At 63.6% G+C, this 90,208-nt stretch carries 68 protein-coding genes, 1 tRNA gene, 1 pseudogene and 1 riboswitch; of the genes and pseudogenes, 50 read left to right on the forward strand and 20 right to left on the reverse strand.

The annotated features are described in order from the left end of the window. The 11 genes from GTP44_RS17470 to GTP44_RS17520 all read left to right on the forward strand — a co-directional run. The coding region (locus GTP44_RS17470) for an EF-Tu C-terminal domain-related protein (protein WP_503826639.1) at window positions 1-132 on the forward strand (132 nt) is incomplete at its 5' end. Between the two features lie 81 nt (window positions 133-213). Continuing rightward, window positions 214-289 (forward strand) — tRNA-Trp (locus GTP44_RS17475). A 35-nt stretch (window positions 290-324) separates the two neighbouring features. After that, window positions 325-708 (forward strand): preprotein translocase subunit SecE, encoded by a 384-nt coding sequence (secE, locus tag GTP44_RS17480; RefSeq protein WP_090192332.1) that lies wholly within the window; start codon window positions 325-327, stop codon window positions 706-708. Next, window positions 708-1,319, forward strand: coding sequence for a transcription termination/antitermination protein NusG (nusG, locus tag GTP44_RS17485; protein ID WP_160992272.1), 612 nt, complete (start codon window positions 708-710; stop codon window positions 1,317-1,319). Before secE ends, nusG begins: the two co-directional genes overlap by 1 nt. A gap of 121 nt (window positions 1,320-1,440) precedes the next feature. Continuing rightward, entirely contained in the window at window positions 1,441-1,872 is a 432-nt protein-coding gene (gene rplK, locus GTP44_RS17490) for a 50S ribosomal protein L11 (protein WP_072789258.1), read from the forward strand. 2 nt (window positions 1,873-1,874) lie between these two features. After that, complete coding sequence (gene rplA / locus GTP44_RS17495; protein ID WP_160992273.1) at window positions 1,875-2,570, forward strand: 50S ribosomal protein L1; 696 nt, start codon at window positions 1,875-1,877, stop codon at window positions 2,568-2,570. 252 nt (window positions 2,571-2,822) lie between these two features. Beyond that, the gene (gene rplJ, locus GTP44_RS17500) at window positions 2,823-3,356 is read left to right on the forward strand and encodes a 50S ribosomal protein L10 (protein WP_072789465.1); all 534 of its coding nucleotides are present in this window, start codon (window positions 2,823-2,825) and stop codon (window positions 3,354-3,356) included. A 66-nt stretch (window positions 3,357-3,422) separates the two neighbouring features. Next, window positions 3,423-3,797, forward strand: a complete 375-nt coding sequence (gene rplL, locus GTP44_RS17505; RefSeq protein WP_160992274.1) for a 50S ribosomal protein L7/L12 — start codon at window positions 3,423-3,425, stop codon at window positions 3,795-3,797. Window positions 3,798-4,057: 260 nt separating this feature from the next. Next, window positions 4,058-8,167 carry a DNA-directed RNA polymerase subunit beta gene (gene rpoB, locus GTP44_RS17510; RefSeq protein ID WP_160992275.1) on the forward strand — a complete coding sequence of 1,370 codons (4,110 nt, stop codon included), beginning with the start codon at window positions 4,058-4,060 and terminating at the stop codon, window positions 8,165-8,167. Window positions 8,168-8,239: 72 nt separating this feature from the next. Next, entirely contained in the window at window positions 8,240-12,472 is a 4,233-nt protein-coding gene (rpoC, locus tag GTP44_RS17515; protein WP_160992276.1) for a DNA-directed RNA polymerase subunit beta', read from the forward strand. A gap of 130 nt (window positions 12,473-12,602) precedes the next feature. Further along, a complete protein-coding gene (locus GTP44_RS17520; protein ID WP_160992277.1) occupies window positions 12,603-13,217 on the forward strand; it encodes a winged helix-turn-helix domain-containing protein in 615 nt (204 codons plus the stop codon). On the opposite strand, the gene GTP44_RS28045 is transcribed toward GTP44_RS17520, so the two are convergent. Then, window positions 13,198-14,550 (reverse strand): sensor histidine kinase, encoded by a 1,353-nt coding sequence (locus tag GTP44_RS28045; RefSeq protein ID WP_161020454.1) that lies wholly within the window; start codon window positions 14,548-14,550, stop codon window positions 13,198-13,200. The two genes, GTP44_RS17520 and GTP44_RS28045, sit on opposite strands and share 20 nt — an antisense overlap. A 167-nt stretch (window positions 14,551-14,717) precedes the next feature. Between GTP44_RS28045 and GTP44_RS17530 the strand changes: the two genes are divergently transcribed. Then, complete coding sequence (locus tag GTP44_RS17530) at window positions 14,718-15,131, forward strand: acyl-CoA thioesterase (protein ID WP_229256964.1); 414 nt, start codon at window positions 14,718-14,720, stop codon at window positions 15,129-15,131. 91 nt (window positions 15,132-15,222) lie between these two features. On the opposite strand, the gene GTP44_RS17535 is transcribed toward GTP44_RS17530, so the two are convergent. The 3 genes from GTP44_RS17535 to GTP44_RS17545 form a co-directional block, all read right to left on the reverse strand. Further along, window positions 15,223-17,028 (reverse strand): DUF885 domain-containing protein, encoded by a 1,806-nt coding sequence (locus tag GTP44_RS17535; protein WP_161020455.1) that lies wholly within the window; start codon window positions 17,026-17,028, stop codon window positions 15,223-15,225. A 72-nt stretch (window positions 17,029-17,100) separates the two neighbouring features. Beyond that, window positions 17,101-18,273, reverse strand: coding sequence for an HPP family protein (locus tag GTP44_RS17540; RefSeq protein WP_161020456.1), 1,173 nt, complete (start codon window positions 18,271-18,273; stop codon window positions 17,101-17,103). Window positions 18,274-18,321: 48 nt separating this feature from the next. Then, a complete protein-coding gene (locus tag GTP44_RS17545; protein WP_160992281.1) occupies window positions 18,322-18,798 on the reverse strand; it encodes an Lrp/AsnC family transcriptional regulator in 477 nt (158 codons plus the stop codon). Between the two features lie 99 nt (window positions 18,799-18,897). On the opposite strand from GTP44_RS17545, the gene GTP44_RS17550 reads away from it, so the two are divergent. Further along, complete coding sequence (locus GTP44_RS17550) at window positions 18,898-20,970, forward strand: aminotransferase class V-fold PLP-dependent enzyme (RefSeq protein WP_161020457.1); 2,073 nt, start codon at window positions 18,898-18,900, stop codon at window positions 20,968-20,970. A gap of 207 nt (window positions 20,971-21,177) precedes the next feature. Beyond that, entirely contained in the window at window positions 21,178-29,907 is an 8,730-nt protein-coding gene (locus tag GTP44_RS17555; RefSeq protein ID WP_229256965.1) for a GH36-type glycosyl hydrolase domain-containing protein, read from the forward strand. Here the strand turns inward: GTP44_RS17555 and GTP44_RS17560 are convergent. Beyond that, entirely contained in the window at window positions 29,878-30,453 is a 576-nt protein-coding gene (locus GTP44_RS17560) for a TMEM165/GDT1 family protein (protein ID WP_161020459.1), read from the reverse strand. The genes GTP44_RS17555 and GTP44_RS17560 overlap by 30 nt on opposite strands. An 11-nt stretch (window positions 30,454-30,464) precedes the next feature. Then, a riboswitch (yybP-ykoY riboswitch) is annotated at window positions 30,465-30,649 on the reverse strand. A 71-nt stretch (window positions 30,650-30,720) separates the two neighbouring features. On the opposite strand from GTP44_RS17560, the gene GTP44_RS17565 reads away from it, so the two are divergent. Together GTP44_RS17565 and GTP44_RS17570 are read left to right on the forward strand one after the other, a co-directional pair. Continuing rightward, window positions 30,721-32,562 (forward strand): M1 family metallopeptidase, encoded by a 1,842-nt coding sequence (locus GTP44_RS17565; protein WP_161020460.1) that lies wholly within the window; start codon window positions 30,721-30,723, stop codon window positions 32,560-32,562. Then, a complete protein-coding gene (locus GTP44_RS17570; RefSeq protein ID WP_161020461.1) occupies window positions 32,559-34,178 on the forward strand; it encodes a serine hydrolase in 1,620 nt (539 codons plus the stop codon). Before GTP44_RS17565 ends, GTP44_RS17570 begins: the two co-directional genes overlap by 4 nt. Before the next feature lie 9 nt (window positions 34,179-34,187). On the opposite strand, the gene GTP44_RS17575 is transcribed toward GTP44_RS17570, so the two are convergent. Continuing rightward, on the reverse strand, window positions 34,188-35,900 hold the full coding sequence (locus GTP44_RS17575; protein WP_160992287.1) for a GGDEF domain-containing protein: 1,713 nt from the start codon (window positions 35,898-35,900) through the stop codon (window positions 34,188-34,190). A gap of 167 nt (window positions 35,901-36,067) precedes the next feature. Here GTP44_RS17575 and panD point away from each other — a divergent pair, with 167 nt between their 5' ends. Further along, window positions 36,068-36,427, forward strand: coding sequence for an aspartate 1-decarboxylase (gene panD, locus GTP44_RS17580; RefSeq protein ID WP_160992288.1), 360 nt, complete (start codon window positions 36,068-36,070; stop codon window positions 36,425-36,427). Window positions 36,428-36,499: 72 nt separating this feature from the next. Here the strand turns inward: panD and GTP44_RS17585 are convergent, their stop codons facing one another. Beyond that, entirely contained in the window at window positions 36,500-37,120 is a 621-nt protein-coding gene (locus GTP44_RS17585) for a Crp/Fnr family transcriptional regulator (RefSeq protein ID WP_229256620.1), read from the reverse strand. A gap of 363 nt (window positions 37,121-37,483) precedes the next feature. On the opposite strand from GTP44_RS17585, the gene GTP44_RS17590 reads away from it, so the two are divergent. The 11 genes from GTP44_RS17590 (at window position 37,484) to GTP44_RS17640 (ending at window position 49,043) form a co-directional block, all read left to right on the forward strand. Next, window positions 37,484-38,644 carry a methyl-accepting chemotaxis protein gene (locus tag GTP44_RS17590; protein ID WP_371867252.1) on the forward strand — a complete coding sequence of 387 codons (1,161 nt, stop codon included), beginning with the start codon at window positions 37,484-37,486 and terminating at the stop codon, window positions 38,642-38,644. Between the two features lie 12 nt (window positions 38,645-38,656). Beyond that, on the forward strand, window positions 38,657-39,025 hold the full coding sequence (locus GTP44_RS17595; RefSeq protein WP_160992290.1) for a response regulator: 369 nt from the start codon (window positions 38,657-38,659) through the stop codon (window positions 39,023-39,025). 14 nt (window positions 39,026-39,039) lie between these two features. Continuing rightward, window positions 39,040-39,336 (forward strand): STAS domain-containing protein, encoded by a 297-nt coding sequence (locus GTP44_RS17600; protein WP_160992291.1) that lies wholly within the window; start codon window positions 39,040-39,042, stop codon window positions 39,334-39,336. 10 nt (window positions 39,337-39,346) lie between these two features. Next, window positions 39,347-41,506: a chemotaxis protein CheA gene (locus GTP44_RS17605; protein ID WP_160992292.1), complete on the forward strand. Its 2,160-nt coding sequence runs from the start codon at window positions 39,347-39,349 to the stop codon at window positions 41,504-41,506. A gap of 9 nt (window positions 41,507-41,515) precedes the next feature. Further along, window positions 41,516-42,064, forward strand: coding sequence for a chemotaxis protein CheW (locus GTP44_RS17610; protein ID WP_202424127.1), 549 nt, complete (start codon window positions 41,516-41,518; stop codon window positions 42,062-42,064). Between the two features lie 27 nt (window positions 42,065-42,091). Next, the gene (locus GTP44_RS17615) at window positions 42,092-42,886 is read left to right on the forward strand and encodes a CheR family methyltransferase (RefSeq protein ID WP_161020462.1); all 795 of its coding nucleotides are present in this window, start codon (window positions 42,092-42,094) and stop codon (window positions 42,884-42,886) included. Further along, complete coding sequence (locus tag GTP44_RS17620) at window positions 42,883-43,404, forward strand: chemotaxis protein CheD (protein WP_161020463.1); 522 nt, start codon at window positions 42,883-42,885, stop codon at window positions 43,402-43,404. The genes GTP44_RS17615 and GTP44_RS17620 overlap by 4 nt, the downstream gene beginning before the upstream one ends. Next, window positions 43,401-44,489, forward strand: a complete 1,089-nt coding sequence (locus tag GTP44_RS17625; protein WP_161020464.1) for a protein-glutamate methylesterase/protein-glutamine glutaminase — start codon at window positions 43,401-43,403, stop codon at window positions 44,487-44,489. The genes GTP44_RS17620 and GTP44_RS17625 overlap by 4 nt, the downstream gene beginning before the upstream one ends. A gap of 2 nt (window positions 44,490-44,491) precedes the next feature. Further along, window positions 44,492-45,781, forward strand: a complete 1,290-nt coding sequence (locus tag GTP44_RS17630) for an EAL domain-containing response regulator (RefSeq protein WP_161020465.1) — start codon at window positions 44,492-44,494, stop codon at window positions 45,779-45,781. Between the two features lie 16 nt (window positions 45,782-45,797). Further along, window positions 45,798-47,480 (forward strand): methyl-accepting chemotaxis protein, encoded by a 1,683-nt coding sequence (locus tag GTP44_RS17635; protein ID WP_161020466.1) that lies wholly within the window; start codon window positions 45,798-45,800, stop codon window positions 47,478-47,480. An 87-nt stretch (window positions 47,481-47,567) separates the two neighbouring features. Continuing rightward, a complete protein-coding gene (locus GTP44_RS17640; RefSeq protein ID WP_161020467.1) occupies window positions 47,568-49,043 on the forward strand; it encodes a methyl-accepting chemotaxis protein in 1,476 nt (491 codons plus the stop codon). A gap of 36 nt (window positions 49,044-49,079) precedes the next feature. Here GTP44_RS17640 and GTP44_RS17645 read toward each other — a convergent pair whose 3' ends face one another. After that, window positions 49,080-49,898: a class I SAM-dependent methyltransferase gene (locus tag GTP44_RS17645; protein ID WP_161020468.1), complete on the reverse strand. Its 819-nt coding sequence runs from the start codon at window positions 49,896-49,898 to the stop codon at window positions 49,080-49,082. Between the two features lie 311 nt (window positions 49,899-50,209). Here GTP44_RS17645 and GTP44_RS17650 point away from each other — a divergent pair, with 311 nt between their 5' ends. From GTP44_RS17650 to GTP44_RS17695, 10 genes are read left to right on the forward strand one after another with little or no spacing between them, the layout of a single operon-like run. Continuing rightward, on the forward strand, window positions 50,210-51,847 hold the full coding sequence (locus tag GTP44_RS17650; protein ID WP_161020469.1) for a TldD/PmbA family protein: 1,638 nt from the start codon (window positions 50,210-50,212) through the stop codon (window positions 51,845-51,847). Between the two features lie 18 nt (window positions 51,848-51,865). Continuing rightward, window positions 51,866-53,203 carry a TldD/PmbA family protein gene (locus GTP44_RS17655; protein WP_161020470.1) on the forward strand — a complete coding sequence of 446 codons (1,338 nt, stop codon included), beginning with the start codon at window positions 51,866-51,868 and terminating at the stop codon, window positions 53,201-53,203. After that, window positions 53,203-54,840: a TldD/PmbA family protein gene (locus tag GTP44_RS17660; RefSeq protein WP_160992301.1), complete on the forward strand. Its 1,638-nt coding sequence runs from the start codon at window positions 53,203-53,205 to the stop codon at window positions 54,838-54,840. The genes GTP44_RS17655 and GTP44_RS17660 overlap by 1 nt, the downstream gene beginning before the upstream one ends. A 6-nt stretch (window positions 54,841-54,846) precedes the next feature. Beyond that, window positions 54,847-56,184, forward strand: coding sequence for a TldD/PmbA family protein (locus GTP44_RS17665; protein WP_160992302.1), 1,338 nt, complete (start codon window positions 54,847-54,849; stop codon window positions 56,182-56,184). A gap of 17 nt (window positions 56,185-56,201) precedes the next feature. Continuing rightward, complete coding sequence (locus GTP44_RS17670; RefSeq protein ID WP_161020471.1) at window positions 56,202-56,825, forward strand: DUF4159 domain-containing protein; 624 nt, start codon at window positions 56,202-56,204, stop codon at window positions 56,823-56,825. A gap of 2 nt (window positions 56,826-56,827) precedes the next feature. Next, on the forward strand, window positions 56,828-57,829 hold the full coding sequence (locus GTP44_RS17675; RefSeq protein WP_161020472.1) for an AAA family ATPase: 1,002 nt from the start codon (window positions 56,828-56,830) through the stop codon (window positions 57,827-57,829). Between the two features lie 23 nt (window positions 57,830-57,852). Next, on the forward strand, window positions 57,853-58,734 hold the full coding sequence (locus GTP44_RS17680) for a DUF58 domain-containing protein (RefSeq protein ID WP_229256966.1): 882 nt from the start codon (window positions 57,853-57,855) through the stop codon (window positions 58,732-58,734). Then, on the forward strand, window positions 58,731-59,783 hold the full coding sequence (locus GTP44_RS17685) for a BatA domain-containing protein (protein WP_202424128.1): 1,053 nt from the start codon (window positions 58,731-58,733) through the stop codon (window positions 59,781-59,783). Before GTP44_RS17680 ends, GTP44_RS17685 begins: the two co-directional genes overlap by 4 nt. After that, complete coding sequence (locus GTP44_RS17690; protein WP_161020474.1) at window positions 59,767-61,803, forward strand: DUF4175 family protein; 2,037 nt, start codon at window positions 59,767-59,769, stop codon at window positions 61,801-61,803. Before GTP44_RS17685 ends, GTP44_RS17690 begins: the two co-directional genes overlap by 17 nt. Beyond that, window positions 61,800-63,449, forward strand: coding sequence for a hypothetical protein (locus GTP44_RS17695; protein ID WP_229256967.1), 1,650 nt, complete (start codon window positions 61,800-61,802; stop codon window positions 63,447-63,449). Before GTP44_RS17690 ends, GTP44_RS17695 begins: the two co-directional genes overlap by 4 nt. Here the strand turns inward: GTP44_RS17695 and GTP44_RS17700 are convergent. Then, window positions 63,446-64,087, reverse strand: coding sequence for a pyridoxamine 5'-phosphate oxidase family protein (locus GTP44_RS17700; protein WP_161020475.1), 642 nt, complete (start codon window positions 64,085-64,087; stop codon window positions 63,446-63,448). The genes GTP44_RS17695 and GTP44_RS17700 overlap by 4 nt on opposite strands. A gap of 83 nt (window positions 64,088-64,170) precedes the next feature. On the opposite strand from GTP44_RS17700, the gene pdxR reads away from it, so the two are divergent. Next, a complete protein-coding gene (pdxR, locus tag GTP44_RS17705; RefSeq protein WP_161020476.1) occupies window positions 64,171-65,697 on the forward strand; it encodes a MocR-like pyridoxine biosynthesis transcription factor PdxR in 1,527 nt (508 codons plus the stop codon). On the opposite strand, the gene GTP44_RS17710 is transcribed toward pdxR, so the two are convergent. The 8 genes from GTP44_RS17710 to GTP44_RS17745 form a co-directional block, all read right to left on the reverse strand. Then, window positions 65,645-68,056 (reverse strand): TonB-dependent receptor plug domain-containing protein, encoded by a 2,412-nt coding sequence (locus tag GTP44_RS17710; RefSeq protein WP_161020477.1) that lies wholly within the window; start codon window positions 68,054-68,056, stop codon window positions 65,645-65,647. The genes pdxR and GTP44_RS17710 overlap by 53 nt on opposite strands. 254 nt (window positions 68,057-68,310) lie before the next feature. Continuing rightward, on the reverse strand, window positions 68,311-69,087 hold the full coding sequence (locus tag GTP44_RS17715) for a spermine/spermidine synthase domain-containing protein (protein WP_161020478.1): 777 nt from the start codon (window positions 69,085-69,087) through the stop codon (window positions 68,311-68,313). 12 nt (window positions 69,088-69,099) lie between these two features. Next, window positions 69,100-70,428 carry a sensor histidine kinase gene (locus GTP44_RS17720; RefSeq protein ID WP_161020479.1) on the reverse strand — a complete coding sequence of 443 codons (1,329 nt, stop codon included), beginning with the start codon at window positions 70,426-70,428 and terminating at the stop codon, window positions 69,100-69,102. Next, window positions 70,425-71,789, reverse strand: a complete 1,365-nt coding sequence (locus GTP44_RS17725) for a sigma-54-dependent transcriptional regulator (RefSeq protein WP_161020480.1) — start codon at window positions 71,787-71,789, stop codon at window positions 70,425-70,427. Before GTP44_RS17725 ends, GTP44_RS17720 begins: the two co-directional genes overlap by 4 nt. A gap of 41 nt (window positions 71,790-71,830) precedes the next feature. Continuing rightward, window positions 71,831-73,066, reverse strand: coding sequence for an ABC transporter permease (locus GTP44_RS17730; RefSeq protein WP_161020481.1), 1,236 nt, complete (start codon window positions 73,064-73,066; stop codon window positions 71,831-71,833). Between the two features lie 22 nt (window positions 73,067-73,088). Further along, window positions 73,089-74,405, reverse strand: coding sequence for an ABC transporter permease (locus GTP44_RS17735; RefSeq protein WP_161020482.1), 1,317 nt, complete (start codon window positions 74,403-74,405; stop codon window positions 73,089-73,091). A 10-nt stretch (window positions 74,406-74,415) separates the two neighbouring features. Beyond that, window positions 74,416-75,123 (reverse strand): ABC transporter ATP-binding protein, encoded by a 708-nt coding sequence (locus tag GTP44_RS17740; RefSeq protein ID WP_160992315.1) that lies wholly within the window; start codon window positions 75,121-75,123, stop codon window positions 74,416-74,418. 20 nt (window positions 75,124-75,143) lie between these two features. Continuing rightward, the gene (locus GTP44_RS17745) at window positions 75,144-76,412 is read right to left on the reverse strand and encodes an efflux RND transporter periplasmic adaptor subunit (protein ID WP_161020483.1); all 1,269 of its coding nucleotides are present in this window, start codon (window positions 76,410-76,412) and stop codon (window positions 75,144-75,146) included. 170 nt (window positions 76,413-76,582) lie between these two features. On the opposite strand from GTP44_RS17745, the gene GTP44_RS27850 reads away from it, so the two are divergent. Continuing rightward, complete coding sequence (locus tag GTP44_RS27850; protein WP_161020484.1) at window positions 76,583-78,109, forward strand: MutS-related protein; 1,527 nt, start codon at window positions 76,583-76,585, stop codon at window positions 78,107-78,109. Here GTP44_RS27850 and GTP44_RS17755 read toward each other — a convergent pair. Further along, window positions 78,062-78,247, reverse strand: a complete 186-nt coding sequence (locus tag GTP44_RS17755; protein WP_161020485.1) for a hypothetical protein — start codon at window positions 78,245-78,247, stop codon at window positions 78,062-78,064. The two genes, GTP44_RS27850 and GTP44_RS17755, sit on opposite strands and share 48 nt — an antisense overlap. A 268-nt stretch (window positions 78,248-78,515) precedes the next feature. Between GTP44_RS17755 and GTP44_RS17760 the strand changes: the two genes are divergently transcribed. The 6 genes and pseudogenes from GTP44_RS17760 to GTP44_RS17780 all read left to right on the forward strand — a co-directional run bounded on the left by GTP44_RS17760 (window position 78,516) and on the right by GTP44_RS17780 (window position 83,388). Continuing rightward, the gene (locus tag GTP44_RS17760) at window positions 78,516-79,043 is read left to right on the forward strand and encodes a GbsR/MarR family transcriptional regulator (protein WP_161020486.1); all 528 of its coding nucleotides are present in this window, start codon (window positions 78,516-78,518) and stop codon (window positions 79,041-79,043) included. Window positions 79,044-79,096: 53 nt separating this feature from the next. Further along, window positions 79,097-79,231, forward strand: a pseudogene (locus GTP44_RS27605) (NAD-dependent epimerase/dehydratase family protein); the annotation flags it as partial. A gap of 107 nt (window positions 79,232-79,338) precedes the next feature. Continuing rightward, entirely contained in the window at window positions 79,339-80,325 is a 987-nt protein-coding gene (locus GTP44_RS17765) for an SDR family oxidoreductase (protein WP_229256968.1), read from the forward strand. Further along, a complete protein-coding gene (locus GTP44_RS17770; RefSeq protein WP_161020495.1) occupies window positions 80,322-80,786 on the forward strand; it encodes a DUF2269 family protein in 465 nt (154 codons plus the stop codon). Before GTP44_RS17765 ends, GTP44_RS17770 begins: the two co-directional genes overlap by 4 nt. Continuing rightward, entirely contained in the window at window positions 80,783-81,721 is a 939-nt protein-coding gene (locus GTP44_RS17775) for a TIGR01777 family oxidoreductase (RefSeq protein ID WP_161020487.1), read from the forward strand. The genes GTP44_RS17770 and GTP44_RS17775 overlap by 4 nt, the downstream gene beginning before the upstream one ends. Window positions 81,722-81,789: 68 nt before the next feature. Then, the gene (locus GTP44_RS17780; RefSeq protein WP_161020488.1) at window positions 81,790-83,388 is read left to right on the forward strand and encodes a methyl-accepting chemotaxis protein; all 1,599 of its coding nucleotides are present in this window, start codon (window positions 81,790-81,792) and stop codon (window positions 83,386-83,388) included. On the opposite strand, the gene GTP44_RS17785 is transcribed toward GTP44_RS17780, so the two are convergent. Both GTP44_RS17785 and GTP44_RS17790 read right to left on the reverse strand, forming a co-directional pair. Continuing rightward, on the reverse strand, window positions 83,385-84,152 hold the full coding sequence (locus GTP44_RS17785; protein WP_202424129.1) for a carbon-nitrogen hydrolase family protein: 768 nt from the start codon (window positions 84,150-84,152) through the stop codon (window positions 83,385-83,387). The two genes, GTP44_RS17780 and GTP44_RS17785, sit on opposite strands and share 4 nt — an antisense overlap. Continuing rightward, a complete protein-coding gene (locus tag GTP44_RS17790) occupies window positions 84,152-86,038 on the reverse strand; it encodes a phosphoethanolamine transferase (RefSeq protein WP_161020489.1) in 1,887 nt (628 codons plus the stop codon). The genes GTP44_RS17785 and GTP44_RS17790 overlap by 1 nt, the downstream gene beginning before the upstream one ends. A gap of 293 nt (window positions 86,039-86,331) precedes the next feature. On the opposite strand from GTP44_RS17790, the gene rpsL reads away from it, so the two are divergent. The 4 genes from rpsL to GTP44_RS17810 all read left to right on the forward strand — a co-directional run. Further along, window positions 86,332-86,715 (forward strand): 30S ribosomal protein S12, encoded by a 384-nt coding sequence (gene rpsL / locus GTP44_RS17795; protein ID WP_092281397.1) that lies wholly within the window; start codon window positions 86,332-86,334, stop codon window positions 86,713-86,715. 106 nt (window positions 86,716-86,821) lie between these two features. Beyond that, entirely contained in the window at window positions 86,822-87,292 is a 471-nt protein-coding gene (rpsG, locus tag GTP44_RS17800; protein ID WP_160992324.1) for a 30S ribosomal protein S7, read from the forward strand. Window positions 87,293-87,402: 110 nt separating this feature from the next. Further along, window positions 87,403-89,508 carry an elongation factor G gene (fusA, locus tag GTP44_RS17805; RefSeq protein WP_160992325.1) on the forward strand — a complete coding sequence of 702 codons (2,106 nt, stop codon included), beginning with the start codon at window positions 87,403-87,405 and terminating at the stop codon, window positions 89,506-89,508. A gap of 66 nt (window positions 89,509-89,574) precedes the next feature. After that, the coding region (locus GTP44_RS17810) for a GTP-binding protein (protein WP_161020490.1) at window positions 89,575-90,208 on the forward strand (634 nt) is incomplete at its 3' end.

Genomic DNA, 90,208 nt, shown 5'->3' on the forward strand with positions numbered 1-90,208 from the left:
ATGCCAGGCGACAACGTGTCGATCACCGTTAAGCTGATCAACCCGATCGCGATGGAAGAAGGTCTGCGCTTCGCGATCCGCGAAGGCGGCCGTACCGTTGGCGCCGGCGTGGTAGCGAAAATCCTGGGCTAATTCCCAGTCAGGCATCAAGATTGCCACCCGGGTGTCCGGGTGGTATAATCCGGATCCTTTGTAGTTTTAGTGGTTTTATGTAGGGGCGTAGCTCAATTGGCAGAGCGTCGGTCTCCAAAACCGAAGGTTGGGGGTTCGAGGCCCTCCGCCCCTGCCACCGAATATGGTGCAGGGCACCGAAAGTAAATATAAATGTCTAATCAATCCGTGCAGACCGTCAGCACGTCGAATGACAAGATTAAGGTTGTACTGGCGATCGCCATTGCAATCGTGGGCGTGATAGGTTTCTACTACCTGTCGGACAAACCAGCTCTGGTGCGCGCAGGTGCACTTGTGGCTGGTTTGGCTTTTGCCGTTTTGATCTTGTGGACTTCGTCGACTGGCCGTGATTTCCTGAATTTCGCCAAAGAAGCCGTACGCGAGACGAAAAAGGTCGTGTGGCCGACCCGTCGCGAAGCGACCCAGATCACCGGCATCGTGTTTGCCTTCGTGCTGGTCATGGCGTTGTTCCTGTGGGGTACGGATAAGACCTTGGAATTCCTGTTGTACGACATCATTCTGGGCATACGAAAATAATGAGCGAAAATATGCAAGAAGATGCGGCTGGCGAAGTACCTGCGGTAGAAGCCGCTGCGCCGGTCAGCGTGCCAGTCAGCAACAAGCGCTGGTACGTCGTCCATGCGTATTCCGGCATGGAAAAAAGCGTGCAGCGCGCGCTGACCGAGCGTGTCGAACGCGCCGGCATGCAAGAACAATTTGGCCAGATCTTGGTGCCGACCGAAGAAGTGGTCGAAGTCAAGAATGGCCAGAAGTCGGTCACCGAACGTCGTTTCTTCCCAGGCTATGTGCTGGTTGAGATGGAAATGACCGACGAAACCTGGCACTTGGTCAAGAATACCTCCAAAGTGACCGGCTTCATCGGCGGTAAATCGAACAAGCCCACCCCGATTCCGGCGCGCGAGATCGACAAGATCATGCAGCAGATGCAGGAAGGCGTCGAGAAGCCACGGCCGAAAGTGCTGTACGAAGTGGGCGAGCAGGTCCGCATCAAGGACGGTCCGTTCACTGACTTCAACGGCAATGTCGAGGAAGTCAACTACGAGAAATCGAAAGTGCGCGTCTCGGTCACCATTTTTGGCCGCGCAACGCCAGTCGAACTCGAATTCGGCCAGGTCGAAAAAGTATAAATACCGTTCGCCAGAACGGGCGACGGTGTCAAAACCCTAGTTAATCTGGCAAAAGAGGAGCCCCGCCCTGCGATTCGCGCATGGTGGGGCGCTACTACTCATATCCAAGACAGGAGCCATCATGGCAAAGAAAATCATTGGTTTTATCAAGCTGCAAGTGCCAGCTGGTAAAGCAAACCCATCCCCACCGATCGGCCCAGCGCTGGGTCAGCGCGGTCTGAACATCATGGAATTCTGCAAAGCGTTCAACGCGCAGACCCAAGGTATGGAACCAGGCATGCCGATCCCTGTGGTGATCACCGCCTTCGCCGACAAGTCGTTCACCTTCGTGATGAAGACGCCGCCAGCGACCTTCCTGATCAAGAAGCACTCGGGCGTGCAAAAAGGTTCGGCCAAGCCACATACCGACAAGGTAGGCAAGCTGACCCGCGCGCAAGCTGAAGAAATCGCTAAACTGAAGACCCCTGACCTGACCGCCGCCGATCTGGATGCCGCTGTACGCACCATCGCTGGTTCGGCTCGTTCGATGGGCATCACCGTGGAAGGTCTGTAATCATGGCAAAACTGTCCAAACGCGCACAAGCCATCAAGGCCAAAGTCGACACCACCAAGAACTACTCGTTCGACAGCGCCGTGGCGCTGATCAAAGAACTGGCCACCGCCAAGTTCAATGAATCGATCGACGTGTCGGTTCAACTGGGTGTGGATCCGAAGAAATCCGACCAGGTGGTGCGTGGTTCCGTCGTGCTGCCAGCCGGCACCGGCAAGACCGTTCGCGTAGCCGTGTTCGCTTCGGGCGACAAAGCCGAAGCCGCTAAAGCCGCTGGCGCCGACGTCGTCGGTATGGAAGACCTGGCCGAGCGCGTCAAAGCCGGCGACATGCCTTTCGATATCGTCATCGCTTCGCCAGACACCATGCGTATCGTTGGTACCCTGGGCCAGATCCTGGGCCCACGTGGCCTGATGCCTAACCCGAAAGTCGGCACTGTTACCCCTGACGTCGCTACCGCCGTGAAAAACGCGAAAGCCGGCCAGGTGCAGTACCGTACCGACAAGGCAGGTATCATCCACGCCACCATCGGCCGCAAGTCGTTCGCCGACGCCGACCTGAAATCGAACCTGAACGCGCTGATCGACGCCCTGAACAAAGCTAAACCAGCTTCGTCCAAAGGCGTGTACCTGCGTAAAGTGTCGATCTCGTCGACCATGGGCGCTGGCGTCCGTGTTGACCAGGCTTCGCTGGCAGCTTAAGTTTTAAAGTTTAAGTCCTCATGCTGCAAAGCGTGGGGCAGTTCTTTGGGATGGCTGCCGTTTCGGCGGCAGCCGCAATCAAAGACCGTTGGGCTGGATGCATCAGGCAGGCGTCCGGTTAATTGAATGTCTCACCCAACGCAGATGGTGTTCCCGATCAAGTTTTGCAGTCCATTGGACTCCTAACCTCGGACGCCGTTGTTCGAACCGATGGCCGGCAATTTCGCTGGCGATCATTTAAGGAGATTGACCGTGGGTCTCAATCTGAATGACAAAAAGGCCGTCGTCGCCGAAGTTTCCGCAAAAGTAGCAACTGCGCAAACTATCGTCGTGGCCGAGTATCGTGGCATCCAGGTTGCTCACTTGACGCAACTCCGTGCCAAAGCGCGCGCTCAAGGCGTGTACCTGCGAGTGTTGAAAAACACCCTCGCACGTCGCTCCGTTGAAGGCACGCAATTTGCCGCCCTGGCAGACAGCATGACCGGTCCGCTGATCTACTCGATCTCGGACGATGCCGTTGCAGCAGCTAAAGTCATCGCTGACTTCGCTAAAACCAACGACAAACTGGTTATCACTGCCGGTAACTACGCAGGCAAACAGCTGGATAAAGCCGCTGTTGCCGCGTTGGCGAGCATTCCTAGCCGTGAAGTCCTCATCTCGCAGCTGTTGGGCGTTATGCTGGCTCCGGTGTCGGGCTTTGCACGTGGTCTGGCTGCTCTGGCAGCGAAAAAATCCGAAGGCGCTCCTGTTGCGGAAGTCGCAGCAGAAGAAGCCCCAGCCGCTTAATTGGCACGGGTTTTTCCCTCAAGTAGCATTCTGAATTAACGAATCAAAAAATTATTGGAGTTTCAAATGGCAATTAGCAAAGACGACATCCTGAACGCAGTGAGCGAAATGTCCGTAATGGACCTGAACGAACTGGTCAAAGCTTTCGAAGAAAAATTCGGCGTATCGGCTGCCGCAATGGCTGCTCCTGCTGCCGCTGGCGGCGGCGCTGCTGCTGCTGCTGAAGAGCAAACCGAATTCAACCTGGTTCTGACCGAAGTCGGCGCGAACAAAGTTGGCGTGATTAAAGCAGTTCGCGAAATCACCGGTCTGGGCCTGAAAGAAGCCAAAGACGTGGTTGATGGCGCACCAAAAACCGTAAAAGAAGCCCTGTCGAAAGCTGACGCTGAAGCCGCTAAGAAAAAGCTGGAAGAAGCTGGCGCCAAGGCCGACCTGAAGTAATCAGTTGTGCCGGCAGCTAACAGCTTACAGTTAGCGCCATGAGCCAAAGCAGCGGATGGTTCCTCTTGAAAAAGGGGAAATATCCGGCTTTGGCTCCTTTGTCGTCTGTGTCGTATTTGTAGCGTTTTCCCGGCGTTACAGTTCCAATTGAATCAGCTGGAAATGGTAGAAGTTTCAGGTTTCGTCTGTGTGACAGACCGCCGGTAGCCATACAGGCTAAACCTGAAATTTTTTCCCTTTCTGTCACTCACGGAGTGTCCATGCACTACTCATTTACTGAGAAGAAACGCATTCGCAAATCATTCGCGAAGCGCGCCAACGTTCACAACGTTCCGTTCCTGCTGGCTACCCAGCTCGAGTCCTATCATAGCTTCCTGCAAGAAGACATCGCACCGTCGACGCGCAAGAACGATGGCCTGCAGTCGGCCTTTACCTCGATTTTCCCCATCGTTTCGCACAATGGCTTTGCGCGTCTCGAATTCCTGTCGTACGTGCTGGGCGATCCTGCCTTTGACGTCAAGGAATGCCAACTGCGTGGTCTGACGTTCGCGTCGCCGCTGCGCGCCAAGGTACGTCTGGTGATCCTGGACAAGGAATCGCCGACCAAGCCGGTCGTCAAAGAGATGAAGGAACAGGAAGTCTACATGGGCGAACTGCCCCTGATGACCTCCACCGGTTCGTTCGTGATCAATGGTACTGAGCGCGTGATCGTTTCGCAGCTGCATCGCTCCCCGGGCGTGTTCTTCGAGCACGATCGCGGCAAGACCCACTCGTCCGGCAAACTGCTGTTCTCGGCCCGTATCATTCCTTACCGCGGCTCGTGGCTGGACTTCGAGTTCGACCCGAAAGACATTCTGTACTTCCGCGTCGACCGTCGCCGCAAGATGCCGGTATCGATCCTGCTGAAAGCCATCGGCATGACGCCGGAACAGATCCTGGCCAACTTCTTCGTGTTCGACAACTTCCACCTGCGCTCGGAAGGCGCGGAAATGGAATTCGTCGCCGAACGTCTGCGCGGCGAAGTCGCGCGCTTCGACATCGTCGATCCGAAGACCGGCAAGACCATCGTCATGAAAGACAAGCGGATCAATGCCAAGCATGTCCGCGACATCGACGCCGCCGGCCTGAAACACATCTCGGTGCCGGAAGACTACCTGCTGGGCCGCGTGCTGGCCAAGAACATCGTGGATCCGGATACCGGCGAAGTCATCGCCAACGCCAACGATGAGCTGACCGAAGAAGTGCTGAACCGCCTGCGCGACAGCAATGTCACCGACATCCAGACGCTGTACACCAACGATCTGGACCAGGGTGGCTACATCTCGCAAACGCTGCGCATCGACGACACCGCCGACCAGACCGCCGCCCGGATCGCCATCTACCGCATGATGCGTCCTGGCGAACCGCCAACCGAAGATTCGGTGGAAGCGCTGTTCAACGGCCTGTTCTACAGCGCCGACCGTTACGACCTGTCCGCCGTGGGCCGCATGAAGTTCAACCGCCGCATCGGCCGCGATGAACTGACCGGCGCCATGACGCTGTCGAACGAAGACGTGCTGGCCGTGATCAAGATCCTGGTCGAGCTGCGCAATGGCCGCGGCGAAGTCGACGATATCGATCACCTGGGTAACCGTCGCGTGCGTTGCGTCGGCGAACTGGCCGAGAACCAGTTCCGCGCCGGCCTGGTGCGCGTTGAGCGCGCCGTCAAGGAGCGCCTGGGCCAGGCCGAAGCCGACAACCTGATGCCGCATGACCTTATCAACTCGAAGCCGATCTCGGCCGCAATCCGCGAGTTCTTCGGTTCGTCGCAGCTGTCGCAGTTTATGGACCAGACCAACCCGCTGTCGGAAATCACGCACAAACGCCGCGTTTCCGCCCTGGGCCCTGGCGGTCTGACCCGCGAACGTGCCGGCTTCGAGGTGCGCGACGTGCACCCGACCCACTACGGCCGCGTGTGCCCGATTGAAACGCCTGAAGGCCCGAACATCGGTCTGATCAACTCGCTGGCACTGTACGCCCGCCTGAATGAATACGGCTTCCTGGAAACCCCCTACCGCAAGGTGGTGGACTCCAAGATCACCGACCAGATCGACTACTTGTCGGCGATTGAAGAAGGTCGCTACATCATTGCTCAGGCGAATGCCAAGATCAATGAAACCGGCCAGCTGGTCGACGAACTGGTGTCGTCGCGTGAAGCCGGCGAGACCATTCTGGTGTCGCCAGAGCGCGTGCAGTACATGGACGTGGCGCCAGGCCAGATCGTTTCGGTGGCGGCCTCGCTGATTCCATTCCTGGAACACGATGACGCGAACCGTGCACTGATGGGCGCCAACATGCAGCGTCAGGCCGTGCCTTGCCTGCGTCCTGAAAAGGCGCTGGTCGGTACCGGTATCGAACGTACGGTTGCGGTCGACTCCGGCACCACCGTGCAGGCCGTCCGCGGCGGTATCGTCGATTACATCGATGCCGGCCGTGTGGTGATCCGTGTCAATGACGACGAAGCGCAAGCGGGCGAAGTCGGCGTCGACATCTACAACCTGATCAAGTACACCCGTTCGAACCAGAACACCAACATCAACCAGCGTCCGATCGTCGAACGCGGCGACCGCGTGGCCAAAGGCGACGTCATCGCCGACGGCGCGTCGACCGACCTGGGCGAGCTGGCACTGGGCCAGAACATGACCGTGGCCTTCATGCCATGGAATGGTCTGAACTTCGAGGATTCGATCCTGATCTCGGAAAACGTCGTCAAGGACGACCGCTACACCTCGATTCACATCGAAGAGCTGTCGGTCGTGGCGCGTGACACCAAGCTGGGTGCGGAAGAAATCACCCGCGACATCTCGAACCTGGCCGAGAACCAGCTGGCGCGTCTGGATGAATCCGGTATCGTGTACATTGGCGCCGAAGTGCAAGCCGGCGATACGCTGGTCGGCAAGGTCACCCCGAAAGGCGAGACCCAGCTGACCCCGGAAGAGAAGCTGCTGCGCGCGATCTTCGGCGAGAAAGCCTCGGACGTCAAAGACACCTCGCTGCGCGTGCCTTCGGGCATGGTCGGCACCGTCATCGACGTGCAGGTGTTTACCCGCGAAGGCATCGTGCGTGACAAGCGCGCGCAACAGATCATCGACGATGAACTGAAACGCTTCCGCCTGGACCTGAACGACCAGATGCGTATTGTGGAAGGCGATGCCTTCCAGCGTCTGGAAAAAATGCTGATCGGCCAAGTGGTCAACGGCGGTCCGAAGAAGCTGGCCAAGGGCGCCAAGATCACCAAGGACTACCTGGACGATCTGGACAAGTACCACTGGTTCGACATCCGTCCGGCAGAAGACGCCTCGGCGACCGCACTCGAAGCGATCAAGGAATCGATCAACGAGAAGCGCCACCAGTTCGATCTGGCCTTCGAAGAGAAGCGCAAGAAACTGACCCAGGGCGACGAGCTGCAACCTGGCGTGCAGAAAATGGTCAAGGTCTACCTGGCCGTTAAACGCCGCCTGCAGTCGGGCGACAAGATGGCGGGCCGCCACGGTAACAAGGGTGTGGTCTCGCGTATCGTGCCGGTGGAAGACATGCCATACATGGCCGACGGTACGCCGGCCGACGTGGTGCTGAACCCGCTGGGCGTGCCGTCGCGGATGAACGTTGGTCAGATTCTGGAAACCCACTTGGGCTGGGCGGCAAAAGGCCTGGGTATCCGTATCGGCGAAATGCTGCAGCAGCAGATCAAAGTGGAAGAGATGCGCAAGTATCTGACCACGGTCTACAACGAAACCGGCCGTCCGGAAGATCTGGACAACTTCGACGACGAAGAGATCATGAAGCTGGCGCACAACCTGAAACGCGGTGTGCCGTTCGCGACCCCGGTGTTCGACGGTGCGCACGAGTCGGAAATCCGCCGCATGCTGGACCTGGCGTATCCGGACGATATCGCCAACCATCTGGGCATGACGCCGTCGAAGAATCAGGTCACGATGTACGACGGCCGCACCGGCGAAGCGTTCGAGCGCAAGGTCACCGTCGGCGTGATGCACATGCTGAAACTGCACCACTTGGTCGACGACAAGATGCACGCGCGTTCGACCGGTCCGTACTCGCTGGTGACGCAGCAGCCACTGGGCGGTAAAGCCCAGTTCGGCGGCCAGCGCTTCGGTGAGATGGAGGTGTGGGCACTGGAAGCGTACGGCGCATCGTACGTGCTGCAGGAAATGCTGACCGTGAAGTCCGATGACGTCAATGGCCGTACCAAAGTGTACGAAAACCTCGTCAAGGGCGATCACGTGATCGATGCCGGCATGCCGGAATCGTTCAACGTGCTGGTGAAAGAGATCCGTTCCCTGGGTATCGATATCGACCTGGAACGCAACTAACACACTGGCCGCCGCCCCGCCGGCTTTCGCCGGCGGGGCAGTTTAAGAATTCATCACTACCTGGAGTGATACATGAAAGCACTGCTCGATCTATTCAAGCAAGTACAGACGAACGAGACCTTTGACGCGATCAAGATCGGTCTCGCCTCGCCTGAAAAAATCCGTTCGTGGTCCTACGGCGAAGTTAAAAAGCCGGAAACCATCAACTACCGTACCTTCAAGCCAGAGCGCGACGGCCTGTTCTGCGCCAAAATCTTTGGCCCGATCAAGGACTATGAGTGCCTGTGCGGCAAGTACAAGCGCCTGAAACACCGCGGCGTGATCTGCGAAAAATGCGGCGTCGAAGTGACGCTGGCCAAGGTGCGCCGTGAGCGCATGGGCCACATCGAGCTGGCCTCGCCAACCGCCCACATCTGGTTCCTGAAATCGCTGCCGTCGCGTCTGGGCATGGTGCTGGACATGACGCTGCGCGATATCGAACGCGTGCTGTACTTCGAAGCCTATGTCGTGACCGATCCAGGCATGACTCCACTGAAGAAGTGCCAGATCATGTCGGAAGACGACTACGCCGCCAAGTACGAAGAGTACGGCGACGACTTCACCGCCTTCATGGGCGCGGAAGGTATCCGCGAACTGCTGCGCTCGATCGACATCCACCGCGATGCCGAAACGCTGCGCGTGGAACTGAAGGAATCGAAGTCCGAAGCCAAGATCAAGAAATACGCCAAGCGTCTGAAAGTGCTGGAAGCGTTCCAGCGTTCGGGCATCAAGCCTGAGTGGATGATCATGGAAGTGCTGCCGGTGCTGCCACCGGAACTGCGCCCACTGGTGCCACTGGACGGCGGCCGTTTCGCCACCTCGGACCTGAATGACCTGTATCGTCGCGTCATCAACCGTAATAATCGCCTCAAGCGTTTGATGGAGCTGCGCGCGCCAGAGATCATCACGCGCAACGAAAAGCGCATGCTGCAAGAAGCGGTCGACTCGCTGCTGGACAACGGCCGTCGCGGCAAAGCGATGACCGGCGCCAACAAGCGTCCGCTGAAATCGCTGGCCGAGATGATCAAAGGTAAGGGCGGTCGCTTCCGTCAGAACTTGCTGGGCAAGCGCGTCGACTACTCGGGCCGTTCGGTCATCGTGGTGGGTCCGCAGCTGAAACTGCACCAGTGCGGTCTGCCGAAGCTGATGGCGCTGGAACTGTTCAAGCCATTCATCTTCAACAAGCTGGAACTGATGGGCCTGGCGACCACGATCAAGGCCGCCAAGAAGCTGGTCGAGATCCAGGAGCCGGTCGTCTGGGACATCCTGGAAGACGTGATCCGCGAACACCCGATCATGCTGAACCGTGCGCCGACGCTGCACCGTCTGGGTATCCAGGCGTTCGAGCCAGTCCTGATCGAAGGCAAGGCGATCCAACTGCACCCACTGGTCTGCGCGGCCTTCAATGCCGACTTCGACGGTGACCAGATGGCGGTCCACGTGCCGCTGTCGATCGAGGCACAGATGGAAGCGCGCACGCTGATGCTGGCGTCGAACAACATCCTGTTCCCATCGAACGGCGAGCCGTCGATCGTTCCTTCGCAGGATATCGTGCTGGGTCTGTACTACGCGACCCGCGAGGCGATCAACGCGAAAAACGAGGGCATGCTGTTCCCTGACGTGTCGGAAGTCATCCGTGCCTACGACAACAAACAGGTTGAGCTGACCACCCGCATCACCGTGCGTATCGTTGAGAATCCAAAAGATCCAGCGACGGGCGAATTCGTGCGCACGCTGACCCGTTACGAAACCACGGTTGGCCGCGCCATCCTGTCGGAAATCCTGCCGAAAGGCCTGCCTTTCTCGGTGCTGAATCGCGCGCTGAAAAAGAAAGAAATTTCCAAGCTGATCAACACCTCGTTCCGTAAGTGCGGCCTGCGCGCGACGGTCGTGTTTGCTGACCAGCTGATGCAGTCGGGCTTCCGTCTGGCAACCCGCGCCGGTATTTCGATCTGCGTCGACGACATGCTGGTACCGCCACAAAAAGTCACGCTGATTTCGGCCGCCGAATCCGAAGTCAAACAGATCGAGCAGCAGTACGCCTCGGGTCTGGTGACCGCCGGCGAGCGTTACAACAAAGTGGTCGACATCTGGGGCAAGACTTCCGACGAAGTCGGCAAGGCCATGATGGACCAGCTGAAAGTGGAAGACGTCATCAAGCGTGACGGCACCAAGTCGACCCAGGAATCGTTCAACGCGATTTACATGATGGCCGACTCGGGCGCGCGTGGTTCGGCCGCACAGATTCGCCAGCTGGCGGGTATGCGTGGTCTGATGGCGAAACCGGACGGTTCGATTATCGAAACGCCGATTACCGCGAACTTCCGCGAAGGTCTGAACGTTCTGCAGTACTTCATTTCGACCCACGGCGCCCGTAAAGGTCTGGCCGACACCGCGCTGAAAACCGCGAACTCGGGTTACCTGACCCGTCGTCTGGTCGACGTGACCCAGGATCTGGTGGTGATCGAAGACGATTGCGGCACCAGCAACGGTACCGTCATGAAGGCGATGGTCGAGGGCGGTGAAGTGATCGAAGCCCTGCGCGACCGTATTCTGGGCCGCGTGGCGGGCACCGACGTGGTCAATCCTGAAACCCAGGAAACCCTGTACGAAGCCGGCACGCTGCTGGACGAGGACATGGTCGAAGAGATCGAACGCGTGGGCATCGACGAAGTCAAAGTCCGTACCCCGCTCACTTGCGACACCCGCTTCGGCCTGTGCGCCAAGTGCTATGGTCGCGACCTGGGCCGCGGCATGCTGGTCAACTCCGGCGAAGCCGTCGGTGTGGTGGCGGCGCAGTCGATCGGTGAGCCGGGTACCCAGCTGACCATGCGTACCTTCCACATCGGTGGTGCGGCGTCGCGTGCGGCGGTGGCATCGTCGGTGGAAGCGAAGTCGAACGGTACCATCCGTTTCACCTCGACCATGCGTTACGTCACCAACGGCAAGGGCGCGCAAATCGTCATTTCCCGTTCGGGCGAAGTGCTGATCACCGACGACCACGGCCGTGAGCGTGAGCGTCACAAGGTGCCGTACGGCGCGACGCTGATCGTCAAGGATGGCATGGTCATCAAGGCCGGCACCGCGCTGGCGACCTGGGACCCGCTGACCCGTCCGATCATCACCGAGTACGCCGGTACGGTGCGTTTCGAGAACGTCGAAGAAGGCGTGACCGTGGCCCGTCAGGTCGACGAAGTGACCGGTCTGGCAACGCTGGTGGTGATCGATGCGAAGCGTCGTGGTTCGCTGACCAAAACGCTGCGTCCGCAAGTGAAACTGCTGAACGAAGACGGCAACGAAGTGAAGATCGCCGGCACCGAACACGCGGTGGCGATCGGCTTCCAGGTCGGCGCGCTGATCATGGTGAAAGACGGCCAGCAAGTGTCCGTGGGTGAGGTTCTGGCGCGTATCCCGACCGAATCGCAGAAAACCCGTGACATTACCGGTGGTCTGCCACGCGTGGCCGAGCTGTTCGAAGCACGTTCGCCGAAAGACGCGGGCATGCTGGCGGAAGTCACCGGTACCGTTGCCTTCGGTAAAGAAACCAAGGGCAAGCAGCGTCTGGAAATCACCGACATGGACGGCAACAAGCACGAGTTCCTGATTACCAAGGATAAACAAGTGCTGGTCCACGACGGCCAGGTGGTGAACAAGGGCGAGATGATCGTGGACGGCCCGGCCGATCCGCAAGACATCCTGCGTCTGCTGGGTATCGAAGCGCTGGCACGTTACATCGTTGACGAAGTGCAGGACGTGTACCGTCTGCAGGGCGTGAAGATTAACGACAAGCACATCGAAGTGATCGTGCGTCAGATGCTGCGTCGTGTGCAGATCGTCAATGCCGGCGACACCAACTACATCGTTGGCGAGCAGGTGGAACGTTCGGAACTGCTGGACGAGAACGATCGCGTCACCGCAGAGAACAAGATTCCTGCGACGTACGAGAACGTGCTGCTGGGTATTACCAAAGCGTCGCTGTCGACTGACTCGTTCATCTCGGCCGCATCGTTCCAGGAAACCACCCGCGTGCTGACCGAAGCGGCGATCATGGGCAAACGCGATGGTCTGCGTGGTCTGAAAGAGAACGTGATCGTTGGTCGTCTGATTCCAGGCGGTACCGGACTGGCCTTCCACCGCGCTCGTAAAGAGAAAGAGCAGTGGGAAGTCGAAGAGCGTCAAGCACTGCTGGCCGCTGAAAAAGCCGCCATGTCCGGCGCCGATGTGGAAGCCACCGAAACGGTTGCACCACACGACGGCGAAGCGTAATTTAGATACGCTCAATAAAAACGGCACCTTCGGGTGCCGTTTTTTTTCGGCTGTGCCTGATGTCATTTAACTTAAGGACAATGCCCTGAAGTACATGTTGGCACATGAGGCTTCATGCTAATATTTGGCTATGATCGCTCAAGCCCTCTTCACTCCCGCCCAGCAGAAACTGCTGGGCTTGCTGTTTGTACGTGTCAACCAAGGATTTCACCTGAATGAGATCATGCGCTTGACCGGGCTGGGGAGCGCCTCGGCGCAGCGCGAGCTGAAGCGCCTGCATGAGTCGGGCGTCATCGTGTCCGAGCGGATCGGCAACGTGCGCCGGTTCAAGCCGAACAAGGATTGCATCGTCTTTGACGAACTGAGCAGTCTGGTGAAGAAAACCTTCGGTCTGGTCAGCGTGCTGAACTCGGCGCTGGCGCCGTTGCAGCATGTGCTGAATGTGGCGTTTGTTTATGGCGCCACCGCCAAAGAACAAGAGAATATGGATACGCCGGTGGAGTTATTGCTGGTCGGTGATAACACCAGCTACGGCGAACTCTTATCGCGCCTGCCGGTGGCGGAACGGTTATTACGCCGTAAAATCAATCCCAATCTGTACGCCATTCCCGACTTTAAACGCCGCCTGCGCGAACAGCAGCCCTTTATTCTGGAAGTTTTGCGCGGCCAAAAGATTTATGTGTTGGGCGATGAAACCGATCTGGAAGAAGTCAGCGGCGAAGATATTAGTCAGCTGGTAGGCTGATTAGAAAGCAGGTATATCTCCCGGCTTTGGATTCGCACCGAATATTGCCGCCAAAAGCGGTAATCACCTTCTGGCAAAATGCCAATCCCATTCCGGTGCCACCGGTACTGTAAAACGGCTCGAATACATGCGGCAATACATCGTCCGGAATGCCCGAGCCGGTATCCGTGACCATCAGTTTCCGGTCCGCCAGCATAATTTCCACCTCACCCCGGCCGGCCACTTTAATCGCGTGCAGCGCGTTCTTGAACAGGTTATACAACACGTACACCAGCAGCACGTCGGAGCCAAAAAAGGTGAAGTCGTTATTGCCGCAGACGCGCACTTTATCCCGCATCGTGCTCTCAAACGGATAGCTGGACAGCGCATCGTCGACGCACTGCTTGGCCGAATAATTGGCAAATTCACCTCGGTTCAGCGAGCCCGCCCGCGCCGAGGCCAGCATCATGTCGACAATGAAATTTGAGCGGCTGATCTCTTTTTCGATGTGCTGCCCCAGCGCCGCCAGATACTGCAGTTGTGTCATCGACAAACCCGCGGGGATCAGTCCATGCGCCAGCGCGCACTGGTAGCCGGCCAGCACCTCCGGCAGCGAGCGCGACAGCATGCGCGACTGGTTGCGGATGGTCGCCAGCGGCGTGCGCATCTCGTGGGCGATGGTGGCCGCCACCTCCAGCGGATCGGCCAGCAGGTTGTGCCTGACCATGGCTTGCGCGATCAGTCCCAGGCTGGTGGCCACGAACAGCACGCCCGGCGGATAAAACTGCACGCCGTAGTTGCACAGGTAGTCCACCGCCGCGAAGAAGTAGATCAGCAGGCTGACCAGGCAGTAGCGCAGGCGGGTCTTCTCGGTGGAGACCGCCTGCCGCTGACGCTGGTACAACAGCCATAGTCCGCGCCCCACCACCAGCACCGTCTGTAGCAGATGCAGCGGATGCAAGGGGCCGGCCTTGGGGTAGAACCCGAAAAAGTACGGATACAGGCCGTCGATCAGTTCGTCAGTCGTCAGCAGCAGCACGCCGAGTGCGCCGGCCGAGGCGTAGGACAGCGCCACCCAGCCTCGTTCGCCGCGCTGGGCGGTCAATTCGGCGATGAAGTGATACAGCGTGGTCGGCAGGAACAGGATCAGCAAATAGCCCAGCTTGGCCAGCGACAGCGCGGCGCGCGGGTCGTGCATCTGGAACAGGATAGCCCAAGTGAATTGCCAACTGAAGGTGGCCATGCACAGCAGGAAGAACGTCAGGCTGATGCGGTTCACCCCGCGCGAGTGCAGCACATAGGTGCCATAGCACAGGAAGAGCATCGAAACCACGGCGGGCAGGAGCGAATGCATAGCGCTGGTCCGGAAAAGTGAGCGGAGAACACAAGTATTGCGCGGGCAGAAGCCGTTTGCTTGAATTTCGGAATGGCGTTTGCGGCAGATCAAACTTCCGCCACGCCAACTCCAGCTTAGTGATGGTACCCGGTTGCCGGGTAACCATCTATCAAAGGAGTTATATCATGCTGATGCACGTTACCGCCCAAACCTTCACCCACACGCTGACCGTCTATCTGAAGGACTCCAACGCCTACGGCAACACGTATTTCGCCCGGTACTTTGAATGGCAGGGCATCTGCCGCGAAAAGTGGTTCTTTGAGTGTATATCGCGCGATATGCTGCAGAAGGAGGGCGTCTTTATCACCAAGCACGCTGAGCAGGACTATCTGCAGGAGACGTTTCCGTTTCAAGAAATTTCGTGTGAGTTGAACGTGTATAACGTCAAGAAGTGCTCGTTTTGGCTGGAGTTTCGCTTCTCTGTGGACGGCAAGCCGGTGTCGGTCGGGCGCCAGCAGATTGTGTTCGCCTGCCATGATCGCAAGATCAAGGCCTTGCCGCCGGCTGTGATCGAGCTGATTCAGCGGTATGTGAAGTAAGCGCTGTCATTCCGACGAAAGCCGGAATCCATGCTGAGCTTGCGCTAGCGTTCTATGGATTCTGGCCTGCGCCGGAATGACGGTTTTGCGCTTACTTCTGGCTGGCGATCCAGTGATCGACCTTTTCTTCCAGCAGCGCCAACGGCACCGTGCCGTCGCTCAGCACCACAGCGTGGAAGGCCGGCAGGCTGAACTTGTCGCCCAGCGCTTTCTCGGCGCGTGCGCGCAGTTCCTGGATCTTCAGCGAACCCACCTTGTAGCCCAGCGCCTGGCCCGGCCAGGCCATGTAGCGCTCGGTCTCGCTCTTGGCGTAGTCGGTGTAGCCCAGCGTGTCCTGCATGTACTTGATGCTCTGTTCGCGGGTCCAGCCTTGCGCGTGCATGCCGGTATCGACCACCAGACGGGTGGCGCGCAGCAGCTCGTCGTTCAGGTGGCCGAAGTACTGGGCCGGATCGTCAAACAGGCCCATCTCCTTGCCCAGCGTTTCCGAGTACAGCGCCCAGCCTTCGGTGAAGGCGTTGTTGCCACCGAATTTGCGGAAGTCGGGCAGGTTCAGTTCCTGCATCAGCGCGATGTGGAAATGGTGGCCGGGCTTGCCTTCGTGCAGGAACAGCGTGGTCATGCCGGTGCTGCCGTACTTGGTCGGGTCGTTGACCACCGACCAGAACACGCCCGGACGCGAGCCGTCGGCGGCCGGTGCGGTGTAGTGATCGGACGCGGTGGCTCGGCTGAGTTCAGGTTCCAGGCGCAGGTCCAGCTTGGCTTTTGGCACCAGCGTGAACATGGCCGGCAGCTTGGTGTCCAGCACGTCGTTGAGCTTGTGGAACACGGCTTGCACTTCTTGTTCGCTCTTGAACGGGAAGAACTTCGGCTGCGCCGCCACCCACACCGGCAGACCGGCGGCCGGGCCGTTGTAACCCAGCTTGGGACCCAGCACCGCAAATTGCGACTGGATGCGCGCCACTTCGCGCAGGCCGATGGCGTGGATTTCATCCGGTTTGAGCGTGGTTGTCGTCGCGTTGGCGACACGCGCCTGATACCAGGCGGCGCCGTCCGGCAGCGCGCCCAGGCCGGTGGAGGTGCGGCAGGCCGGCACGTATTCTTTTTCCAGGAAGACCGCCAGGCGGGCGACGGCCGGCATCACCTTGTCGTTGATGGTCTGGCGGTAGCTGGCGGTCAGGCGCTGCTTGTCGGCGTCGGAGAACGTGGCTGGCAGCTTGGTGATCGGGGTGTAGTAGATGCTGGCTTCCGGCGTCGCGCTGACCAGTTTCTGGAACTGCGGCAGCGCCGAGATCATGATGGCCTTCGGCTGCGTCACGCCTTTCTTGATACCGGTGCGCATGTTGGCGATGGCCTGGTCGATCCATGCCGGCAGCTGCGTCAGGCGGCTCAGGTAGGCATCGTATTGCTGGACGGTGCCGATCGGCTGCGAGGCTTCGCCGCCGGCGTAGTTGGCCAGCGTGACCGGCACGCTATCCATCTGGTTGACCGGCAGCAGGTGTTCTGGGAAGCGCTCCATCGCGATCAGCCCGTTCAGCTCGTATTTCAGGATGTCGTAATTAATCCGGCCTTTCTGGTCCAGCTGATGCGGGCTGATGGCTTGCAGACGTTTGGCGAACTGGCGATAGCGCTTGAATTGCGCGGCCCGTTTGGCCGGCGCGATGCTCAGGCCCAGTTGCGCGTCGAAGCGATTGTCGCCGTTCTCGGTCGCGCCAATCGGCTCGAAGCGGGCCACCGCTTGATAGTAGTCGTCGGCGATGGCCAGCAGCGCTTTATTGGCCGAGGCCGCGACTTCGGCGCTGACTTTGCCGGCGGGCGCGGCGGCATGGCTCAGCGGAGAGAAGGCGAGGGCCAGCGCGGCGGCCAAGGGAACGAGGAAGTTGCGGCGAGAAGTCATGTTTGTCCTTGAGGTAACCAGGTTGGCCGCTAGCATAAGCCAACAAGGCGCCGTTGCGGGGACAAATTTGTATCACGCCGCCGCTTCGGCGAACCGGCTTTCATACAGCGCCGCCAACAGGTCGGATTGGGTGATTAAGCCGACGAAGCGCTGTTCTTCGTCGACGATGGGGATGTGATGGAAGCCTGAGTCCGCCATCAGCGGCACCAGGTCGATGATCGGCGTGTCGACCCGCGCGGTGGTTGGATGATGGGTCATGATCTGGCCCACGACCTCGGCTTTTTCCGTGTGGGTGACGCCGCTTTTGCGCAGGAATCGGCGCAGTTGCTGGCGGATCCCGCCGTAGCTGTCGAGCCCGCCGTGATGGAGGAAATCGGTCTGCGTGACGATGCCGATGATGCGGCGCGCACGGTTCAGCACCGGCAGGCACACCACGCGGTGCTTGCGCATCGCCTGCCAGGCGTCTTCCAGGCTGGTGCCGAATTCGGCGCTGACGATGTCGCGCGACATGATGTCGGCGCAGTGGATGATGCCGAAGCGGCGCTGGTAGGCCCGCTGCTCGGTCTGCATGAACAGCGATTCCAGATCGTCGCGGCTGATGTCCAGCACCTGATTATGTTGCTTCAGCACGGCGTCCAGGTCCTCCGGCTTGAAGCCCAGCCGCACGGTCGGCACCGCATCCTTGGTGGCGTGCGGATTGACGTGCGCGTTTTGCTGCACATGCGGATAGCCGCGGCCGGTGAGGTTGTTGTACGTGATGGCCATCAGCACCAGCAGAATCGAATCGGCCATCACCGTCATCAGCACGAATTCAAAGCCGGCCGCGTGCACCGCCGGACCGCCGATGACCGTGGTCAGCGCCACCGCGCCGCCGGGCGGATGCAGGCAGCGCATGACGAACATGGCGGCGATCGCGCCGCCGCACGCCATGCCCGCCACCACCGGCAGCGGCAGGCTGTCGCCGAACCAGTGCACGCAGGCCGTGCCGACCAGGCCGCTGATGACGTTGCCACCGACCACCGACCACGGCTGCGCCAGCGGACTGGCCGGCAGCGCGAACAGCAGCACCGATGACGCGCCGATCGGCGCCACCAGAAAGATCGACGCATGGGTGTTTTGCAGCAGAACGTGGCTCAGCAGGGAGGTCAGCAGGATGCCGAGCAGCGCGCCGGCCGAGGCGCGCAATTGTTCACGGCGATTGGCGGTGGGGGCGCTGGGCAGCCAGCTGTCGAAGAAGGCGCGCATTGATTCAAATCAAGTATTTGAAATGGCGCATTATCGCACGATCGCCCTTTATGGGTGCGAGACCAGCCCCAGCGGCAGAGAGGTGGTGATTTTGATCTGTTCCATCGAGAACGCGGAGGACACGCCAGTGAGTTGCGCGGACTTGGTCAGCTTCTTGTAAAAGCGGTCATAACCCTCGATGTCGCTGGTTACCACCTTCAACAAATAGTCGACGTCGCCGCTCATGCGGTGAAATTCCTGCACCTCGGGCAGCGCCGCCACGGCGGCGGCGAAACGGGCGTACCACTTGTCGTCGTGCTGGGTGGTGCGGATGCTGACGAACACCGTCACCGGCAGGCCGACCTTGCGGCGGTTGACGATGGCCACGCGGTTCTCGATAAAGCCTTCCTCTTCCAGCCGGCGCAGGCGCTTCCAGCAGGGCGTCGAGGATAGCCCGACCTGCTCGCTCAACTGAGCGATGGACAAGGTGCCGTCGCGTTGCAGCGCGTTGAGAATGGCGTAGTCATAACGGTCAAGTAAATTCATTCCAATATTCCTGAAAAGATAGGATAAATCATCTACATATTATGCCTTGGCGAAGTATTTTGGTACGACTATTTCCGCTTGCCTCAGTAAACTGTGTGCATGAATACTGAAATCTATCTCGATAGCAACGCCACCAGCGTTGTCTTGCCAGCCGCGCTGGCCGCTGCCAGCGACGCCATGGGCCAGCGCTTCGGCAATCCCAGCAGCACCCACAGCACCGGCCTCAAAGCCAAGGTCATTCTGGACGAGGCGCGCGCCTGCGCCGTGCGTCTGCTGGGCGTTGGCAATGGTCGCCTGATGTTCAACAGCGGCGCCACCGAGGGCATCCAGACGGCGGTGCTGTCCGCGCTGTGCGCCCTGCGCGAGCGCCGCGACGCCGGCGAGGCCATCGGCACGCTGCTGGTCTACGGCACCACCGAACACAAGGCCGTGCCGGAAAGCCTGGCACACTGGAACCGCCTGCTGGGCCTGAACCTGACACTGCACAAGCTGCCGGTCGACGGTAACGGCGTCCATCAGCTGGCCGCGCTGCGCGAAGTCGCCAGCCAGGCGGCGATGGTGTGCACCATGGCCGCCAATAACGAAACCGGCGTCATCAGCGACCTGGCCGGCATCGAAGCCGTGCTCGGCGAAACCGCCAGCCGGGCCTTGTGGATGGTCGACTGCGTTCAGGCGTTGGGCAAGCTCAAGCTGGATCTGTCGTCAACCCGTATCGATTACGCACCGTTCTCCGGCCATAAACTCCATGCGCCGAAAGGCATCGGCATGCTGTACGTGCGCGCCGGCGTGCCGTTCACGCCGCTGATCATGGGCGGTGGACAAGAAGCCGGCCAGCGCTCCGGCACCGAGAACATGGCCGGCATCGCCGCGCTGGGTGTGGTGCTGGCGGCGCTGGAACGGGGCGACACCTTCCGCACCGAAGCCGAGCTGTACAGCTTCCGCACCCGTCTGGCCGATGCCCTGCGCGCCGCGCTGCCGGGCGTGGTCTTCAACAATTCCTTCGAGCACGCCTTGCCGACCACGCTGAACTTTGCCGTGCCGGGCCTGTCGAGCCGCGAGCTGATGGATGTGTTCGACGCCGCCGGGGTGCGCGTCAGCGCCGGCAGCGCCTGTTCGTCATCGAAAGCCGCGCCGAGTTATGTGCTGGATGCGATGGGCTTGCCGCTGTGGCGCAGCGCCGGCGCCATCCGCATGTCGTTCGGCCCGCTGGTGGACGAAGCGACGATCGCCGCCGCCTGTGTCCGTATCGAACGCTGTGGCGCCGCGCTGCGTGCCAGTTGCCTGATCCCATCGGAGCGCAGCGCCGGAACATATGACGGTCTGCTGCAACTGGGCGTGGAGGGAGCGTGCAGCTGGCTGGTGCTGGATGCCGCCAGCCATCGCTGCGTCGTCATCGATCCATTGCCGGACCACGTCGCGCGCATCGAAGCCTATGTGCGCTGCCAGAACTATCAGGTGCGAGCGGTGGTCTGCACGCAGCCCAACGCCGGCCGTACCGAGATGGTGGAAGCGCTGGGCCGCCACTTCAACCGCGCCGCCGATGCGGACGAGTATGGCTGGCCGCTCAACGCCGTCGCCATGCCGCTGGAAAACGGCGTCGCCGCCAGCGTCATCAAGCTGGGTGCGCAAGTGCTGGCCAGCGTCCGCTGCGACGCCGCTGGTGAGCCGCGCGCTTATCTGCTGGGTACGCCAGACGCCGCATGTCTGCCCGCCGCCGCTGTGCGCTTTGCCTTCAGCGCGCGTCCGCTGCAGCAGGCGCTGAGCGGCATCACCACCGCGCGCACGTTGTTGTGTCCAACCCGCGACGAGCACAACCAGTTCTGCGCCAGCATGGGCACTGCACCATCAGCAACGCTCGCTGCCGATCTGCAACTTGATGGCGCCGCGCTGGCCACCTTCCTGCAAACGCATCCGAACGCGCGTCTGGTCGATGTACGCGAGCAATATGAATTTGCCGCCACCGTCGCGCCGTCGCCGGCGGGCAAGGTTGCGCTGAGCGTGCCGCTGAGCCGGCTGGCGGAACACGCCAGCACCTGGCTGCACGATGACGCCGCGCCGCTGGTGTTCTTCTGCCGCAGCGGCAACCGCAGCATGAAGGCCGCCCAATGCCTGCGTCGCCTCGGCCATCCGCAAGCCTACAGCCTCAACGGCGGCCTCGCCCTGGCCACCTAAGCAGTTTCACCAAACCATGTCGTCCCGGCGCAAGCCGGGACCCATGCTGACCGCGCCCTGCAGTCACGCTTCCCATTCCCCAGCATCATCTGCCCCGGCTTTACTGTCGACCTCGTTATGTCTGTGAGCGTACAGTGCCGTCCCGTGCGCCACAGTAGGATTGCTTGGCCCATAATTTTCATTCGCAGAATCCACGCGAGGTCAAAGTTGAACAAATCCAATCCCCTGCTGCCCGAGATCACGCTCGGCTTTCGCGAGTCCCAAGCCGGCTCTCTGGTCTCCGATGAGGACGATGAGGATTTACCGCTGCGGGCAGAACTTTTCAGCGCCGCGCAAATGGCGGCACACGGCAAAACACTGGCGCAACATCACGAACTCAGCAAGCGAGGCGGCCGTGATCGCCTGTTGTCGCGCCTGGCGGAAAACGCCGCCGTCATTGATGCCACCTGCGATGAGCTCACCGCCGCCGTCAAGGCCGGTCGTCAGATCACGCCCGCTTCCGAGTGGCTGCTGGACAACTTCTATTTAATCGAAGAACAAATTCGTATCGCCCGCCGCCACTTGCCGAAGGACTACAGCAAGGAATTGCCGCGCTTGGGCAAGGGCGCGCCGGACGGCATGCCGCGCGTCTACAAAATCGCGCTGGAAATTATTTCGCATGGCGATGGCCGCGTCGATCCGGAATCGCTGTGCCGCTTCGTCGACGCCTATCAGGAAGTCGCCACGCTCAAGCTCGGCGAACTGTGGGCGATTCCGATCATGCTGCGCCTGGCGCTGATCGAGAACCTGCGCCGCGTGGCCGCGCGCGTGGCCGAGAACCGGCTGCAGCGCGACCTCGCCAACACCTGGGCCGACCAGATGATGGACATCGCCGAGAAAAATCCCAGCGGCCTGATTTTGATGGTGGCCGACATGGCGCGCTCCAATCCCCCCATCACCAGTGGCTTCGTCGCCGAGCTGGCGCGCCGGCTGCAAGGACAAAGCCCGGCGCTGACGCTGGCGCTGACGTGGATCACCCATCGCCTGGCCGAATCCGGGCAGACCATCGAGCAGCAGATCCAGGCCGAGATCCAGCAGCAGGCCGCCGAGCAGGTGTCGATCGCCAACAGCATCGGCAGTCTGCGCTTCCTCGGCACCATGGACTGGCAGGAGTTCGTCGAGACCATGAGCGTGGTCGAACAAACGCTGCGCCAGGACCCGGCCGATATCTACGGCAAAATGGAATTCGCCACGCGCGACCAGTACCGCCACATGATCGAGAAAATCGCCAAGCGCTCGCGCTTCAGCGAAGTGGAGGTGGCGCGGCAGGCGCTGGCGCTGGCACAGGCGCATCACGGCAAGGGCGATGGGCGCCACGGCCACGTGGGCTTCTACCTGATCGGCGGCGGCCTGGCGGCGCTGGAGAAGCAGGCCGGCATGCGCCGTCCGTGGGGCGAGGCGTTTCAGCAAACCTCGCGCGCCTCGCCGCTGACGTCCTACCTCGGCGCGGTCGCCGCGATCGCGTTTGTCGCCACCGCGCTGCTGCTGGACAGCGCGTCGCGCCACGGCGTGCGTGGCGGCGTGCTGGTGGCGCTCGGCGCGCTGGCGCTGCTGGGCAGCAGCCAGCTGGCACTGAGTCTGGTGAACTGGGTCGCCACGCTGGTCACGCGGCCCAATCCCTTGCCGCGCATGGACTTCAAGGACGGCATCCCGTCCGACGCGCGCGCCATCGTCGTGGTGCCGACGCTGGTCTACAGCAAGGAGAACATCGACGATCTGTTCGAGCAGATGGAAGTGCGCTTCCTCGCCAACCGCGATCCCAACCTGCTGTTTTGCCTGCTGACCGATTTCGCCGACGCCGGCGTCGAGCAGATGCCGCAGGACGCCGCGCTGCTTGAGCAGATGAAGCACCACCTCGCGCACCTGAACCACAAGTACGCCAACGGCACGCCGCATACGCCGTTCCTGCTGCTGCATCGCCCGCGCCGGTGGAATCCGCAGGAAGGCGTGTGGATGGGGCATGAGCGCAAGCGCGGCAAGCTGGAAGACCTGAACCGCTTCCTGCGCGGCGACGCGCGCGACAAGTTTTCGGTGGTGGCGGGCGACACCTCGGAGCTTGAGAGCGTCCGCTACGTCATCACGCTGGACACCGACACCCAACTGCCGCGCGACGCGGCCAGGCAGTTCATCGCCACCATGCAGCATCCGCTCAACCGGCCGCGCGTGGACATGCAGCGCCGTTGCGTGACCGAGGGCTACGGCATTCTGCAGCCGCGCGTGGCGGTGGCGCTGCCGAGCGAAAACGCCTCGCGCTACGAACGGCTGTGCGGCGGCGAGCCGGGCATCGATCCCTACACCCGCACCGTATCCGATGTCTATCAGGACGTGTTCTTCGAAGGCTCCTTCATCGGCAAGGGCATTTACGACGTCGACGTGTTCGAGCAGGTATTGGGCGGACGCCTGCCGGAAAACAAAATCCTCAGCCACGACCTGCTGGAAGGCTGCTACCTGCGCGCAGGCCTGCTGAGCGACGCGCAGTTGTACGAGGCCTATCCGGCGCGCTACAGCGAAGACGTGACGCGCCGCCAACGCTGGATACGCGGCGACTGGCAACTGATGGCGTGGCTGGGCGCCCGCGTGCCGGGCCGCGGCCGGCGCGAAAAGAATCCATTGTCGCTGCTGTCGCGCTGGAAGCTGTTCGATAACCTGCGCCGCAGCCTGACCGCGCCGGCGCTGGTGCTGTCGCTGATCACCGCGTGGCGCTGGTTGCCGGAACCGTGGATGTGGACCGGCGCCGTGCTGACGGTGATCTTCCTGCCGCCGTTGGTCAGCATGCTGTACGATGTGTGCCGCCGTCCGGAGGACACCTTGTGGAGCCAGCATATCCGCGCGTCGGTGCGGCGCGCCGGCTTGCAGTTCTCGCACGCGGTGCTGATGCTGGCCTTCCTGCCGTATGAGGCTTACTTCAGTCTCGACGCCATCCTGCGCAGCCTGTGGCGCTCCAACGTGTCGCACCGCCGCCTGCTGGAATGGCGCGCGTCGGCGCTGGCGCGTCAGGCCGACGGCACCTTCAGCACCTGGCGCACGATGTGGATCGCGCCGGTGCTGGCGCTGTTCGTCGGCGGCTGGCTGCTTGGCTGGAAGCCGGCCAGCCTGCCGCCCGCCGCGCTGTTCCTGCTGGCGTGGTTGGTGGCGCCGGCCATCGCCGACTGGATCAGTCGCCCGATCAAGCGCCAAAGCGCGCAGCTGTCGCCGGAGCAGACGCAATTCCTGCACAAGCTGGCGCGCCGCACCTGGGCCTATTTCGACCGCTTCGTCGGCCCGGAAGGCCACTGGCTGCCGCCGGATAATATGCAGGAGCACCCGGTGCAGGTGGTGGCGCACCGCACCTCGCCGACCAATATCGGCATGGCCTTGCTGGCCAACCTGAGCGCCGTCGATTTCGGCTACATCACGGTTGGCCAGATGATGACGCGCACCAACCACACGCTGGACAGCATGGACCAGCTGGAGCGCCATCACGGCCACTTCTACAACTGGTACGATACGCTGACCCTCAAGCCGCTGCATCCGATCTACATTTCGTCGGTCGACAGCGGCAATCTTGGCGGCCATCTACTGACATTGCAGTCCGGCCTGACCGGCTTGTACGATGAACCGGTGCTTGGCGCGCAGATCGTCGATGGCATCGTTGCCACCGCGCGCGTGTTGCAGGAGACGCTGGCCGCCGCCGCGCAGACGGGCGATCCTGCCGCGCCGGTGATCGACGGCGACATCGTGCTGGCCGCGCTGTCACCGGCGCCGGAGGCGGCCAACCTGCAGCAGTTGCACGTCTGGCTGACGCGCGCCACTGCCGCTGCGGACGCGTTCCAGCCGCAGGCCGCCAGCCACAGCGAGGCCGCCGCCTGGTGGGCGACCTCGCTGGCGCAGCAATGCCACGCCGCGCTGGACGAACTTGCCGCGCTGACGCCGTGGGCGTCGCTGCCGGCCGACGCCATCTTCGATACCAGCATGACCCGCGTGCCGACGTTGCGCGAACTGGCAGCGCTGGCGCGCGCCTCCTCCGCCATCGCCGTCACCGACCTGGCGCCGGACGAACGCGACCGCCAGCAACGCCTGGCGGAGTTGTTCGAGCAAGGCAGCGCCAATGCCCATGAGCGCATGCGCGCGCTGGCCGAGATGGCGCAGCGCTGCGGCGCCTTCGCGCAGATGGAATACGGCTTCCTGTTCAACCCGACCACCAAGCTGATGGCGATCGGCTACAACGTCACCGACCGCCGCCTGGACGCCAGCTACTACGATCTGCTGGCGTCGGAATCGCGCCTGGCCAGCTTCGTCGCCATCGCCCAGGGCCAACTGCCGCAGGACCATTGGTTCGCGCTGGGGCGCCAGCTGTGCATCGTCGCCGGCAAACCGGTGCTGCTGTCCTGGAGCGGCTCGATGTTCGAGTACCTGATGCCGCTGCTGGTGATGCCGAACTATCCCAGCACCTTGCTGGACCAGACCTACAACTCGGTGATCGACGCGCAGATCGATTATGGCAAGCGCCGCAACGTGCCGTGGGGGATTTCCGAATCCGGCTACAACACCGTCGACGCCAGCCTCAATTATCAGTACCGCGCCTTCGGCGTGCCGGGGCTGGGCCTGAAGCGCGGCCTGGCCGACGATCTGGTGATCGCGCCCTACGCTTCCATGATGGGCCTGATGGTGCAGCCGGAAGCCTCGTGCGCCAACCTGCAGCGCATGGCGGAACTGGGCTTCATGGGGCACTTCGGTTTTTACGAGGCGATCGACTACACGCCATCGCGCCTGCCGCGTGGCCAGAGCTTTGCGGTGATCCGGTCCTTCATGGTCCACCATCAGGGCATGGGACTGCTGTCGCTTAGCTATCTGCTGCACGACCGTCCGATGCAGCGCCGCTTCGATGCCGATCCGCTGCTGCAATCGACGCTACTGGTGTTGCAGGAGCGCAGCCCGCAGGCCGGCGCCTTCTACTCCAACACCACCGAGATGGCGGCCATCCGCACCGGCGCGCCGGAGCAGGCCAACCCGCTGCGCGTGCTGACGCAGCATTCGACGCCGGTGCCGGAAACGCAGCTGCTGTCGAACGGCCGTTATCACGTCATGGTCACCAACGCCGGCGGCAGCTACAGCCGCTGGAAGGACCTGGCGGTAACCCGCTGGCGCGAGGACAGCACGCGCGACAACTGGGGCAACTTCTGCTACGTGCGCGATGTGGAGGATGGCGAGTTCTGGTCCAGCACGTACCAGCCGACACTGGTCGAGCCGAAAAAGTACGAGGTGATCTTCTCCGAAGGCCGCGCCGAGTTCCGACGCGCCGACCGCAACATCGACCTGTACACCGAAATCGTGGTGTCGCCGGAAGACGATATTGAACTGCGCCGCACCCGCATCACCAACAAGTCCGACCGTGTGCGCACCATCGAGGTGACCAGCTACGCCGAAGTGGTGATGGCGCCGGCCGCCGCCGACAACGCGCACCCGGCGTTCAGCAAACTGTTTGTACAGACCGAAATTCTGAAGGACGAAAACGCCATCCTGTGCACGCGCCGTCCGCGCGGCGCGCACGAGGTGTCGCCGTGGATGCTGCACTCGATGATGGTGCACGACGCGCCGGTGACCGGCGTGTCGTTCGAGACCGACCGCGCGCGCTTCATCGGCCGCGGCAACACGGCGGCGGCACCGGGCGCCCTACTGGAGCAGGGGCCGTTGAGCGGCGCCGAAGGTTCGGTGCTCGATCCTGTGGTGGCGATCCGCTACACCATCACGCTCAAGCCGGACCAGTATGCGACGGTCGATATCGTCACCGGCATGGCCGAGCAGCGCGACGCGGCGCTGCACCTGATCGACAAGTATCAGGATCGCCATCTGGCCGACCGCGTGTTTGAACTGGCGTGGACCCACAGCCAGGTGGTGCTGCGCCAGTTGAACGCCAGCGAAGCGGATGGCCAGCTGTATAGCCGCCTCGCCAACTCGGTGATCTACCCGAACGCCGGCCTGCGCGCCGAAGCCGCCACGCTGATCAAGAACCAGCGCGGCCAGTCCGGCCTGTGGGCGTATGCGATTTCCGGCGACCTGCCGATCGTGCTGTTGCACATCAAGGACCCGGCCAATATCGAGCTGGCGCGCCAGATGGTGCAGGCGCACGCCTACTGGCGCCTGAAAGGCCTGGTGGTGGATCTGGTGATCTGGTACGAAGACAACTCGGGCTACCGCCAGGCGCTGCATGACCAGATCATCGGCCTGATCGCCTCCGGCATCGACGCCCAGGCGATCGACCGGCCTGGCGGCATCTTCGTGCGCCTGGTCGATCAGATCCCGAACGAGGACAAGGTGCTGATGCAGTCGGTGGCGCGGGTCATCATCAGCGACGCGCGTGGCGCGCTGGGCGAACAGATCAAGCGTCCGGCGCCGCCCACGCTGCGCATGCCGCCGTTGCAGGTGGATGGTCGCGGCGAGCCCGCCGACGCGGTGCCGGCGGCCGAACAGCCGGCGCCCCCGCTGCTGCTGGAGAACGGCATCGGCGGCTTCTCGCAGGACGGCCGTGAATACGTGATCACCACCAGCGCCGCACAACGCACGCCGGCGCCGTGGTCCAACGTGCTGGCCAATCCGCAGTTTGGCAGCGTGATTTCTGAAAGCGGCCAGGCCTACACCTGGCACGAGAACGCGCACGAGTACCGCATCACGCCATGGCACAACGATCCGGTCAGCGACGCCAGCGGCGAAGCGTTCTACCTGCGCGATGAGCAGAGCGGCCAGTTCTGGTCACCGACCGCCTTGCCGGCGCGCGGCAACGGCAGCTACACCACGCGCCACGGCTTCGGCTACAGCGTGTTTGAACACAGCGAAGCCGGCATCCACAGTGAGATGACCACCTTCGTCGCCGTCGATGCGCCGATCAAGTACACGGTGCTGAAAGTGCGCAACGACTCGACGAAGCCGCGCCGCCTGTCGGCGTTCGGCTATGTCGAGTGGGTGCTGGGCGAGATGCGCTCCAAGTCCGGCATGCACATCGTCACCGAGGCCGATCCGGTCAGCGGCGCGCTGTTCGCCAGAAACCCGTACAACACGGAGTTCAGCGGCCGCGTTGCCTTCTTCAATTGCGACGCCACGCAGCGCAGCATCAGCGCCGACCGCACCGAATTCCTCGGTCGTAACGGGGCGCTGGCCGCGCCGGCGGCAATGCGGCGCGCGCGCCTGTCCGGCAAGATCGGCGCCGGCCTCGATGCCTGCGCGGCGATCCAGGCGCCGTTCGACCTGCTACCGGGTCAGGAGCGCGAGATCGTGTTCGTGCTGGGCGTGGCCGGCCGCCGCAACGCCGACGCCAGCAGCCTGGTACAGAAGCACCGCAGCGCCGACGCCGCGCGCGAAGCGCTGGCCCAGGTGCATGCGCACTGGGAGCAAACCCTGGGCGCGGTGCGCATCGAAACGCCGGAGAAGGAAATCGACGTCATCGCCAACGGCTGGCTGATGTACCAGACCATCGCCTGCCGCATCTGGGCGCGCAGCGGCTACTACCAGTCCGGCGGCGCCTTCGGCTTCCGCGACCAGTTGCAGGACGCGATGGCCACCATCCACACGCAACCGCAACTGCTGCGCGATCAGCTGATGCTGTGCGCCGCCCACCAGTTCCTCGAAGGCGACGTGCAGCACTGGTGGCATCCACCATCGGACCGCGGCGTGCGCACGCACTGCTCGGACGATTATCTGTGGCTGCCGCTGGGCGCCTGGCGCTACGTCTCGGCCACCGGCGACATGGCCATCCTTGATGAAACCGCGCCGTATCTGGAAGGCCGCGCGGTCAAGCCGGAGGAGGATTCGTACTACGACATGCCGGCCCGCTCCAGCGAGCAAGGCACGCTGTACGAGCACTGTCAGCGCGCCATCCGCCACGGCCTGCGTTTCGGCCAGCATGGCTTGCCGCTGATCGGCTCCTGTGACTGGAACGACGGCATGGACAAGGTGGGCGAGCATGGCAAAGGGGAGAGCGTGTGGCTGGCGTTCTTCCTGTGCGAAGTGCTGAAGCGCTTCGCCGAGGTGGCGGATCTGCGCAACGACGCCGAATTCGCGGCCGAGTGCCGCGAGCAGGCGCGCCGCGTCGCCGCCAACGTCGAACAGAACGCGTGGGATGGCGAGTGGTATCGCCGCGCCTATTTCGATGATGGCACGCCGCTTGGCTCACACACCAACGAGGAATGCCAGATCGATTCGATCTCGCAAAGCTGGGGCGTGCTGTCCGGCGCCGCCGATCCGGTACGGGTGCGCGGGGCGATGGAGCAGGTCAATCAGCGGCTGGTGCGGCGTGACTCGGGCATCATCCAGTTGCTTGATCCGCCGTTCGACAAGGCCGGGCCGAATCCAGGCTACATTCGCGGTTACGTGCCGGGCGTGCGCGAGAACGGCGGCCAGTACACCCACGCCGCCATCTGGACCGCGATGGCCTTCGCCCGTCTGGGCGAGACCGAGCGCGCGTGGGAGCTGGCGCGCATGATCAATCCTGTCATGCACGGCCGCACCGCCGAGGATACGGCGGTGTACAAGGTGGAGCCGTATGTGGTGACGGCCGACGTGTACGCGGTGGCGCCGCATGTGGGCCGCGGCGGCTGGAGCTGGTACACCGGTTCGTCCGGCTGGATGTACCGGCTGATCCTGGAGTCGCTGCTGGGCCTCACCCGCGGCGCCACCCACCTGACGCTGGCGCCGAGCATGCCGCGGGACTGGACCGGCTTCTCGCTCAGCTACCGCTACGCCAGCGCCACCTACGAGATCCGCGTCGTCAAAGGCGCGACGTCGGCGCCGGTCCTGTCGGTGGATGGCGTGCCGCAGCCCGATGGCCGGATCGCGCTGATGGACAGCGGCCGCACCCACCATGTCGAGCTGCTGGTGCCGGCGTCGCCGGCGATATCACACGCCGAGGGAGGCGCCGGCGCCTAGCAGCGTGGCCACGCCCAGCGCCGCGAAGATCAGCGCGGCGATGCCGTGCACCAGCTTGAGCGAGATGCGGTTGGCGATCCGGTCGCCGAAGTACACGGCCGGCACGTTGGCCAGCATCATGCCCAGCGTGGTGCCGGCCACCACCGCGATCATGCTGTGGTAGCGCGCCGCCAGCGCGACGGTGGCCACCTGCGTCTTGTCGCCCATTTCGGCCAGAAAGAAGGCGATCAGTGTGGTCAGGAACACACCGTAACCGGCGACCGGCGTAGCGTCGTCATCCAGCTTGTCCGGCACCAGCGTCCACGCGGCCATCGCCAGGAACGAGGCGCCCAGCACCCAGCGCAATAGCTCCGGCCCCATCAGACTGGTGATCCAGGTGCCGATGGCGGCGGCGAAGGCGTGGTTGGCGATGGTGGCGACGAAGATCGCGGCGACGATCGGTAAGGGACGGCGGAACCTGGCGGCGAGTACGAATGCGAGCAGCTGGGTTTTATCGCCGATTTCCGCGAGGGCGACGATGCCGGTAGAGACGAGGAATGCTTCCATGATGTGAGAGTACGAGGGCCGGAACGGTTAACCAATGACACAGGCGCAGCTCCGGCCCATCATGGCGGCGCCCAGGTCATGGTCTCGTCAAGCCGATGCTGGCCACCTGCGCCACGGTCTGCGGACCGATTATGTTGACACAGGTTCTTGCGCCGGGGGCGACGCAAGCCGACTACTCCCCACTAAAGGCCGCTAGTTTAACACATGACAGAAACATCGCTATGGTATTCTGCTTCGCGCTGAAGCTTACATTGAAGGTAACGTCCTATGATCAAGAAGACCATTTCCGCACTCGTGCTATCCGCATGCCTGTCGCTGGCCGCCCACGCCGATCCGCTGAGCTACGCCCGCTACGATCAGGTGCGCACCACCGATCTCTATCTCGACCTGAAGGCTGACTTCAGCCACAAGATCCTGTCCGGCTACGCCGAGCTGACGTTGAACTGGATCGACAAGAACGCCCGCACGCTGGTGCTCGACACGAATGAACTGAACATCGCCAAGGTGCAGGTGTTGAACGCCGCCGGCCGCTGGAGCGCCGCCTCGTTCATGCTCGACAAGCTGGATGTGGAGAAGGGCCGCGCGCTGCGCATCGCCCTGCCATTCCAGCCGCAGAAGGTACGCATTTACTACCGCACCGCGCCGTCGGCCACCGCGCTGCAGTGGCTCAATCCCGAGCAGACCATGTCCGGCAAGCGTCCGTTCATGTTCAGCCAATCGGAGACAATCAACGCCCGCTCGTGGGCGCCGGTGCAGGACACGCCGGCGGTGCGCTTCACCTACAGCGCCCGTGTCGAGGCGCCGGCCGGCATGCGGGTGGTGATGAGCGCCGAGAACGACCAGCAGGCCACCGGCGCCGGCGGCTGGAAGTTCAAGATGGCGCAACCGATTCCGTCCTACCTGCTGGCGATCGCCATCGGCGAGATCGACGTGCGCAACGTCGGTCCGCGTTCGGCGGTGTACGCCGAGCCGCAGCGCATCGAGGCCGCCGCCGCCGAGATGGCGGACACTGAAAAAATGATCGCCGCCGCCGAAGGCCTGTACGGCCCGTATCGGTGGGATCGCTACGACATGATCGTGCTGCCGCCGTCGTTCCCGATCGGCGGCATGGAAAATCCGCGCATGACCTTCGTCACGCCGACCATGATCGCCGGCGACAAGAGCCTGGTCGACCTGATCGCGCATGAACTGGCGCACTCGTGGTCCGGCAACCTGGTCACCAACGCCTCGTGGAAGCACTTCTGGCTCAACGAAGGCTTCACCACCTACGTCACCACCCGCATCGTCGAAAAGCTGTATGGCGAGGAAGTGGCGGAGATGAACCTGCAGGTGGAGCAGGAGGAGGCCATGGCCTCGCTGGCGAGCATCCCGCTGGCCAAACAGGCGCTGCTCACGCGCGACGCCGACACCAGCGCCGACAGCTACACCGACAAGAGCCTGGTGTACCCGAAAGGCGCGTGGTTGCTACGCACGCTGGAACAGCGCGCCGGGCGCGACGTGTTCGATCCGTTCCTGCGCGGCTGGTTCGACCAGCATGCCTTCCAGTCGGCCACCACCCAGGAGTTTGTCGACTACCTGAAGAAAAACCTGCTGGACGCGCATCCCGAGATCATGTCGCAATCCGAGCTGGATGAATGGTTGTACGGTCCTGGCATTCCAGCCACCGCCAAGCACGCGGCCTCGCCACGTCTGGCGGCGCTGGACGCGCAGCGCGACGCCTGGCTGAAGGGCGAGCTGCCCACCGCCGAACTGCCGGCCAAGCACTGGATCGCGCTGGAGTGGATGCACTTCCTGAACGACATCGACGGCAAGGCCAGCGCGCTGCAGATGCAGCAGCTGGACCAGACCTTCGACCTGGGGAAAACCAGCAACAACGAAATCGCCTACCGCTTCCTGCTGTCGTCGGTGAAGGCCGGCTACAACGTGCGCGAACCACTCAACAAATTCCTGATGAGCGTGGGCCGCCAGAAGTTCGTGGTGCCGCTGTATGCCGCGCTGCTGAAGAGCCCCAATGAGAAGGATTGGGCGCGCGCGCTGTACGCCAAGGCGCGTTCGCACTACCATCCGGTTACCCAGGCTTCGGTCGACAAGGCATTCAAACAAAAATGAACACTACCCGTACTTTCGCAGCCACCGTGTTGACGCTGGCTGTCTGGGGCGCGCTCGCCGGCGCGCCGGCAATCGCCGCCGACGCGGCGCCTCCGGCGTCGGCCGCCGTCCCGGCGTTCAATCTCGACGCGGACGTCAACCGCGCGCTGAAAACCTTCAACGTGCCCGGCATGGCGATCGCCATCGTCAAGGATGGCAAAGTGGTGGTGGCCAAGGGATACGGTGTGCGCAAGCTCGGCGAGCCGGCGCCGGTCAGCGGCAAGACGCTGTTTGAAATCGCCTCCAACTCCAAGGCGTTCACCGCCGCCGGCCTGGCGATGCTGGTCGACGAAGGCAAGATCGCCTGGGACGATCCCGTCACCAAGCACCTGCCGGGCTTCCAGATGTACGACTCCTACGTCACCGGCCAGATGACGATCCGCGATCTGCTGGTGCACCGCAGTGGCCTGGGTCTCGGCGCCGGCGATTTGCTGTGGTGGCCGAGTACCCAGTTCAGCACCGACGAGATCATCTCCAGGCTGCGCTACATCAAGCCGGCCACCAGCTTCCGCGCCAGCTACGCGTATGACAATCTGCTCTACATCGTGGCCGGCAAGATCATCGCCGAGAAGACCGGCAAGCCGTGGGGCGAGGCGATTCACGAGCGCATCCTGGCGCCGCTGGGCATGAACGGCACCACCACCAGCGTCGCCGAGATGCTGGCCAGCGCCGATTACTCGGCGCCGCACAGCAAGATCAACGACCAGATCGCGGTGGTGAAGCCGATGCCGGTGCCGAACGCGGTGGGCGCGGTCGGCATCGACACCAGCGCCGAGGATATCGCGCGCTGGATGACGGTGCTGCTCAACGGCGGCAAGATGGACAACGGCAAGCAGCTGTTCAGCGCCCGGCAAGCCGCCGAGATGTGGAGCGAGCAGACGCCGATGCGCATCCGCGAACCCAAGCCGGCGCTGGCGGCCACCAAGCCCAACTTCTACGCGTATGGCCTTGGCTTCCAGCTGCGCGACTACAAGGGCCGCAAGCTGGTGATGCACGGCGGCGCGCTGCAGGGCTTTTATTCGACGGTGCTGATGGTGCCGGAGGAGAAGCTGGGCATCGCCATCCTGACCAACGCCGAGAACAGCCCGGCCATGGCCTCGCTGTATTACCGCATCCTGGACCAGTATCTGAAGGTGCAACCGTCCGACTGGATCACGCTGTACGCGCAGCAGGAGGCGGCGGCGCACCAGGAGGAACTGGAGCGTCAGGGCAAGGAGCATACGTCGCGCGCGGTGGACTCGAAACCATCGTTGCCGCTGGCGTCCTACGATGGCGAGTATGAGGATGCGTGGTACGGCAAGATCAGCATCCGCGCGGAGGGCGGCAAGCATGTGATGCGCTTCGAACGCACGCCCGATCTGACGGGGGAACTGGAGCACTTCCAGCACGATACCTTCATCGTGCGCTGGAAAGAGCGTAACTTCAACGCCGATGCTTACGTGACGTTTGCGCTGAATCCCGACGGCAGTATCGAGCGCATGAAGATGGCGCCGGTGTCCACCGAGACGGACTTCAGCTACGACTTCCGCGATCTGACCTTCACCCCGGTTCGTCATCCCGCCGATTCGGCGAAATAACGGCGGCGGCTACTCCACGCGGTTGCGGCCATTGCGCTTGGCGCGGTACAGCGCCAGGTCGGCCGCGTGCAGCAGGCTGTCCAGCGCCGCCGTCGGACCGCTGGCGCTGGCCACTCCAAAGCTGGCGGTCACCCGCAGAATGTGGCCGTCGGCCAGTGTCAACGGCTCGCGCTCGATCGCCACGCGCAGGCGTTCGGCCAGGATGCGCGCCTGCTCGTGCGTGCAGTGCGACGGCATCACCACAAACTCCTCGCCGCCGTGACGCGCCAGAATCTCGCCGTCCCGCAGTTCCGCGCGCACCACCGCCGTCACCCCGATCAGCGCCTGGTCGCCGGCCTCGTGGCCGTGCGAATCGTTGACCGATTTGAAGTGATCGAGGTCGAACAGGATCACCGCCAGCGTGGCGTTGTGCGCCCGCGCGGCGTGCAGCCGCTGATTGCCGGCCGAGGCGAAGGCGCGGCGGTTCAGGATGCCGGTCAGATAATCGGTGTTGGCGCGCACGCGCAGCTCCTCGATCAGGTGCTGCCGCTCCAGTTCCAGTTGCTGCCGCTCGATGCTGTTGTTGCGCAGCGTGGACAGCGCGCGCAGCATGTCGCCGATTTCATCGTTGCGTTGCAAGCCGCTCGGGTCGCGCGAGTAATCGCCGTTGCCCAAGCGGATCACCGCGCGCGTGGCGTGCAGCAGCGGTACGATCACGCGCCGGCGCACGATCAGCAGCAACAGCGTTAGCGCCAGCAGGATCGCCGCCCCGGCAAGCACCGCGATCCACAGTTCGCGGCGCGCATGCGCATGGTCTTTCTGCGCCCGCTGCTCGGCTTCGTGCAGCAGCGTGTCGCGCAGCGTCAGGATGGGCGTCATGGTCGGCACGTAGCGCAGTGCGAACTGGTTGGTGTCCATGGCATACGGCCGTCCGGCGCGACTGTCGCGCTCCACCTCCGCCACCAGCCGCTGCCCGGCGCCCAGCGCGATGTCGTCGACGCGCGCCATCGCGGCGGTCAGCGCGGCGTCATCGCCGCGATGGTCGCCCGGCGACAGGATCTGCTGGCGCAGTTGCGCGATGCGGCCGCGCAGCAGTTGCAGCTGCTGGTGGTCTTCCGCCGTCAGCGGCTGGCGTGTGGCCAGCGCCACGGTCAGCGTGGAGCCCATGCGGCCGGCGTATTCGCGCAGCTCGACCGCGTAGCGTGCCCGGATCAGCGCGCGCGAGACGCGCGGATAGACGCGCTCCGAGGCCAGCGTATAGCCGGTCACCGCGTCCAGCGCCAGCGGCACCAAATCGAACATCTGGCTGATCGCGGTCTGCATTTTTTCCGGCGTGCGTTGCGGCGGCGGCAGCGCCGCCAACTGGTCGACCGTGGCGCGCGCCGCCGCCAGCGCCGTGTGCAGCGGCTGCAAAGCCGCGACGCGTGCCGCGCCTTGCATCTTGAGTTCGCGCTCCAGCTGCAGCAACGCCAGGTCGGTGATGGCGCGACCCACCCGCAGGCGTTCGCGCAGCGCCGGGTCCACCGTCGCGCCGGTGGCGCCCAGCACCGCGTTGACCGGGCCGCGCTCGAACGACAGTTTTTCCGCCGCGACCATCGCGCTGTGCGTCAGCCGCAGCGCCTGCAACCCGGCGTTGGTGGCGTCGTAGCGGCGCCAGGCGTTGTGCGTGATATGTCCCACCATGCCGCACACCAGCAGCGCCAGGACGGCGGTGGACAGCGTGAGCAGGCGGGTCAGTTTCATGAAAATAGATGAATGGGCGTGTTGCTGGCAATATGCCACAAAGCGGGCTGTTGCGGGCGGGAATGCGGCGTTGCACCGCGGCAGATGGTACAATGCCGCCCTTCGCGTCACTGCCGCCGCCTGGTCAGGATGCCAAGTTTGAACGACTACTCGAAGGATAGAATGCCATGCAACGTATTATGCTGCGCTCCAAGCTGCACCGCGTAACGGTCACCCAGGCCGACCTGAACTACGAAGGCTCCTGCGGCATCGACGTCGACCTGCTGGAAGCCGCCGACATCAAGGTCAACGAACAGATCGAACTGTATAACGTCAACAACGGCGAGCGTTTCGCCACCTACGCCATTCCGGGCAAGCGCGGCAGCGGCGAGATTTCGCTCAACGGCGCCGCCGCCCGCAAGGCGCAGCTGGGCGACCTGCTGATCATCTGCACCTACGGCCCGATGACCGACGCCGAGATTGCGACGCACGTGCCGAAGCTGGTGTTCGTCGACGAACACAACAAAATCAAAAGCATCAAGCAATAACGCCGCCGGCGTTCAGCCGCGCGAACGCGTGGCGTCGCGGTGGCCCGGGCCACCGCGACGCCACGCGTTTTTTTATGCCTTGCTGCCGTCCTGCCGCAGCAGCTGCGACATGTACTGCGGCGTGATGCCGAGGAAGGATGCCACCACCTTCTGCGACACGCGCTGTTCCAGGCCCGGATACTCGCGGCGGAAGGCGTGCAGCCGGCCCTGCGCCGGCGAGGCGTTCAGGTACAGGCGTCGGCTCTGCTCGATGATGGCGCGCTGGGTCGCGCCCAGATAGTAGTCGCGCAACAGCGTGTTGCCGCGATAGGTGTTGAGCACCTCCAGCCAGTCCAGGCGGAAGCCGTGGACAGCGGTTTCCGCGATGACGAAATTGAGCGCCGGCTCGGCGTCGCGCGCGCGCAGCAGATCGTCGTGCGCGCCGGCCGCCTCGCCATCGGTCTGGAAATGCAGCGTGACTTCGTTGCCGGTCTCGGTGATGAAGCCGGTGCGCGCCACGCCGCTGTGCAGCCAGTGCACATGCTGCACCGGCGTGCCGATGCGTTGCAGGTATTCGCCCTTGCGCACGCTGAACGGCCGCGTCAACGGCGCCAGCAGGCGGGTGGCTTCATCGTATAGTTCGGGCGTGACGCCGTAGCGGCGTGACACGACTTCGCGGTATTTCGCGCGGTGTTCAAGGAATGCGTTGCTCATCTCAGTTTTTTAGGAGTGGCAGGGGGGGCACGGCGATGTAAATGGCCGTACATAATGAACTTCAAAGTGTAAACGTTTTCAAAGTGCAACACACAATATTTGTTGCAAAATGGAATTAAGTTTTGAAAATTTGATTTTAAACTTAAAGAAGTTGAAGTGGCGGCCGCTGAGTTGCCTATTTTCGTTACTACTATATTAATAGTTTTGCCGGCTCAATCACGCGGCCAGGCTGTGGTTGTATCTGTGCAACAGCGCCGCCTTTCGCGCATGCGCGGTGTCGCACGTGTGGATTTCTGCGCTACAGTGGACCTCCCGAAGGCGCTGTCTGAGCGGCGCCCGGCTACTACAGTGGGGTGGCATCCAGTGATCCATCAAAGCGGATTTGGTAGCAAAAAAATAGTCGCGTTCGGCCTGGCCGCGGCGGGCGCGTTAGGGACCATCGTCGCCGGCTGGAGCGCCTGGGGATGGATGACGCTGATCTGGGCGGCGCTGTTGCTGGGGGCCGCCGCATGGCTGACGCGCGATGGCGATGGCGCGGCGGCCGGCGGTGGCGGCGACGCCATGATCGAGGACTATCTTGAAAGCCGCGAACGTTTCGGCGACGCCGTGCTGCCGGTGTGGGGCCGCCATATCGAAAACTCGCGTGCGCAGATGGAGGAGGCGGTGTCCGACCTGGCCACGCGCTTCTCCAATATCGTCGACAAGCTCGATGGCGCGCTACATGTCTCCGGCGGCGCCGGTCAGGGCGAACATTCGATGACCGAGGTGTTCGCGCACAGCGAGCAGCGGCTGGGCTCCGTGGTGGCGTCGATGAAATCGGCGATGGCCTCCAAGCACGCCATGCTGGTGCAGATCAAGGACCTGGAACGCTTCACGCGTGAACTGCGCGGCATGGCCGAAGGCGTGGCCAGCATCGCCGCGCAAACCAATCTGCTGGCGCTGAACGCCGCCATCGAGGCGGCGCGCGCCGGTCCCGCCGGCGCCGGCTTCGCGGTGGTGGCCACCGAGGTGCGCATGCTGTCGATGCGCTCCGCTGAAACCGGCAAGGAAATCACCAACCGCGTGGGCCTGATCAGCAGCGCCATTCTGGCCGCCAGCCAGGCCGCCGAACAATCCCGCGACGCCGAGGACAAGTCGATGCAGTCGGCCGAAGGCATGATCGAGGCGGTGCTCAGCGAGTTTCGCGAAATGACCGATGCGCTGGTGCAGTCGTCGGCGCTGCTCAAGCAGCAGAGCATGGGTATCCAGGGCGAGGTGGGCGAGGCGCTGGTGCAGTTGCAGTTCCAGGACCGTGTGAGCCAGGTGATGTCGCACGTGCGCGCCAACATGGAGCAGTTGCTGCCGCTGCTGCGCGAGAACCGCCAGCGCTATCGCGACACCGGTACGCTGGCGCCGCTCGACCCCGACCAGCTGATGAACGATTTGCGCAAAACTTATGCGATGGCGGAGGAACACGCGGTGCACAGCGGCGCCAGGCTGGCCGCGCCGGCGGCCGCCGCGGCGGATGAAATCACTTTTTTCTGAGGTGGATGAAACATGGGCAAAACCATTATGGTGGTCGACGATTCGGCCTCGTTGCGGCAGGTGGTGGGCATTGCGCTCAAGGGCGCCGGTTATGATGTGATCGAGGGGCGGGACGGGGTGGACGCGCTGTCCAAGTGCACCGGCCAGAAAATCCATCTGGTGGTGTGCGACGTGAACATGCCGAACATGGACGGCATTACCTTCGTCAAGCAATTCAAGCAGCTGCCCAACTATAAATTCACGCCGGTGATCATGCTGACCACCGAATCGCAGGAGAGCAAGAAGGAGGAGGGCAAGGCGGCCGGCGCGAGAGCCTGGGTGGTCAAGCCCTTCAAGCCGGAGGTGCTGCTGGGCGCCGTGGCCAAACTGGTACTACCCTGATCCAGGAGGCTGCGATGGCAGACGATGTCACCCATCTTTCCCTCGACGGCGAAATGACGATTTACCGCGCCGCCGATTTGAAAGTCACCGTGCTGGAGGCGCTGCGCAAAACGCGCGCGCTGGAAATCGATTTGTCGGCGGTAACGGAGCTGGACACCGCCGGCCTGCAGCTGCTGATGCTGGCCAAACAGACCGCCGCCGCCGAACAGCGCGAGCTGCGCCTGGTGCGGCACAGCCCCGCCGTTGTGGAAATCTTCGCGATGCTGGACCTGGGCGCCTTCTTCGGCGACACCGTGCTGACACACGCTTGAGGGCAGAACCATGAATCTGGATGACGCGCTACAAACATTTATCGCCGAAAGCCGTGAACTGTTGGAAGAGATGGAGAACGCGTTGCTCAACGTTGACCTGGCGGGCGACCAGGGCGAGGCGATCAACGCCATCTTCCGCGCGGCGCACACCATTAAGGGCTCGGCGGGGCTGTTCAGCCTTGACCACATCGTCGCCTTCACCCACGTGGTGGAGAGCCTGCTGGACAAGGTGCGCGACGGCAGCGTCACGCTCAACGATGAAATGGTGGTGCTGCTGCTGTCGTGCTGCGACTACCTGTCCGGCATGATCGACGCGCTGGCCGCCGGCCGCCACGAGCAGGACCCGGACACCGCGCCGGAAGGCGAGATGCTGCAACAGCAGCTGCGCCGCCATATGGACGGCGCCGCTGCGCCGGCCGCAGCGGCGGCGCCGACCAAGCCCGGCGCCGAAGTCGCCGGCGCGCCGCGCGGCGACGGCGACCTCTGGCACATCTCGCTGCGCTTCGGCCGCGGCGTGCTGCAGAACGGCATGGACCCGATCGCGTTCCTGCGCTACCTCGGCAAGCTGGGGCGCGTGGTCGGCATCGCCACGCTGCCGGACGCGCTGCCGGCGGCCGACGAGATGGACGCGGAACTGTGCTATCTCGGTTTCGAGATCGCTTTCGACAGCGCGGCCGAGCGCGAAGCCATCGCCGGCGTGTTCGATTTTGTGGAGGACGACTGCGAGATCCGCATCATTCCACCGAACAGCAAGGTGGCGGAATACGTCGCGCTGATACGCGCGCTGCCGGAGCGCCCGGCGCGCCTCGGCGAGATACTGGTGCACTGCGGCAGCGTGACGGCGTACGAACTGGAAGCGGCGCTGCGGCGGCAGTCCGAGCCGGACGCGGCGCCGGACGCCGCGCCGGCACCGCTGGGCCGCATCCTGGTCGATGCCGGCAATGTGGCGCCGGTGGTGGTGGAGGCGGCGCTGGCCAAGCAGAAGCAGGTCAGCGAACAAAAGGTGCAGGAGAGCCGCTCGATCCGGGTCGACTCCGACAAGCTGGATCGCCTGATCGACCTGGTGGGCGAGCTGATTATCGCCGGCGCGCGCGCCAATATGGTCGGCCAGCAGATACAGAACACCGAACTGCTGGAGTGCACCTCGACGCTGAGCGGCTTGGTGGAGGACGTGCGCGACGCCGCGCTGGAGCTGCGCATGGTGAAGATCGGCGCCACCTTCAACCGCTTCCAGCGCGTGGTGCACGACGTGGCGCGGGAACTGGGCAAGGACATCGGCCTGATTGTCGACGGCGAGGATTCCGAGCTGGACAAGACGGTGGTGGAAAAAATCGGCGACCCGCTGATGCACCTGGTGCGCAACGCCATGGACCATGGCATCGAACCGGCCGAGGTGCGCGTGGCCGCTGGCAAGCCGGCCAAGGGCATGATCAAGCTGAACGCCTTCCACGAATCGGGCAGTATCGTGATTCAAGTCAGCGACGACGGCGGTGGCCTGCGCAAGGAAAAAATTCTGGCCAAGGCCATCGAGCGCGGCCTGGTGGACCCGGAGCGCAAGCTGACCGACAGCGAAATCTACAACCTGATCTTCGAGGCTGGTTTTTCGACGGCGGAAAAGATCACCAACCTGTCGGGGCGCGGGGTCGGCATGGATGTGGTGAAGCGCAATATCCAGGCGCTGCGCGGCAGCGTGGATGTCGCCAGCAGGGAGGGCTTGGGCACCACCGTCACCGTGCGCCTGCCGCTGACGCTGGCGATCATCGACGGCTTCCTGGTGCAGGCGTCGTCGTCGGTGTTCGTCATCCCGCTGGACATGATCGAGGAGTGTATCGAGTACGCCACCGAGCCGGGACAGGACTATAGCAACCTGCGCGGCCAGGTGCTGCCGCTGGTGCGCCTGCGCGCCTTGTTCCGCATCGGCGGCGGCGCTACCCGGCGCGAGAGCATCGTGGTGCTGAAGTTCGGCAACCAGCGCGCCGGGTTGGTGGTCGATACGCTGCTGGGCGAGTTCCAGACCGTGATCAAGCCTCTGAGCCCGATCTTCAGCGAAGTCAAATGCATCAGCGGCTCCACCATCCTGGGCAGCGGCGAGGTGGCGCTGATCCTGGACGTGGCCGCGTTGATGAACACCATGACCGGCAAGGGCGCCACGCCGGCGCTGGCCGCCTAGGAGAAGCGCATGAGCCGCACCGACAACACTGATATGGCCACTTACGGCAGCGAGGCCCATGTCGCGCTGCCCAGCCAGTTCCTCACCTTCATGCTGGCCGATGAGCAGTACGCGGTGGGCATCCTGCACATCAAGGAAATCATCGAGTACGGCAGCCTGGCGACGGTGCCGATGATGCCCGATTGCGTGCGCGGCGTGATCAACCTGCGCGGCGCGGTGGTGCCGGTGATGGACCTGTCGGCGCGCTTCGGCCGCGGGCAAAGCGTCATCGGCAAGCGCAGTTGCATCGTTATCGTCGAAGCCGGCGGCGAGGAGGGCGCCAACAAGCAGGTGTTGGGTATGCTGGTGGACGCGGTCAACGCGGTGGTGGAAATCGCCGCCGAGGATATCGAGCCGGCGCCGTCGTTCGGCACCCGCATCCGGCCCGACTTCATCGCCGGCATGGGCAAGCTCACGGATAAAAATCGCGGGCGCTTCGTGATCCTGCTGGACATCGAGCGGGTGCTGTCGAGCGAGGAAATCGTCGACATGGCGCGCGGCGCCGTTGCCGCGGCGTGAACGGCGAGGTTGACCGTGGGCCTGGCGATGATCACCGACCGTGAATTCATGCAGTTCCAGCGCTTCATCTTCGATGCGGCCGGGATTACCATGTCCGACGGCAAGCAGGCGCTGGTCAGCGGCCGTCTGGCCAAGCGGCTGGCGCATTACCAGCTCGATAGCTACGGCGATTATTTAAAGCTGCTGGAGAGCCGCGAAGAGCCGGCCGAATTGCAGGTGGCGGTGGATCTGCTGACCACCAACGAGACCTACTTCTTCCGCGAGCCGAAGCACTTCGCGCTGCTGCGCGAACTGGCGCAGGAGGCCGCCGACAAGCACCGCCCGATGCGCGTGTGGAGCGCCGCCAGTTCCAGCGGCGAGGAGCCGTACAGCATCGCCATGGTGCTGGCCGATGTGCTGGACGATACGCAGTGGGAAGTGCTGGGCACCGACATCAGCACCCGCGTGCTGCAGCGCGCCCGCAGCGGCCATTATCCGATGGAGCGGGCGTCGCAGATGCCGCCGCACTACCTGAAGCGCTACTGCCTCAAGGGCCAGGGCTCGGAGGCCGGCACCATGCTGATCGAACGTTCGCTGCGCCAGCGGGTGCAGTTCCAGCACCTGAACCTGAACGCGCCGCTGCCGCGAATGGGCAGCTTCGACGTCATCTTCCTGCGCAATGTGATGATCTATTTCAGCCTGGAGACCAAGCGCCAGGTGGTGGCGCGGCTGCTGGCGCAACTGCGGCCGGGCGGCTACTTCCTGATCGGCCATTCGGAAACGCTGAACGACATCAACGACAGCCTGATCGCGCTCGCCCCGTCGATTTATCGCAAGCCATGAACGACACCAAGCTAATCGATATCTTCCTGATGCCCGGCGATTACTTCGTCGGCGGCGCGGAGTATCGTGTGCGTACCCTGCTCGGTTCCTGCGTGTCGATCACGCTGTGGCATCCGGCGCTGCGCATCGGCGCCATGTCGCACTTTCTGCTGCCGGGGCATGGGCGGCGCCGGAGTGACCATCTGTCCGACAAGCCGGGCATGTTCGCCGCCGATGCCATGCAGCTGATGATGGACGGCATGGCGCAGCAAGGCGTGCCGCTGATCCAGTGCCAGGGCAAGATCTTCGGCGGCGGCGCGATGTTCCCGCGCAGTGACAAGGTGCGCGACATCGGCATGCAAAACGGCGACTATGCGCGCGGCATGCTGCAGCAATATGGCGTGCACGTGGTATCCGAAAGCCTGTTCGGCGAAGGGCACCGTCAACTTATCTTCACCATCCACAGCGGCGAGGTGTTGAGCCGTCAGATCCCGCCGGAGCCGGGATGGAGCACTGTGGCAGCAAGGACTCAGGCATGAATGTTATCAAGGTCATCATCGTCGACGATTCCGCCGTGGTGCGGCAGGTGCTCAGCGCCCTGCTCAACGCGGCGTCCGGCATCACCGTCACCCATGCGGTGGCCAATCCGCTGCTGGCGATCGAGCGCATGAAGGTGCAGTGGCCGGACGTGATCGTGCTGGACGTGGAAATGCCCAAGATGGACGGCATCACCTTCCTGCGCAAGCTGATGGTCGAGCATCCGACGCCGGTGGTGATCTGCTCCACGCTGACCGAGAAGGGCGCGCAGACTTCGGTCGAGGCCTTGACCGCCGGCGCGGTCTCCATCATCACCAAGCCGCGCCTGGACCTGAAGCAGTTCCTGCACGATAGCGCCGACGAACTGGTGTCGGCGGTGCGCGCCGCCGCCGCCGCCCATGTCGGCAAGCTGGCCCCACGACCGTCGCCGGCGCCGCTGGCGCCCCTGCCGCCGCCGTTGACGGTCAAGCTGAATGCGGACGTCATCCTGCCGCCAATGGACGCGCGGCCGATGACGGCGACCACCGAGCGGGTGGTGGCCATCGGCACCTCCACCGGCGGCACGCAGGCGCTGGAGGAAGTCTTGAGCGCGCTGCCGCGCGTTTCGCCCGGCATCGTGGTGGTGCAGCATATGCCGGAGAAATTCACCGCCGCCTTCGCGGCGCGGCTGGACAGCGTGTGCCAGGTGCGCGTCAAGGAGGCCGAGAACAACGACCGTGTGCTGCAGGGGCAGGTGCTGATCGCGCCCGGCGGCAAGCACATGCTGCTACGCCGCACCGGCGCGCAGTATTTCGTTGAGGTGGTGGACGGGCCGCTGGTCAACCGTCACCGGCCGTCGGTGGATGTGCTGTTCCGCTCCGCCGCCCGCGCCGCCGGCGCCAATGCGCTGGGCGTGATCATGACCGGCATGGGCGACGACGGCGCCGCCGGCATGCTGGAGATGCTCAACGCCGGCGCGCGCACGGTGGCGCAGGACGAGGCCAGCTGCGTGGTGTACGGCATGCCGAAGGAAGCGGTCAAACGGGGCGGGGTCGAGAAGTCGGTGCCGCTGAACGCGATCTACCGCGAAATCCTGCTGCAGCTTTAGTCATGATCATGGACATCACGCCGGCCGCCGCTTCCGCCATTTCCGCCGTCCCCCCGTGGGCCGGCCGTCGCGTGCTGGTGGTCGAGGACAGTGTGGTGCAGCGCGGTTATCTGGTCGGGCTGCTGCGGCAGCTGGCGTTCGGCGAAATCCTGGAAGCCGGCGACGGCAACGAAGCCTTGCGGATACTGGAGCGCGGTGCCGAGCCGATGTTCCTGGTGCTGACCGATCTGGAAATGCCGGGCATGGACGGCATTGAACTCACTTGCCAACTGCGCGAGCGGCGGTTGACCGAGAACCTGATTGTGGTCAGCGCGCGCGATCCGCGCCTGCTGGAGATCATCGAGCGCATGGCCTGCGAGGACGCGTCCATCGGCCTGCTGGGCACCCTGCTCAAGCCGGTGCAGCTGGAACCGTTGATGCAGTTGCTGGGCAAGGCCGGCGGCCACGAGGCTGATTACAGCGGCGCCAGCGCGCCGGCCGCCGCCGCGCTGGCGCCGCAGGCATCGCTGGAAGAACTGGCGAAGGCGCTGGCCAACAATGAATTCCTGCCGCATTTCCAGCCCAAGGTGGCGACTGCCAGCGGCCAGCTGAAAGGCGTGGAAGCGCTGGCGCGCTGGCAGCATCCGCAACGCGACCTGCTGTCGCCGGCCCACTTCATCGACACGCTGGAAGGCACGCCGCTGATGGCCGACTTCACGCTGGCGCTGGTGCGGCAGGTGTTGCAGCGCATGCTGGACTGGCGGCAGGCCGGCCTGCCGCCGCTGACCGTCTCGGTCAATCTGAGCGCGGAGAGCCTGGCCGACCGCTTCTTCATCGAGCGCCTGACGACGCTGGTGATGCGCTCCGGCGTGGCGCCGTCGTCGCTGGTGTGGGAAGTCACCGAGACCGGCGTGATGCGCCAGCTGTCGCAGGCCCTGACCAATATGGGGCGCTTGCGGCTGATGGGCTTTGGACTGGCGATGGACGATTTCGGCATCGGCTATTCGTCGATGCAGCAGTTCGCCCGCTGCCCGTTCACGGAACTGAAAATAGACCGCGCCTTCGTCAATGGCGCGGCGCAGTGGCCCAACCGCCACATGGTGCTGAAAAGCGCCCTCGATCTGGGCCAGAGCCTGGGTGTGGCCACGGTGGCCGAGGGGGTGGAAACGGCGGACGACTGGAAGCTGTTGCGCGACCTCGGTTGCGACATGGCCCAGGGCTATCTGCTGGCCAGGCCCATGCCGGCGGAGGAACTGGTCGGCTGGATGCGGCAGGACCGGCGCAGATTAAAGGCGCTCGCGGGATCGGAATAACCAGGGGAGAAACATCATGCTATCGACTTTGCAGGTGCGTACCAAGATTTTGATGTTGCTGGCGGTGGCAGTCATCGCTTTGCTGACGGTGATGCTGATCGCCTTCTCCGGCATGAAGACGCAGAGCGTCATGCTGGAACAGATAGGCAGGAACCGCATGCCGTCGGTGCAGTCGCTGCTGATCATCAACGAGGCGAAGACGGCGGTGCGCTCGGCCAGTCGCGCCATCGACGCGATGTCGGCGTATCCGGACGAGATGACTGACCTCGTTCAGCAGCTCAAGAACAAGCAGGAGGCCTGGGCCACCGCCGACAAGGCGTGGAAGGTGTATGAGCCGCTGCCGCAGGAGACCGAGGAAGCCGCGGTATGGAAGAATTTCGTCAAGCAGTGGGAAGCCTGGAAGCAGCGCGATACCGTCATCACGGACCTGGGCAATCAGATCGTGCGCGCCGAGCCCTCCAAGCGCCGCGAGCTGTTCACGGCGATGCATCAAACGCTGGCCGAAAACCGCGCGGCGTTTAGCGCGGCGGATGAAAGCCTCAACAAGCTGGTGGCGCTGAACATTCAGTACAGCGAAGGTGATGTGCTCAATGCGGAAGTCGCATCGGCCAGCGCGCTCAAGACCATGTACCTGGCGTCCGGGATCGCGCTGGCGCTGCTGGTGGTGATCGGGCTGCTGATCCTGCACGGCATCATGAAGCAGCTGGGCGGTGATCCCTCGTATGTGGCGGCCATTGTGCGCCAGGTGGCGGAGGGCGATCTGGCGGTGGATGTCCAGCTCAAGCCGGGCGACACCAGCAGCCTGTTGTCCTCGATGAAGGGCATGATCGAAAAACTGTCGCAGGTGGTGCAGGAGGTGAATAACGGCGCCGAGGCGCTGGCCTCGGCCTCGGAGGAGGTCAGCGCCACCGCGCAGGCCTTGTCGCAGGCGGCCAGCGAGCAGGCCGCCGGTACCGAGGAGACCAGTGCCTCGGTCGAGCAGATGACGGCGTCGATTTCGCAGAACACCGAAAACGCCAAGGTCACCGACAGCATCGCCAGCAAGGCGGCGGTGGAGGCGTCGGAAGGCGGCGAGGCGGTCAAGTCGACCGTCGCGGCGATGCAGCAGATCGCCAAGAAGATCAGCATCATCGACGATATCGCCTACCAGACCAACCTGCTGGCGTTGAACGCGGCGATCGAGGCGGCGCGCGCCGGCGAACATGGCAAGGGTTTTGCCGTGGTGGCGGCCGAGGTGCGCAAGCTGGCCGAGCGCAGCCAGGTGGCGGCGCAGGAAATCGAACAGGTGGCGTCGAGCAGCGTGCAACTGGCCGAGAAGGCCGGGCAACTGCTGGACGAGATGGTGCCGAATATCCGCCGCACCTCGAATCTGGTGCAGGAGATTACCGCCGCATCGGAAGAGCAGTCGGCCGGTGTGGGACAGATCAACGCCGCCGTCACGCAGTTGAGCCAGACCACGCAGCACAACGCCTCCAGCTCGGAGCAACTGGCGGCGACGGCGGAAGAGATGAGCGGCCAGGCGGAGCAGCTGCAGCACACCATGTCGTTCTTCAAACTGGCCGGAGGCACGCGCATGGTGCGCACGCCGGTTTTGACGCGCAAGCCGCCGCGTCATCAGCGGCCGGCGGTGGGCGTGGCGTCCAGCCGCCGCATGACTGAAGTGAGCGAGCCGGATGAGTCGCACTTCGTCAAATTCTGACCGCGACACGGTGAGTTTTAGCGAGATTTGAGCGTTCATAATGGTTCACAATGCATGTTGATTCGCGTCCTTTAGGAGTAGAAACCCATGTTCAAGCAAATGAAAATGGAGACCCGGCTGCATGCCGGGTTTGGCCTGATTGTGTTGCTGGTGGTGATGCTGGGCCTTGTCGCGTTCAGCAAGCTGGCATCGCTGCACGCTCATTGGAGCGACTTCGAAAAAGTCACGCTGGCCCGCAAGAACGCGGTGCTGGAAGGCGTGACCGCGCATGGCCGCGCCGTGCGTCACTTCAAAAATTACATCCTGCGCGGGCCCGACAGCAACGCGCAATTCCGCACCGAGATGGGTCTCATCGAAAAGGAGATGACGGTCTACCGCGAGGCCGGTCCGTTGTCGAATGAGGAGAATCTGCTGCTGGGCGAAGTGCTGGCTGGGGTCAAGGCTTATGACCATAGCATGACGCAACTGGAAGCCATGCACGAAAAGGGCATGACGGCGCTGGAGATGGACAAGAACATCAAGGGTGCCGATGAGGCTATCGCGAACGCCTTCCGCAAGCTGCTCAAGGTAAACGAGGCCGAAACGCAGCAGGAGTCAGAATCCATGCGCGAGGTCACGCAGTCGGCCAAGCAGATCATCCTGACGATGGACGTGGTCATCGCCATCCTCGGCTGCGTGCTGGCGGTGTGGATAGGCCGCAGCCTGACGGCGATTGTGCGCGAGGTGCAGGCGGTGGTGGTCGGGCTGTCCAGCTCCTCGCAGGAAGTCAGCGCGACGGCGCAGTCGCTGTCGCAGGCCTCCAGCGAACAGGCGGCGGGCGTGGAGGAAACCAGCGCCTCGATCGAACAGATGACGGCCTCCATCGCGCAGAACACCGAGAACGCCAAGATCACCGACGGTATCGCCACGCAGGCGGCGGTGGAGGCGGCGCGCGGCGGCGAGGTGGTGAAGGCCACCGCGTCGGCGATGAAGCAGATCGCCGGCAAGATCGGCATCATCGACGATATCGCTTACCAGACCAACCTGCTGGCGCTCAACGCGGCGATCGAGGCGGCGCGCGCCGGCGAGCATGGCAAGGGCTTTGCCGTGGTGGCGGCCGAGGTGCGCAAGCTGGCCGAACGCAGCCAGGTGGCGGCGCAGGAAATCAGCGAGGTGGCGGCGGACAGCGTCAAGCTGGCGGAGCAGGCCGGCGCCATGTTCGACGAGCTGGCGCCGAATATTCGCAAGACCTCGGAACTGGTGCAGGAGATCGCGGCGGCGTCGGAAGAACAGAGTTCCGGCGTGCGGCAGATCAATGGCGCGGTGATCCAGTTGAGCGAGACCACGCAGGTCAATGCGGCCAGTTCGGAGGAGCTGGCGGCGACGTCCGAGGAAATGAGCGCGCAGGCGGAACAGCTGCGGCGCTTGATGTCGGTGTTTAAACAGTACGCCGTGGATGACGCGCCACGCATGACCGCGCGGCGCCCGGCGGCGCTGAAGGCCGCCACGCCGGCGCGCCCGGCGCGCGCGCTGAATCTGGCCAGCGACAGCGCGCCGGACGAAAGCAAGTTCACGCGCTTTTAAAGTCGTATGGGGGCTTGCCCCCATACCCGGACTTGCTTATTTGGCGGGCTTGACGAACTTGAGCGTCATGCGGTCGCTCTCGCCGATGGCCTGATACCTGGCGCGGTCCTCATCCTTGTTGGTCAGGGTTGGCGGCAGCGCCCACACGCCGTTCTTGTGATCGGCCGTGTCCTTCGGATTGGCGTTCACTTCCGACTTGCCTGCCAGTTTGAAGCCGGCGTCCTCCGCCAGCTTGATCACATAAGCCTCGTGCATGTAGCCGGTGCTGGCGGTGGCGTCCTGCGTTTTCGACGCCGGCAGCCGGTGTTCCTCCACACCCAGCACGCCGCCTGGTTTGAGCACCGTGTACAGGTTGCTGAACAGGTCTTTCATCTTCTCCGGGCCAAGCGGAATCCAGTTGTGGATATTGCGGAAGGTGAGCACCATATCGACGCTGTTGGGCGGCGCCAGCTCATATTTGCGGCCCGGCGAGAACACGCCGACGGCGACCTTGTTGTAGGCTTCCGGCTTGGCGTTCAGGCGCGCCATGAAGCGCTCGGCGCCCTTGCGTTCATTCTCGTTCGGCGAGGCCAGGTCGCTGCCGCCGGTAATCAGCTTGCCGTGGTCGCGCAGGTAGGGCGCCAGGATCTCGGTGTACCAGCCGGCGCCCGGCGCCAGTTCCACCACCGTCATATTCGGCTTGATGCCGAAGAAGGTCAGCGTTTCGTACGGGTGACGATAGACGTCGCGTTTAACGTTGTCCGGCGTGCGCGTCGGCGCGGCGATCGCCGCTTTCAGCGCATCGTCCGCCAATGCGGCACTGTTCGCGCCCATCAGCATGGTGGTGGCCAAAGCCGCCAATACAAATCGTTTCATGCACAATCTCCTGAAGTGTGGTGGTGAGCGCGATCATCGGCCAAGCACGCAAACAGGTCAAGCGAAAAGGCGTGCGCACTTCGCCGGTGCACGGATCATCGGAGGACACCCGGTGGACACCCCGCGGACACTTTTCGGACACTCAAACGGACACTTCGGACAGTACAAATTGCCGCTTGCGCAACGCCAGCGGATGGCATACATTTTGCAATTGGTGTACTTGACCCGACGCTAATATTGCAAAAACCTTAGAACAAGCGACGGATATTCAGCCATATGGGCGGCTGGCCCACAACAATGTTGGAGAGAATATGGAACGACGTGCATTCCTCAATATCAGTAGTCTGGCTTTGGGCACCATGTTGCTGCCCACCTTCGGCCGCGCCATCGCCGCCGAAGAACTGCTCAAGCCAGTGGACCTCAAATTCAAGAAAGGGCTGGCCGACACCGCGATGACGGCCGCCACCCAGGCCGGCGCCTCGTACTGCGACGTGCGCGTGGGCCGCTACCTGAACCAGTTCCTCACCACGCGCGATCTGAACGTGGAAAATATCACCAACACCGAATCGGCCGGTGTCGGCGTGCGCGTGATCGCCGGCGGCGCCTACGGCTTCGCCGCCACCAACGACATGACGCCTGACGGCGTGGCCGCCGCCGCGCGCCAGGCTGTCGCCATCGCCAAGGCCAACGCCAAGCTGCAGACCGAACCCCTGATCCTGGCGCCGGTTAAAGGCGTGGGTGAAGTGTCGTGGGCCACGCCCATCGTCAAGGACTGGCGCACCGTCGCCATCAAGGACAAGGCCGAGTTGCTGATCGCCGCCAACAAGGCCGGCATGGACAGCGGCGCGAGCTTCATGCAGTCCTTGCTGTTCCAGGTGAATCAGCAGAAGTACTTCGCTTCCACCGACGGCTCTTACATTGACCAGGATATCCATCGCCTGTGGATGCCGTTCTTCGCCACCGCCGTGGACCAGAAAGAGAACAAGTTCCGCACCCGCCAGGGCCTGTCGGCGCCGGTCGGCATGGGTTACGAATATCTGGACGGCCGCAAGGAGCACAAGCTGCAGGCCGCCGGCGGCGTGACCACGCTGTACACCAAATCGTATGACCTGATCGAGGATGCGCGCCTGGCCGGCAAGCAGGCCAAGGCCAAGCTGAAAGCCAAGTCGGTTGAACCGGGCAAGTACGATCTGGTGCTGACGCCGGAGCATCTGTGGCTGACCATCCACGAATCGGTCGGCCACCCCACCGAGCTGGATCGCGTGCTGGGCTACGAGGCCAACTACGCCGGCACCAGTTTCGCCACGCTGGATAAATGGCAGAGCAAGAAATTCAAATACGGTTCGGACATCGTCAACATCGAAGCCGACAAGACCATCCCAGGCTCGCTGGGCGCGGTCGGCTACGACGACGAAGGCGTCAAGTGCAAGAACTGGGACATCATCAAGGACGGCATCCTGGTCAACTACCAGGCCACGCGCGACCAGGCGCACATCATCGGCGAGAAGGAGTCGCATGGCTGCTCGTATGCGGACAACTGGGCCAATGTGCAGTTCCAGCGCATGCCGAACGTGTCGCTCAAGGCGGGCAAGAAGAAGCTGACGCCGGACGAGATGATCAAGGACGTCAAAAAGGGCATCTACATCGTTGGCGACGGTTCGTTCTCGATCGACCAGCAGCGCTACAACTTCCAGTTCGGCGGCCAGCTGTTCTACGAAATCAAGAACGGCAAAGTGGGCCAGATGCTGGAGGACGTGGCGTATCAATCCAATACCCAGGAGTTCTGGAACGCCTGCGTGGGCATCTGCGACGAGCGCGATTGGCGCATGGGCGGCTCCTTCTTCGACGGCAAGGGCCAGCCGTCGCAGGTATCCACCGTGTCGCACGGCGCATCGACCACGCGCTTCAACGGCATCAACGTTATCAATACCGCCCGCAAGATCGGCTAAGCCCTGGAGAGAGACAATATGAAATTCCTGAGTCAAGAAGAGACCAAGCGTATCAGCGATAAAGTGCTGTCGCTGACCAAGGCCGATCAGTGCGAGGTGACCATCAACGGCAACCGTCGCGGCAATATCCGCTACGCGCGCAACGCGGTATCGACCGCCGGTTTGATCGAGGACACGCAACTGGTGGTGTCGGTCGCTTTCGGCAAGAAGCAGGGCACCGCTTCGATCAATGAATTCGACGACAAGTCGCTGGAAAAAGCCGTGCGCCGCGCGGAAGACCTGGCGCGCCTGGCGCCGGAAAATCCGGAGTTCATGCCGACGCCGACCAAGCAGGAATACAAGTCGACGCAGACCTTCTTCCAGAAGACCGCCGATATCGATCCGGACTTCCGCGCGCAGGTGGCGGCGTACAGCATCGAGAATTCGCGCAAGAACAAGCTGGTGGCGGCGGGCTTCTTCACCGATAGCACGCAGTTCACTTCCATCGCCAACTCCAACGGCGTGTTCGGCTATCAGACCGACACGGGCCTGGACTTCACGCTGACGGTGCGTACCGAAGACGGCCGTGGTTCCGGCTGGGTCAAGCGCAGCGTGGGCGATGTGAGCAAGTTCGATGCGCGCGCCGCGTCGGATGTCGCCATCGAGAAGGCCTTGCGTTCGGTGGATGCGAAGGCGCTGGAGCCGGGCCGCTACACGGTGATTCTGGAGCCGGCGGCGACCTCCGATGTGCTGGCGTATATGTTCAATTCCTTCGACGCGCGTTCGGCCGACGAGGGCCGCAGTTTCCTGTCGAAGAAGGGCGGCGGCAATCGTCTGGGCGAGAAGCTGTTCGATGAGCAGGTCAATGTGTGGGCCGACCCTTGGGACAAGGATGTCGCCGTGCTGCCTTGGGATACCGGCAGCATGCTGGCGCGCGAGCGTCAGGACATCATCAAGAACGGCCGTATCGCCAATCTGGATTACTCGCAGTACTGGGCAAAGAAGCAGGGCAAGCGCGCCATCGGCACGCCGGGCAATATCATCATGGCCGGCACCAGCAAGTCGACCGAGGAGCTGATCGCCAACACCAAGAAGGGCATCCTGGTCACGCGGACCTGGTATATCCGCATGGTGGACCCGCAGTCGGTGCTGCTGACCGGCTTGACGCGCGACGGCACGTTCTACATCGAGAATGGCAAGATCAAGCATCCGATCAAGAACTTCCGCTTCAATGAAAGCCCGGTGACGATGTTGAACAACATCGATGAAATCGGCAAGCCGGAGATTCTGTCGGGCGACGAGTCACAATTCCAGTTGCTGATTCCGGCGATGAAGGTCCGTGATTTTAACTTCACTTCTTTGTCGGACGCGGTGTAATGGAACGTCGTACATTTTTAAAAGTGGGCGCCGCCGCTGGCGGCAGCCTGCTGGTCCCGGTCTTCGGCAACGCCATCGCTGCCGAGGAACTGCTCAACCCCATGGCGGTGCAGTTCAAGAAGTCGCTGGCCGATGCCGCGATGAACGCGGCCACCAAGGCCGGCGCCTCGTATTGCGACGTGCGCATCGGCCGCTACCTGAACCAGTTCATCACCACGCGTGACCTGAACGTGGAAAACATCGTCAACACCGAATCGTCCGGCGTGGGCGTGCGCGTGATCGCCAATGGCGCTTACGGCTTCTGCTCGACCAACATCATGACGCTGGATTCGGTGGCCGATGCGGCGCGCCAGGCGGTCGCCATTGCCCGCGCCAACGCCAAGCTGCAAACCGAGCCGGTGGTGCTGGCGCCGGTGAAGGGCGTCGGCGAAGTGGCGTGGGCCACGCCGTTCAAGAAGGACTGGCGCGCGGTGCCGATCAAGGAAAAGGCTGAGTTGCTGCTGGCGGCGAACAAGGCGGGCCTGGATGCGGGCGCCAATTTTATGGCGGCCAACCTGTTCCAGGTGAACCAGCAGAAGTATTTCGCCTCCACCGATGGCTCCTACATCGACCAGGACGTGCACCGTCTGTGGTCGCCGTTCACCGCCACCGCTGTCGATAAAACCAGCGGCAAGTTCCGCACGCGCGACGGCCTGTCGTCTCCGGTCAGCATGGGCTATGAATTCTTCGACTGCAAACCGGAAAACCGCGTCAAGGCCGCCGGCAACGTGACCACGCTGTACAAGGGCGCGTATGACCTGATCGAAGACGCGCGCGCGGCCGGTCGCCAGGCGCGCGAGAAGCTGACCGCGAAAACGGTCGAACCGGGCAAGTACGATCTGGTGCTGTCGCCGGAACACCTGTTCCTGACTATCCACGAATCCGTGGGCCACGCCACCGAGCTGGATCGCGTGCTGGGCTACGAGGCCAATTACGCCGGCACCAGCTTCGCCACGCTGGACAAATGGAAGAGCAAGAACTTCAAGTACGGCTCCGACATGGTCAACTTCGTCGCCGACAAGACCACGCCGGCATCGCTGGGCCTCGTCGGCTACGATGATGAAGGCGTGGCGGCCAAGCGCTGGGACTTGATCCGCAACGGCATTCTGGTCAACTACCAGGCCACGCGCGATCAGGCCGCCGTCATCGGCGAGAAGGAATCGCACGGCTGCTCGTATGCGGATAGCTGGAGCAGCGTGCAGTTCCAGCGCATGCCGAACGTGTCACTGGAAGCCGGCAAGAAGAAACTGACGCCGGACGAGATGATCAAGGACGTCAAGAAGGGCATCTATATTCTGGGCCGTGGCTCGTTCTCGATCGACCAGCAGCGTTATAACTTCCAGTTTGGCGGCCAGTTGTACTTCGAGATCAAGAACGGCAAGATCGTCAACCAGCTGGAAGACGTGGCCTATCAGTCGAACACGCAGGAGTTCTGGAACGCCTGCTCGGCGCTGTGCGATGAACGCGACTGGCGCATGGGCGGCTCTTTCTTCGACGGCAAGGGCCAGCCTAGCCAGGTGAGCGCCGTGTCGCATGGTTCGCCGACCACGCGTTTCAATGGCGTCAACGTGATCAACACCGCTCGCAAAATAGGATAAGCAACGATGAAGATGCTGAACCAGGAAGAAGCAAAACGCATCTGCGACAAGGTCATGTCGCTGTCCGGCGCCGATGAATGCCGCGTGCAGATCAGCGGTGCCCGCAACGGCAACGTACGTTATGCGCGCAACGCCGTATCGACCGCGGGTCTGAATACGAATACGGAGCTGACCGTCAGCGTCGCTTTCGGCAAGCGGCAGGGCACGGCGTCGATCAATGAGTTCGACGACAAGTCGCTGGAGAAAGTGGTGCGCCGCGCGGAAGACGTGGCGCGGCTGGCGCCGGAGAATCCGGAGTTCCTGCCGGCGATTAAAAAGCAGGAGTACAAGCCGTCCGCCACGTTTAGCGAGGCCACGGCCGCCATCGATCCGGAGTATCGCGCGGAAGTGGCGGCGGCCAGCATCAACGCTGCGCGCAAGCAGGGGCTGATCGCTGCGGGATTCTTCAGCGATACCACCGGTTTTGAAACGGTGGCCAACTCGAACGGCGTATTCGGTTACCAGACCCTGAGCAATCTGGGTTTCACCGTGACCGCGCGTACCGAGGATGGCCGTGGCTCCGGCTGGGTGACCCGCTCCGCCAACGATGCCCGCAAGTTCGACGCCAGCGAGGCGTCCGCGATCGCCATCGAGAAGGCACTGAAATCGGTGGAGGCGAAGGCGCTGGAGCCGGGCCGCTACACCGTGATTCTGGAGCCGGCCGCGACATCGGAAATCATCGGCCGCATGTTCGGCGCGTTCGATGCGCGCCGGGCCGACGAGGGCCGCAGTTTTCTGTCGAAGAAGGGCGGCGGCAACCGCCTGGGCGAGAAGCTGTTCGATGAGCAGGTCAATATCTACGCCGACCCGTGGAATCCGGAGGTGCCGGTGCTGCCGTGGGATAGCCAGGCGATGCTGTCGCGCGAACGCGCGGACGTGATCAAGAACGGCAAGGTGGCGTCGCTGGACTACACCCGCTACTGGGCCGCCAAGCAGGGCCAGCGCGCCGTCGGCCGCCACGGCAACATGATCATGGCGGGCGGCGGCAAGTCGACCGAGGAGCTGATCGCCAATACCAAGAAAGGTATTCTGGTCACGCGGACCTGGTATATCCGCATGGTGGACCCGCAATCGCTGCTGCTCACCGGCCTGACGCGCGACGGCACGTTCTACATCGAGAACGGCAAGATCAAGCATCCGGTCAAGAACTTCCGTTTCAACGAAAGTCCGGTGACGATGTTGAACAACATCGATGAGCTGGGCAAGCCGGTGGTGATCGGCGGCGATGAGGTGCGTTATCAGATGCTGATTCCGGCGATGAAGGTGCGCGACTTTAACTTCACGTCGCTGTCGGACGCGGTGTAAGGTTCAGGGAAAAGCGCGTGGCCTCCTACGACTTCTATTTCACGCGCCTGACTTACGAGTCGGGCGACTGGGACGTAGATGTCCGCATGCCCAGCAACGTGCTCAATTCGCTGGTCGAGTACACGACCTTGCGGGTTGATCCCGTTGAGCGCATCGTCGCGCTGTCCGACCCGAAGATGCTGGAGGCGCCGTTCTGCTATTTCGCCGGCCACAAGCTGGTGCAGTTCACGGCGGCAGAGCGCAAGAATCTGGAACGCTACATCAAGGGCGGCGGCTTTTTGTTCGTGGACGACTGCAACCACGACATCGACGGCTTGTTCGCGAAATCGTTCGAGGCTGAAGTCGCCCGTATTTTCGGGCCGAAGACGCTGCGCAAGATCCCCAACAATCATCCGATCTACTCATGCTTCTTCAAGTTTGAAGACGGCCCGCCGAACACCTCGGTGGAATTGAACGGCTGGGGCGACGATCTGGTGCACGATTACCTGAAGGCGATCGAGATGGGCGGGCGTGTCCGGCTTTTATACAGCAACAAGGACTACGGCTGCGAGTGGGATTACGACTTCCGTAACAAGCGGTTTCTCGCGATCGACAACACCCGCTTTGCGGTCAATATCATTCAATATGCGTTGGGAGCTTAGTAATGGCTGATGGGGCTATCGCCTGGAGCGAAAATGAAATCGGCGCACTGACCGCCAAGGTGAAGGCGCTCAAGGCCAGCATGTCGCGCGTGATCATCGGTCAGGAGAACGTGATCGACTCGCTGATCATCTGCCTGCTGGCGGGCGGTCATGCGTTGGTGGAGGGCGTGCCGGGACTGGGCAAGACGCTGCTGGTGAAGTCGCTGTCGCAGGCGACCGATCTGGATTTCCATCGCGTGCAGTTCACGCCGGACCTTATGCCTTCGGATATCGTCGGCACCGAGATTCTGGAAGAGGACCATGCGACGCGCAAGCGCGAGTTCCGTTTCCAAAAGGGGCCGGTGTTCACGCAGGTGCTGCTGGCCGACGAGATCAATCGCGCGCCGCCGAAGACGCAATCGGCGCTGCTGGAGGCGATGCAGGAGCGTTCAGTCACCTTTGCCGGCCAGACGCACAAGCTGCCCAAGCCTTTCTTTGTGCTGGCGACGCAAAACCCGATCGAGCAGGCCGGCACGTATCCGCTGCCGGAGGCGCAGCTGGACCGCTTCCTGCTGCGTATCGATGTGGTGTATCCGAGCGAGGAGGAAGAAATCGCCATGGTCGCCGCCACCACGCATGCGGGCCTCAAAGACGCCGAGCCGGTGATGGATGTGGCGACGTTGCTGCGCTTGCAGCAGCTGGTGCGCGATATCGAGATTGGCGACCATTTGGTGACGTATGCCACGCGGCTGGTGCGCGCCACACGTCCATCGCTGACGACGGTGCCGGCGGTGCGGAAGCACATCGGCTGGGGCGCCGGTCCGCGTGCTGGCCAGGCGCTGGTGCTGGCCTCCAAAGCGCGCGCGCTGATGCAAGGCCGCCTGGCCGTCACGCGCGATGACATCGCAGAGATGCTGCTGCCTGTGCTGGCGCACCGCGTGCTGCGTAACTTCGAGGCGGAAGCGGACGGCGTGGCCATCGCCGACATCCTGCAAGCGCTGCGCGAGCATATCCGCCCAGAATAATGCAGGTTTCGGCGAGCGCAAATATGACGGCCATGATGGCCCGGACCAGAGATCTGGAACTGGTGATCCGCCACGTTCTGGCAGGACTGGGACACGGCATTCATGCGGGCCGCGAGCGCGGCGCCGGCGTCGAGTTTTCCGAGTACCGCGCCTATGCGCCGGGCGACGAATGGCGCCGCGTGGACTGGAAGCTGCTGGCCCGCGCCGACCGCTACTTCGTGCGCGAGGCGGAGCGCGACAGCCATGTCGCCGTCTGGCTTTGGCTGGACGCCACCGCATCGATGGCGGAACCCAGCCGCGATATCAACGGCGTGGACAAGCTGTGGTTCGCGCGCACCGTGCTGGCCTGCGTCGCCGCCATCGCCCAGCGCCAGGGGGACGCCTTCGGTCTGGTCATCTGCACCGGCGGCACGGTCGAATTCACCCCCGCCGCGCGCGGACCACGCCAGCTGCAACGGGTACTCGCCGCGTTGAACGGAGCTACGCCGCAAGGCAACCTGCCATCGTCCGAGACGCTGCGCGCCAGTCTGCATTTCGCCCGCGCTCCAAGCATGATCTTCGCCGCCAGCGATTTTCTGGATTGGCCATCGCCGCTCAGCGAAGCTTTGCTGCGCCTGCGGAACATGCGCCACGATGTACGCCTGCTCACGCTGCGCACGCAAGCGGAATTCGACGCCAGCTTTAAAACCGGCACCGGCTACCGCGATCCGGAGCGCGACGACGGCTTGCACCGCATGAGCAACGCCGACCGCGAACACTACAAGCAGCAAAGCCGCGCGCACTTCGACAGCGTTGTGGCCAGCTGCCGTCAACATAACATCGTCCACTATGAAGCGCGCATTGAGCAGCCGCTGAACAGCGTGTTGCGCAGCTGGCTGCAACCTGCGGGAGCGCGCGCAAAATGATCTTGAGTTCTTATCCGCTGTGGTGGCTGGCGCTGCCGGTCTTGCTGCTGCCAATCTGGTGGCATCGCCAGAAACGTCAGCGTCTGAAGGCCGAACCGCTGGCGACGGCGCGCTTCCTGCCATCGGCGCCGCCGGAGCAACTGCGGGTCTGGCAATGGCGCGACAAATTGCTGCTGCTGATGCGCTGCCTGATGCTGATCGCCTTGATCGCGTGGCTGGCAGCCACCATCTTCCCGTGGCGCGGCGACACCGTGCTGGTGGACGCTGGCGCCGATCGCGCATGGGTGGACCAGCAAATCGCCGCCGCTGGCTTTGGTGGCGCCACGCGCTTGCCGCTGCCGCAAGATGGCCTGGCATGGCTGCGTCAACACGAGCGTGATTGGCGCTCCGATGCAAAACTGCTGATCGTCGCCCGCGCCAACCAGCTCGCCATGCCCGCCCGTCTGCCGCAGTTCAGCCATCCGGTCGAACTGCGCACCACCGCAGGTCAGAGCACCGCCGTAGCGGCCTCCGAAAGCCATGTCGCGTTGGCTGCGCAGGAGACGAGCCAGCAGGCATGGCGATCATTGTTCGCCGCCTTTGACAGCGCCGGCAATCGCGCCAACCGTTACACGCTTGCCGCCGAACCGGGGGCCGCGACGACGCTGATCGTCTGGGATGCGCTGAACGCGAAGCCGCCGGCCGGTTGGCACGCTCCGCATTGGTGGGTTTCGTCGTCATCCACCTCAGCCTTCCCCGAACTGGCCAAGGCCTCAACGCTGATCATCAATGGCATCACGCTGAAATATGCCGACTCGCCGCGCGGCCGGCTGTGGACCTCGGACGCCTTCCCGCCACGCGACGCCGACACCGCGCACGCGCTCTACGAAGCATGGCAGAAGTTGTCTCCCGGTCCCGCGCCTGCCTACGCCACGCCATCGCAGACCTTCGCCGCTGCTCGCAGCGCATTGCCCGCCATCGTCAATGCCAGGCCGGTGATGTGGCTGGGCGTCGTGCTGCTGGTCCTCTTCATGCTTGAACGGATACTGACTCATGCCCGGCGCAACTGATCATCTGCGCAATCGCCTCTGGGCCGCCATTCTGCGCCGCCGTGCACCGCAATGGCTGGCCGCACTCGCGCCAATGCTGCTCGTCGCCATCGCGGCGCCGGTCGCGCGCACGCCAGCGCTGGCCGCTATCGCTGTCTGGGCAATCTGGCTGATCGCTGATGCCGTTCGCTGGCGCCAACGATTCGACAGCCAATGGACGTCGTGGCTGAACGCCGCCATTCCACAGTTGGAAGATAGCAGCAACCTGCTCGCCGCCGAGGCCCGAACAGTGATCGCCAAACTTCAGCAACAACGCCTGCAAGCCCGTCTCGCCGGCATTCTGACGAAAGACGACTACAAAGCCATCGCCCGCGCGCGCGTCGGCGTCGCCATGTTGCCGATTGCACTGGGCCTGCTAGCTGCGGGTGGAGCATGGATGTGGCATGGACAATCGGCCACCCAGGCGCAGCCGCCGGTGGCCGCGCATGCCAATAAACCCATCATCGATGGTGAAGTGTATCTGCGCGTGATGCCGCCGAAATACACCGGCGTGGTAGCTTTTGAAACCGGTGCGCGTGACATTCAGGTGCCGCAATATGCCGAAGTAGAATGGTGCGTCCGCAATGCGTCCGGCGCGCAGCCGGTAGTCGAACTGGGTGACGGCCAGACGCTGATCATTACACCGGCGTGTGCGAAACTCCGCGTTGAAGACTCGCTCTTCTGGCGGACACGCGGCAAAAATGCCACCCGCTACAACATCCGCGTCACGCTCGACCAGGCGCCGCAGGTGGTTGTTACCGAACCGGTGGAACTGATCCACCTGATGCCGAAAGACGCCAAGTCGGTCACCATCGCCGTCAGCGCAAAAGACGATTACGCCGTCGTCCGCGCCAGCCTGCACATGACGCTTGCACGCGGCAGCGGCGAGAACATCCGCTTCAGCGACAAGGAAGTGCCGCTACCGCAATCGTCCGATCCAAAATCGCGGCAGTGGAAAAAACAATGGACGCTGGCGGAACTCGGCATGGAGCCCGGCGATGAACTCTACTTCTTCGTTCGCGCCACCGACAACGCGCCGGACAATCCGCACACCGCGCAATCGCCAACCTACACGTTGCGCCTGCCGGGGCCTGACGCCGAAAGCCTTGACGCCACCGCTTTGCCATCGATGACCAAGCCGGAAAACCTGCGCAGTCAGCGCCAGATCATCATCGACACCGAGCAGCTGGTGGCTGACCTGAAGGCCAACCCGAACATGTCCGCCGCCACGCTGCGCGGCCGCAGCGAAGGCATCGCCGCGGACCAGGCCACGTTGCGCTTGCGCTATGGCCAGTTCCTTGGTGAAGAATCCAGCCTGTTTGGCGATGAAGAGCACGAACATCATGAGCATCACGAGCACGGAGGCGAAAAGGCCGGCGGCGAAATCGCCGTGATGAAAGAGTTTGGCCACGCCCACGACCAGCAAGATAACGCGACGATTTTCGACCCGCAAACCAAGGCAGTCCTCAAGCGCGCGCTGGCCGCGATGTGGGATGCGGAAAAATCGCTGCGCGCGGTCTCGCCGAAGACCGCCCTGCCGCCAGAGTACAAGGCGCTGGAAGCCATCAAGGAACTGCAAGCCGCGGAACGCGTCTACCTGCACCGCACGGCCTTCGTGCCGCCGGCGCTGAAAGAAGAGAAACGCATGACCGGCGATATGGTCGGGGCCATGAGCTACAAGCGCGCGCAAGGCGTGGTCAACGAAACGGTGCCGGCCGAGGTGCGGGATCTGGTGCAGGCATTGTCGCAGGACGGTGCGCTACCGGCCCTGTGGAGCAAGGCGGCGCGCGACACCATCGCCGCGCGCATCTCCGATCGGGAACAGAAACTCAACGCGCAGCGCGCGGTGCAGGATGTACAGGATGGTTGCGTGCCATGCCGCGCCGGGCTGCGAGCCTGGCTGCGCGGCACGCTGAATGATGCGCCGGTGTTGTTGCAGGCACGGCCTGCCGTGGATTCACCATTCCGCCAGGCGTGGCAGGGTAAGGAGCAGGGCAAATGATGATGGCTACCGATCTGGCGGCATGGGCGTCATCGCTCGGCGCCTTGGTGGCGGGCGTGGTGAGCGCCGTGCTGTATGGCCGCAAGCGCCGCTGGCCAGACGCGCTGCTGGCCGGTCTGGCTGGCGCCGCGCTCGCCGTCACGCTGGCGGATGTGCGTCTGCCTGCCGCCGCCGCGAGGCCGCTCCTGGTCAGCACGGAAACGGGCCGCATCAGTGATGCCGACCGCTTGGCAATCCCCGCCGCCGCCGGCATCGTGCTGCGTGGCGATGGCGTGCGAGAAGCGGAATGGCGTGACTTGCCTGCGCGCGCGCTGAAATGGAAACCCGCGCCTGCGGATTTGCTGTGGCTCGACTTCCCGCGTTCGATGTCGCTGGGACGTATTTTTACGCTGTCCGCGCGGCGCTCCGATACGAAGGCGGTGTGGCGCTTGCAGCTGCTGGCCGAGAACCAGCAGGTATTGGCGGATTCCGGGCCATCGTCGGCCGGGCAGTTGTCGGTGCAGTGGCTGCCGCCGGTGGCGGAAACCATGGTGCTGCAAGCGCGCCTGCTGGATGCCAACGGGAATAACATCGCCCAGGGACCGATTCCCTTGCAAGTGAAGGAGCCGTTGCCGCTGCAGATTCAGGGCCGTTTTGATGCCCCCTCATTCGATGCACGGGTGTTGAATCAGTTGCTGGCGGACGGCGGTGCGATCCTCGACTGGAACGTCACATTGGGCAAGGCGATAGCGCGCAGCGAGACGCCGCGCGCCGACTTGACCGCGCCGAATGCGATGGTTGTCGACGCGGCTTACGTCGAGCATCTGAGCCCGTCGGCACGCGCGGCGTTGATGGCGCAGACGGCCAAAGGTGCGCCGCTGGTGGTGTTGGGCGGGAACGCTGCGGACGCCGGCGTGTGGCAGCGGGATTTTGGCTTGCGCTTGCAGCCGCAGTCGCCGACCACGGAGAAGGAAGACATGCGGCAGTTCGGCCAGGCGCTATCCATGCCGCCGGCCTGGCTGAATCCCGCTGCTGGCGTTGCGGTGCCGTGGACTGTGCTGGCGCGTGATGACAAGCGGCAGGCTTGGCTTTGGCAGCGCGCTTTGGGGGCGGGCCGCGTGGTGTGGATCGGCGTGGCGGATTGGCATAAGTATGCAATCAGCGCGCCGCGGGCTTTGGCCTTGTGGTGGCAATCGGCCATGGACGGTATTGCGCTCGCTGGCGTGCAGAAAACAGCGTGGCAGTTGAATGATCCGATGCCCGTGCCGGGGTTGCGCAGCGAGGTATGTGTGCAGGGCGTGAAGGCCGGGACCGCGCTGTTGGCCGAGGGCTACGCGGCGCTGTCGCTGCAGCCGCGCACTGACAAGGCGGATGGCGTGTGTGCGGCGTTTTGGCCGCGAAAGGCGGGTTGGGTGAAGTTTGGCGCGGATGGCATGGCGGCGCCGGGGCTGGCATATGTGTATGCGCGGGGCGATTGGCCCGCATGGCAAAAGGCCCTGCGCCGTGACGCCACGCAGCAATACGCGGCGCGGGCGATCGCTAACGTCGCACCACCGCCCGCCGTTGGCGCACCGCTGCCGATTGCGCCGTTTGGCGTGCTGTTTGCGCTGTCGATGCTGGCGTTGTGGTGGCGCGAGCAGCGGGCGGTGGCGGGACCGGACGCTTAGGCGCCGCGCTGCCAGTCTCGCACGTAGAAGGGGGCTTCGATGCCGCAGTCTGGCGCCGGCTCCGGAGCGAGCGCTGTGCGCGTCCACGGCAGTACACCGGCCCATGCCGGCCAGCTGAGGTCTTCCTCATCATCCTTCGGGCCGCCGCTGCGCACTTTGCAGGCCGCTTCCGCCAGTGAGATGCGCAGCACGGTCGTGGCGGCGTACTCCTTGTCCGAGCCGGGACGGACGTCGGCCTGGCGGCCGGGAACGATCTTCTCCATGAACGCTTCCATCGCCTGCCGCGCTCCGGCATCTTCCACCTTTTCAAAACGGCCGTAGACCATGGCCGAGCGGTAGTTCATCGAATGGCTGAATGCCGACCGCGCCAGCACCAGTCCATCCAGATGCGTGATGGTCACGCAGCATTCGCTTTCCAGCAGGCGTTTCACCATGCGGCTGCCGTTGGATCCGTGGATGTAAAGATGATCGTGCTCACGCCAGCAGGCCGTGGGGATGCAGTGCGCGCCTTTGCCGTCGCTGAAGGCGATGTGACACAAATAGGCATCATCGATGATGGCGTGCAGCATGGCGCTGTCGTATTGCGCGTTGTTGGCAACGCGGCGAATACGCGTCCGATCGGTCAGTGCTTGGTTCATGGCTCTCCTCGTAAAAATCCTAATATAATGAAATACTGGCTCTATCAGTAGAGCCATGGATGACTATTTTTATGGAGCCAGAAATGGATCTCGCCCTGCTGATCAATGGCTATGCGGAACAGCATCGCCAGCTTGGATGGCCGCGCCAGCGGCTGCTGCATGAGTGCCTGCGCGCCGCGATACGCGAGGGCGCGCTGGCTGCCGGCACCAGGCTGGCCGCATCGCGCGTGTTGGCGGAGGAGCTGGGCGTGGCGCGCAATACGGTGTTGTACGCCTACGAGCAGCTGGCCAGCGAGGGTTTCGTGAGCACCGACCGGTGCGGCACGGTGGTCGCGGCGGTGGCCGTGGCGGCACCCGCAGTCCGGCGCTCGGTCAGCACGCCGCAGGCCGGTCTGGCGCGGCGCATGCGTAACCTGCGTGCGGTATCCGGCGATGCCTCGCGCATGGGGCCATTTTTGCCTGGCGTGCCGGCGCTGGATCACTTTCCGCTGGCGTTGTGGCGGCGTCTGATCGAACGCGCGCTGCGCGGCCTGACGCTGGCGCAGCTTAATTACGGCGACCCTGCTGGCGAGCCGCAACTGCGCGAGGCGATTGCCGGCCATCTGCGCGCCGCGCGCGGCGTGGTGTGCGAAGCCGGCCAGGTGTTCATCACCGATGGCACCCAAAGTGGTTTGGATTTGTGCATGCGCGCGCTGGCCGATACTGGCGACACGGTCTGGATCGAGAATCCCGGCTACACCGGTGCGCTGGCGGCGGCGCGCGGCGCCGGGCTGGCGGTGGCCGGCATCGATGTCGATGAGGAGGGCATTGCGCCGGCGGCGGACGATTGGCTGCTGCGGCCTCCGCGCCTGATCTACACCACGCCGTCGCATCAGTACCCGGTTGGCAGCGTGCTGAGTCTGCGTCGCCGCCACGCGCTGATCGGCGCCGCCCGCAAGGCCGGGGCGCTGATCATCGAGGACGATTACGACAGCGAATTCCGCCACGACGGCGCCCCGCTGCACGCGATGCAGGGCCTGGCGCCGGATGCGCCGGTGGTCTATCTCGGCACCTTCAGCAAGACCATGTTCCCGGCGCTGCGCATCGGCTTTATCGTTGTGCCGGCGGCGCTGGCGGAAGCGTTTGCGCAGATGCGCAGGCAATCGTCGGCGCGCGGCCGGCCGGCGGAGCAGATGGCGTTGGCCGAGTTCCTGCGCAGCGGCCAGTTCGCGCTGCACCTGCGGCGCATGCGCCGCCTGTATCGCCAGCGCCGCGATGCGCTGGTGGCCGCGCTGCAACTGCATCTGGGATCGGTGGCGACGGTGCACGGCGCCTCGGCGGGCATGCACCTGTCGCTGCGCTTCAACGATGCCCGCATCGACGACATGGCCGTGGTGGCGCAAGCGGCCAAGCAGGGCATCGCCGTCAATGCGCTCAGCACGCACGACACGCAGGGCGTATCAGGCTGGAAGGGATTGATGCTCGGCTACGCACAAGTGCCGGCCGAGCGGATGGAGGAACTGGTGAAGCGGTTGGCAGCGGTGATTCACCTTGCGGCTTACGCTGCCAACCCGCAGCTTAAAACGCCGTGTCAGCCCGCACGTAGAACGAACGGCCGTTCACGCCGATAGGGCAGGTCTCCCAGCAGCGGGTGAAGCCCAGTTTCGGGAAGTCGCCGCCGTTGGTCCACTCGTTCGGCAGCTGGTTGAACGCGTTGTTCACGCCCGCGCTGAGGAAGGTGCGCTTGCTGAAGGCATAGCGTACCGTCGCATCGACCAGCCAGCGCGCATCCCATTTCTGCAGAGGGCTGAAGTTTTCCGCATACACCTCGCCGTAGTAGTTGGCGCGGGTGGTCACGTTCCATGCGCCGACCGTGTAATCGGCGGCCACCACGTGGTGCTTGCGTGGCTGGCCGTGTTCGATCAGCGTCACCTGCGATTTGTCGAACAGCTTCTCGCCGCTCAGCACACTGGAGGTCGAATGGCGTTTGGTGACTTCGGTCTTGTTGAAGCCCAGTTGACCCGACAGCACCAGCGTGGACGCGTCGAACTTGGTGGTGTGCACCGCCACGATGTCCAGGCCACGGGTGCGCGTATCCACCGCGTTGGTGAAGAACTGCGCCTGGCCCACGCCCAGCGGACGCAGGATGTTGGCGATCGGGCCGCCGCCGGCTTCCGGCGCGATCTCGCTGGAGAAGACGATGCGGTCCTTGATCTTGATCTGGTACGCGTCCGCTGTCAGCGAGAAGTTCTGCGCCGGACGGAACACCACACCGACGCTGCCGCTGGTCGAGGTTTCTTCCTTCAGCGGCTTGATGCCGAAGGCCTGCGTGACGGCGCTGCCCTGGCGCGCGGTCAGCGTTTCGGTCAGCACGCCGTTATTCAGATTGGTGGACACGGAGCTGTAGAACTCCTGCTGCACGCTCGGCGCGCGGAAGCCGGTGGAGGCGCTGGCGCGGAAGCCCAGTTCCTTGGTCGGGTCGAAGCGCGCACTCAGCTTGCCGGTGACGGTGTTGCCGAAGTCCGAGTAGTCCTCGTAGCGCACCGCGCCGCCCAGCGTCAGCGTGTCGACCGGTTTGGTCTCGGCGTCAAGGAACAGGGCGATGTTGTGACGGCCCGAATCGACCGCCGTGCCGGGCGTGTAGCCAGGGAATCCCTGGATGCCGGCGGCGGCCGTGGCGCCGCCAGGCGTGACGATGTTGATGGCCGGGTTGTTGGTGCGGCCATACTGGTAGGAGACCGGATCGCCGGCGATGATCTGGTAGTTGTCGCGGCGGTACTCGAAGCCGGTGGCCAGCGAGACGGTGGTGTCGCCGAATTTGACCGGACCCTTGACGTCGGCGTTGAAGGTCAGCTGCGAGAAGCGCAGCGTGCCGGTGTCCGCTTCGCGCGGCGATTCGGCGTAGATGCCGCCGCCCGGTTTCGGTTCGTACCAGTAGCTGACGTTCAAGCTGTTCGACTCGTGGAACGCCAGTTCGCTCTGGCCGTAGTTGATGCTGATGTCGGCCTTCCAGTCGCTCGGCAAATCGCGGCGGTAGCCGAAGGCCCACGACGCATCCTTGATGTCGGTGCTGATCGCCGGCAGGAAGCCATTCGGATACACGGCGGCGACGGTGCGGGCGTCGCCGGCCGAACGGAAGAAGCCATACGAATCGCTGGTGCGCTTGGAGACGCCGCCGAAGGCGTAGAACTCGCTGTGGCTATCGATCGGCAGCGCGCCGTTCCACCACAGGTAGGCGTCCTTGGTGTTGCTGTCGCCGATGTGCTGCGTGACGCGCGGAGGATTGGCGCGCAGCGAATCCGGGCCGGCGCGGTTGGTTTCGCCGCGCTTGCGCGCTTCGGCGGTCAGGTTGATAAAGCCGCCGTTCTCGCCCAGCGCGAAGCCGCGATTGACGCTGCCCGAGTACAGGTCGCCGTCGCCTTCCGAGGTGGTGCCCAGCTGGCCGCTGAGCGCCGTCTCGCCGATGTTCGACTTCAGTACGATGTTGATCACGCCCGCGATCGCATCCGAGCCGTATTGGGCGGCGGCGCCGTCGCGCAGCACCTCGATGTGGTGGATGGCCGCCAGCGGAATGGCGTTGATGTCGGTACCGGCCGAGCCGCGACCGATGGTTTGCTGCACGTTGACCAGCGCCTGCTGGTGGCGGCGCTTGCCGTTGATCAGCACCAGCACCTGGTCCGGGCCCAGCGAACGCAGGGTCGCCGGGCGGATCGAGTCGGTGCCGTCGCTGATGAAGGTGGTGGAAAAATTGAACGACGGGTCCAGCGTTTGCAGCAGCTTGCCCAGCTCCAGCGGGCCGGCGGTCTGCAGGTCTTTCTGGCTGATCAGGCCTACCGGCGACGAGGTGTCCAACGCGCTCTTGGCGACGGAGCGCGAGCCCAGTACCACCACGGTTTGTTCATCGGGCGTTTGCGCCTGGGCGGTTTGCGCCGCCAGCAGCAGGATGGCGCTGGCGAGCAGGGTATGTTTGAAATGCGGGGTTGTGGTCATTGTTTTTCTCTCTTGTATTTTAAGACGGCCAGTGGGGGGACGGCCGGTCGAAAAATACTAAGGGAGGGGTTCCACTCGCGCCAACGCGACTTGCGGGTCAACGTTGTGAAATAAGCACATTTGCTGATAATTCGTGCTTTGCCAACGAATGTATCGTAAGCTTGCCGGCGATACCGGCATGCGCTGTGCAAACGTGGGTAAAAAAGTGTGGCGCACACGCATCGGTATGCGACGAGCGCATATCGATATGCGGTTTATTGCTGGTCCAGCATCCAGCCTTTCAGGCCATTGACCCAGGTTTTCGCCGGCAGGTTCAGGATCTTTTTGATCTCCGCCGCACGCTCATACAGCACGCTGAAATCCAGCGACGGCGCGTTCTTGAAAGCGATGACGACGATATTCGCGTCGTGCACCTCCGGCAGCCACACCACGGCGTCGAACACCAGTTCCATGGTCTGCAGATTCTTGTCGTAGTTGGTGAAGTCGTCGCCGAACACGTTGGTGGTCATGATGCCGCCGTCGCGCAGCACGTCGGCGCAGCCCTGGTAGAACTCCTGCGAATCGAGCACCGGACCGCGCGCCTCCTCGTCGTACAGGTCCACCTGCAGCACGTCGACCGTGTTGCGGTTGGCCGGATCGAGCACGAAGTCCATCGCGTTCATTTCGCGCACAGCGAGGCGCTCGTCGTTGGACGGCAGCGCGAACTGCGCCTGGCACATGGCGATGACGTTGGGATTGAGCTCGATGGCGGTGACGCGCGCCTGCGGCAGGCGGCGGTAGCAGAACTTGGTCAGCGCGGCGCTGCCCAGGCCCAGTTGCACGATGTGGCGCGGCTGGTCGATGAAGAGTAGCCACATCATCATCATCTGGATGTATTCCAGTTCGATGTTATCCGGCTTGGTGATGCGCATCGCGCCCTGCACCCATGAGGTGCCGAGATGCAGGCTGCGCACGCCCTGGAATTCGGTGATGGTGGCCGGCGGGTGGCCGGGCTGGTCGAAACGGACGGCGGGGGATAAAGACTTGGACATGCCGCTAGTTTATCAGGCCAGCGGCAACAGCATCGTCACCGTCAGCCCGCCGCCTTCGCGGTTGCTCAGCGTGATGCGGCCGCCGTGCGCCTCGGCGATCTCGCGCGCCAGCGCCAGGCCCAGGCCGGTGCCGCTGCGTTTGGTCGAGTAGAACGGCACCAGCGCGTTGGCCAGCACGGCGTCGCTCATGCCGGGGCCGCGGTCCTGCACATCGATGCGGACGCCCTCGCGCAGCTTGCGCACTTCCAGACGTACCTCGCCGGCCGGCGAGCCGGATTCGTGGGCGTTCTTCAGCAGGTTGATGAGCGCCTGTTCCAGCTGGGCGGGATCGAAGGCGCCCGGCTCCGGCGGCGCTTCGCCGGTCTGCTTGAAGATCACCTGTTCGCCCAGTTGTTCGATGAACGGCTGCCAGGGCTGCGCCTCGATGCGCGGCGCCGGCAGCTTGGCGAAGCGCGCATAGCCGAGGATGAAGCTCTCCAGGTGGCGCGTGCGTTCGCCGATGGTGCCGAGGATTTGCGGCAGCTTCTCCGTTTGCCCGCGCCGCACCAGTTCCGCGCCGGAGTGCGCCAGCGAGGTCAGTGGCGCCAGCGAGTTATTCAGTTCGTGGCTGATCACGCGGATGACTTTTTTCCAGGTCTGCACCTCCTGCCGGCGCAGTTCCATCGTCAGTTGGCGCAGCAGCAGCAGTTCGTGCTTGCGGCCATTCAGGTTGAAGCTGCGGCGCGCCAGGTGGTAGACATCCTCCTCTTCGCCGTCCTTGGTGGTGAACAGGCCGTCGCCGCCACGCGCCAGGGCTTCCAGCAGTTCCGGCGCCACGCGGGTGAGAACCTCGTCCAGCCTGTGGCCTTCGAGCTTGCGGCCGTCGTTCAACAACTGGCGCGCGGCGATGTTGGCGTAGACGATCGGGCCGGACTCGCTGACCAGCAGCATGGCGACCGGCGTGTTCTGCACCATGGTGTCGAGCAGCAGTTCGCGCTGCACCAGGTCGAGCCGCTGCTGGCGCAGCACGTCGCCGAGGGCGTTGTGGGCGGCCACCAGGTCGCTCAGTTCATCGTTCTGCGGCCAGTGCAGGCTGAAGGAAAAGTCGCCGTCCTGGTAGCTGGTGACGGTGCCGGTGAGGGCGCGGAACAGCGACAGCATGCGCTGCAGCTCCGCGCGGATGGTGATGATGGCGAGCGGGATCACGCACAGCAGGCAGACGCCGATCACCAGGCCGGGATTTTTCGGGAAGTAGTGTTCCAGCGCGAGCGCGATCAGCATGCCGAGCGTGAGCAGGGTGCCGATCAGCGCCGTCCAGCGCGTGAGCAGCGAGAGCCGCAGGCCGCGCCGGCGTTCCGTCATGGACGCACGATGCCCAGCCGCTCCATGCGGCGGTACAGCGCCTGGCGCGACAGGCCGAGTTCCGCCGCCGCCTGCGCCACCACGCCGCCGGCGCGGCTCAGCGCCAGGCTGATGGCGTCGCGGTCCGGCTCGCGGTGGGCGTCATCGGCCAGGCCGGCCACGCCGCCCGCGTTGTCGGCGGCGGCGGGCAGGCCGAGATCGGCCACCTTGATCACATCGCCGCTGGCCAGCAGGCTGGCGCGCAGCATGACGTTTTTCAGCTCGCGCACATTGCCCGGCCATGGGTGCGCCAGCAGCGCCGCCTGCGCATCCGGATGCAGTTGCAGATTCGGCTGCGGGCCGAGGAAGTGCATCGCCAGCGGCAGGATGTCGAGCGGGCGCGCCGCCAGCGGCGGCAGCCGTAGCTCGATCACGTTCAAACGGTAGAACAGGTCCTCGCGGAAGGCGCCGGTCTTGATCATGGCCGGCAGGTCGGCATTGGTGGCGCTGACCACGCGCACCTTGACCTGACGCTCGCGGTTGGAGCCGAGCCGCTCGAAGCGCCCGGTCTCCAGCACCCGCAGCAGCTTCATTTGTCCGGCCAGCGGCAGATTGCCGATTTCGTCGAGGAACAGCGTGCCGCCGTCGGCCGCCTCGAACTTGCCTTCACGCGCCTTGGCGGCGCCGGTGTAGGCGCCGGCGTCGGCACCGAACAATTCGGCCTCGATCAGCTCCGCCGGCAGCGCGCCGCAGTTGAGCACCACGAACGGCCCGTTGCGCACCGAGGAATTGGCCTGGATGATTTCCGCGATCCGTTCCTTGCCGGTGCCGTTGGGACCGGAGATCAGCACCGGCACGTCGGCGCGCGCCACCTGGCAGGCCAGATGAATCACACGCTCGGTGGCCGGGTCCTGGAACACCATGCCGCGCAGATCGTGGCCGCGTTCCAGCTCGCGGCGCTGGCGCAGCTCCCCCTGCACCCGCTGCTGCAAGGCGCGCTTGGCCTGTCCCAGTTCGATCAGGTTGTTGACGGTGGCGATCAGCTTGTTGTCGTCCCACGGCTTGGCCTGATAATCGGCGGCGCCGGCCTTGATCAGGTCCACCGCCGCGTCCAGGTGGGTCCACGCGGTCAGCAGGATCACCGGCAGGTCCGGATGGCGCGCGCGGATCGCGCGGAACAGCGCCGCGCCCTCCTCGCCGGAGGTGGTGTCGGCGCTGAAGTTCATGTCCTGGATCACCAGGTCCACGCTGTGCTGTTCCAGCAGCGTCAGGCCCTCCTTGGGCGAGGCGGCGCGCAGCGCCGCGATATCGTGCAGCGAGAACAGCACGTCGAGCGCCACGGCCACGGCGGCGTTATCGTCGATTATCAGTACGGTAGGCATGCCGCCAGCATAACACTGTCGCGGCGTGCCCGCAGCGCTCATCATGCCGTCCGCGTGGCGGTGGCCGGCGAGATGCTGGCGGCGCGCCACGCCGGTCCGTACACCGCGAGCACGCCCAGCACCCAGAAGATCACGGCGCCGCCGACCAGATAGCCGGCCGGCAGGCGCGCCAGTTCCAGCTGGCTGACCAGCAGCTGGTTCAGGCCCAGCGCCAGCAGCACACCGGCGGCGATGCCGGCGCTGGTGATGATGAAGTTCTCGGTCAGGAAGTAGCGCAGGATGTCGATCCGCCGCGCCCCCAGCGCGCGGCGCACGCCGATCTGCTTGCGCCGCTGCGTCACCCACAGGCTGGCCATGCCGACGATGCCGCTGGCGGTGATCAGCAGCAGCAGCACGCTGACGGTCAGCAGCATCCACGCCAGCGCCTTGTCGGCGCGGTAGCGCGTGGTACGGAATTCATCCATGGTGCGCAGGCGGACGATCACCGGCAGCGCCGACTTGCCGCGCACGGCGGCTTCGGCCTCCTTCATCACACGGTCCAGTTGACCCGGCTCGGCGCGCAGCGTGTAGTTGAAGGACTTGCCGCCGGTGGCGCGCAGCGGCACCAGGATCGAGAATTCACCAGTCTCGGCGATTTGCGCGCCGGGCGTTTGCAGCTTCTCGATCACGCCGACCACGCGGCCTTCGCGCGCCGTGTCGCCGTTGCCGAAGTAGAAGGTCTTGCCGATCGGGCTGCCGCTGTCTGGCCACAGGCGTTGCGCCAGCGGGCGGGTGATGATGGCGACGGTGTTGCCTTCATCGGTGACATTCTGGTCGATGATCGGCACTTCGCCCGGCAGGAAGTCGCGCCCTTCGACCAGTTGCAGGCCCCAGGTCTTGATCAGCGAATCGGCGCTGCGATACACGCTGACGGTGGCGGATTCGGTGGTCTGCTTGCGGCTGACCGACAGGCTGGTGTAGTTGCCCGAGCGTGACAGCGGCATTTGCCACGAGGTGGCCACCGACAGCACGCCTGGCACCGCGCGCAGCGTCTCGCCGTAGCGCATCTGGTTGGCCAGTTGCTCTTCGTGCGAGCCGGCCTGCAATTGGCGGATCTGCAGCGCGAAGACGTCCTGCTCGTTGGCCAGGCCGCTTTCGCGCGCCGATACCGCCTGCCGCACCTGCACGATGTGCAGGGCGTTGGCGAGGATGGCCAGGCTCAGTGCGACCTGCACCGCGACCAGGATCGGGCCGGTCTTGTTGCGCAGCAGGGCGGAAAGGATGGGGCGGATTTCCATGATGTGGCTCGCTTATCGGAACTTATTGGGATTTGAGTTGCAGCGCCGGCGTCACCTGGCAGGCGCGCCAGGTTGGCAGCAGGCCGGCCAGCACCGCCGCCGCGACCGCCATGGCAAAGGTGGTCAGCATCATGAACCAGTCCATGTGCGCCACCACGGTCAGTGCTTTCGACTGCATGGCGATCAGCGCCAGCGCGCCGAACGCCAGCAGCAGGCCAAGCACGCCGCCGACCAGGCCGACCACGGTGGTCTCGATCAGGAACTGGGTGAAGATCTCGCGGCGCGAGGCACCCAGCGCGCGGCGCACGCCGACTTCGGCGGCACGCACCGAGAACTTGGCCAGCAGCAGGCCGATGGTGTTGACCAGACACAGGATCAGGAAGCCGAACGCCAGCCAGGCCGATAGCTTGCTGTCGTTGCCGACCACTTTCAGGTGATCCAGCCATTCGCGCACGTCGTACAGCATGTTGGGCGCGGCGCGCTTCAAGCGCCCCAGCTTGCGCTGTTCGGTGGCGTAGCTGTCGAGGAAGCTTTGCAGCTCGGCGCGATCGGCGGCGGTGCGGGTCTCGAACCAGAACTGGATCCAGGTGCATTCCGAATTCAGGAAGCCCTGGAAGCCGGGCGTGACATCGCCGGTGCAGCTGGTGCTGCCGTTGCGCTGGAATTCGTGGCGGATGGCGCTGGCGAAGGGGAGGTACAGTTCATCCTCGTCCTCAAAGGCGCCGTCGTCATTGCCGATGATGCGATGGAAGCGCGGCACCACTTTCCAGGTATCGAGCACGCCGACGATCTGATACTGCAATCCGCCCAGCTTCATGCGCTGGCCGACCGGGTTGGCGTCGCCATACAGCTTGGCGGACAGCTTGCGGCTTAACACGATCACATCGGCGCCGCTCTTGTCCTCGGCCGGGCTCCAGCCCTGACCGTGCAGGAAGGGCACGTCGAACATATTGAAGAAGTCACTGGTCACGGCCAGGCCGCCGGCGGTGAAGGCGCCGATGTCCTTGCGTTCCGGCTCGATCGACTGGCCGATGCCGTAGATGGCGGTGCGGCGCTCGCCGGCCTTGCCGTTCAACAGGTTGATGGCGTCCGGATAGCTCATCTGATCGTCGTTCGGCTTATCGCCCGGCGTGTAGCCTTCGGTGGGGCCGTTGTCGAGCAGCGGCACGAACAGGCGGTTGCTCTTGTCGGGGATTGGATCGCCCGACATCACGTGCAGAATGGTCAGCGTGGCGACGCTGGCGGCGACGCCGATGGCCAGCGTCAGCACCATCAGCGCGGTCAGCGCCGGGTTGCGGCGCAGGCTGCGCACGCCCAGCAGGAAGTAGTATTGGAACATGAACGGCTCCTTAGGCCACGTGGCCGACGGTGCTCAGCGACGGCGACTTGCGCACCAGGTCCGACACCTGGCCGTCGATGATGTGGACATTGCGTTGCGTGCGCACCGCCAGTTCCGGATCGTGGGTCACCATCAGGATGGTGGTGCCGGCGGTGTTGATCTCTTCCAGCAGCTCCATGACGCCGCGCGCCATCTGCGTATCGAGGTTGCCGGTCGGTTCGTCGGCCAGCAGCAGCTTGGGCGAACCGGCCAGCGCGCGCGCGATCGCCACGCGCTGCTGCTGGCCGCCCGACAGTTCGGCCGGATAGTGCTTCATGCGCGAGGCCAGGCCGACCTTCGCCAGCGCGTCCTCGATGCGTTCCTTGCGCTCGGCGGCGTTGAAGCCGCGGTAGCGCAGCGGCACGTCGACGTTATCGAACAGCGACAGGTCGGGAATCAGGTTGAAGCCCTGGAAGATGAAGCCCAGCTTCTCGTTGCGCAGGCGTGAGCGGGCGTTGTCGTCCATGCCTTTGACGTTGACGCCGTCGAGGATGTACTCGCCGTCGGTGAACTCCTCCAGCAGGCCGGCGATGTTGAGGAAACTGGTCTTGCCGGAGCCGGACGGCCCGGTGACGGTGACGAATTCACCTTGCTTGACGTCGATCTCGAAACCGCGCAGCGCGTGCGTTTCGATCATGTGGGTGCGGTACACTTTGCTCAGGTTTTTCATGCGCAGCATGGCGGGCCTCTTCAGTAAAGTTATTGATTGATCGAGACGCGGGCGGCGTTCTCAAAGGTTTCGGTGCCGGAGATGACGATCTTGTCGCCCTGTTTCAGGCCGCCGAGGATTTCGACGGCGGAGACGCTGGTGGCGCCCAGTTTCACCGGCGTGCGCACGGCCAGGCCGTCGCGCACCACGTAGGCGTAGCGGCCGCCCTCGGACTCGACGAAGGGACCGCGCGGCACCATCAGCACATTCGGTTTCTCGTCGATCAGCAGACGCGCGGTGACGCGCTGGTTCTGGCGCAGCGCGGCCGGCTGCTCGCCGTTGAAGCGCACGCGCGCCAGCACCTGGTTCTTCACCACCTCCGGCGACAGCGCCGATAGCTTGCCGTTGGCGGTGCCGGTGCCGTAGTTGACCTCCGCCGTCATGCCCAGGCCGATGTCGGCCACATAGGTCTCCGGCACTTCCAGTTCCACCTCCAGCCGCGACAGATCGACCAGCGTCATCAGCGGCGTGTTGGCCGGCACCACGCTGCGGTTGGCCACCGACAGCGTGCCGATAAAGCCGTCGACCGGCGCGCGCACCGTCAGCTCGTCGACGCGGCGCTGGGCGTTGGACAGCGTGCTGCGTTGCTGCTCCAGCTGCTTGATCTTCGATTCCAGCTCCAGCGCGACGTTGTCGTTTTCCAGCGCCGAGGCCTGCTCCGCGTGTTTGGCGCGGATGGCGGCGGAGTTCAGCGCGTCCTTGGCCTTCTGGTATTCGATCTTGGCGATGATGCCTTCGTTGGAGACGGCGTCGTAGCGCTCCAGCGTGCGCTGCGCCGACAGGCGGTCGATTTCGGCGGTGTCGGCGTCGCGCTGCGCCAGCAGTTTCTGCTTGCGGGCGAGGATGCGCTGGCGTGCCACGTCGGCTTCGATCTGCGCGTAGGCGGCTTGCTCCTTCTTCAGCGCGTCCGACAGGTCGGGCGACTCCAGTACCGCCAGCACGTCGCCTTTCTTGACGGTGTCGCCGGCGTTGACCTTGAGCGTGACGGTGGCCAGCGACGGCGCGTACAACGTCGGGCTGACGGCGGCGACGATGCGGCCATTGACGGCGGCGTCGCGGATCAAGGTGCCGCGACCCACTTCGGCGATGCGCAGGCGCGCGAGGTTGACCGAGTGGTCGCTGCCGCGCCAGGTGCTGAACAGGTACCAGCCGGCGGCCAGCAGCGCCACGGCGGCGCCGGCGATGATGATGCCGCGCCTGGTATTGCGGCCCTTGGCGGGCGCGATCACGGCGTCTTGGTTGGAGGTGTCACGTATCATGATGGCTTGGTTGTGAGTGGACCTACAACGTTATGCAGAAAGCGTGCCACATGCTAAGCGGTTGATTTTTATGGGATTGTTGGCGCGTGTCCGCTGTCCGCGAGCGTCCGTGTTGTCCGCCTTGTCCGGCGCCACTTGAAAACTTGTCAAGTGGCGGCATATGGCCCGGCATGACCGATTATCCTTTCGTCGCCAGCGACGTCGCCTTGTACCACCGCACCGTGTCCGGCACCGACAGCGTGGTGGATTCCCACACCTGGAACGACCTGCTGCTGCCGGAATACAGCGCGCGGCTGGCGCGCGAGACCAGCATTCTTGGCCAGCAGGCGCTGCATAGCCGGCTGCATCTGGCGCGAGGTGGCGGCGAGGCGTCGGTTGTGCGCGTGCGCGCGCTGGCGGCGGACGCCGGTCTGCGGACGCAATTGCAGGCGGCCAGCAAGGACCTGCGCGACGCCGACCGCGAAATCAGCGAGACCTTGTTTGGCGCGGTATTGCCGTCGTTGCCGCGCTGGCTGCCGGTATTACGCTGGCTGCCGCTGATGTTTGTCGCCTCGATCGGCGCGGCTTGGTTGACCGGCTGGCTGCCGTTGTGGGGCGTTGCCGTGGTGCTGGCGCTGCTGCTGTGCGGGATACAGGCGCGTTATTACGAGGCGGTGCAGGAGTGGGGGCGCATCCTCAAGACCACGCAGTTGATGCTGCGTGCGCATACCTTGTTCGGGCAGATCGATGCGCCGGCGGCAGAGCCTTTGCGCGAGGATGCGGCGCAGGCGGCGAAGCTGAATCGGCGCATGAGCCGTTCGCTGCTGTCCAATATGCCGGGTGCGCGCGAGTATGGCGACTGGTTCTTTCTGCAGAACGTGCGTCATTTCTTCCAGAGCCGCGAGGTGGTGCGCGAGAGCGTTAGCTTCCTGCGTTCCAGCTTTGAGCGGGTGGCGGCGCTGGAGGCGGATCTGGCGCTGGCGCGGCACCTGGTGTCGGTGGACGCGTATTGCTGGGCCGAGCAGGGCGAGGAAGTGGCGCTGGATCAGGTGGTGCATCCGCTGCTGGACGATGCGGCGGCGCTGACCTTCGGCATGGCGCGGCAGGGCGTGTTTATCTCGGGCCAGAACGGTATCGGCAAGAGTACCTTGCTGCGCACGGTCGGCTTGAACCTGATCACGGCGCGGGCGTTCGGCTTCTGCTACGCGGCGCGCGCGGTGACGCCGCTGCTGCCGGTCTACAGCAGCATGCAGAACGAGGATGCGATGGCGAGCGGCGAGAGTTTCTACATGGCCGAGCTGCGGCGCGGGCAGGAGTTGCTGGCGCTGGCGGCGCTGCGGCCGGCCATCTTTGTCATCGATGAGATTTTCCGTGGCACGAATTATCTGGAGTCGGTGTCGGCGGCGGGGGCGGTGCTGCACGAGTTGTCGCAGCGGGGACGTGTGATGGTGGCGTCGCATCATCTGGTGCTGGCGTCGTTGCTGTCGGACTGCTTGCAGCCATGGTGTGTCAGCCGTGTCGATGGCCGCTGGCGGTTGGCGCCCGGCCTGCTGGTTGCTACCAACGGCATCGCGCTGCTGACCGAGCGCGGCTTTGACTCCGCCGTCACGGCGAAGGCCAACCGCATCCATGCCTGGCTGAGCAATTACATGGCCGGGCCGGCTGGTTTTTCAGGCGAACAGCTTGATCAGCAGAACGACTTGCAGCGCCAGGGTTAAGCCAGCCATCATGTACAGCGGGATGAATTTGGCGTTCATCTCCGCGCGAAGCGCTTCTATCTTCGCATCTACAGAAGCCGCCAGCGCGTCTGTTCTGAGCAGCAGCAGTTCGCCGGGTGAGACGGTTGCTTCGGCCATCGCCAGGCTGAGGGCGTTGGCATGCGCCTAAGCGTCGGCGGCGGGGATGCCGGCTTCCACCAGACTGCGGGTGTATTCAAGGGTGTCGAATTTGATAGGCATGGCCATGATGCCTCCCGATTTGATCGTAGCAGAAAGGCCCGAGTCGCGACCGTTCTTCATCGTATCGAATCGCTAACTCGCAGGTTTGCGCTACTGCGGATGTCGCCATTGACTTTGCTGAAAAGGCATCCTATTATTTCTGTAATGACAGAAATTAGAGAAATCCATGGGACTCTCTCCAACGATTCAAAAATACATCCTGCACTGGGGTGAAATGGGCGCGCGCTGGGGCGTGAACCGGACGGTGGCACAGATTCACGCGCTGCTGTTCCTGGTCAACCAGCCGCTGAACGCCGAGCAGATCGCCGAGACGCTGAATGTGGCGCGCTCGAATGTCAGCAACAGCCTGAAGGAGTTGCAGAGCTGGGGGCTGGTGCGCATCACCCACATGGCTGGCGACCGCCGCGATCACTTTCAGGCCCTGCAAGACGTGTGGGCAATCTTCCGCGTCATCGTCGAGGAGCGCAAGAAGCGCGAGATCGATCCGACGTTGACCGTGCTCCGCGCCTGCGCCGTGGAGGCGGAAAATGATCCGCAACTGGAACAGGCCACCAAAGTAAAGATGGAGCAGGTGCTGGATTTCCTTGAGATGCTGACCACGACCTATGAGGATTACAAGCATTTGCCGCCGGCAACCATGCAACGCTTCCTGAAAATGGGCGGCAAGGTGGCGCGCTTACTGGGCGGCGATTAAAAAATTTTGGCTGACCATTTCTGTTTTAACAGAAATCACTGACGGGAGGCGGCATGAAAGTCCTGGTACTCGGCGCCACAGGGTTGATCGGCAGCCATGCGGTGCAAGCCTTGCGCGCGACCGGTTGCGGCGTTACCGGCTTCAGCAGCAGGGAAGCCGATTTTGGCCGCCTGACCAGCGAGCAGGACTGGCTGCCGCTGCTGCGAGGCTACGATGCCGTGGTCAACTGCGTCGGCATCATCCGCGAAAATGCGCGGGCGATTTCGACCTTCTGCACCGCGCCGCGCCGGTGGCCATGTTCGCCGCCTGCGAAACGCTGGGCGTGCGCCGTGTGGTGCAGCTCTCCGCCCTCGGCAGCGCCGCCGACGCCGCCACCGCCTACTGGCGCAGCAAGGGGGCGGCGGAGGCCGACCTGCGCGCGCGCCGCTTGCAGTCGACCATTGTGCGGCCGTCACTGGTGTATGGCGACGCTGGCGCCAGCAGCATCATGTTCCGCATGCTGGCCACGCTGCCGTTGCTGATGATGCCGATGGCGCATGGCGCCAAGGTGCAGCCGATTCACGTTGACGACCTGGCCGCGCTCATCGCCGCGCTGGTGACCGCGCCCGAGCCGCCGCGCGAACTGGCGGCGGTTGGCCCGCGCGCCACCAGCATGGCCGGCTATCTGCGCGATTTGCGGCAAGGCATGCGGGCGCCGGCGGCGCTGGTGCTGGATCTGCCGATGCCGCTGGCCCGCGTGGCGGCCCATGTCGCCGCGCTGATGCCGTCCAGCGCGCTGACGCCGGCATCGCTGCTGATGCTGAAGCACAGCGCCGACGGTGGCAACACCGCCAACGCCGCACCGGCCGCCGCGCTGCACGGCCGCCCGCTGCGCGACCCGGCGCAATTCGCGCAACCGGCACAGCGCATCGCGGCCGTGTGGAGCTGGGCCTCGGTGCTGATCACCCTGTCGATGGCGGTGCTGTGGCTGCTGACCGCCGCCGTCTCCTGGTTTGGCTGGCCCCATGTGGAAAGCCGCGCGTGGCTGGCCGCCTGCGGCATTCCGGTGTTCGCGCAAGAGCCGATGCTGCTGGCCGCTGCGCTGACCGATGCCACCATCGGCGTGCTGCTGTTGCTGCGTCCACGCCGCTGGCTGTGGGCCACGCAGCTGGCGCTGGTGGGCGGCTACACTGTCATCATGAGTCTTTTCCTGCCGTTCTTCTGGCTGCATCCGTTCGGGCCGTTGAGTAAAAACCTGCCGTTGCTGGCGTTGATGTTCTTGATGTGGAGGGCGAGTAAATAGTGGACTATCTGGCGATCAAATGGCTGCACATCCTGTCGGCGACAGCGATGTTCGGCACCGGCTTCGGCACGGCCTTCTATATGTTCTTCACCAACCGCACGCGCAACGTCGCGGCCATCGCCGTGGTGTTGCGTCTGGTGGCGCGCGCGGACTGGTGGTTCACCACGCCCTCCGTCATCATCCAGCCGCTGTCGGGCTTCTGGATGATCCACATGGCGGGCTATCCGCTTGGCGCCACATGGATCGTCTGGTCGCTGGCGCTGTACGCGCTGGCCGGCGCCTGCTGGCTGCCGGTGGTGTGGCTGCAACTGCGCATGCGCGACATGGCGGCCATCGCCGCACGGGATAACGCGCCGCTGCCGGCGCGCTACTGGCGCTATGAGAAAATCTGGACCGCGCTGGGCTTCCCCGCCTTTGGCGCCCTGCTGATTGTTTATTGGCTGATGGTACATAAACCATGATGAAATTTGCAGACAGTGAGCGCAGCTTCCTGGTGACCGGCGCCACCGGTTTTATTGGCCAGATTCTGGTGCAGGCCTTGCTGCGCGACGGCCACCGCGTGACGGTGCTCACGCGACAGGTGCCGCAAGCGTCGGCGTTGTTCGACGGCCGCGTCGAATGCATCGCCGGCATGGAGCAGTTGCCGCCGTCGCGGCGCGTTGATGTCATCATCAATCTGGCCGGCGCCCGCATTCTCGGCTGGCGCTGGAGTGCGGCGCGGCGCGCGGTGTTGCGGCAAAGCCGCATCGGCCTGACCAACAAGGTGGTGCAGTGGATCGCCAGTGCCGAACACAAGCCGGCCTTACTGTTGTCGGCGTCGGCGATCGGCTACTACGGCGTGCAGGCCCGTGGCGACCAGACCGAACTGACCGAGCGGCACGGGCCGCAGCCGGTGTTCATGTCCGACCTGTGCCGCGAATGGGAGGCGGCGGCGCGCGGCGCCGAGACGCACGGCGTGCGGGTCGCCTGCATGCGCTTCGGCCTGGTGCTGGGCCGGCAGGGGGCGTTGCCGATGATGCTGTTGCCGGTCCGGCTGGGCCTGGGTGGACCGCTGGGCGGCGGCACGCAGTGGCTGTCGTGGATCCACGTCGACGATCTGATCGCCGGCATCGCCCATCTGTGCCGCGCGCAGGCCGGTGGCAGCTACAACTTCACCGCGCCGGAGTGCGTGTCGCAGGCGCAGTTCAGCCGCGTGGCGGCGTCGGTGCTGCGGCGTCCGTATGGCTTGCCGACGCCTGGCTGGCCGCTGCGCCTGGCGCTGGGCGAGCAGGCCGATTTGCTGCTGGAAGGCCAGCGCGTGGTGCCGTCGCGCTTGCTGGAAAGCGGCTTTGTGTTTGCCTATCCAGGTCTGTGCGAGGCGTTGCAGGCGTGCTGTGACCGCTCCCCCAATCGTTAATTTCAAGCTATAAAACTTCGGGAATTTGGTATAGTGTTTCTATTTAGAAATGCCAACCTGGAGGCGGGATGAATAAGGTTACTGTACGGGCAAGCTTGTTGGGTGTGCTTGTTCTGTTTACGATAATGTTGCTTGCCGGCGCCGGCCTGGGCATTTTTGCGCTACAGCAGTCCAACAAGTCGATCGCGATGGTGCATGGCATTGCCAAACAAGTCATCACCATCAATGATGCCTACAAGGACACCACGCGCACCCGCTCGGCCATGACGCGCGGCTATGCGGCGCTGAAGGAGGGCGACGACAAGGCGACGCGCGACTCCGCGCTGGCCAGCGCCAAGAAATCCTACGTGCGCACGCTGGAATTCATCGACAAGTTCGAGAAGGCGCCGGCATTACCCGGCCAGGACGCGCAATTGAAGAAAGAGCTGGTGGAATCGGGACGCAAGCTGTCCGCCGTGCTGGAGCGCGGATCGGCGGCGCTGGCCAATGACGACACCGCCGGCTACTCGGCCATCAACTCCAAGGAGCTGACCCCGGTCGGCGCCAACTTCTCGTCGCTGCTGGAGAAATTCCAGAAACAGGGCGATGAGCAGATCAATGACCTGGCCGACAGCCGCGCCAGTGAGTATGCCGTCGTCATGTGGCTGGTGGCGCTGGGCTTGCTGATCGCGCTGGGCGTGGTGTTCGGCGCGCATCTGATGCTGCGCTCCACCGTGCTGCGGCCGCTGGAAGGCGCGGTCGAGCAACTGGACCGCGTGGCCAGCGGCGACCTGACCGTGCATATCGATGCCAACGGCGATAACGAGATCCAGCGGCTGCTGCGGGCGATCGAGCGCATGCAGAGCGATTTGCTGTCGACCGTCTCGCGCGTGCGCAACGGCGCCGACATCATCAATACCGGATCGCAGGAACTGGCGGCGGGCAATATGGAGCTGTCGTCGCGCACCGAAACGCAAGCCAGCTCGCTGGAGGAGACCGCCGCTTCGATCGAGGAGCTGACCAGCACCGTCAAGCAAAACTCGGAGAACGCGCAGCAGGCGCGCTCGCTGGTGGAGGGGGCGTCGGCGACGGCGGCCCAGGGCGGCGAAGTGATGCAGCAGGTGGTCGCCACCATGAACGACATCAACGACGCCTCGCGCAAGATTGTCGATATCACCGGCGTGATCGACGGCATCGCCTTCCAGACCAATATTCTGGCGCTGAACGCGGCGGTGGAAGCGGCGCGCGCCGGCGAGCAGGGCCGCGGCTTCGCGGTGGTGGCCACCGAGGTGCGCAATCTGGCGCAGCGCTCGGCGTCGGCGGCCAAGGAAATCAAGGTGCTGATCGATGATTCGGTACAGAAGATTCAGCTCGGCACCAATCTGGTGGAGCAGGCCGGCACGACGATGACCACGCTGGTGGGCAATGTGCATCAGGTGACGCAGATCGTTGGTGAGATCGCCGTCGCCAGCCGTGAGCAGAGCGACGGCATCGATCAGGTCAACCAGGCGGTGGCGCAGATGGACGAGGTGACGCAGCAGAACGCCGCGCTGGTGGAAGAGGCCGCGGCCGCCACCCAGTCGCTGCAGGAGCAGGCGGCCGAGTTGCAGCAGACCGTCAGTATCTTCAAGATCAACGAAGGCGCCGCCGCGCCGCGCCGCGCGGGCCACCAGCTGGCGCTGCGCTAAGTCGCGGCGGCGGCCGCGAGCGGCACCACGCGGCCTTGCCAGCCGTGCTGCGCTTCGGCGATGACCAGGCAGTCGCCGGGACCGTCGGCCTGAACGATCAATTGGCCGCCGGGCGCCCAGAAGGCGCTGTTGCCGGCGACGCTGTAGCCGCCGGAATCGGCGGCGTGGTTGGCCAGCAGCACGCCCATCTGATGGCTGGCCGCATGGCCGCGCAACAGCGCGGCGTCGTGCGCGTAGCCTCCCGCCGAAATCAGCACGCCGGCCACGTACAGCGTGGCGCCGGCCGCGGCCGCCGCCTGCGCGTGGGCCGCGTGCGTGGTGTCGGCGCAGATGGCCTCGACATAGTGCTGGCCCAGCAGCGCATGCGCGGTGGCGCCGATCGGCCCCGCTTGTGCGTAGACCTCCTCGCCCCCGTGCAGATATTGTTTGCGGTAGATCCGGGTGCCGCCGTCCGCCGTCAGCGTGATGCTGGCGATGCAGGGCCGCGCGGCGGCGGCCGGCATGACCGTCGTCAGCGGCGCGCCGACGATGACGGTCATGCCGGCCGCCGCCGCGCGCAGCGCGTCCAGCCGCGCGTCGTGCGGCGCCATGGCGCAGTCGCGCAGCAGCGGCAGCTCGTAGCCGCACAGCGACAGTTCCGGGAACACCAGCAACTGCACGCCTTCGGCGCGCGCGGCGGCGATGAAGCGCAAGTGCGTTTGCAGATTGGCGGCGATGTCGCCCGCCGCCGATGGCGCTTGCGCCGCCGCGATGCGGATACCCATTACTTCTCCTGTTTGAGAGGCCTGCCCTTGTCCATCACTTCGCGGCAGTCGCCTTTGAAGGTGGCGTTGTCGTAGTTGGACCAGCCGTAGCTGTCCACATAGCGCTTGTGCTGCTTGAACCGCGAACTGACGAAGCTCCACTCCAGCTTTTCATCGGGGTAGCGGATGTCGCCGAGATCGAGCAGCGTGTGGAAGATGTTTTCGGTGGCCAGCCGCGCTTTGCGGTGGCGCAGCAGCTGGCGGACCTTCTCCGGATAGTGCGCCTGGAATTCATCCGAGTACCACACCACCGCCGGCACGTGGAACTCGTACTGCGTGTTGTGGCCGTGGAAGGCGAGGTTGCAGCTGCCGTCGTACAGCGTCTGGCCGTGGTCGGCCACGTAGACCATCGACGCCAACTGCTGCGTTTGCTTCAGCTGGCCGATCACCTGCGCCAGGAACCAGTCGGTGTACAGGATGGAGTTGTCGTAGCTGTTGTTGATCTGCGGTTTGAGCTTGAGGTCGGTGTAGGCCGGCTGGTCGATGCCGAACAGCGACGGCTGCCATTTGTCGTATGCCTTCGGATAGCGCTGGCTGTAGTTCCAATGGTTGCCCAGCGTGTGCAGCACGATCAGTTTTTTCGGCCGCGGATCGGCGATGGCCAGGCGCAGCGGCTCCAGCAGAATCTGGTCGAAGTTGGAGTTGTTGGTGAAGCCGCCCAGGTTCATGAACTGGATCACGTCGGCTTCCTTGGCGAACACCGACACCGGCGTGTCGAACTGGCCGAACGAGATCTGGTTCGACAGCCAGAAGGTCTTGAAGCCGGCCTCCTTGTAGGCGGTCAGAAAGGATTTTTCCGAGAAGCCGTCTTTCAGCGACTGCATGGCCGGCTTGCGCGAGATGATCACCGGCACCGACAGCCGCGTCGCCGAGACCGCAGTGATCATGTCCGGCAGCGTCACCAGGTTGGCCTCCTGGCGCAGCAGCGGGGTGGTGTCGCGCGTGTAGCCGTTGAGGCCCCAGCGGTCGTAGCGCGACGATTCGCCGATGACCATGATGACGATTTCCGGCGTGTCGTTCGGCGCCGGCTGGTGGGCGGCGAAGGTGAAGCGGCTGCTGCGCTGGCCGAGGTCGGCCAGGTAGGCGCGTTCTTTATAAAAGTCGACGCCGCGCGCGCCCAGTCCGAACGGCCAGGAGGAAGCGAACTCGCCAAAGCTCAGCGGCGAGCGCAGCCGCCATGGCAGCGGGCCGAAGTGCCAGCCGGTGTGGCCGGCGCCGGCGATGGCCGGGTGTTCCGGATCGCTGGCCTCCTGCGCCGCTTCCTCGGCGGAGGCCTGCTCGCCGCTGGCGGTGGCCTGGTCGGCCGATGGCGCCCCCTTGCCGGCGCTGGCATGCGGCGCCGGCCGGGCGCGCACGCCGAATTCCCAGCCGTAGGCCAGCACGCCGGCCACGATGACGACCAGCGACAGCGTGGCCCAGCGCGGTTTGCCGCGCCAGGTCAGCATGGCGCCGCGGTTGGCCGCCCGTTGCACCGCCAGCCACCAGGCCAGCACCGCCAGCAGCACCGCCGCCATCAGCCAGACTTTGTTGCCGAGGAACTCCATCGCCTCCTTGGGGCTGGTTTCGGCGATAATCCCCAGGTGGTGGGTGGAAATGCCCTGGCCGTAGTAGATGAACAAATACATTTCGGTCGGCAGCGCCAGGAAGGCCGGCAACAGCAGCCAGTGGAACCACGCCGGCCGGCCGAACACGCTCCACACCGCCAGCCACACCAGCGCCTCGACCGCCAGCACATGGCCCAGCGCCGGCACTTGCCTTCCCAGCAACAGCGGCACGCACGGCACCAGCGACAGCAACAGGTAACTGGCCAGCACGAACAGGGGAGCGGGGCGCAACAGGGATCGCATGGGCAACGGCGGCAGTGGTAGTGCCCGCTATTATCAAGCGTTTTACTGGCTTTCTGCTAGTGTCGCCTTGCGGCCGGCAGCGGCGCCGGGCCGTGAAATTGGTTGACTGCGCCAGGTGACAGGTCTATACTCGCGAGTTCTCAATTTATTCTGCACATCGTATACGTTGAATCTGGCTGCTCCATGAGGGCGGCTGGTTGCGCCTCCGACGGCCCAATAGATCGAGAGAAGGTTTTTTGTCCCCGGCACTATGACCGGGTTGTTAATGTTGTTATTTAGTTGGGTTTAGAACGATGCCAACCATCAATCAACTGATTCGCCAACCACGTACCAAGCTGGTCGTGAAGAGCAAATCGCCGGCGCTGGAAAACAGCCCGCAAAAACGTGGCGTGTGCACCCGTGTGTACACCACCACTCCTAAGAAGCCTAACTCGGCACTGCGTAAAGTTGCCAAAGTGCGTCTGACCAACGGTTTCGAAGTTATTTCGTACATCGGCGGTGAAGGCCACAACCTGCAGGAACACAGCGTTGTTCTGCTGCGCGGCGGTCGTGTAAAAGACTTGCCAGGTGTGCGTTACCACATGGTTCGCGGTGCACTGGATACCCAGGGCGTTAAAGACCGTAAACAAGCTCGCTCGAAATACGGTGCCAAGCGCGCCAAGCAAGCCAAGAAGTAATCTACATTAATTGAGTTGAGCCGGTCGCGAGACCGAGTAAGTGGTTGGCTATGATGGCCGCCGCGAGTGACCGCAAGGCACTCAACTGAAGATAAAAGGAAATGACATGCCACGTCGTCGTGAAGTACCCAAGCGCGAGATCCTGCCGGATCCAAAATTCGGCAACACCGATGTCGCCAAATTCGTGAACGTTCTGATGCTGTCCGGTAAAAAATCGGTCGCAGAAAACATCATCTACGGTGCCTTCGAGCACATCTCGCAAAAATCGGGCAAAGATCCACTGGAAGTGTTCGCCACCGCGCTGAACAACGCCAAGCCGCTGGTTGAAGTGAAATCCCGTCGCGTCGGTGGTGCAAACTACCAGGTGCCGGTTGAAGTCCGCCCAGTGCGCCGTATGGCGCTGTCGATGCGTTGGCTGCGTGAAGCCGCCAACAAGCGCAGCGAAAAATCGATGCCACAGCGTCTGGCCGGCGAACTGCTGGAAGCGGCTGAAGGCCGTGGCGGCGCGATGAAGCGTCGTGACGAAGTTCACCGTATGGCTGAAGCGAACAAAGCGTTCTCGCACTTCCGCTTCTAATAAAATCGGCCAGCTGCTGAGCTGGCTGTTATCCGTTGTTCGAGGCCGGGCTCATTTTTTCTCCAAAAAATGGCGCTCGGTTTTGTCCATTAAACGATTTAGGATTAATTATGGCCCGCAAGACCCCCATCGAGCGCTACCGCAATATCGGTATCTCCGCTCACATCGATGCAGGTAAGACCACCACTACCGAGCGCGTTCTGTTCTACACGGGCGTGAACCACAAGATCGGTGAAGTTCACGATGGCGCCGCCACCATGGACTGGATGGAGCAGGAGCAGGAACGCGGTATCACCATTACCTCGGCTGCGACCACCTGCTTCTGGAAAGGCATGGCGAACAACTTCCCAGAACACCACATCAACATCATCGACACCCCAGGCCACGTTGACTTCACCATTGAAGTGGAACGTTCGATGCGCGTGCTTGATGGCGCTTGCATGGTTTACTGCGCCGTGGGCGGTGTTCAGCCACAGTCGGAAACCGTCTGGCGTCAGGCCAACAAGTACAAAGTGCCACGTCTGGCCTTCGTCAACAAGATGGACCGTACCGGCGCCAACTTCTTCAAAGTGTACGAGCAGATGCGCGCACGCCTGAAGGCCAACCCGATCCTGATCCAGATCCCGATCGGCGCTGAAGACAACTTCAAAGGCGTGATCGATCTGGTCAAGATGAAAGCGATCCTGTGGGACGACGCGTCGCAAGGCATGAAATTCGACTACGTCGATATCCCTGCCGAGCTGGCCGATTCGGCCGCCGAGTGGCGCGAGAAAATGGTTGAAGCCGCTGCTGAAGCGAACGAAGACCTGATGAACAAGTACCTGGAAGAAGGCGACCTGAGCGAAGCCGAGATCAAAAAAGCGCTGCGTGATCGCACCATCGCTTCGGAAATCGTTCCTATGCTGTGCGGCACCGCCTTCAAAAACAAGGGCGTGCAAGCCATGCTGGACGCGGTCATCGAGTACCTGCCATCGCCGATCGACATCGCCGACGTTAAAGGCACCGACGAAGACGAAGAGCCGGCAACCCGTAAAGCGTCGGACGACGAGAAATTCTCGGCGCTGGCGTTCAAGATCATGACCGACCCGTTCGTTGGCCAGCTGGCCTTCTTCCGCGTGTACTCGGGCGTGATCAATGCCGGCGACACCGTGTACAACTCGGTCAAAGGTCGTAAAGAGCGTCTGGGCCGTATTCTGCAGATGCACGCCAACCAGCGCGAAGAGATCAAAGAAGTGCGCGCCGGCGACATCGCCGCGGCGGTTGGTCTGAAAGACGTGACCACCGGCGAAACGCTGTGCGATCCGCAATCGATCATCACCCTGGAAAAAATGGTCTTCCCAGAGCCGGTGATTCAACAGGCGGTGGAACCAAAAACCAAGGCCGACCAGGAAAAAATGGGTCTGGCGCTGAACCGTCTGGCACAGGAAGATCCGTCGTTCCGCGTCAAGACCGACGAAGAGTCGGGCCAGACCATCATCGGTGGTATGGGCGAGCTGCACCTGGAAATTATCGTTGACCGTATGAAGCGCGAATTCGGCGTGGAAGCGACCGTGGGCAAACCACAGGTTGCCTACCGCGAAACCGTCCGCAAATCGGTGTCCGATGTGGAAGGCAAGTTCGTCAAGCAGTCGGGCGGTCGTGGTCAGTACGGTCACGCTGTCGTGACCCTGGAACCACAGGAACAAGGTAAAGGCTTCGAGTTCGTCGACGCGATCAAGGGCGGTGTGATTCCACGTGAATTCATCCCTGCGGTTGAAAAAGGCGTGCGCGAAACCCTGAACACCGGTGTTCTGGCCGGTTACCCAGTGGTCGACGTCAAAGTCACCCTGACCTTCGGTTCGTACCACGATGTTGACTCGAACGAAAATGCATTCCGCATGGCCGGTTCGATGGCATTCAAGGAAGCGTGCAAACGCGCCAACCCAGTCATCCTGGAACCCATGATGGCGGTGGAAGTGGAAACGCCGGAAGACTACGCCGGTACCGTGATGGGCGACCTGTCGTCCCGCCGCGGTATGGTGCAGGGCATGGACGAAATCCCAGGCGGCGGCGGCAAGATCATCAAAGCCGAAGTGCCGCTGTCGGAAATGTTTGGTTACTCGACCACCCTGCGTTCCGCAACGCAAGGTCGTGCGACCTACACCATGGAGTTCAAGCACTACTCCGAGGCGCCTAAGCACGTTATCGACGCGATCGTTACCGCGAAAACCAAGTAATTGTGTAATTTTTGCGGCCGGGTAGATCACCTGGCCGCATATTTAAAACTTTGAGGATGAATCAAAATGGCAAAAGAAAAGTTCGAGCGGACTAAACCGCACGTCAACGTTGGCACCATCGGTCACGTCGACCACGGCAAAACCACCCTGACCGCCGCAATCGCAACCGTCCTGTCGAAGAAATTCGGCGGCGAAGCGAAAGCCTACGACCAGATCGACGCTGCGCCAGAAGAAAAAGCCCGCGGCATCACCATCAACACCGCGCACGTCGAGTACGAAACCGCTACCCGTCACTACGCGCACGTTGACTGCCCAGGCCACGCCGACTACATCAAAAACATGATCACCGGCGCAGCGCAGATGGACGGCGCGATCCTGGTGTGCTCCGCCGCTGACGGCCCAATGCCACAGACCCGCGAACACATCCTGCTGGCCCGTCAGGTTGGCGTGCCATACATCGTCGTGTTCCTGAACAAATGCGACCTGGTGGACGACGAAGAGCTGCTGGAACTGGTTGAAATGGAAGTGCGCGAGCTGTTGTCGAAATACGAGTTCCCAGGCGACGACCTGCCTATCATCAAAGGTTCGGCACGTAAAGCACTGGACGGCGACACCGGTCCTCTGGGCGAGCAAGCCATCATGGCCCTGGCCGAAGCACTGGACAGCTACATCCCTACGCCAGAGCGCGCAGTGGACGGCG

It is taken from the genome of Duganella lactea (assembly GCF_009857505.1).
GTDB lineage: Bacteria > Pseudomonadota > Gammaproteobacteria > Burkholderiales > Burkholderiaceae_D > Rugamonas > Rugamonas lactea.

Coding starts and splice junctions, on each gene's coding strand:
- secE (WP_090192332.1), top strand. CDS start 325: ATGTCTAATCAATCCGTGCAGACCGTCAGCACGTCGAATGACAAGATT.
- nusG (WP_160992272.1), top strand. CDS start 708: ATGAGCGAAAATATGCAAGAAGATGCGGCTGGCGAAGTACCTGCGGTA.
- rplK (WP_072789258.1), top strand. CDS start 1,441: ATGGCAAAGAAAATCATTGGTTTTATCAAGCTGCAAGTGCCAGCTGGT.
- rplA (WP_160992273.1), top strand. CDS start 1,875: ATGGCAAAACTGTCCAAACGCGCACAAGCCATCAAGGCCAAAGTCGAC.
- rplL (WP_160992274.1), top strand. CDS start 3,423: ATGGCAATTAGCAAAGACGACATCCTGAACGCAGTGAGCGAAATGTCC.
- rpoB (WP_160992275.1), top strand. CDS start 4,058: ATGCACTACTCATTTACTGAGAAGAAACGCATTCGCAAATCATTCGCG.
- rpoC (WP_160992276.1), top strand. CDS start 8,240: ATGAAAGCACTGCTCGATCTATTCAAGCAAGTACAGACGAACGAGACC.
- GTP44_RS17520 (WP_160992277.1), top strand. CDS start 12,603: ATGATCGCTCAAGCCCTCTTCACTCCCGCCCAGCAGAAACTGCTGGGC.
- GTP44_RS28045 (WP_161020454.1), bottom strand. CDS start 14,550: ATGCATTCGCTCCTGCCCGCCGTGGTTTCGATGCTCTTCCTGTGCTAT.
- GTP44_RS17530 (WP_229256964.1), top strand. CDS start 14,718: ATGCTGATGCACGTTACCGCCCAAACCTTCACCCACACGCTGACCGTC.
- GTP44_RS17535 (WP_161020455.1), bottom strand. CDS start 17,028: ATGACTTCTCGCCGCAACTTCCTCGTTCCCTTGGCCGCCGCGCTGGCC.
- GTP44_RS17540 (WP_161020456.1), bottom strand. CDS start 18,273: ATGCGCGCCTTCTTCGACAGCTGGCTGCCCAGCGCCCCCACCGCCAAT.
- GTP44_RS17545 (WP_160992281.1), bottom strand. CDS start 18,798: ATGAATTTACTTGACCGTTATGACTACGCCATTCTCAACGCGCTGCAA.
- GTP44_RS17550 (WP_161020457.1), top strand. CDS start 18,898: ATGAATACTGAAATCTATCTCGATAGCAACGCCACCAGCGTTGTCTTG.
- GTP44_RS17560 (WP_161020459.1), bottom strand. CDS start 30,453: ATGGAAGCATTCCTCGTCTCTACCGGCATCGTCGCCCTCGCGGAAATC.
- GTP44_RS17565 (WP_161020460.1), top strand. CDS start 30,721: ATGATCAAGAAGACCATTTCCGCACTCGTGCTATCCGCATGCCTGTCG.
- GTP44_RS17570 (WP_161020461.1), top strand. CDS start 32,559: ATGAACACTACCCGTACTTTCGCAGCCACCGTGTTGACGCTGGCTGTC.
- GTP44_RS17575 (WP_160992287.1), bottom strand. CDS start 35,900: ATGAAACTGACCCGCCTGCTCACGCTGTCCACCGCCGTCCTGGCGCTG.
- panD (WP_160992288.1), top strand. CDS start 36,068: ATGCAACGTATTATGCTGCGCTCCAAGCTGCACCGCGTAACGGTCACC.
- GTP44_RS17585 (WP_229256620.1), bottom strand. CDS start 37,120: ATGAGCAACGCATTCCTTGAACACCGCGCGAAATACCGCGAAGTCGTG.
- GTP44_RS17595 (WP_160992290.1), top strand. CDS start 38,657: ATGGGCAAAACCATTATGGTGGTCGACGATTCGGCCTCGTTGCGGCAG.
- GTP44_RS17600 (WP_160992291.1), top strand. CDS start 39,040: ATGGCAGACGATGTCACCCATCTTTCCCTCGACGGCGAAATGACGATT.
- GTP44_RS17605 (WP_160992292.1), top strand. CDS start 39,347: ATGAATCTGGATGACGCGCTACAAACATTTATCGCCGAAAGCCGTGAA.
- GTP44_RS17610 (WP_202424127.1), top strand. CDS start 41,516: ATGAGCCGCACCGACAACACTGATATGGCCACTTACGGCAGCGAGGCC.
- GTP44_RS17615 (WP_161020462.1), top strand. CDS start 42,092: ATGATCACCGACCGTGAATTCATGCAGTTCCAGCGCTTCATCTTCGAT.
- GTP44_RS17620 (WP_161020463.1), top strand. CDS start 42,883: ATGAACGACACCAAGCTAATCGATATCTTCCTGATGCCCGGCGATTAC.
- GTP44_RS17625 (WP_161020464.1), top strand. CDS start 43,401: ATGAATGTTATCAAGGTCATCATCGTCGACGATTCCGCCGTGGTGCGG.
- GTP44_RS17630 (WP_161020465.1), top strand. CDS start 44,492: ATGATCATGGACATCACGCCGGCCGCCGCTTCCGCCATTTCCGCCGTC.
- GTP44_RS17635 (WP_161020466.1), top strand. CDS start 45,798: ATGCTATCGACTTTGCAGGTGCGTACCAAGATTTTGATGTTGCTGGCG.
- GTP44_RS17640 (WP_161020467.1), top strand. CDS start 47,568: ATGTTCAAGCAAATGAAAATGGAGACCCGGCTGCATGCCGGGTTTGGC.
- GTP44_RS17645 (WP_161020468.1), bottom strand. CDS start 49,898: ATGAAACGATTTGTATTGGCGGCTTTGGCCACCACCATGCTGATGGGC.
- GTP44_RS17650 (WP_161020469.1), top strand. CDS start 50,210: ATGGAACGACGTGCATTCCTCAATATCAGTAGTCTGGCTTTGGGCACC.
- GTP44_RS17655 (WP_161020470.1), top strand. CDS start 51,866: ATGAAATTCCTGAGTCAAGAAGAGACCAAGCGTATCAGCGATAAAGTG.
- GTP44_RS17660 (WP_160992301.1), top strand. CDS start 53,203: ATGGAACGTCGTACATTTTTAAAAGTGGGCGCCGCCGCTGGCGGCAGC.
- GTP44_RS17665 (WP_160992302.1), top strand. CDS start 54,847: ATGAAGATGCTGAACCAGGAAGAAGCAAAACGCATCTGCGACAAGGTC.
- GTP44_RS17675 (WP_161020472.1), top strand. CDS start 56,828: ATGGCTGATGGGGCTATCGCCTGGAGCGAAAATGAAATCGGCGCACTG.
- GTP44_RS17680 (WP_229256966.1), top strand. CDS start 57,853: ATGACGGCCATGATGGCCCGGACCAGAGATCTGGAACTGGTGATCCGC.
- GTP44_RS17685 (WP_202424128.1), top strand. CDS start 58,731: ATGATCTTGAGTTCTTATCCGCTGTGGTGGCTGGCGCTGCCGGTCTTG.
- GTP44_RS17690 (WP_161020474.1), top strand. CDS start 59,767: ATGCCCGGCGCAACTGATCATCTGCGCAATCGCCTCTGGGCCGCCATT.
- GTP44_RS17695 (WP_229256967.1), top strand. CDS start 61,800: ATGATGATGGCTACCGATCTGGCGGCATGGGCGTCATCGCTCGGCGCC.
- GTP44_RS17700 (WP_161020475.1), bottom strand. CDS start 64,087: ATGAACCAAGCACTGACCGATCGGACGCGTATTCGCCGCGTTGCCAAC.
- pdxR (WP_161020476.1), top strand. CDS start 64,171: ATGGATCTCGCCCTGCTGATCAATGGCTATGCGGAACAGCATCGCCAG.
- GTP44_RS17710 (WP_161020477.1), bottom strand. CDS start 68,056: ATGACCACAACCCCGCATTTCAAACATACCCTGCTCGCCAGCGCCATC.
- GTP44_RS17715 (WP_161020478.1), bottom strand. CDS start 69,087: ATGTCCAAGTCTTTATCCCCCGCCGTCCGTTTCGACCAGCCCGGCCAC.
- GTP44_RS17720 (WP_161020479.1), bottom strand. CDS start 70,428: ATGACGGAACGCCGGCGCGGCCTGCGGCTCTCGCTGCTCACGCGCTGG.
- GTP44_RS17725 (WP_161020480.1), bottom strand. CDS start 71,789: ATGCCTACCGTACTGATAATCGACGATAACGCCGCCGTGGCCGTGGCG.
- GTP44_RS17730 (WP_161020481.1), bottom strand. CDS start 73,066: ATGGAAATCCGCCCCATCCTTTCCGCCCTGCTGCGCAACAAGACCGGC.
- GTP44_RS17735 (WP_161020482.1), bottom strand. CDS start 74,405: ATGTTCCAATACTACTTCCTGCTGGGCGTGCGCAGCCTGCGCCGCAAC.
- GTP44_RS17740 (WP_160992315.1), bottom strand. CDS start 75,123: ATGCTGCGCATGAAAAACCTGAGCAAAGTGTACCGCACCCACATGATC.
- GTP44_RS17745 (WP_161020483.1), bottom strand. CDS start 76,412: ATGATACGTGACACCTCCAACCAAGACGCCGTGATCGCGCCCGCCAAG.
- GTP44_RS27850 (WP_161020484.1), top strand. CDS start 76,583: ATGACCGATTATCCTTTCGTCGCCAGCGACGTCGCCTTGTACCACCGC.
- GTP44_RS17755 (WP_161020485.1), bottom strand. CDS start 78,247: ATGGCCGAAGCAACCGTCTCACCCGGCGAACTGCTGCTGCTCAGAACA.
- GTP44_RS17760 (WP_161020486.1), top strand. CDS start 78,516: ATGGGACTCTCTCCAACGATTCAAAAATACATCCTGCACTGGGGTGAA.
- GTP44_RS17765 (WP_229256968.1), top strand. CDS start 79,339: ATGTTCGCCGCCTGCGAAACGCTGGGCGTGCGCCGTGTGGTGCAGCTC.
- GTP44_RS17775 (WP_161020487.1), top strand. CDS start 80,783: ATGATGAAATTTGCAGACAGTGAGCGCAGCTTCCTGGTGACCGGCGCC.
- GTP44_RS17780 (WP_161020488.1), top strand. CDS start 81,790: ATGAATAAGGTTACTGTACGGGCAAGCTTGTTGGGTGTGCTTGTTCTG.
- GTP44_RS17785 (WP_202424129.1), bottom strand. CDS start 84,152: ATGGGTATCCGCATCGCGGCGGCGCAAGCGCCATCGGCGGCGGGCGAC.
- GTP44_RS17790 (WP_161020489.1), bottom strand. CDS start 86,038: ATGCGATCCCTGTTGCGCCCCGCTCCCCTGTTCGTGCTGGCCAGTTAC.
- rpsL (WP_092281397.1), top strand. CDS start 86,332: ATGCCAACCATCAATCAACTGATTCGCCAACCACGTACCAAGCTGGTC.
- rpsG (WP_160992324.1), top strand. CDS start 86,822: ATGCCACGTCGTCGTGAAGTACCCAAGCGCGAGATCCTGCCGGATCCA.
- fusA (WP_160992325.1), top strand. CDS start 87,403: ATGGCCCGCAAGACCCCCATCGAGCGCTACCGCAATATCGGTATCTCC.